Annotated in this window: 98 protein-coding genes and 1 pseudogene; 67 read left to right on the plus strand and 32 right to left on the minus strand. The window is 58.4% G+C overall.

Annotated elements, in window-relative coordinates:
* Positions 1–109: 109 nt before the first annotated feature.
* From ald to BLV07_RS06990, 15 genes are all read left to right on the plus strand, one after another.
* Positions 110–1,222 (plus strand): alanine dehydrogenase, encoded by a 1,113-nt coding sequence (gene ald, locus BLV07_RS06920; RefSeq protein WP_091881644.1) that lies wholly within the window; start codon positions 110–112, stop codon positions 1,220–1,222.
* Between the two features lie 759 nt (positions 1,223–1,981).
* Complete coding sequence (locus BLV07_RS06925) at positions 1,982–2,176, plus strand: 4Fe-4S dicluster domain-containing protein (protein ID WP_091881649.1); 195 nt, start codon at positions 1,982–1,984, stop codon at positions 2,174–2,176.
* A 194-nt stretch (positions 2,177–2,370) separates the two neighbouring features.
* On the plus strand, positions 2,371–3,867 hold the full coding sequence (sufB, locus tag BLV07_RS06930; RefSeq protein ID WP_091881653.1) for a Fe-S cluster assembly protein SufB: 1,497 nt from the start codon (positions 2,371–2,373) through the stop codon (positions 3,865–3,867).
* Positions 3,868–3,933: 66 nt separating this feature from the next.
* Entirely contained in the window at positions 3,934–4,686 is a 753-nt protein-coding gene (gene sufC / locus BLV07_RS06935) for a Fe-S cluster assembly ATPase SufC (RefSeq protein WP_091881657.1), read from the plus strand.
* 19 nt (positions 4,687–4,705) lie between these two features.
* Positions 4,706–6,028, plus strand: coding sequence for a Fe-S cluster assembly protein SufD (gene sufD, locus BLV07_RS06940; protein WP_091881660.1), 1,323 nt, complete (start codon positions 4,706–4,708; stop codon positions 6,026–6,028).
* Positions 6,025–7,272 carry a cysteine desulfurase gene (locus BLV07_RS06945; protein ID WP_091881665.1) on the plus strand — a complete coding sequence of 416 codons (1,248 nt, stop codon included), beginning with the start codon at positions 6,025–6,027 and terminating at the stop codon, positions 7,270–7,272. The genes sufD and BLV07_RS06945 overlap by 4 nt, the downstream gene beginning before the upstream one ends.
* A gap of 466 nt (positions 7,273–7,738) precedes the next feature.
* Positions 7,739–9,241 (plus strand): nitrogenase molybdenum-iron protein alpha chain, encoded by a 1,503-nt coding sequence (gene nifD, locus BLV07_RS06950; RefSeq protein ID WP_091882086.1) that lies wholly within the window; start codon positions 7,739–7,741, stop codon positions 9,239–9,241.
* A 66-nt stretch (positions 9,242–9,307) separates the two neighbouring features.
* Positions 9,308–10,864, plus strand: coding sequence for a nitrogenase molybdenum-iron protein subunit beta (nifK, locus tag BLV07_RS06955; protein ID WP_018319624.1), 1,557 nt, complete (start codon positions 9,308–9,310; stop codon positions 10,862–10,864).
* Positions 10,865–10,961: 97 nt separating this feature from the next.
* Entirely contained in the window at positions 10,962–12,608 is a 1,647-nt protein-coding gene (nifE, locus tag BLV07_RS06960) for a nitrogenase iron-molybdenum cofactor biosynthesis protein NifE (protein ID WP_091881669.1), read from the plus strand.
* 10 nt (positions 12,609–12,618) lie between these two features.
* Positions 12,619–14,028 (plus strand): nitrogenase iron-molybdenum cofactor biosynthesis protein NifN, encoded by a 1,410-nt coding sequence (gene nifN / locus BLV07_RS06965; protein ID WP_091881673.1) that lies wholly within the window; start codon positions 12,619–12,621, stop codon positions 14,026–14,028.
* Entirely contained in the window at positions 14,025–14,420 is a 396-nt protein-coding gene (nifX, locus tag BLV07_RS06970; protein WP_091881677.1) for a nitrogen fixation protein NifX, read from the plus strand. The genes nifN and nifX overlap by 4 nt, the downstream gene beginning before the upstream one ends.
* 6 nt (positions 14,421–14,426) lie before the next feature.
* On the plus strand, positions 14,427–14,903 hold the full coding sequence (locus BLV07_RS06975; protein ID WP_091881680.1) for a NifX-associated nitrogen fixation protein: 477 nt from the start codon (positions 14,427–14,429) through the stop codon (positions 14,901–14,903).
* Positions 14,900–15,100, plus strand: coding sequence for a CCE_0567 family metalloprotein (locus BLV07_RS06980; protein ID WP_018319619.1), 201 nt, complete (start codon positions 14,900–14,902; stop codon positions 15,098–15,100). The genes BLV07_RS06975 and BLV07_RS06980 overlap by 4 nt, the downstream gene beginning before the upstream one ends.
* Positions 15,101–15,114: 14 nt before the next feature.
* Positions 15,115–15,414: a ferredoxin III, nif-specific gene (gene fdxB, locus BLV07_RS06985; RefSeq protein WP_018319618.1), complete on the plus strand. Its 300-nt coding sequence runs from the start codon at positions 15,115–15,117 to the stop codon at positions 15,412–15,414.
* Positions 15,415–15,695: 281 nt separating this feature from the next.
* A complete protein-coding gene (locus BLV07_RS06990; RefSeq protein WP_018319617.1) occupies positions 15,696–16,091 on the plus strand; it encodes a Rieske (2Fe-2S) protein in 396 nt (131 codons plus the stop codon).
* A 9-nt stretch (positions 16,092–16,100) separates the two neighbouring features.
* Here BLV07_RS06990 and BLV07_RS06995 read toward each other — a convergent pair whose 3' ends face one another.
* Complete coding sequence (locus BLV07_RS06995) at positions 16,101–16,691, minus strand: hypothetical protein (RefSeq protein ID WP_018319616.1); 591 nt, start codon at positions 16,689–16,691, stop codon at positions 16,101–16,103.
* A 273-nt stretch (positions 16,692–16,964) separates the two neighbouring features.
* Here BLV07_RS06995 and BLV07_RS07000 point away from each other — a divergent pair, with 273 nt between their 5' ends.
* The 14 genes from BLV07_RS07000 to BLV07_RS07080 all read left to right on the plus strand — a co-directional run bounded on the left by BLV07_RS07000 (position 16,965) and on the right by BLV07_RS07080 (position 27,593).
* Positions 16,965–17,285, plus strand: a complete 321-nt coding sequence (locus BLV07_RS07000) for a HesB/IscA family protein (RefSeq protein ID WP_091881683.1) — start codon at positions 16,965–16,967, stop codon at positions 17,283–17,285.
* Positions 17,286–17,327: 42 nt separating this feature from the next.
* The gene (locus BLV07_RS07005) at positions 17,328–17,618 is read left to right on the plus strand and encodes a NifU family protein (RefSeq protein WP_091881687.1); all 291 of its coding nucleotides are present in this window, start codon (positions 17,328–17,330) and stop codon (positions 17,616–17,618) included.
* Positions 17,615–18,796: a cysteine desulfurase NifS gene (gene nifS / locus BLV07_RS07010; protein WP_091881691.1), complete on the plus strand. Its 1,182-nt coding sequence runs from the start codon at positions 17,615–17,617 to the stop codon at positions 18,794–18,796. The genes BLV07_RS07005 and nifS overlap by 4 nt, the downstream gene beginning before the upstream one ends.
* A complete protein-coding gene (gene nifT, locus BLV07_RS07015; protein WP_018319613.1) occupies positions 18,793–19,017 on the plus strand; it encodes a putative nitrogen fixation protein NifT in 225 nt (74 codons plus the stop codon). The genes nifS and nifT overlap by 4 nt, the downstream gene beginning before the upstream one ends.
* Positions 19,014–19,877 carry an SIR2 family NAD-dependent protein deacylase gene (locus tag BLV07_RS07020; protein ID WP_091881694.1) on the plus strand — a complete coding sequence of 288 codons (864 nt, stop codon included), beginning with the start codon at positions 19,014–19,016 and terminating at the stop codon, positions 19,875–19,877. Before nifT ends, BLV07_RS07020 begins: the two co-directional genes overlap by 4 nt.
* Before the next feature lie 343 nt (positions 19,878–20,220).
* On the plus strand, positions 20,221–21,780 hold the full coding sequence (nifB, locus tag BLV07_RS07025) for a nitrogenase cofactor biosynthesis protein NifB (protein WP_176945383.1): 1,560 nt from the start codon (positions 20,221–20,223) through the stop codon (positions 21,778–21,780).
* A 10-nt stretch (positions 21,781–21,790) separates the two neighbouring features.
* Positions 21,791–22,015 (plus strand): 4Fe-4S binding protein, encoded by a 225-nt coding sequence (locus BLV07_RS07030; protein ID WP_091881697.1) that lies wholly within the window; start codon positions 21,791–21,793, stop codon positions 22,013–22,015.
* Between the two features lie 360 nt (positions 22,016–22,375).
* Entirely contained in the window at positions 22,376–22,690 is a 315-nt protein-coding gene (locus tag BLV07_RS07040) for a nitrogen fixation protein NifZ (RefSeq protein ID WP_091882092.1), read from the plus strand.
* Positions 22,687–22,926, plus strand: a complete 240-nt coding sequence (locus tag BLV07_RS07045; RefSeq protein WP_091881703.1) for a nitrogen fixation protein NifZ — start codon at positions 22,687–22,689, stop codon at positions 22,924–22,926. Before BLV07_RS07040 ends, BLV07_RS07045 begins: the two co-directional genes overlap by 4 nt.
* Before the next feature lie 15 nt (positions 22,927–22,941).
* A complete protein-coding gene (locus BLV07_RS07050; protein ID WP_091882095.1) occupies positions 22,942–23,301 on the plus strand; it encodes a DUF3024 domain-containing protein in 360 nt (119 codons plus the stop codon).
* Between the two features lie 34 nt (positions 23,302–23,335).
* Positions 23,336–23,605: a DUF6129 family protein gene (locus BLV07_RS07055; RefSeq protein WP_091881705.1), complete on the plus strand. Its 270-nt coding sequence runs from the start codon at positions 23,336–23,338 to the stop codon at positions 23,603–23,605.
* Positions 23,606–23,646: 41 nt separating this feature from the next.
* Complete coding sequence (locus BLV07_RS07060) at positions 23,647–24,801, plus strand: DegT/DnrJ/EryC1/StrS family aminotransferase (protein ID WP_091881708.1); 1,155 nt, start codon at positions 23,647–23,649, stop codon at positions 24,799–24,801.
* A gap of 587 nt (positions 24,802–25,388) precedes the next feature.
* Entirely contained in the window at positions 25,389–25,838 is a 450-nt protein-coding gene (locus tag BLV07_RS07070) for a Rieske (2Fe-2S) protein (protein WP_091882098.1), read from the plus strand.
* A gap of 1,407 nt (positions 25,839–27,245) precedes the next feature.
* Positions 27,246–27,593, plus strand: coding sequence for a (2Fe-2S) ferredoxin domain-containing protein (locus tag BLV07_RS07080; protein ID WP_018319601.1), 348 nt, complete (start codon positions 27,246–27,248; stop codon positions 27,591–27,593).
* A gap of 450 nt (positions 27,594–28,043) precedes the next feature.
* On the opposite strand, the gene BLV07_RS07085 is transcribed toward BLV07_RS07080, so the two are convergent.
* Complete coding sequence (locus BLV07_RS07085) at positions 28,044–28,787, minus strand: OmpW/AlkL family protein (RefSeq protein ID WP_176945384.1); 744 nt, start codon at positions 28,785–28,787, stop codon at positions 28,044–28,046.
* A 458-nt stretch (positions 28,788–29,245) separates the two neighbouring features.
* Positions 29,246–29,659, minus strand: a complete 414-nt coding sequence (locus BLV07_RS07090) for an ArsC/Spx/MgsR family protein (protein ID WP_091881717.1) — start codon at positions 29,657–29,659, stop codon at positions 29,246–29,248.
* A 571-nt stretch (positions 29,660–30,230) separates the two neighbouring features.
* On the opposite strand from BLV07_RS07090, the gene nifH reads away from it, so the two are divergent.
* The 7 genes from nifH (at position 30,231) to BLV07_RS07130 (ending at position 38,116) form a co-directional block, all read left to right on the plus strand.
* Complete coding sequence (nifH, locus tag BLV07_RS07095; protein WP_091882104.1) at positions 30,231–31,115, plus strand: nitrogenase iron protein; 885 nt, start codon at positions 30,231–30,233, stop codon at positions 31,113–31,115.
* Between the two features lie 144 nt (positions 31,116–31,259).
* A complete protein-coding gene (locus tag BLV07_RS07100) occupies positions 31,260–32,051 on the plus strand; it encodes a nitrogen fixation protein NifQ (protein ID WP_091881720.1) in 792 nt (263 codons plus the stop codon).
* A gap of 283 nt (positions 32,052–32,334) precedes the next feature.
* The gene (gene nifV / locus BLV07_RS07105) at positions 32,335–33,540 is read left to right on the plus strand and encodes a homocitrate synthase (RefSeq protein WP_244550993.1); all 1,206 of its coding nucleotides are present in this window, start codon (positions 32,335–32,337) and stop codon (positions 33,538–33,540) included.
* 476 nt (positions 33,541–34,016) lie between these two features.
* Positions 34,017–34,358, plus strand: coding sequence for a nitrogenase stabilizing/protective protein NifW (nifW, locus tag BLV07_RS07110; RefSeq protein ID WP_091881723.1), 342 nt, complete (start codon positions 34,017–34,019; stop codon positions 34,356–34,358).
* A gap of 994 nt (positions 34,359–35,352) precedes the next feature.
* Positions 35,353–36,462: an electron transfer flavoprotein subunit alpha/FixB family protein gene (locus BLV07_RS07120; RefSeq protein ID WP_091881727.1), complete on the plus strand. Its 1,110-nt coding sequence runs from the start codon at positions 35,353–35,355 to the stop codon at positions 36,460–36,462.
* Positions 36,463–36,473: 11 nt separating this feature from the next.
* Positions 36,474–37,781, plus strand: coding sequence for an FAD-dependent oxidoreductase (locus tag BLV07_RS07125; protein WP_091882111.1), 1,308 nt, complete (start codon positions 36,474–36,476; stop codon positions 37,779–37,781).
* A 38-nt stretch (positions 37,782–37,819) separates the two neighbouring features.
* Positions 37,820–38,116, plus strand: a complete 297-nt coding sequence (locus BLV07_RS07130; RefSeq protein ID WP_091881730.1) for a ferredoxin family protein — start codon at positions 37,820–37,822, stop codon at positions 38,114–38,116.
* A gap of 236 nt (positions 38,117–38,352) precedes the next feature.
* Here BLV07_RS07130 and ahpD read toward each other — a convergent pair whose 3' ends face one another.
* Both ahpD and BLV07_RS07140 read right to left on the minus strand, forming a co-directional pair.
* Entirely contained in the window at positions 38,353–38,901 is a 549-nt protein-coding gene (ahpD, locus tag BLV07_RS07135; protein WP_091881733.1) for an alkylhydroperoxidase, AhpD family, read from the minus strand.
* 8 nt (positions 38,902–38,909) lie between these two features.
* Positions 38,910–39,464 carry a peroxiredoxin gene (locus BLV07_RS07140; RefSeq protein ID WP_091881736.1) on the minus strand — a complete coding sequence of 185 codons (555 nt, stop codon included), beginning with the start codon at positions 39,462–39,464 and terminating at the stop codon, positions 38,910–38,912.
* A 350-nt stretch (positions 39,465–39,814) separates the two neighbouring features.
* On the opposite strand from BLV07_RS07140, the gene BLV07_RS07145 reads away from it, so the two are divergent.
* Positions 39,815–40,210: a Ulp1 family isopeptidase gene (locus BLV07_RS07145; protein ID WP_502689891.1), complete on the plus strand. Its 396-nt coding sequence runs from the start codon at positions 39,815–39,817 to the stop codon at positions 40,208–40,210.
* Positions 40,211–40,381: 171 nt separating this feature from the next.
* Here the strand turns inward: BLV07_RS07145 and BLV07_RS07150 are convergent, their stop codons facing one another.
* The 4 genes from BLV07_RS07150 to BLV07_RS07165 all read right to left on the minus strand — a co-directional run bounded on the left by BLV07_RS07150 (position 40,382) and on the right by BLV07_RS07165 (position 44,510).
* Entirely contained in the window at positions 40,382–41,059 is a 678-nt protein-coding gene (locus BLV07_RS07150) for a DUF2478 domain-containing protein (protein WP_244550994.1), read from the minus strand.
* Complete coding sequence (gene modC, locus BLV07_RS07155; RefSeq protein ID WP_091881742.1) at positions 41,056–42,237, minus strand: molybdenum ABC transporter ATP-binding protein; 1,182 nt, start codon at positions 42,235–42,237, stop codon at positions 41,056–41,058. The genes BLV07_RS07150 and modC overlap by 4 nt, the downstream gene beginning before the upstream one ends.
* A gap of 272 nt (positions 42,238–42,509) precedes the next feature.
* Entirely contained in the window at positions 42,510–42,755 is a 246-nt protein-coding gene (locus tag BLV07_RS07160; RefSeq protein ID WP_091881745.1) for a hypothetical protein, read from the minus strand.
* Between the two features lie 684 nt (positions 42,756–43,439).
* Positions 43,440–44,510 (minus strand): cytochrome-c peroxidase, encoded by a 1,071-nt coding sequence (locus BLV07_RS07165; protein ID WP_176945385.1) that lies wholly within the window; start codon positions 44,508–44,510, stop codon positions 43,440–43,442.
* A 1,850-nt stretch (positions 44,511–46,360) separates the two neighbouring features.
* Here BLV07_RS07165 and BLV07_RS47380 point away from each other — a divergent pair.
* From BLV07_RS47380 to BLV07_RS07185, 3 genes are all read left to right on the plus strand, one after another.
* A complete protein-coding gene (locus BLV07_RS47380) occupies positions 46,361–47,008 on the plus strand; it encodes a hypothetical protein (protein ID WP_165405201.1) in 648 nt (215 codons plus the stop codon).
* Between the two features lie 1,475 nt (positions 47,009–48,483).
* Complete coding sequence (locus BLV07_RS07180; RefSeq protein WP_244550995.1) at positions 48,484–48,729, plus strand: hypothetical protein; 246 nt, start codon at positions 48,484–48,486, stop codon at positions 48,727–48,729.
* Between the two features lie 803 nt (positions 48,730–49,532).
* Positions 49,533–51,365, plus strand: coding sequence for an NEL-type E3 ubiquitin ligase domain-containing protein (locus BLV07_RS07185; protein WP_091881754.1), 1,833 nt, complete (start codon positions 49,533–49,535; stop codon positions 51,363–51,365).
* Positions 51,366–51,636: 271 nt separating this feature from the next.
* On the opposite strand, the gene BLV07_RS07190 is transcribed toward BLV07_RS07185, so the two are convergent.
* Together BLV07_RS07190 and BLV07_RS07195 are read right to left on the minus strand one after the other, a co-directional pair.
* Positions 51,637–52,356 (minus strand): hypothetical protein, encoded by a 720-nt coding sequence (locus BLV07_RS07190; protein ID WP_091881756.1) that lies wholly within the window; start codon positions 52,354–52,356, stop codon positions 51,637–51,639.
* A 59-nt stretch (positions 52,357–52,415) separates the two neighbouring features.
* On the minus strand, positions 52,416–53,165 hold the full coding sequence (locus BLV07_RS07195; protein ID WP_091881759.1) for a P-loop NTPase family protein: 750 nt from the start codon (positions 53,163–53,165) through the stop codon (positions 52,416–52,418).
* Between the two features lie 406 nt (positions 53,166–53,571).
* Here BLV07_RS07195 and BLV07_RS07200 point away from each other — a divergent pair, with 406 nt between their 5' ends.
* On the plus strand, positions 53,572–53,796 hold the full coding sequence (locus BLV07_RS07200) for a hypothetical protein (RefSeq protein WP_091881762.1): 225 nt from the start codon (positions 53,572–53,574) through the stop codon (positions 53,794–53,796).
* A gap of 996 nt (positions 53,797–54,792) precedes the next feature.
* Here BLV07_RS07200 and BLV07_RS47385 read toward each other — a convergent pair.
* The 3 genes from BLV07_RS47385 to BLV07_RS07220 all read right to left on the minus strand — a co-directional run bounded on the left by BLV07_RS47385 (position 54,793) and on the right by BLV07_RS07220 (position 58,627).
* Positions 54,793–56,166: a M16 family metallopeptidase gene (locus BLV07_RS47385; RefSeq protein WP_176945399.1), complete on the minus strand. Its 1,374-nt coding sequence runs from the start codon at positions 56,164–56,166 to the stop codon at positions 54,793–54,795.
* 59 nt (positions 56,167–56,225) lie between these two features.
* A complete protein-coding gene (locus BLV07_RS07215) occupies positions 56,226–57,674 on the minus strand; it encodes a M16 family metallopeptidase (RefSeq protein WP_349524420.1) in 1,449 nt (482 codons plus the stop codon).
* A gap of 242 nt (positions 57,675–57,916) precedes the next feature.
* A complete protein-coding gene (locus tag BLV07_RS07220; protein ID WP_244550996.1) occupies positions 57,917–58,627 on the minus strand; it encodes a hypothetical protein in 711 nt (236 codons plus the stop codon).
* Positions 58,628–59,785: 1,158 nt separating this feature from the next.
* Between BLV07_RS07220 and BLV07_RS48645 the strand changes: the two genes are divergently transcribed.
* Positions 59,786–59,971 carry a hypothetical protein gene (locus BLV07_RS48645; protein WP_091881765.1) on the plus strand — a complete coding sequence of 62 codons (186 nt, stop codon included), beginning with the start codon at positions 59,786–59,788 and terminating at the stop codon, positions 59,969–59,971.
* Between the two features lie 234 nt (positions 59,972–60,205).
* Here the strand turns inward: BLV07_RS48645 and BLV07_RS50280 are convergent, their stop codons facing one another.
* The 10 genes from BLV07_RS50280 to BLV07_RS07275 form a co-directional block, all read right to left on the minus strand.
* Entirely contained in the window at positions 60,206–60,562 is a 357-nt protein-coding gene (locus BLV07_RS50280; RefSeq protein ID WP_502689892.1) for a hypothetical protein, read from the minus strand.
* Between the two features lie 202 nt (positions 60,563–60,764).
* Positions 60,765–61,274: a tetratricopeptide repeat protein gene (locus BLV07_RS07235; RefSeq protein ID WP_091881767.1), complete on the minus strand. Its 510-nt coding sequence runs from the start codon at positions 61,272–61,274 to the stop codon at positions 60,765–60,767.
* A gap of 106 nt (positions 61,275–61,380) precedes the next feature.
* Positions 61,381–63,498 carry a type III secretion system export apparatus subunit SctV gene (gene sctV, locus BLV07_RS07240; protein WP_091881770.1) on the minus strand — a complete coding sequence of 706 codons (2,118 nt, stop codon included), beginning with the start codon at positions 63,496–63,498 and terminating at the stop codon, positions 61,381–61,383.
* An 8-nt stretch (positions 63,499–63,506) separates the two neighbouring features.
* Positions 63,507–63,935 carry a type III secretion apparatus assembly chaperone SctY gene (sctY, locus tag BLV07_RS07245; protein WP_091881773.1) on the minus strand — a complete coding sequence of 143 codons (429 nt, stop codon included), beginning with the start codon at positions 63,933–63,935 and terminating at the stop codon, positions 63,507–63,509.
* Between the two features lie 2 nt (positions 63,936–63,937).
* Positions 63,938–64,474, minus strand: a complete 537-nt coding sequence (locus tag BLV07_RS07250; RefSeq protein ID WP_091881776.1) for a hypothetical protein — start codon at positions 64,472–64,474, stop codon at positions 63,938–63,940.
* A 33-nt stretch (positions 64,475–64,507) separates the two neighbouring features.
* Complete coding sequence (locus BLV07_RS07255; protein WP_091881780.1) at positions 64,508–65,398, minus strand: SctD/MshK family protein; 891 nt, start codon at positions 65,396–65,398, stop codon at positions 64,508–64,510.
* Between the two features lie 115 nt (positions 65,399–65,513).
* Positions 65,514–65,747, minus strand: coding sequence for a nodulation protein NopA (locus tag BLV07_RS07260; protein WP_084674877.1), 234 nt, complete (start codon positions 65,745–65,747; stop codon positions 65,514–65,516).
* A gap of 71 nt (positions 65,748–65,818) precedes the next feature.
* Positions 65,819–66,115, minus strand: a complete 297-nt coding sequence (locus tag BLV07_RS45975; protein WP_130212201.1) for a hypothetical protein — start codon at positions 66,113–66,115, stop codon at positions 65,819–65,821.
* An 866-nt stretch (positions 66,116–66,981) separates the two neighbouring features.
* Entirely contained in the window at positions 66,982–68,781 is a 1,800-nt protein-coding gene (locus tag BLV07_RS07265; RefSeq protein WP_502689893.1) for an HrpF/NolX family T3SS translocon protein, read from the minus strand.
* Positions 68,782–70,279: 1,498 nt separating this feature from the next.
* The gene (locus tag BLV07_RS07275) at positions 70,280–70,981 is read right to left on the minus strand and encodes a secretin N-terminal domain-containing protein (protein ID WP_091881788.1); all 702 of its coding nucleotides are present in this window, start codon (positions 70,979–70,981) and stop codon (positions 70,280–70,282) included.
* 190 nt (positions 70,982–71,171) lie between these two features.
* Here BLV07_RS07275 and BLV07_RS07280 point away from each other — a divergent pair, with 190 nt between their 5' ends.
* From BLV07_RS07280 to BLV07_RS07330, 11 genes are all read left to right on the plus strand, one after another.
* Complete coding sequence (locus tag BLV07_RS07280) at positions 71,172–71,693, plus strand: nodulation protein NolB (protein ID WP_091881791.1); 522 nt, start codon at positions 71,172–71,174, stop codon at positions 71,691–71,693.
* 17 nt (positions 71,694–71,710) lie between these two features.
* The gene (gene sctJ / locus BLV07_RS07285) at positions 71,711–72,565 is read left to right on the plus strand and encodes a type III secretion system inner membrane ring lipoprotein SctJ (RefSeq protein WP_244551018.1); all 855 of its coding nucleotides are present in this window, start codon (positions 71,711–71,713) and stop codon (positions 72,563–72,565) included.
* Positions 72,566–72,586: 21 nt separating this feature from the next.
* Positions 72,587–73,207, plus strand: coding sequence for a nodulation protein NolU (locus BLV07_RS07290; protein WP_091881794.1), 621 nt, complete (start codon positions 72,587–72,589; stop codon positions 73,205–73,207).
* A complete protein-coding gene (gene sctL / locus BLV07_RS07295) occupies positions 73,204–73,827 on the plus strand; it encodes a type III secretion system stator protein SctL (RefSeq protein ID WP_091881797.1) in 624 nt (207 codons plus the stop codon). Before BLV07_RS07290 ends, sctL begins: the two co-directional genes overlap by 4 nt.
* Positions 73,824–75,179: a type III secretion system ATPase SctN gene (gene sctN, locus BLV07_RS07300; RefSeq protein ID WP_091881800.1), complete on the plus strand. Its 1,356-nt coding sequence runs from the start codon at positions 73,824–73,826 to the stop codon at positions 75,177–75,179. The genes sctL and sctN overlap by 4 nt, the downstream gene beginning before the upstream one ends.
* Positions 75,155–75,691 (plus strand): hypothetical protein, encoded by a 537-nt coding sequence (locus tag BLV07_RS07305; protein WP_091881803.1) that lies wholly within the window; start codon positions 75,155–75,157, stop codon positions 75,689–75,691. Before sctN ends, BLV07_RS07305 begins: the two co-directional genes overlap by 25 nt.
* 57 nt (positions 75,692–75,748) lie before the next feature.
* On the plus strand, positions 75,749–76,804 hold the full coding sequence (gene sctQ, locus BLV07_RS07310; protein ID WP_091881806.1) for a type III secretion system cytoplasmic ring protein SctQ: 1,056 nt from the start codon (positions 75,749–75,751) through the stop codon (positions 76,802–76,804).
* Positions 76,797–77,462 (plus strand): type III secretion system export apparatus subunit SctR, encoded by a 666-nt coding sequence (gene sctR, locus BLV07_RS07315; protein ID WP_091881809.1) that lies wholly within the window; start codon positions 76,797–76,799, stop codon positions 77,460–77,462. The genes sctQ and sctR overlap by 8 nt, the downstream gene beginning before the upstream one ends.
* Before the next feature lies 1 nt (position 77,463).
* The gene (locus tag BLV07_RS07320; protein WP_025038819.1) at positions 77,464–77,739 is read left to right on the plus strand and encodes an EscS/YscS/HrcS family type III secretion system export apparatus protein; all 276 of its coding nucleotides are present in this window, start codon (positions 77,464–77,466) and stop codon (positions 77,737–77,739) included.
* Between the two features lie 696 nt (positions 77,740–78,435).
* On the plus strand, positions 78,436–79,251 hold the full coding sequence (gene sctT / locus BLV07_RS07325; RefSeq protein ID WP_091881812.1) for a type III secretion system export apparatus subunit SctT: 816 nt from the start codon (positions 78,436–78,438) through the stop codon (positions 79,249–79,251).
* A complete protein-coding gene (locus BLV07_RS07330; RefSeq protein WP_091881815.1) occupies positions 79,248–80,285 on the plus strand; it encodes an EscU/YscU/HrcU family type III secretion system export apparatus switch protein in 1,038 nt (345 codons plus the stop codon). Before sctT ends, BLV07_RS07330 begins: the two co-directional genes overlap by 4 nt.
* A gap of 189 nt (positions 80,286–80,474) precedes the next feature.
* Here BLV07_RS07330 and BLV07_RS07335 read toward each other — a convergent pair whose 3' ends face one another.
* The 5 genes from BLV07_RS07335 to BLV07_RS48655 all read right to left on the minus strand — a co-directional run bounded on the left by BLV07_RS07335 (position 80,475) and on the right by BLV07_RS48655 (position 86,093).
* Positions 80,475–81,101, minus strand: coding sequence for a CpaD family pilus assembly lipoprotein (locus tag BLV07_RS07335; RefSeq protein WP_091881818.1), 627 nt, complete (start codon positions 81,099–81,101; stop codon positions 80,475–80,477).
* A 10-nt stretch (positions 81,102–81,111) separates the two neighbouring features.
* A complete protein-coding gene (locus BLV07_RS07340; RefSeq protein ID WP_091881821.1) occupies positions 81,112–82,566 on the minus strand; it encodes a type II and III secretion system protein family protein in 1,455 nt (484 codons plus the stop codon).
* A 27-nt stretch (positions 82,567–82,593) separates the two neighbouring features.
* Positions 82,594–83,283: a response regulator gene (locus BLV07_RS07345; RefSeq protein WP_091881823.1), complete on the minus strand. Its 690-nt coding sequence runs from the start codon at positions 83,281–83,283 to the stop codon at positions 82,594–82,596.
* Positions 83,284–85,098: 1,815 nt separating this feature from the next.
* Positions 85,099–85,521, minus strand: coding sequence for a hypothetical protein (locus BLV07_RS48650; protein WP_244550997.1), 423 nt, complete (start codon positions 85,519–85,521; stop codon positions 85,099–85,101).
* Positions 85,522–85,796: 275 nt separating this feature from the next.
* Positions 85,797–86,093: a hypothetical protein gene (locus BLV07_RS48655; RefSeq protein WP_244550998.1), complete on the minus strand. Its 297-nt coding sequence runs from the start codon at positions 86,091–86,093 to the stop codon at positions 85,797–85,799.
* A 548-nt stretch (positions 86,094–86,641) separates the two neighbouring features.
* Between BLV07_RS48655 and BLV07_RS07360 the strand changes: the two genes are divergently transcribed.
* Positions 86,642–87,082, plus strand: coding sequence for a VirK family protein (locus BLV07_RS07360; protein ID WP_091882132.1), 441 nt, complete (start codon positions 86,642–86,644; stop codon positions 87,080–87,082).
* A 467-nt stretch (positions 87,083–87,549) separates the two neighbouring features.
* Here BLV07_RS07360 and BLV07_RS07365 read toward each other — a convergent pair whose 3' ends face one another.
* Positions 87,550–89,883, minus strand: coding sequence for a hypothetical protein (locus BLV07_RS07365; RefSeq protein ID WP_091882134.1), 2,334 nt, complete (start codon positions 89,881–89,883; stop codon positions 87,550–87,552).
* A 1,752-nt stretch (positions 89,884–91,635) separates the two neighbouring features.
* Here BLV07_RS07365 and BLV07_RS07375 point away from each other — a divergent pair.
* From BLV07_RS07375 to BLV07_RS07420, 11 genes are all read left to right on the plus strand, one after another.
* Positions 91,636–92,976, plus strand: a complete 1,341-nt coding sequence (locus tag BLV07_RS07375; RefSeq protein WP_091881833.1) for an NtaA/DmoA family FMN-dependent monooxygenase — start codon at positions 91,636–91,638, stop codon at positions 92,974–92,976.
* A gap of 37 nt (positions 92,977–93,013) precedes the next feature.
* Positions 93,014–94,702 carry an ABC transporter substrate-binding protein gene (locus BLV07_RS07380; RefSeq protein ID WP_244550999.1) on the plus strand — a complete coding sequence of 563 codons (1,689 nt, stop codon included), beginning with the start codon at positions 93,014–93,016 and terminating at the stop codon, positions 94,700–94,702.
* Positions 94,703–94,706: 4 nt separating this feature from the next.
* Positions 94,707–95,663 carry an ABC transporter permease gene (locus tag BLV07_RS07385; RefSeq protein WP_244551000.1) on the plus strand — a complete coding sequence of 319 codons (957 nt, stop codon included), beginning with the start codon at positions 94,707–94,709 and terminating at the stop codon, positions 95,661–95,663.
* The gene (locus tag BLV07_RS07390; RefSeq protein ID WP_091881843.1) at positions 95,660–96,523 is read left to right on the plus strand and encodes an ABC transporter permease; all 864 of its coding nucleotides are present in this window, start codon (positions 95,660–95,662) and stop codon (positions 96,521–96,523) included. The genes BLV07_RS07385 and BLV07_RS07390 overlap by 4 nt, the downstream gene beginning before the upstream one ends.
* Entirely contained in the window at positions 96,524–98,248 is a 1,725-nt protein-coding gene (locus BLV07_RS07395; RefSeq protein ID WP_091881846.1) for a dipeptide ABC transporter ATP-binding protein, read from the plus strand.
* 903 nt (positions 98,249–99,151) lie between these two features.
* Positions 99,152–100,633, plus strand: a complete 1,482-nt coding sequence (locus BLV07_RS07400) for a pentapeptide repeat-containing protein (RefSeq protein WP_091881849.1) — start codon at positions 99,152–99,154, stop codon at positions 100,631–100,633.
* Between the two features lie 202 nt (positions 100,634–100,835).
* Positions 100,836–101,717, plus strand: coding sequence for a pantoate--beta-alanine ligase (locus BLV07_RS07405; RefSeq protein ID WP_091881852.1), 882 nt, complete (start codon positions 100,836–100,838; stop codon positions 101,715–101,717).
* A 337-nt stretch (positions 101,718–102,054) separates the two neighbouring features.
* Positions 102,055–103,296, plus strand: a complete 1,242-nt coding sequence (locus BLV07_RS07410) for a cytochrome P450 (RefSeq protein WP_091881855.1) — start codon at positions 102,055–102,057, stop codon at positions 103,294–103,296.
* A 394-nt stretch (positions 103,297–103,690) separates the two neighbouring features.
* Positions 103,691–103,927 carry a hypothetical protein gene (locus BLV07_RS07415; RefSeq protein ID WP_244551001.1) on the plus strand — a complete coding sequence of 79 codons (237 nt, stop codon included), beginning with the start codon at positions 103,691–103,693 and terminating at the stop codon, positions 103,925–103,927.
* A gap of 497 nt (positions 103,928–104,424) precedes the next feature.
* Positions 104,425–104,556, plus strand: a complete 132-nt coding sequence (locus tag BLV07_RS49705) for a hypothetical protein (protein WP_283806512.1) — start codon at positions 104,425–104,427, stop codon at positions 104,554–104,556.
* Positions 104,553–106,811 carry a T3SS effector XopP-like protein gene (locus BLV07_RS07420; protein ID WP_091881858.1) on the plus strand — a complete coding sequence of 753 codons (2,259 nt, stop codon included), beginning with the start codon at positions 104,553–104,555 and terminating at the stop codon, positions 106,809–106,811. The genes BLV07_RS49705 and BLV07_RS07420 overlap by 4 nt, the downstream gene beginning before the upstream one ends.
* A gap of 800 nt (positions 106,812–107,611) precedes the next feature.
* On the opposite strand, the pseudogene BLV07_RS48660 reads toward BLV07_RS07420, so the two are convergent.
* Positions 107,612–108,694 (minus strand): annotated as a pseudogene (locus tag BLV07_RS48660) (NEL-type E3 ubiquitin ligase domain-containing protein).
* Positions 108,695–109,618: 924 nt separating this feature from the next.
* Here BLV07_RS48660 and BLV07_RS48665 point away from each other — a divergent pair.
* Together BLV07_RS48665 and BLV07_RS07435 are read left to right on the plus strand one after the other, a co-directional pair.
* Entirely contained in the window at positions 109,619–109,951 is a 333-nt protein-coding gene (locus tag BLV07_RS48665; RefSeq protein WP_244551002.1) for a hypothetical protein, read from the plus strand.
* Between the two features lie 1,002 nt (positions 109,952–110,953).
* Entirely contained in the window at positions 110,954–112,732 is a 1,779-nt protein-coding gene (locus tag BLV07_RS07435; protein WP_244551003.1) for an ABC transporter ATP-binding protein, read from the plus strand.
* A 440-nt stretch (positions 112,733–113,172) separates the two neighbouring features.
* Here BLV07_RS07435 and BLV07_RS07440 read toward each other — a convergent pair whose 3' ends face one another.
* On the minus strand, positions 113,173–114,504 hold the full coding sequence (locus BLV07_RS07440) for an MFS transporter (RefSeq protein WP_176945387.1): 1,332 nt from the start codon (positions 114,502–114,504) through the stop codon (positions 113,173–113,175).
* Positions 114,505–115,343 lie beyond the last annotated feature (839 nt).

Genomic DNA, 115,343 nt, shown 5'->3' on the forward strand with positions numbered 1-115,343 from the left:
CTGCGAAGCTTGTCAAATATCGCTGAATTCCTGCGCCATTTTGACGGCTGGGTCGCAATATCGCTGCGCGCTTCCGATTAGAAAGGCGCTTCAGGCAGGGAGTTTTCAAATGAAGGTCGGAGTCCCCAAGGAAATCAAGGCGCACGAATATCGCGTGGGCCTTACCCCTGGAGCTGTCCGCGAATACGTGGCAGCGGGCCACCGCGTGATGATCGAGGCCAATGCCGGCGCTGGCATTGGTGCAACCGATGACGATTATCGCAATGCTGGCGCAACGATTCTAACTTCCGCAGTTGAGGTATTCGCATCGAGCGAGATGATCGTAAAGGTTAAGGAGCCTCAGCCGTCCGAATGGTGTCAGCTGCGGGAAAATCAGATCCTGTTCACTTATCTGCATCTGGCCCCCGACCCGGATCAGGCCAAGGGCCTCCTGAAATCTGGATGCACCGCGATCGCCTATGAGACCGTAACTGATGCGCATGGTGGTCTTCCACTGCTGGCGCCGATGAGCGAGGTCGCGGGTAGGCTTGCGATCGAAGCGGCGGGTAGCGCCCTGAAGCGGAGTGCAGGCGGACGAGGGCTGTTGATCGGCGGGGTACCCGGTGTTCGGCCGGCCCGAATCGTGGTGATCGGAGGTGGCGTCGTTGGCACGCACGCGGCACGCATGGCGGTCGGTCTGGGCGCAGAGGTGACCATCATCGACCGTTCGATACTCCGGCTCCGCGAGTTGGACGAGCTATTCGAAGGACGCGTTCGCACCAGGTTTTCGACCATCGACTCCGTGGAGGAAGAGGTATTTGCGGCGGATGTGGTGATTGGTGCGGTGCTCGTTCCAGGTGCGAGCGCGCCGAAGCTGGTCCGCCGGAGCATGCTGAGCTCGATGCGCAAGGGGGCGGTGCTCGTGGATGTCGCTATCGATCAGGGCGGCTGCTTTGAGACATCGCACCCAACCACTCACGCTGAGCCAACTTACGAAGTGGATGGCGTCATTCATTATTGCGTGGCCAATATGCCCGGCGCCGTGCCGCTGACCTCGAGCCAGGCACTGAATAACGCGACGCTGCCGTTTGGTTTGGCTCTGGCCAACAAGGGTTTTTCCGCCGTGCTCGAAAATCCGCATTTGCGCGCAGGCCTCAACGTCCATCGGGGCCGGCTAACTTACAAAGCGGTGGCCGAAAGCCTCGGGCTACCCTTCTCACCGATCGAACAGGCTGCGGCCTGATCCCAGAGGCCCGTGATGGGCGTTTCCTCCCTGACTTAGGCCACCCTTCGGGGTGGCTTTTTTTCGGCTCCATCGATCTGGACCGCCGCCGGCATTTATTTGCCACGCGGAGCAAAGCGGAGGATCACCAGACGAAGGCCTGGCTTCAGTCCCCCGCACGATGCGAGACATTGTACTTTCGCCTCTTAAAGCGCATATGAATGCCGGTTTTGCCAAGTCATCCAAGGCAATTGAGAATGCGTCCCGCGGGTCCCCAGGACGCCCGCGATCACCTCAGCGACTTTATCTGGCGCGATCGCCGCGACCTTTTCTGACTGGCTGTGGGGACGCGGACCGGACCGGTGATCACTGCGCCGGTTGTTCATCGTGGTGATGTCGCCGAAGCCGCCGCTGTCCCGGTGAGTGGAACCAACAAGATGCGGCTCGGGGTCGACCTGACACACCGGCGGAGAACTTTGTGAAGTCGCGCGGCGCTTCGATCGTAGCCGCGGCACGGCGGCTATGGGAAGGATCGCAGATCGTTCCCTGAGGTTGGCTAACGCGGTTCACCTGATCGGCTGACTGCCGTGAGATCGACCATGCGTAAACCACCGCATCGAGATCAAGTTGCTGTCATGCCCGTTGTAGGATTTGCGACACCGTGTCGAGGCGGCGAGTCGCCTTATCGAAAATAGCCCAGACGAATCAAGGTTAAACCGTCTGGCACAAGACTTGAAAGCAAGAAACTGTCCCGCAACTTTTGCTCATGGAATCGCAGTCATGGCCTACAAGATAATCGCATCCCAGTGCACCGTCTGCGGTGCGTGTGAGTACGAATGTCCCAATGCCGCGATCAGCCTGAAGAACGACATATATGTGATCAATCCGACCCAGTGTACCCAATGTGAGGGGCATTTTGACACGCCGCAATGCGCCGTCGTTTGCCCGGTGCCCGATACCTGCGTGCCAGCATAGGTGGAGTAGCCGATGAGAGGAGCTCCGGCGCGAAACATGATGAAGATGCTATCGACAGCCGCCGCCTTTTGGATCCGTCTCCTGTTTCTCTCACTCGCTGGCCCCGAGTTGGCCGTGACTTGCGCGGTCCGCTCGGAGAGATTGCGGCGCAATCCTCGGCGGCGGGAGTTGTCCTTGCGCGAGCGGAGCGGGCGATGGTAGCTGTACAAGAGACGGTCGAGCGCGTCCGGCGGATCGACGTCGACCAATATCGATATGGGTTTGAGACGCTGATCGAGTCCGACAAGGCCCCGAAGGGGCTGTCGGAAGACACCGTTCGCTTCATATCCGCAAGGAAGAGTGAACCGGCCTGGATGCTGGAATGGCGCCTGGAGGCGCATCGCCGCTGGCTGACCATGACCGAGCCGACTTGGGCGCGCGTCGACTATCCCAAGATCGACTTCCAGGACATCTACTATTACGCGGCGCCGAAGCCGAAGAAGACGCTGTCCTCGATCGACGAGATCGATCCGGAGATCCTGAAAACCTACGAGAAGCTCGGCATCCCGCTGCGCGAGGTCGCGACCCTCGAGGGCGTCGAGCCGCCACCCGGCGGCGAGCAGACGCCGAACCGCAAGATCGCGGTCGATGCGGTGTTCGATTCGGTCTCGGTTGCGACCACCTTCAAGGCGGAGCTGAAGAAGGCCGGCGTGATTTTCATGCCGATCTCGGAGGCGATCCGCGAGCATCCTGAGCTGGTGCAGAAATATCTGGGATCGGTGGTTCCGACCTCGGACAATTTCTACGCGACGCTGAACTCGGCGGTGTTCTCCGACGGCTCATTCGTCTACGTGCCGCCGGGCGTGCGCTGCCCGATGGAGCTGTCGACCTATTTCCGCATCAACGAGCGCAACACCGGCCAGTTCGAGCGCACGCTGATCATCGCGGACAAGGGCTCGTACGTCTCCTATCTCGAAGGCTGCACCGCGCCGCAGCGCGACGAGAACCAGCTGCATGCCGCCGTGGTCGAGCTCGTCGCGCTCGATGACGCCGAGATCAAATATTCGACGGTGCAGAACTGGTATCCCGGCAATTCGGAAGGCAAGGGCGGCATCTACAATTTCGTCACCAAGCGTGGCGACTGCCGCGGCGCCCATTCCAAGATCTCGTGGACCCAGGTCGAAACGGGTTCGGCGATCACCTGGAAATATCCGAGCTGCATCCTGCGCGGCGATAATTCCCGCGGCGAGTTCTACTCGATCGCGATCTCGAACGGCTTCCAGCAGGTCGATTCGGGAACCAAGATGATTCATCTCGGCAAGAACACGTCGAGCCGGATCATCTCCAAGGGCATTGCTGCCGGCAAATCGCAGAACACCTATCGCGGCCTCGTCACCGCGCACCGCAAAGCGACCGGCGCGCGCAACTTCACCGCCTGCGATTCCTTGTTGATCGGCGACAAATGCGGCGCGCACACCGTGCCGTACATCGAAGCCAAAAATTCGTCGGCGACGTTCGAGCACGAGGCGACGACCTCGAAGATCTCCGAGGACGTGCTGTTCTACTGCATCCAGCGCGGCGTCAGCCAAGAAGAGGCCGTCGGCCTCGTCGTCAACGGCTTCGTCAAGGACGTTCTGCAAAAACTGCCGATGGAGTTCGCAGTGGAGGCGCAGAAGCTGATCTCGATCTCGCTCGACGGATCTGTCGGATAACCAAACCTCCCGCGAGCCCTCTCGAATGCGGCTCGCCAGATGACGCATTTCAGGGATCGGATCAGAATGGCGCTACTCGAAATCCGAGATTTGCAGGTTGGTGTCGAAGACCGCGAAATTATTCGCGGCCTCGATCTTGACGTCAATGCGGGTGAGGTACACGCGATCATGGGGCCGAACGGCTCCGGTAAATCGACGCTCTCTCATGTCATCGCCGGCAAGCCAGGCTATGAGATCAACGGCGGACAAATCCTGTTCAGGGGCGAGAACCTGTTGCGGATGCAGCCAAATGAACGTGCCGCCAAGGGCGTGTTCTTGGCATTCCAGTATCCGGTCGAGATCCCCGGCGTGACCAACATGAACTTCCTTCGGGCGGCACTGAACGCCCAGCGCAAGGCGCGCGACCAACGGGAATTCTCCACCCCCGAATTTCTGAAAAGAGTCCGCGAGGTGGCCGGTTCGCTCAACATTCCCCAGGACATGATCAAGCGCAGCGTCAATGTCGGCTTCTCCGGCGGCGAGAAGAAGCGCAATGAAATTTTGCAGATGGCGCTGTTCGAGCCGAGACTGTGCATCCTGGACGAGATCGATTCCGGCCTCGATATCGACGCGCTGCGTATCGTCGCCAGCGGCATCAACGCCTTGCGTTCGCCGGAACGAGCGATGCTCGTGATCACCCACTATCGGCGGCTTCTCGACCATATCGTGCCGGACATTGTGCACGTGATGTCGAAAGGGCGGGTCATGAAGAGCGGCGGAAAAGAACTCGCGCTGGAGCTCGAGGCTTGTGGCTACGCCCAATTCGAAGACGCGGCCTGACGGCTCTAGGGATTCCCCGATGAAGCAGGTTTTGGCCAATGCCGACGCCGAACGCGCAATGGGCAATGTTTTCGCTGCGGCGCGTGGACGGCTGCCTGGTGCAGGCCCTGTCCCCCAAATCCGGGCGAGGGCATTGGAGCTCTACGAGCGTACCGGCCTCCCGCATCGGCGCATGGAGGATTGGAAATACACTGATCTGCGCGCCCTGATCGGCGAGGTGCTGCCACTCGCTCCGCGACCGGATGCGGAGGCGCTGGTGCGCGCAAAGGTGTCGGCCAAGCAAGTGGCTGCCGATCAGGCGGTCAAGCTCGTTTTGGTGGATGGCATATTCGCGCCGGAGCTGTCCGATTTCGGCGGGCTCGAAAATGAAGTCGTTGTGCGGTCGCTGCGAGAGGTTCTGGAGAATTCGGCCACTGCGGCCATGGCCGGTCTGGTGCTGTCGACGACGAGCGATCCGGCAATCTCGCTCAATGCCGCAATGGCGACAGATGGCCTGGTGATTACGGTCGCCGATGGCAATGCGGTGAAGCGTCCAATTCAAATCATTCACGTCGCAACCGGACTGTCGGTGTCCACCTTTACACGCTCCTATCTGCAGCTCGGTAAAGGAGCGCATGCGGCCATCGTCGAAAGTTTCGTCCCGGCTGAAGGCGCGAGCGGCTATCAAGCCAACGATGCGATAATCGCCCTGGTTGGTGACGAGGCGAGCCTTTCGCATATCCGCGTGGCAGCCGATGCCTCCGACGCCGTGAACATCTCCTCGGCGATCATCGCAGTCGGCGCCAAGGCTAAGCTCGACCTCTTCAGCATGACCTGCAGCGGCTCCATCAGTCGCTATCAGGGATTCATCACGCTGGCCGGCGAGGGAACCAAGCTTTCGGCGAATGGGGTTAATCTCATCAGGGACAAGCTGCACGCCGACACAACGATCGTGGTCGACCACGCCGTACCACATTGCACCAGTCGGGAGAAGTTCCGCGCGGTCGTCGACGATTGCGGCCGCTCGGTGTTTCAGGGCAGAATCGTCGTTCGTCCCGCCGCCCGCAAGACGGACGCCACCCTGACGACGCGAGCGTTGCTCCTATCGGACCAGGCCGAGGCCGACAATAAGCCCGAACTTGAAATCTTGGCTGACGACGTGACCTGCGGCCACGGAGCGACTTCCGGTGCGCTCGACGACACTCTCGTATTCTATCTGCGCGCTCGGGGGCTACCCGAGAAGGATGCGCAGATGTTGCTGATTAAAGCGTTCGTTGGCGAGTCGATTGAGGAGATCACTTCCGAGAATCTACGCGATTTTGTGGCAGCGCAAGCTGAACACTGGCTGCAGGCGGGGCGATGAGCGCACATCCCGCCGTGAGCAATGGTAGTTACGAGGTCAACCGTCTGCGTTCTGACTTTCCTGCGCTGGCCATGACGGTGTACGGCAAGCCGCTTGTTTACCTCGATAACGCTGCATCCGCGCAAAAGCCCAACGCGGTGCTTGACCGTATGATGCAGGTGTACTCCAGCGAATACGCCAACGTTCATCGCGGCTTGCACTACCTCGCTAACGCGGCGACCGAGGCGTATGAAGGCGCCCGTACCAAGGTGGCGCAGTTTGTGAACGCGCATTTAAACGAAGAGATCATCTTCACCCGGAGCGCCACGGAGGCGATCAATCTGGTCGCCCAGACTTTTGGCCGTGAACGCATTACCCCCGGTGATGAGATCGTTCTCTCGATTATGGAACACCACTCCAACATTGTGCCATGGCACCTTCTCAGGGAACGACTCGGTGCAGTGATCAAATGGGCGCCAGTGGATGATGACGGAAACTTTTTGCTCGATGATTTTGAGCGACTGCTGACCCCGCGCACCAAGATGGTTGCAATCACACAAATGTCGAACGTGCTCGGCACGGTGTTGCCGGTGAAAGAGGTGGTGAGGATCGCGCATGCTCGTGGTATCCCGGTGCTCGTCGACGGCTCGCAAGGATGCGTCCATCTGAGCGCCGACGTCCGCGACATTGATTGCGATTTCTACGTCATGACGGGCCACAAACTCTATGGTCCGACTGGGATCGGTGTGCTTTACGGCAAGTCTGAGCATCTGGCATCGATGCCGCCCTTCAATGGCGGCGGGGAGATGATTCGCGAGGTCTCGCGTTCCGGAGTCATTTATGGTGATCCGCCACACCGGTTCGAAGCGGGTACGCCGCCGATCGTCGAAGCCATCGGTTTAGGCGCGGCTATCGATTACATCAATTCAATAGGCAAGGTGCAGATCCGCAGGCACGAGAGCGTACTGCTCGCTTACGCGCAGGAGAGGCTGGCGGATATCAACTTCGTGCGCATGATCGCGACCCCGGCCGAGAAGGGACCGATCATTTGTTTTGATATGAAGGGTGCGCATGCGCATGATATTGCCACCGTCGTCGACCGCGCCGGTGTAGCGATGCGGGCGGGGGCCCACTGTGCGATGCCGCTGCTCAAGCGCTTCGGCGTGCTGGCGACGTGCCGTGCGTCGCTCGGACTTTACAATACACGTGAAGAGATTGATGTGCTCGTGCGTGCGCTTATCAAGGCGCGGCAGCTGTTCTCGTGATTCGGCGAGCCTACGACGTCCAGGTGGCGAGGCAGCTCGCATTGAAGTCTGGAGGATGAGGTCATGCACCTCATCGTCATCGCAGCAGGTAAGCACCTGTAGGTCTCAGCAAGCATAGATAGCATTGGCAAGCCTGTGTCGGGCAGCCGGCCTTGCAGCCGGTCTTCCTGCACGGCCGCCTTCGGCGAGCGCGATCGCAGAGTACTGCGATCGCGGACACGCTCGAGAATTGGGCGGGCAATTCACGCATAGCCAGCCCTTGTTCCTTTTCGAACAGGGCCAAACCAAGAGTTCTCTGCCCAAAGCGTGATGTCGGGTTCGCAACAACACCCCCTTTCACCGCACGAGGCGCGCTAAGCGATTTTGATTGCTGTGTTTTTTGTGCTCACGCGACGCTGGCATGCTGGTTGCAAAAGTCTTGGTCAAGAAGCCGCCCTCGCAACAGCTAACCATTCAAGGACATCAGATGAGTCTCGCCACGACCCAGAGCATCGCAGAAATCAGGGCTCGCAACAAAGAGCTGATCGAGGAGGTGCTGAAGGTCTATCCGGAGAAAACCGCGAAACGGCGTGCCAAGCACCTCAACGTTCACCAAGCCGGCAAGTCTGACTGCGGGGTGAAGTCCAACATCAAATCCATACCTGGCGTGATGACGATCAGAGGCTGCGCCTATGCAGGGTCAAAGGGGGTGGTCTGGGGACCGATCAAGGACATGGTCCATATCAGCCATGGCCCGGTCGGCTGCGGTCAGTATTCGTGGGGCTCGCGACGCAACTATTACGTTGGCACGACGGGCATCGATAGCTTCGTGACCCTGCAGTTCACCTCCGACTTCCAGGAAAAGGATATCGTATTCGGTGGCGACAAAAAGCTGGTGAAGATCCTTGACGAAATCCAGGAGCTGTTTCCACTCAACAACGGCATCACGATCCAATCGGAATGCCCGATCGGCTTGATCGGTGACGACATCGAGGCCGTATCAAGAGCGAAATCCAAGGAATATGGCGGCAAGACCATCGTGCCGGTCCGTTGTGAGGGCTTTCGGGGCGTGTCGCAGTCACTAGGCCACCACATTGCCAACGACGCGGTGCGGGATTGGATTTTCGACCAGCTCGAGCCCGACGGCAAGCCAAAGTTCGAGCCGACGCCGTACGATGTTGCGATCATCGGAGACTACAATATTGGCGGCGACGCCTGGTCATCACGAATTCTTCTGGAGGAGATGGGCCTGCGGGTGATCGCGCAGTGGTCCGGCGACGGTTCACTGGCTGAGCTCGAGGCAACGCCGAAGGCAAAGCTCAACATTCTGCATTGCTACCGTTCCATGAACTACATCTCACGCCACATGGAAGAGAAGTTCGGTATTCCGTGGTGCGAGTACAACTTCTTCGGACCGTCAAAGATCGCAGAGTCGCTGCGCAAGATTGCGGGTTATTTCGACGACAAGATTAAGGAAGGCGCCGAGCGGGTGATTGAAAAGTACCAACCGCTGGTGAACGCCGTGATCGCGAAATATCGCCCGCGCCTGGAGGGCAGGACGGTGATGCTGTACGTCGGCGGGCTCCGTCCGCGTCATGTGATTGGCGCATACGAGGACCTCGGGATGGAAGTCATTGGCACCGGATACGAGTTCGGTCACAACGACGACTATCAGCGCACAGCTCAGCACTACATAAAGGACAGCACGCTCATCTACGATGACGTCAATGGCTATGAGTTCGAGCGCTTCGTCGAAAAGCTCCAGCCTGACCTTGTCGGCTCGGGCATCAAGGAAAAATACGTTTTCCAAAAGATGGGTGTGCCGTTCCGGCAGATGCACTCCTGGGACTATTCGGGTCCATATCACGGCTATGACGGCTTTGCGATCTTTGCGCGCGACATGGACATGGCCGTCAACTCGCCGGTCTGGAAGAAAACGAAGGCCCCTTGGAAGGAAGCTTCGAGGGCCAAGCTCCTGGCTGCAGAATAAAGCAACTCATCTCGCTCTCTGGGAAAGCCGGGGCGATACCAATCTCGATAGTGAAGGACTTCAACAATGGCGCAGAGTGCCGAACACGTGCTCGATCATCTCGAACTGTTCCGCGGTCCAGAATACCAGCAGATGCTGGCCAAGAAAAAGATATTCGAGAATCCTCGCGATCCCGCCGAGGTCGAACGTATCAAGGAATGGACGAAAACGGCCGAATATCGCGAAAAGAACTTTGCGCGGGAGGCGCTAGCGGTAAATCCGGCCAAGGCCTGCCAGCCGCTTGGCGCCGTATTCGCCTCTGTTGGCTTTGAGGGCACGCTGCCCTTCGTCCACGGCTCGCAAGGCTGCGTGGCTTATTACCGCAGCCATCTGTCGCGGCACTTCAAGGAGCCTAGCTCCTGCGTTTCTTCGTCGATGACGGAAGACGCTGCAGTATTCGGCGGCCTGAACAACATGATCGACGGGCTCGCGAACAGCTACAACATGTACAAACCCAAGATGATTGCGGTCTCCACGACCTGCATGGCCGAGGTGATCGGCGATGACCTCAACGCTTTCATCAAGACGTCAAAAGAGAAAGGCTCGGTTCCGGCGGACTTCGACGTGCCGTTCGCCCACACGCCGGCGTTCGTCGGCAGCCACGTCACCGGTTATGACAATGCGCTCAAGGGCATTCTGGAGCATTTTTGGGACGGCAAGGCCGGAACAGCGCCGAAGCTGGAGCGCAAGCCGAACGGGGCGATCAACATCATTGGTGGGTTCGATGGCTATACCGTCGGAAACCTTCGCGAGATCAAGCGCATCTTGGCGTTGATGGGCATCCAGCACACGATTCTCGCCGATAATTCTGAAGTCTTCGATACTCCGACAGACGGCGAATTCCGGATGTATGACGGCGGCACGACGCTGGAAGATGCGGCCAACGCGGTTCACGCCAAGGCGACAATCTCCATGCAGCAGTGGTGCACCGAAAAAACGCTGCCATTCGTGGCTGAGCATGGGCAGGACGTCGTATCCTTCAACTACCCGGTGGGCTTATCCGCAACGGATGACTTTCTCGTGGCGCTGTCACGCATCAGCGGCAAGGAGATTCCCGAGCAACTCGCGCGAGAACGTGGCCGCCTGGTCGATGCCATCGCTGACTCCAGCTCGCATATCCATGGCAAGAAGTTCGCGATCTATGGCGATCCGGATCTTTGCTATGGGTTGGCTGCGTTTCTGCTCGAACTCGGCGCCGAACCGACCCATGTGCTGTCCACCAACGGCAACAAGGCGTGGCACGAAAAAATGCAGGCGCTGCTTGCTAGCTCGCCATTTGGGCAGGGGTGCCAAGCCTATCCGGGCCGAGACCTCTGGCACATGCGTTCACTCCTGTTCACCGAGCCGGTCGATTTTCTGATTGGCAACACCTATGGCAAGTATCTGGAGCGTGATACCGGAACGCCACTGATCCGCATCGGCTTTCCGGTTTTTGATCGGCATCACCATCACCGCTCCCCCCTATGGGGCTATCAGGGCGGCCTGAATGTGCTGGTGAAGATCCTGGACAAGATCTTCGACGAGATCGACAAGAAGACAAACGTTCTTGGCAAAACTGACTACAGCTTCGACATCATTCGTTGATGAGCGACCGTGCGCGTGCCATCGCCCAAGCACTCGACGATGGTACAAGCACACGACGGTTGACCATGCAATTAGTTTGCGCTGAGAGGAAAAAGGGATGAGTTCACTAGCGGCCACGGTCCAAAATATTTTCGACGAGCCGGGCTGCGCCAAGAATGGCAGTAAGTCGGAGGCTGAACGGAAGAAGGGCTGCACCAAACAGCTGCAGCCGGGTAGCGCCGCCGGCGGCTGTGCTTTCGATGGCGCCAAGGTTGCGCTGCAGCCGTTCACTGACGTCGCTCACTTGGTGCATGGTCCGATCGCGTGCGAAGGTAATTCCTGGGACAATCGCGGCGCGGCGTCGTCCGGCTCGAATCTGTGGCGCACCGCATTCACAACCGATTTGAGCGAAACCGATATTGTATTCGGAGGCGAGAAGCGGCTCTGCAAAGCGATCAAGGAGATCATCGACAAGTGCGACCCGCCCGCCATCTTCGTCTATCAAACCTGCATCCCGGCGATGATCGGCGACGACATCAACGCAGTCTGTAAGGCAGCATCTCAAAGGTTCGCAAAGCCGGTGATCCCGATCAATTCCCCGGGCTTCGTCGGCTCGAAGAACCTCGGTAATAAACTCGCCGGCGAGGCTTTGCTCGACTATGTAATCGGGACGCAAGAACCGGACTACACCACGCCGTACGATATCAACCTGATCGGGGAATACAACCTTTCGGGAGAGCTCTGGCAAGTGAAGCCATTGCTAGACGAGCTTGGGATACGGATTCTCTCCTGCATCTCCGGCGATGGCAAATATCGCGAAGTCGCTTCATCTCATCGCGCGCGGGCGGCGATGTTGGTGTGCTCAAAGTCCATGATCAACGTCGCACGCAAGATGGAGGAACGCTACGGGATCCCGTTCTTCGAGGGGTCGTTCTACGGTATTCAAGATTCGAGCGAATCGCTGCGTCAGCTTGCCCGCTTATTGGTTGAACGCGGCGCGCCGACAGATCTGCTCCGCCGCACCGAAGCGGTGATCGCGCGCGAGGAGGCGTGGGCCTGGGCTGCGATCGAGCCGTACAAGCAACGATTCGAAGGCAAGAAGGCCTTGTTGATTACCGGCGGCGTCAAGTCATGGTCGGTCGTTGCGGCACTCCAGGAAGCCGGGCTTGAGTTAGTCGGAACCAGCGTGAAGAAATCAACCAGGGAAGACAAGGAGCGCATCAAGGAGCTCATGGGGCAGGATGCCCACATGATCGAGGACATGACGCCGCGCGAAATGTACAAGATGTTGAAGGACGCAAAAGCGGACATCATGCTATCGGGCGGCAAGTCGCAGTTCGTCGCGCTGAAAGCGGCGATGCCCTGGCTCGATATCAACCAGGAGCGCTGCCACGCCTATATGGGCTATGTCGGAATGGTCAAGCTGGTGGAGGAGATCGATAAGTCGCTCTCCAGTCCGATGTGGGAGCAGCTACGTCGACCGGCACCATGGGACGCATTGGCCAAGGCGATGGAGCAGATGCAATCGCCGGTGGCCGCGATCGACTGTGATCCGACGCTCGCCGAAACCGCGCGCCGCGCCAAGAAGATCTGCGTGTGTAACACGGTCGATCTGGGCACGATCGAGGATGCAATCTACGCGCACGGCCTGAGGAGCGTCGCAGCGGTCAGAGAGCATACCAATGCGGTCGGTGGCTGCTGCCAAAGACGCATCGAAGGTATCTTGGTGTCCGAGCCATCTGCCATGCGACAGGCCGCAGAATAGGGGAGGCGTCATGGCCATCGTCACGGCGCCGACAAAGGCCTGCGCTGTCAACCCGCTGAAGATGAGCCAGCCGATCGGCGGCGCATTCGCCTTCATGGGGCTGCGCGGGGCGATGCCGCTTCTGCACGGATCCCAGGGGTGCACATCCTTCGGGCTCACGCTCTTTGTCCGGCATTTCAAAGAGGCAGTACCGCTGCAGACCACCGCGATGAGCGAAGTCGCGACCGTACTCGGCGGCTATGAGAATCTCGAGCAGGCGATACTGAACATCTACAACCGTACCAAGCCAAAGATCATCGGAATCTGCTCGACCGGTGTCACTGAGACCAACGGCGACGATGTGGATGCCTACCTCAAGCTCATCCGGAGCAAGCATCCGCAACTTGCAAAGTTGCCACTGGTGTATGTCTCGACGCCTGATTTCAAGGGCGCGTTCCAGGACGGCTGGGAGAAGGCTGTGGCGCGCATTGTGGAGGTGCTGGTGGAAGGGCCCAGCGCCAATGGCCTGCGGGATCCATCGAAGGTGAATGTTCTGCCGGGATGTCACCTCACGCCCGGCGACCTGGATGAACTCCGTGTCATATTGGAGGATTTCGGGTTGTGCCCGTCCTTCCTCCCTGACCTCGCGGGATCGCTCGATGGGCATATCCCCGATGAGTTTACGCCAACGACCATCGGCGGCATCGGCGTCGACGAAATTGCGAGCATGGGCCGCGCCGGGTGGACGATTGCAATCGGCGCGCAGATGCGGCGAGCGGCAGAGGTCATGCAGGTCAAGACCGACGTGCCTTTTCGTGTCTTCGAGCGGCTGTGTGGTCTCTGTCCGAACGACGAATTCATGACGTTCTTGAGCGAGATCAGCGGCCGCCCCATACCATTGAAATATCGGCGCCAGCGCGGTCAGCTCGCCGATGCAATGCTGGACGCGCACTTCCATATTGGCGGTCGCAAAGTTGCGATCGGCGCTGAGCCAGATCTTCTGTTCGATCTGTCCGGCATGCTGCACGACATGGGCGCGCACGTGACCGCGGCCGTGACGACCACTCAGTCGGAGGTGATCGAGCGGATCAAGACCAAGGAGGTACTCATTGGCGATCTCGAGGATCTGGAAGGGCTTGCCAAAACAAAGCATTGCGACCTGCTGATCACGCATTCGCATGGCAGGCAAGCGGCGGCCCGGCTGAAAGTGCCGTTCTATCGTATGGGGTTTCCGATGTTCGATCGACTTGGCGCGGGACACCAACTATCCGTGGGCTATCGTGGTACCCGCAATCTGATCTTCGAAATCGCCAATCTCGTGATCGCGCACCGCGAGGAGAACGATCAGCCTACGCCCGATAGATGGCGGACTGCGGCCGGACTACCACGATGCTCGGGGTATCGCAGCTCCACCGGCGCAGCTGAGAGGTCGATTGCATGAAGGTCGCATTTGCCACTCAGGACCTGAGACGCGTCGATGCCCATTTTGGTTGGGCAAAGAATATCGCAATCTACGATGTCACGCCTGGCGGGCACGTGTTTCTCAAAGCGATTGAGTTTGAGGGCGATCTTAAGGAAGACGGCAACGACGACAAGTTGGCGCCGAAGATCGAGGCGATCAAGGATTGCGCAATCCTTTACGTCGCCGCCATTGGCGGTGCCGGGGCTGCGCGAGTGGTGGCCAACAAGATCCATCCTATCAAGGTGAATAAGCCAGAAAGCATTCTGGTGTTGCTCGAAAAACTCGAGCGCGTACTGAAGGGCACGCCACCTCCCTGGCTACGCAAGGCCATGGCAAAGGACCGACGGTGTACGTTCGAGTTCGATGAATGAGGTGATATGACCGCAAAAATAGAGCAGCAGGGCAGCGCCGTCGACGCGCCGTTCCTCAAGGAGTTGATCAAGATTTGGCGTGCTCAGGATACCAACGGAGCCTGGGAGGCGAAGAGCGATCTTGACCTGCTCGAACCCTATATCCTGGACAAGGAGAAACGGCGCGCATTGCCGATTATCGGTGATCCTGATCCCGATACGCTGTGGCGGCTTAAGCTGTTCTTCGATGCGGTCGCGCTCTCGATCGAGAGGGAAACCGGTGTGATGATCCAGCCGATCCTGGATCTGCATCATGAAGGCTTCGGCCGCATGGTGCTCATCTCAGGCCGGCTGATCGCCGTGAACAAGCAGCTGCGCGATGTGCATCGCTTCGGATTTCCTAATTTCGTAAAGCTCGCGCAGGAGGGCGACAAATATGTCAGCGACGGAATCGACCTGATTCGGAAATTTCCGGACGTGGCGAACTATTGGGGATACTCATGAGCGATCGTGAAACACTGAAGGCAGAACTAAAGAAGCTGTCTGTCAAGGCGACACAAGCCAAGATGGATCTGCACGATCTTTCGGAAGAATTGCCCGTCAACTGGACCTCAATCATGGTGGTGGCGCAGAAGGCGCACAATGCCTATGCCGAACTCGAGCGCAAGAGCCATGATTTGAAGGCGCTGGAAAATACTTAAAGGGGGCCCGACCCATGTCATTTGCAACGCGCGATGGACGCAACTGGACACCAGAATATCTGATCTCGATCAATAGCAAGAAGTGCATCGGCTGTGGCCGCTGTTTCAAGGTGTGCGGTCGAGATGTCATGACCTTGAAAGGTATCAACGAGGAGGGCGAACTTGTCGACCTCGACAATGACGAGGACGATGAAATCGAAAAGAAGGTCATGATTCTGAACGATCAGGGCGCTTGCATCGGCTGTGGTGCATGCGCCAGGGTTTGCCCGGCCAACTGCCAGACCCACGTTTCAGGCGCAGTCGAAGCTGCGTGAGCGAAGGCGGCTACCAGCCACCGCGTTAGCTCTCCGGCAAATGGTCCAGAAAGGTTGAAGCGCGAAAGCTGCAGCTGCGCAGCCAGCATGGAAAGGGCAGCAAGGCTCAATGCTCGTGCGAATTGGTCTGAATTATGCGCCCGGGCCAATGAAGTGTGCCGCAATGGCGAAGCTTGCGCGTTGGATTGCCAGAAACACGATCCGTTCCGGCACTTGTAGGGTTCTTGCAGGGGTGATTGCACAGCGACAATGAAGAACGTCTTGCAATAAACGAGCGATGAATGCAGCCAAATCCCATCTATGCGATTTGCGGCTTTAACGAGATTCCGAGCCGCCAGGCCATGGGATTCCATCTTATGGTCGTCGAAGATGACGGCAATCACCGGCCGTGGTCCATCATTGTGGTGCGCTGGGGCAAAAAGGTGCTTGGCTATGTCAATAAATGCCCGCACAACAGCGTCAATTTGGACTGGGAGCGGAACGAATTCCTCGATCCATACGGTATCCGGCTGATGTGCGGCAAGCACGGTTCGACCTTCGAACTCGGCACCGGGCGGTGCGTCGAAGGTCCATGTCAGGGTAGAGCGCTCACACCGATCGCGTTGGCGGTTCTGGATGGTGATATCTGTGTCCTCGGTGTGCGTCTTGTCGAAGACGATGCATCTCCCAACAACTGAAGACCGCGCTCAGACCGGCCGGTTTTCGTTGCGGTTTTTCACGGGCTCCATCCTCTTTAGCCCGTCGTGGTACGAGATCTCCTCATAGGACAAATCGAGATCCTTTGCGGCATCGAGGAGGTAATCAAGCTTGCCGCCCGGATCGAGCTTCTTGATGTCGTCCTTGTTGAGCCCGACCAGGTCCATCATCTCCTTCCAAACGGTGGATTCATCGCACGGTAGGACGTGGAAATTAATATCACCGAGCTTGATTCGATATTTCGCGAGCAAATCTATGTTGTTGCAGAAGATGAAGTAGCTGCCGTTTGGGCTTAAGGCACCGTCAAGGACGGTCGCGACGTCAGCAAGATAGGCGAAGGAATGCAGGTAGCCGGCCAGCACCGGAATAGTGCGTTCTCCGTCCTGCGCGATCGTCAACACCTGTTCGATCGAATAGTCCGGCGGCCGTTTCTCGTCCGCGACTTGAGTCTGGAATTTTAGTGCGACGTCGCCGCGAAAGCCGAACCGGCCCGGCTTGGTAGTCCCGCCTTTGAGTACGGCATTGAGCAGGCGGCCCTCCTTCTCAAGTCTGCCGAGTGCGGTGTTCTCGATTGCAGTCATTAAATTCTTCCTCGATCTAAGCTCTTAACCGACGCCTTGGCCGGTGCCAGATGCGATGCAAATTGCTTGCCGTTGCATGCGTCGCGGCCTTCGTCGTAGCTTAGAAAGAAAACGCGTCAATGGGCTGCGATCGCCTCAAGTAGCCTTGTCAGGAACCCGACACCGGTCCCAAAGCCAACAGCCGCGATCCGAAAAAGTGAGCATCATCAAGCGTCTGCGCGCTGGCACGTGACTTGCCCTTGGTAGCTAAATCCAAGCTGATGAGGGAAAGCCGTGATCAACCTGACGGATAGCGCAGTGAATGCAATCAAGAGCGCGATTTCATCGTCGACGCACCCGACCGGCGGGGTGCGCGTCATGATCGAAGCAGGCGGCTGCAATGGATTCAAATACAACATGGGTCTGGCCGAGGAAGCGAAGCCTGACGACACCGTGATCGAATGCGACGGGCTGAAGGTGTTCGTCGATAACAAGAGCCGTGAGCATCTGGTCGGTACGACCATCGATTTCGTGATGGCACTGGAGAGCTCTGGCTTTACCTTTCATAACCCGAACGCCACCGCGAACTGCTCCTGCGGAAAATCGTTCAGCTGATGAAAAAAATCGTTCGAGCTGATGAGGAGGAGACATCGAAGCATGCAGGCCGAACCAGTACAACTAAGGCGATCGTCGTCCACTGCGACAGACCGAGAGCGTCGCAGTCGCGGCGCAATCGAAGAGATCCGACCCAATCTGCAACGCGACGGTGGCGACTGTCACCTGATCGGGATCGATGGCAGCAGGGTCATGGTCAGGCTGACCGGTGCCTGCACGTTGTGTAAGCTTTCGAGGGTGACGCTGGAAGGCATTCAGGCGCGGCTGGTCGATAAACTCGGCGAATTGGTTCGCCTGATCCCCGTAGCTGCTGCAGGCGAGGCAGTGGATTGAGCGAAAATCGAGTGCCGATTTACCTCGATAACAATGCAACGACACGGACCGATCCATCCGTCGTGCAAGCCATGTTGCCGTTCTTCACCGAGCAATTCGGCAATGCCTCGTCCACGCATGCCTTTGGCAGCGAGGTCGCAGTCGCTCTGAGGCAGGCCCGGCGTTGCTTGCGGGGCCTGCTAGGGAACGCATACGATCATGAAATCGTTTTCACATCGGGAGGGACCGAGGCCAATAATGCCGCGGTCCTCTCTGCGCTTGCGACGCAGGAAGACCGCGACGAGATCGTCACCACCTCGGTAGAGCACTCCGCCGTTCTTGCGCTAACCGAGCAATTGGCGGCAAGAGGAGTCAAGACGCACATCGTACCCGTAGATTCCCGCGGACGGCTCGACATCGAGGCGTTTGGCTGCGCGCTCGGGCCACGCACGGCGATTGCCTCGGTTATGTGGGCCAACAACGAGACCGGAACGATGTTTCCTGTGGAGTTTCTGGCCGGGTTGACCCGTGAGGCGGGCGCGCTGTTTCACACCGATGCGGTCCAGGCCATCGGTAAGGAGCGCGTGAACCTAAAGGACAGTGCGATCGACATGCTGTCGCTATCCGCGCACAAACTGCACGGCCCCAAGGGGATCGGCGCGCTATATTTGCGCAAAGGGACAAAATTCCGGCCGTTGATCTGCGGCGGATCACAGGAACGAGGGCGCCGCGGCGGGACTGAGAATATTCCCGGCATTGTCGGCCTCGGAAAGGCTGCCGAGCTTGCGGCGGAGCGGCTCGAACCGGAGCGCGTTCGCATTAGCGCGTTGCGCGACCGCCTTGAGCAGGGAATTTTGCACAATGGCGAGTGCGTTGCGCTCGGCGATATCAGCAATCGATTAGCGAACACGGCCAATATTGCCTTCGATCATCTCGAAGGCGAAGCCATCGCTCACCATCTCAATCGGGCGGGCATCGCCGTGTCGATCGGATCAGCCTGCAACTCCGGCTCAATGCAGCCATCGCATGTTCTGCGTGCCATGCAGGTGCCGGCGTGGCGGATACGCGGCGCGGTGCGCTTTTCTCTGTCGCGTGAAACCTCCTTCGCGGAGGTCGATGAGGTCGCGTGCGCAGTGTCCGACATCGTGGCTCGCCTGCGCGCCACCTCCCGCGTCACAGTCAGGGAGTTGACCTCGTGAAAATCATGATCCGCCGGTCTCCGGACGCGGGCCTGTCGATCTACGTGCCAAAAAAGGATCTCGAAGAGCCAATCGTGGAATCCGAGTACGAGACGCTATGGGGCGGCTGGATCAAAGTAGCTAATGGCTGGGTGCTCGATTTGCCCGAGATGGCGAGCGACACACGGTTACCGATCACAATCAACGCTAAAAAACGGGGCGAGAACGGGGACGATCCGTGAAGGCGCCCCCGCAGATCGACTTTGTCGATGCGGCCGATGCAAAGGCCACGCTCGTGGACATCGCTGCCGGCCTGAGGGCCGCGAGCATTGTTCCCTATCTCGGTCCTGGCCTCGCCGAATTGTGCAGATCCGATGTTCCGACCACGCCAGAGGCGTTGGCCGGCTTCTTCGCCAGCAAGGTTGCGCTGCCGCGGCGGGCTAGGGGCAATGCGTGGGCGTCGGCGCAGCATATCGAGATCAGCAAACATCGGTCCGCTGTGACGGCATTGATGACGCAGGCCTTCGCTCGGCCAGTCGAGCCGACGCGGTTGCACCATCATCTTGCGTCCTTGTCGCTGCCCGTCATAGTAGACGCCTGGTATGATGCCGCCATGCGCGCGGCGCTGGGTAAGCGCGATGGATGGGGCGAAGTGCAGGGTATCACCCGCGTCGGCATTGTGGAGAACCGCTGGTATCGCTTTTACGATTCTGTTGGCCAAGAGGTCGACAATGCCGTGGCCGGCAGCTGGACGACGGTGCTGTACAAGCCGCATGGCAGCGTGCAGCCGGCCAACAACTTCCTTATCTCCGACGCTGACTATGTCGAGGCATTGACCGAAATCGACATTCAGACGCCAATTCCGGACATCGTCAAGGAAAGGCGAACCGGACAGACCTTTCTCTTCATCGGCTGTCGCTTCAACGACCAGCTGTTGCGTAGCTATGCGCGGCAGATCATCAAGCGCTCGGCCGACACCCACTATGCGATCGTTGATCCGGACGCGCTCTCTCGCAACGAGCTCCGCTTCCTACTCGAGCAAGGCCTGACACCGCTTGCGATTGGGCTCCCTTGGGCGATTGAGATACTGCTGACCCATTAGTGGCCTTGTGAAGCCCGGATCCCCCAGCTCGTATCGGCATATTACGAGAGCCGCAACGCGAGAAAACCCGTTCAGATGGAGCCGGGTTCCGGCGAGCTTAGTGCGAGAATGAATGCGCAAGCCATGGAGCTCTGCGTGAGAATGACGACGTATCTGTCGCATCGTCAACAAGAGCATCATTGCTGTTCTTAGATGCGCCAGAGACGATCGTTTCCGCTAACGCGTTGGCGTATGGCCGCAATTTCATCGTCTCCGCCATGGCATGCAAGTTGCTACCCGGCTTCTTGAGGTTCGCTCACGGATGGTCCTGGGTGGCCGATGATGCCTGCAGGGAAAGATGAAAATGAACGCGGTCGTCGAACGCGGAAAATATGCCAAAGCTGCAGTGGATAGCGGCAAGATGATGCAGCCCGCCGCCGAGCATAAGGGCTGCCGCGCTTTGGCCAAGACCGGGCAGGCGAGCTGCGGCTCGCAGGCAGGCCAAGGCGATCTGCCGACCGAAATCTGGGAAAAGGTCAAGAACCATCCATGCTACAGCGAAGAAGCGCATCATCATTACGCCCGCATGCATGTCGCGGTCGCGCCTGCCTGCAACATCCAGTGCAATTACTGCAACCGAAAATACGACTGCGCCAATGAATCGCGTCCGGGCGTGGTGAGCGAGAAGCTCACGCCTGAGCAGGCGGTAAGAAAAGTTCTCGCGGTAGCGACCACCATTCCCCAGATGACGGTGCTTGGCATCGCTGGTCCCGGCGATCCCCTGGCCAATCCAGCAAAGACGTTCAAGACGTTCGAGCTGGTCGCCAAGGCGGCTCCCGACATCAAGCTGTGTCTGTCAACCAACGGACTGGCTCTGCCGGACTATATTGATACCATCGCCAGGTCCAAAATTGACCACGTCACCATCACCATCAACATGGTCGATCCCGAAATCGGCGCCAAGATCTATCCGTGGATCTTCTTCAACCACAAGCGCTACACCGGCATCGACGCGGCAAGGATACTCACCGATCGCCAGCTGCAAGGCCTCGAGATGCTTAGCGAACGGGGTATCCTGTGCAAGGTCAACTCGGTGATGATCCCAAACATCAACGACGACCACCTGGTCGAGGTCAACAGGGCGGTAAAGTCGCGTGGTGCCTTCCTTCACAATATCATGCCGCTGATCTCCGCGCCCGAGCACGGCACAGTATTTGGCCTCAACGGTCAGCGCGGACCGACGGCGCAGGAATTGAAGTCGCTGCAAGATGCTTGTGAAGGGGAGATAAAAATGATGCGGCATTGCCGCCAGTGCCGCGCCGATGCGGTCGGTCTACTCGGGGAGGATCGCAGCGCAGAGTTCACCACCGATCAGGTCATGAAAATGGACGTCCAATATGACTTAGAGATGCGCAAGGCGTATCAGGACAGGGTAGAGGATGAGCGTGCCGCCAAAATCGCGGCCGGCCAAAAGGAGCTTGCGGAATTTGCCGGAGAGATGAGCGCGATCACTCTTCTGGTGGCCGTCGCAACCAAGGGCTCGGGATTGATCAACGAGCACTTTGGGCATGCAAAGGAGTTCCAGGTGTACGAACTTTCTACATCCGGCGCCAAATTCGTCGGCCACCGCCGCGTGGACGTTTACTGCCAGAGCGGTTATGGCGAGGAGGATAGGCTTTCCGCCATCATGCATGGCATCCGTGACTGCCATGCGGTCTTCGTGTCCAAGATCGGGGGCTGCCCGAAAAGCAATCTGATCAAGGCGGGGATCGAGCCGGTCGATCAATACGCCCATGAGTTCATTGAGAAGTCGGCGATTGCCTGGTTCAGATCCTATCTGGACAAGGTGAAACGCGGGGAGATCCAGCACGCGCAGCGCGGCGACGCCGCGATCCGGCAAGGATCTCTGATCTCTGCAGCGTAAGGGGGAATATGTGCCATTCAAGATCATCGCCTCGCAGTGTACGAGCTGCTCAGCCTGCGAACCCTTATGCCCGAACGTTGCCATCTCGGAGAAGGGGGGCAGCTTTGTCATTGAAGCGGCAAAATGCACTGAATGTGTTGGCTATTTCGACGAGCCGCAATGTGTCGCCGCCTGTCCGGTCGACAATACCTGCGTGGTTGACACGTCCTTGCCTCGCTACCAGGCGCCAGCCTAAAGCGTGAACCCCCATGAACGGCATGCCGAGAGCTGGTGCTAAAAACGTCGCAAGCTTCGTGCTGCGCGTTGGCGGAGGCGCAGGCGCCGACGTTCGGTCCTCCATCACGGACGACGACTGCGCTGGATTGCCCTGCGATCGTGCTGTTGCTGGTCGGCAGCACGGCCCTGGCGAGCATTTCATTCCGCGTGGCGGTCCAAAGGCTCTTCGCGACGTCGAGAGTGGCCTTTCAGGCGGCGCTGCCATCGTCGATGTGACCGACGATGCCGCGCGAGCACGAAATGATAGAGGATCTCGCCTGCGGTGGGCCAGGCGGCGTCCCTGCACCTCTACGAGAGAGCGATGCATGAGGAGCGGTACATGACCAGCATTGTTCGCGACAGCGACGTCGTCGAGCTCAGCGGTCCGCCTGTCTTCGGCTTTGGCCAAAAGCTGCGTGCCAATCGCACCATCCGCAATGATGGCACCTATCGCGGCAAGGAGATTGGCGACGTTTTGGTCAAGAAGGGAGAGGTGGGTTACGTCGTCTCGATCGGCACGTTCCTGCAGCAATTCTACATCTACGGCGTCGAGTTTCTGGAAAGCGGCTACCGTGTTGGCATGAAGCGCAAGGAACTAGAGCCGGTGGACGCCTGCGCGGAGATCGATGATCTGCCATTGCCGGAGGAGTCATGACCCAGCCCGGCTTTCCGAAATATCGGCGGGGCCAGCGGGTCAAAACCGCAGTCGACCTCATCAACGATCGCTCATTTCCCAACACGGAGCCCGAGGGAGTCTTGCTCGCCGCCGGAGCGACCGGCGAGATCATCAACGTCGCTATCCATACCGAAGCGAACGTGCCGATCTATATTGTCGATTTTGGTGAGCAGCTGCTCATCGGCTGTCTTGAAGAAGAAATCACAGTGCTTTGAATGGAGGCTTTCGCCATGAATGCCGCGCTGATGAGAAAGGTAAAGGCCGGGCTGGTGCCTCACCCCAACGAGCTCGATCGCAAACGGATCGAGCGCGGCCTGAGCTCGCGCAAGCGCTATCTTTACGTCTCGCCGAACGTGACGCAGGTGAGGGGCGGCTACCTCATCGAGAGCCCCTGTTGCTCGCGCAACATCGACAAGGATGGTGCTCTCATCGACGTCGCGCTGATTCTTTATGATGCCGTGAGCGGGATCTGGAAGCTGTTTCGCAAGAACCACGCGCGAGGAATTTGGGAATTTTACAGCCTTTACCATCGCTTGACTTCTGCAATCGACGAATTGAACGCGGATCCGGAGCGTCTGTTCTGGCAATGACGAACCGCCTTTGACGAGTCATAGAGGAGCCACGATGGCGCTCACCGCGGAGGAATTGATCGAAATCGAGCGGCTGCTTGCAGCCGATGGCGCCGAGATGGGTTCGTTTGTCGAGCTGCGGCGCCGCTTTCCGCAGCTTGCTTGGGTGAGCTGTGATGCGTCGGATGTGGCGGATCAGCCGTTCCGGCAGTTTCTGCGTTTCGACCTTCATCTGATCGATGCATCGGATCACTGCGTGCAGATTACGGCCGATCCGACGCGGGCGACCGGCATCGTATTGGCCAAAAGGAATGTTGGGCGGTGAGCACTGAACTAGCAGAGTGTCGGCTTGATGGCGCGCACACTGTGGAGGAGAATACATCATTCATTCCACTGTCCGATCCCGATATCACCTTCGCCGAGCTCTCTGCCGTCGAAACGCTGCTGTGTTCGCCGCAAATCTCCAACGGGCGGATCACTGAGGCGTTTGAGCAGGCTTTCGCCGCCTATCTTGGCCGCAAATATGCTGTTGCGGTCTCCAGTGGTACCATCGGGCTCCTGCTTGCGCTGAAGACGCTCGGCATCGGCCCCGGGCAGGAGGTTATCGCCTCGCCCTACTCCTTTCGTGAGACCGCGCATGCCATCAGCCTCGCAGGCGCACGAGCGGTATTTGCCGATATCGACTATTGGTCGGGAGCATTGATCCCAGCGAAGGCCGAAGAGCGCATCACGGCCAACACGCGGGCGATTGTCGCCGGCAATCCCAACGGTCATCCCGCGCCATGGTCGGAACTGCGCGCGGTCGCGCAGCGCCATCAGCTGCTGCTTTTGGAGGATTCCACCGAGGCGATCGGATCGAGCTACAAGGGTGAGCTCGTCGGCCGGTTTGGCGACCTCGCGGTGTTCGACTTTGCCCAGCCGGTGGCCCTAACCTGTGGCGAAGGTGCAATGGTGGTGACCGACGATATCGATATCGCGGTCGGCTTGCGTCGCCATCGCGCCCACCGCCTGGACGAGCGCTCCTCCGTTGTTGTCGGTAGCACGGCACCTTACCAGGCCGGCATGAGCGATCTCACGGCTGCCTTGGGCCTGGCGCAGCTCAAGCGTCTCGATGAAATCCTGGAGCGGCGTCGCTTGGTCGAGCAGCTTTACAACGCGCATATGCAGTCATTTGAGGGCATCAAGCCGCCTTATGTTGGCCCCCATGTGACCGAGGTGAACTGGTTGCTTTATCTCGTTCATCTGGGGACACGCTTCACGCGATCGGGGCGCGACGCCATTATCGATGATCTGCGAGGCGCACGGGTTGAATCCGCTGCCTATAGCCAGCCGCTGCACTTGCAACACCACTACTTTGACTTCGGCTATCGGCGTGGCGATTTCCTGGTTACGGAAAAAATAGCCGATCGCGCTCTGGCGCTTCCGTTTCACACCCATCTCACGAGCAAGCAGATCGAGTTTATCGTCGAGACCATGAAAGATGCATCGATCAACGTGGGAGCGGGTGCAGCGATTTACTGAGATGCTCGTCATCCACGACACGGAAGAACGAGGAGTGAATTGCGATGATCGTAGTTTTTGTCGTCGCGAGAGATGAGCAAGGGGACGGAGGATAATCGTTTGTGGCAGCGTTGCCGGGCGCACATCGTGATCCACATGGCGGGAGCGCGCGGGATGCGCGGGAGGCATGTACTTGTCTGGGAAGGCCGCAAGAGAAATGTTCCAAGCGAGCGCGAAGAAGACCTGCTCGATAGTAGAAAAAGGCACATCCAAGGCGCGGCTTGAGGCGCCCAAACCAAGCACATCACAGTCGAGATCCTCGGTGCCCGCTCGGGATCTTTAGAGTTACCAAAACAGGGGATCGGTATGAACTCGCAACAAGTCATCATCCACGTCCGCTTCGGTCCGAACGGGAGGGTGATCCAAATCAGCGAGCGTCCGGCGAAGCTCACGCCGGACCAATGGTTTGATGTCCTCAACGCCCGTGCCAGCTCGGCTTATCGGCAGCTCGCTCGTGGCCGTGGGATTTTTCGGCTGAGCCGGACTGCGATCGACGCCTTCAAGCAGGAAACTGCGAGGCCGGGATGAGCGAACCGATAATCGGCAACCTGATGAGCGATCAGATCGAGGTTTTTGCCGTCTGTCCGGCCGATGCCATCGAGCGGAGTGGGGCCATGGGCTTTAGCCTGTCGCGGATCGATGATAGGGGCGAGAGCCGGCCGTTTCCAATTATTGTGGTGCGCACCTTCGGCAACGACTATTTGGGTTACGTCAATCGTTGTCCGCATGAGAGCATCTGGCTCAACATCGGCTCCGGTGCGTTTTTCTCGGTGGACCGCTCCTTTCTCAGATGCGGCCGGCACGGTGCAAGATTTGAGATCGACACTGGGATTTGCATCGACGGCCCCTGCGATGGACAATCGCTTGAGCCGGTAGCGCTCGCCGTGATCGAAGGTGACGTCTGCCTGTGCGGCGTCAAGCTGCTGGAAGACGATCGGTTTGTCGACCCGTTCGGGGACAGCGACGAGACAATGGATATCACGATCCATCCGGACTAGCGGGCCTATCGCTTTGCTCAAACTGCCTGAGGCGCTTTGCCGCCGGATGAGACCGTCGTACTCGTGAGCGTTGGCAGATGCGTGTCACGGCTGTTGACTTGTGAGACAAAACGGGCACCTCGCGCGGATTGCGGCCTTGCACTCTGCGACCTCCGCCGCACCAAGCTGCTTTTGCGGTAGCTCGCCAAATCAAGCCGGCAGTCAGGACATGCTTCTTACTGCCGGCGATATGTTCGAGCGGGAAATGCCCCCGGCGGCTGGAAGTTCGCCGAGGGCATCGTCTGGGCTGGGAGAATGGCGGGACCCAGACTGACAGGACCGTTTGGGGAGGAGGAATGACGATCCTGTGTCAGAAGTTCTTCGGCCGGCCGGCGCAGCTGGCGTTATTGCCTGCGTTGCAACTGCCATGCCAAACCTCCGTTCGTGCGACGCCCTTAGCGAATGGCGCCACCATCGTCAGCTAGAGTCGGTTAGGAGCAAATGCATTAATGAGCACGTGCTCCTTGCTCCGCATTCGCCGCTGCAAGCGCGTCTTGACGTGTATCGTGCGAAGCGTGCGCCCAATCTGGGACCGCTGTGTTGCCGGTTTGCCGTTGCTGCCGATGGGGATTGCGGCCGGCTTGGTCTGCAGCCTCAAAGGTGGCTCGGCGATCATCCCTGCCTCGTTTGGCTCTCCCGACAGGCGCTATCTGTTGAGGCAAACGATAGATCGGCAGCGGCGGAACGCAGCGTCCAGCTTCAGGGCGAAAAAGATGCTGTAGGCTCGCGCCGGACGATGCGGCCAGCCGATCACGCGACGGCAGAACAGAGCACTCGATTCACCGGGCGATCGTCGAGAATAAAGGCTCCTCGATAGGCGGCACGAGGGTCATGAAGATCGCTGCTCATTCCAAGATATGATAGCGCAAGAGCTGGGCAAAATAACCGAGAGTCTCGGTTATTCTGCGTACGAACTGCAGAAGGTTGAAGCGGGAGGTCAAACGCTATGCGAGGTTTGTCGTATCCGAAACAGAAGCGAACGACATTGTCGCAACCTCGGCAATAATTGTGAGTCGCGCCGGGCAAAGCAAGCGATCGTTGCAGAAACGAACGTTACGCATCTGGTGTGCAACTTGCTTTGGAGAAGTTGGATGGTGAGCAAGTGATGCGGGAGTAGAAAGATCGCGATGACGGCCGAAGACGTTGGAATTGATCAAGGAGGCTGCTCCGGACGCGAAGATATCTATCGCTGATCTTCAGCGACGACAATCACGATGGCGCCCGCTCATTTCGCCTGCTTTCGCAAGCGCGAGTGGGAATCAGTTGAATCAATTGGTCGATGCGGCGTTAAACCTTAAGAGATTATGGGGGCGATGTGCTCGCACCTTGTCTCTTTCAGATGAAACCCATTGATCACAGGATAGGCGAATGAACTCAGAAACCGAATTCGAGCTTCCTCAACTCTATAGGCATCATGTCTTTGCCTGCAACACGCAGCGTCCGCCAACTCATCCGCACGGCAGCTGTGGCGCCTCCGGCGCGCAAGCCCTGTGGGATCGAATGGGCAAGGCGATCGAAGCGCAAGGCCTCAACGATATTGGTTTCACGATGGCAGGCTGCCTTGGCTTTTGTAACTCTGGTCCCTTGATGGTCGTCTATCCCGACGGAGTGTGGTATCGCGCGACCACGCCCGAGGACGTTGACGAAATCGTAAACTCCCACCTCAAGCAGGGCAAACGTGTCGACCGTCTTGTGATGGTGCTAAAGCGAAGCTAGAGGCTTCGCTGAGCGGCCACTTGCCCGGGCTAGCAAGCATGGACGGCTTGTCCGTCCATGAGCTGGCCGCTCAGAGCTCGGATCGTCTAAGGTTGAGCGGAGGCCTCCCGCTCCGGGTCTGCGAACAGCAGGTCATTGATCTTGGCGCGGCGTGCCGCCTTTTTTCTCGGGCCCAATAGGCAAATGGCGCCTTTGCAACGCGCGACGAAACAAGAATATGATCATATCTGGGTCGATCTGTTGGTGTACCGTCACTCCATGCACGCGATCCGCAGCTCACAGCGAGAGCAATGCTGCGAATGGCTCCCCGTGTCTCGCGAGATGACGCGTCCCTGACGCGTCATCTCGCTCCGTGCTTGCACTGCGGTGCAGGTTAGGGGACGCGCTCGATCAGCTTGCCGCGCGTCCGGGTTGATCAAACGGATTCCCCTTTCTGGTCCTGTTCTAGCGTCAGAATTTGTAAGTGACGCCGCCGCTGACAAGCCATGGGTCGATATTGGCGCGCCCGGTGACGGCAATCGCATTGTTTACGGTCGCGGAGTACTCCGGCCGCAGCCACAGCTTCTTAACGTCAAAGTTGAGGCCCCAGTGACGATCAAGCATGTAATCGAAGCCGAATTGGACCGCCGCGCCGAATTGGTTGCTGATGCGAAAATCCGTCACGGCAAGACCGGGGAGCAAAGTATTGGCTGCCGATTGGTTGAAGAATGCGGTGTAGTTGATGCCCGCGCCGATATAGGGCTTGAGCTGGCCGAAATCGGTGAAGTGATATTGCAGGGTCAGTGTTGGCGGTAACAGCCAGGCTTTACCGATATCGAGGCCAGTGAGCGCGCCATTGCCGCTGATGTGATGGCTGGTCACGCCGAGAATGAGTTCGGCGGCAACGTTCTTTGTGAAAAAATAGGTGATGTCGAGCTCGGGTATGGCTCGATCGCTGATCGAAAGCCCAGAGCTTGGTGAGGACAGCGAGGGCGCCCCGGCGACACTGACCGAGCTGCCTGCGGTATCCGGCAAAACGCCAAGCACGCGCAGGCGGATCATCCATGGATTGAACGGTTCGATCGGAGGCGCTTTATAGTAGACCGGCGCCGGACCCAGATCCGCAGCCCGTACCGAGATGCTGGCCAACGAGGTCGCTAGCGCGAGGAGCGATGCCGTCGTCAGAACTGTCCTTGTTCTCATCGAATTCTCCATTCCAAAAATTCGCGCGAAGAGCCGCGCGAGATCTCTGTCACATATGGGGAATGGCGGAGGATTTGATGCCGATCAAAATGGGAGCGGCCGTAGCGCAATTATGCCGCTAAGTTGCATAAGGATCACGGCCGCGAAGCGTGGTGGTCTGTTCTGATCGTTATTCAATTCAAGAGAGCCGAATCTCTTCAAGGAACTTCCTCTCGGCTTGGTGCTCTGATCCAATCCAGGCCGCGGAGGTCATGCGTGATAAAGGCGGCAACTGCGGCGACTTCTCTCACACACTGCAAAGGCGAGAAGCGCGGCATTCGCAGTATGGGCGACGCCGCCTTACGGAGCAGCCACTCGCGCGGGCGTCTCAGCGAAGGTCCCGTCGCCTACTACCCGTGAAGGAAGCCGGAAGTGGGAAACGTCATTCCTTGCCTCGTTTGATGACGTTGGGGGTACGCTCCGCCGTTTCCTCACATCTGTGGACAACGCGTGCGGTTTGCTTCGTGCAAGCATCCCTCGAGATCATCTTGCGTCTTGCGGCCAAGCAGCGAAAGCACGGGCTCATGATCGAGTCCGGCACATCGTGCCCCGTCTACGTCGATCAGCGGTCGTCGTATCAAGAGCGGATCGCCCACCATCAATGCGAGTGCGCTTGCCGCGTCGATGGTATCGGGATTGACCTCGCCTGACTTGATACGCGGCGCAGCTCGGTTGAACCAGGAGCCGACGGGCATATTGCCGAAGAAGCCGCGCAATTCCTCCGCATCCCATGGCTTCTTCAAGATGTCTTGGGCGATCACGTTGTGGCCGGCGGACTTCAGCGCTTGAATCTGACGCGCGTTAGTGGCGCAGCCGGGCTTCTGATAGAAGATGATTGTCGCCACGATATACCTATTTAGGCGCGCCGAGCTGAACGATTGGCACGGCGCTGCTGCTTCCGGGAGCCCATTCGAATTTCTTGCCGATCATCTCCAATGTCAGCGCACCAAGCGCCGTACCGTATATGCAACACTGCCGCTAGTCCGCCAGGTTTCGAGCCCGACCGGCATATTCACTCTCCTCAAATCGCCCGCCTTGCGAGAAGCGCAGCAAGTTCCGTTCCACACAAGGGATCGGAACAGGTCCCGCCAAATCGGCTTTTCGCGTTGATGGTTGTGGTCGTTGTTCGTTTTCTGACAGCCGCGCAGATCCTGTCAGATCCAAAACAGCCAGGATCACTCACCGGCTGGTTGGTTTTTAGAAACGTAATCAGAAGCTTAAGGAGCGCGGTCAAGCGTTGGCACGGCGGTTGCTAATAAGCGGCAGCAACACTGAGTGAGGGCTGAGTGCACGCCGACGCGTAAGACGAGCGATGCGCTCCTTCCCTTGAACCCGTGTGCCCCCGTTTCTGAGAGAGAAACAAGCTCGCGCGCAAGAAGCGCGCAACTTTTGGCAAATCGGTTGATGGAGAGCAACATGTCTTCACTGAGACAAATCGCGTTCTACGGGAAGGGCGGCATCGGCAAGTCGACCACTTCGCAGAACACGCTGGCGGCGCTGGCCGAGATGGGTCAGAAAATCCTGATTGTAGGGTGCGATCCGAAAGCGGACTCGACCCGGTTGATTCTGCACGCCAAGGCGCAAGACACGATTTTGAGCCTTGCAGCGAGCGCCGGCAGCGTGGAAGACCTCGAGCTCGAGGACGTAATGAAGGTCGGCTATAAGGACATTCGCTGCGTGGAGTCTGGTGGTCCTGAGCCGGGTGTCGGCTGCGCCGGCCGCGGCGTCATCACCTCGATCAATTTCCTGGAGGAGAACGGCGCCTACGAGAACATTGACTATGTCTCATACGACGTGCTCGGCGACGTCGTTTGCGGTGGCTTTGCGATGCCAATCCGCGAGAACAAGGCGCAGGAAATCTATATCGTGATGTCCGGTGAAATGATGGCGATGTATGCCGCAAACAACATTTCCAAGGGCATCCTGAAATACGCGAACTCTGGTGGCGTGCGGCTGGGCGGTCTGATCTGCAACGAGCGGCAGACCGACAAGGAGCTGGAACTGGCGGAAGCGTTGGCCAAGAAGCTAGGCACTCAGCTGATCTACTTCGTGCCGCGCGACAACGTGGTGCAGCATGCCGAGTTACGCCGCATGACGGTGCTCGAGTATGCACCCGAGTCCAAGCAGGCCGATCACTATCGCAATCTTGCGACCAAGGTTCACAACAATGGCGGCAAAGGCATCATCCCGACCCCGATCTCCATGGACGAGCTCGAGGACATGCTGATGGAGCATGGCATTATGAAGCCCGTGGACGAATCCATCATCGGCAAGACCGCCGCTGAGCTCGCGGCCTCGTAAAGGTCGCGAGTCGCGGCCTTGTAAAGGCGCGCGACGGATGCCGGTCTCCCAAACCGCCCATCCCGGGAGGCCGGCATTCTGACGATCGACCCTGACCAAAACCAGGATGCGGCGGACCTGACCACTGTGGAAACCCGCAAAATTATGTCCGAAGCGCACTTCCTTCCGTTGATGGCTGCTTGTGCCGTTGGTGCCAACAGCCAGATGCACAGGGGAATTGCAACCTATAGCCTGCTCACCGGTGTGCCTCCTGCAGATGCCGATATTGCCATTGACAGCAATCTCGATCGCCATGTCCTGGCGTCCATCCTGGCGGCTGCCACAATGGATGGTGGTTCCCTTCCCGAGAAGGCCGGCCTGTCTGGCCTTGAACTGGCGGCCTTGCTGGAGCAGTACTTTCCCTCCCTTGAGATCAAGCTCGCGGAGCAGCTCTCGGCTTTCAAGTGCGAAGACGACGACGAGATCGCAATGCTGCGCGATTTCTTGCTCAAGCAACGCTCGACGGAAGGGGATATCGGCCGCTGGCTGGCTGCGATGATCGCGCGCCGCGCCATTGAGCCAGACCATCTGTGGGAAGCTCTCGGCTTGCGCAATCGTGGCGAACTCTCTCGGCTGCTGAGCCGCCATTTCGCGCCGCTCGCCGTGCGCAATGTCAACAATATGCGCTGGAAGCGCTTCTTCTACCGCATGCTTTGCGAGGATGAAGGCCTCGTGATGTGCACAACACCCGTGTGCACGCAATGTGTCGACTTCAACCTCTGCTTCGGCGAAGAAAGCGGTGAGAGCCGGATGGCCGAGCGCCGGCGCGATTTTCTGTTGCAGGCGGCTCGGCCGGTAGTTGCCGGCGACTGGCCATCTGAACTGCCACAAGGGTCCGCGATCGCCCCGTCATCCGCGAAGGCCTCGCCGGATTTGGTAAGCCGCGCGGGAGGTTGAGGGCGCGGCTGACGCCGTTTCGAGGCGAGCGAGTGACCATGTGTCCAAAGCGGCGGCGGGCCCAAAGTGCTCCGCGAAAATTCTCGATATCCCGGCGCGCCGCAATTGCATTAGCGTTCGAACTCGGCGTGGCAACAGGCAAGGCGTCCGCTTCATGAGCCTGTCGCATTTGCGACAATCCATTTGCTGAAGAAGGTCCAGGACCGAAGCGTTAGCTTCGTCAGTGGGTTGCCTGGGACGGCGGGCTGGCATGCTGTTTGCTGAAGCTTAGGTAGATCAAACAATGAGGAGCTCTCGCGTGATTTCCGCCAGCACCGCCGCCAAATCGTCTTGGTCCGACCAGGTGCGCGCCAAGCCCACCGTGCTCAACGACACGACATTACGCGACGGCGAGCAGGCTCCTGGCGTTGCGTTCACCACAGAGGAAAAGCTGGCGATCGCGCAGGCGCTGGCGCGGGCCGGAGTCACGGAGATCGAGGCGGGAACGCCGGCGATGGGCAACGAGGAGATCGCCGCCATTCGCGCCATTGTCGAAGCAGATCTTCCGCTGACCACCATAGCTTGGTGCCGGATGCGGAAATCGGATGTCGACGCGGCGATCGAAGCAAAGGTGTCCATGATCAATATGTCGATCCCGACCTCCGATGTCCAGATCGCGGCCAAGCTAGGTGGTCATCGCGACCTGGCGCTGGAACGGGTGAAGCGAGTGGTAGGCTATGCCTGTGCGCGCGGACTTGAGGTCGCCGTCGGTGGTGAGGACTCCTCCCGCGCCGACATCGATTTTCTCATCAGACTGATGGCAACTGCAAAAGCCGCGGGCGCGCGTCGCTTTCGTATTGCAGATACGCTCAGTGTGCTCGATCCGGACGCAACCTACGCGCTGGTCAGGAATTTGCGTGCGACCACCGATCTCGAACTCGAATTTCACGGTCACGATGATCTCGGACTCGCAACCGCCAACACGCTCTCCGCTATCAAGGCTGGCGTGAGCCACGCCTCAGTGACCGTCATCGGGCTGGGCGAGCGGGCCGGAAATGCCCCGCTCGAGGAAGTCGCGGTCGCACTCAAGCAGCTCTACGGGCGCGAGACCGGCATCATACTCCCGGAGCTCGAGAACGTCGCCGCGGTGGTTGCAGCCGCGGCCGCACGTGCGATTCCTATGAACAAGGCCATCGTCGGAGAGCATGTATTTACGCACGAATCCGGCATTCATGTCGATGGCCTTTTGAAGGATCAACGCACCTATCAATCGCTTGATCCCGTTTTGCTTGGCCGCTGCAACCGCTTTGTGATCGGCAAGCATTCCGGACTTGGGGCGATCACCGCGTTGCTCGATGAACTGCAGCTCGTCGCCAGCGCCGATCAAGCCAGACAAATCCTGTCGCAAGTCCGCAAATATGCCATCGAGCACAAGCGGCCGGTCGAGCGCGAAACCGTGGCGGCGATCTGGCGCGACGTGTGCGGATGCCTGGCAACCCACCCCGCGTGAAAAGCCGTGTCCAACAGCATTTGCGTCGACCATTCGCAAACCGACGCGCCGCAAGGACGGTGTCCGATAGCGCTGATGGGCACAAGCGGCGTCCAGCTTTCGCACGTCAGATCCGTGGCGCGATCTCACCTCCAGATCTTACTTGCCGTTCCGCCATACATGCTGTGATCTCCTACCCAATGGCGAGCCGTCCCCGGACTGCCAATCGGCGTCTTCTCGCGCGGCTGATTTCCGGTCCGGCGACCGTCCTGACGAGCGTCAACCTCGATCGTGGTTTGGCGATTGATCCCGGATCTTCATCGGAACTGACGTCGTCACCGGCGGACCTGCCGATCTGGAGCAGCGAAGTTGAGGGCACCGCTTTCCGGAGTCAGGCTTTGGCGATGCGGACAGCTGTGCGAGGCAGGACGGCAGCAGTCAACAGGAGCCGCCCCATCTCCTTAAACGTCCAGAGCTAATCCGAAGGAGGATTTTCGATGATCAACTCATCCCCGGCAGCCGGTATCCTGGATCGGCTCAGCAAGGCCTCGTCGGCAGAGGATTTTTTTTCGCTGCTTGGCGTCGATTACGACCCTAAAATCGTGAATGTCGCGCGCCTTCACATCTTAAAGCGCATGGGACAATATTTTGCCAAAGAGCAATTTGCTGGTGCCGCAGAGCCGGAAATCAGAGCTCGGTGCAAGGCGATGCTGGAGCAGGCCTATGCCGATTTCGTGGCATCGTCACCGATCGACCAGCGAGTGTTCAAGGTTTTGAAGGATGCCGTCGCAGACCCTAAGAAGGCCGCGGCCTTTGTCCCGCTGAGCGAGCTGAAGTGATCTCGCGCTCCACTGCAAGCAAGGTTTGCCCGACGGGGCGCCGTGGCAACCCGATGTGCAGCCTTCGTCTTTATCCGGGTCAACTCTCTGCAGCGAAGACCCGAGCGACGCCTGTCGTATTCCCGACCCATGTCTGGACTGGTCGTGTCCACGGTATCAGCGGCTATTTCAAGTGTCTGCCAAACCATTACTTTCGACTGACTTTCAATGGTTTTTGCAACTGGTACGACACTTGCTGTTGTCCTGCCGATCCGATCATCGATGCCGACAGATGGTAGTCGTCCGAGATGAGATTGAAGGAAGACCCATGATGCTGCTTTTACTGCCTGCCGAGCGCTGCGGCATCATCTCGTGGCCTACGATCGCGCCAGGTCCGTTCGAAATGGTCTTTGACGCGATCGAAGTTCCGTATCGACGGTGAGATGGTGGTCAATGGATAAGTCGCCCGTTCGCGCTACACCTGGAGAGGGTATGTACAGCGCCCGCATCAAACCGGTCCCCGATTCCGCGCAGGTTTGTATCCATCTCATGGCGGATAGCAACATGCGTCAGGAAGAGGGGCAACGTCGGCCCATACGGGTTGTCGGCGCTGGAGGCTCGGCATGGATGGCGTGACAGGTGCGTTGCCAGGATCGCCCTCGTCGTCACAGTCAATGTGGCGCCGCTGTGCCGAAAGTGACGCGCAGGTATTGCGCAGCGAACGGACTCGCCAACTCAGGCATGAAAGCGACCGGTCAGAATCACCGCGGCGCCCTGGCCGCCGCGGTGGCGCTCGTCGAACCCGGCGCGCAGGGGTCCAGTGTGGAAGACCTCTCCAAATCCGGCCGGACCGGTACGTCTATCGCGACGACGCGTCTTGTTGTGCGGCCGGTCGGACCAAGCAGACGGGGCAAAGCAGCCGACCACTTGCTGACCAAAAGTGATCTTCAGTTAACGAAGCTAAAAAGCAAAACCTGTGGCGCGGGCGCGCCTATCTTTGAGGGGAATTTAGAGTATGAGCAATGTCACCAAAACGGCCATGCCGGCGGCGGCCGGCCGCGCAGCAGCCAAAAAAGAACTGCCGGAGCACTTCAAGGCGTATAAGCACGTCTGGGTCTTCGTCGAGCTGGAGCGCGGCCAGGTGCATCCGGTTTCCTGGGAGCTCATGGGTGCGGGGCGCAGGCTTGCCGACAGGCTAAAGGTGAATCTTGCCGCTGTCGTTATCGGTCCGGAGGGGCAGCACACACGTAACGCCGCGCTTGAAGCCTTTTGCTATGGCGCCGATCTGGCCTATCTTGTGAGCGACAATGTTTTGTCCGATTACCGCAACGAATCCTATACCAAAGCGCTAACCGAACTCGTCAACACCTACAAGCCCGAGATCCTTCTGTTGGGGGCGACGACGCTCGGTCGCGATCTCGCAGGTTCCGTGGCGACGACCCTGTCGACGGGGCTCACTGCCGACTGCACCGCGCTGGACGTCGACGCCGATGGTTCGCTTGCGGCGACGCGTCCGACTTTTGGCGGCTCGCTGCTCTGCACGATCTATACCTTGAATTATCGTCCGCAGATGGCAACCGTCCGCCCGCGGGTCATGCCGATGCCTGAGCGCGTCGTACGCGATGCCGCTCGTATCATCGTCCATCCGCTCGGCCTTGTCGAAGACGATATTGTCACAAAAGTATTGTCGTTCCTACCCGACCGCGATGCAGAAACGTCCAATCTGGCCTATGCCGATGTCGTGGTTGCGGGCGGCCTGGGGCTGGGATCGCCTGAGAACTTTCGGTTGGTGCGCGAGCTCGCAACTCTGCTTGGCGCCGAATATGGCTGCTCGCGTCCTCTGGTGCAAAAGGGGTGGGTTACGTCTGACCGGCAAATCGGCCAAACGGGCAAAACCATCCGGCCAAAGCTCTATATTGCCGCCGGCATTTCCGGCGCGATCCAGCACCGGGTTGGCGTGGAGGGCGCGGATCTGATCGTCGCCGTCAATACTGACAAGAACGCTCCGATCTTCGACTTCGCCCATCTCGCGATCGTCAGTGACGCCATGCAATTGCTACCGGCGCTGACGGCCGCATTTCGTGCCCGGCTTTTGCCGAATTCGCGCGCCCGGATCGCCGTCTAGAGGAGATGATGATGATTGAAGAGAGATTCGATGCGATCGTGGTCGGAGCCGGTATGGCCGGCAACGCGGCGGCATTGACCATGGCCAAACGCGGCATGAAGGTGCTGCAGCTCGAGCGCGGCGAATATCCCGGATCGAAGAATGTGCAGGGCGCCATCCTCTATGCCGACATGATGGAAAAGCTGGTCCCCGAGTTTCGAGATGAGGCGCCGCTCGAACGTCACGTGATCGAACAGCGGTTCTGGATGATGGACGATCGCTCCCATGTCGGCATGCATTACCGTTCAGACGACTTCAACGAGGAACGGCCGAACCGCTACACGATTATACGCGCCCAGTTTGACAAATGGTTCTCTTCCAAGGTGCGGGAGGCTGGTGCGACTGTGCTGTGCGAGACGACGGTCACCGAGCTCGCACGGGACGAGCGTGAAAGGATCGTCGGTGTTCGTACAGATCGCCGAGACGGCGAAATACATGCCGATGTCGTCGTGCTGGCCGAAGGGGTCAATGGCCTGCTCGGGACGCGCGCGGGCCTGCGCGCGCGCCCGACGCCCGATAACGTTGCGCTCGCGGTGAAGGAGATGCACTTCTTGCCTCGCGAGACTATCGAGGCGCGCTTCAATCTCAAGGGCGATGAAGGCGTCGTGATCGAGGCGGCCGGTACCATTTCCCGCGGCATGACCGGAATGGGTTTCATCTACGCCAACAAAGAGTGCATTTCGCTCGGCATCGGTTGTCTCGTCGCCGACTTCCAGCGCACGGGTCAGACGCCCTACGGCTTGCTCGATCAATTCAAGAGGCATCCCTCTGTGGCGCCCCTGATAGCAGGGTCCGAAGTCAAGGAATATTCGGCGCATCTCATTCCTGAAGGCGGGTACAAGTCGATCCCGCAGCTTTATGGGGAAGGCTGGGTCGTAGTCGGCGATGCGGCCCAACTCAACAATGCCATTCATCGTGAGGGCTCCAATCTCGCGATGACTTCCGGCCGCATCGCCGCCGAAGCGATAGGTTTGGTGAAATCGCGCGGCGAGCCGATGAGTGCAACAAATCTGTCGATCTACAAGAAGATGCTGGACGACTCCTTCGTGATCAAAGATCTAAAGAAGTACAAGGATTTGCCGCCCCTGATGCATACCCACTCACAAAACTTCTTTCTCACCTATCCGCAGCTCATCTCCAAGGCGATGCAAAACTTTGTGCGCGTCGATGGTACGCCCAAGGCCGAGAAGGAGAAGGCGACCCTGAAATCCTTTGTCAAGGCGCGGTCATGGGCAGGTTTGTTCGGCGATGCTTGTCGTTTTGCCCGGGCCTGGCGCTGACCGCAAAAGTGTGAAGTCCAACAATGGAAGGCCAAAGCATGAATGTCGAACCCTCAATGCGCGTCGAAGACAAGCTGTATTATAACCGCTATCTTGTCGACGTCGGTCACCCTCACGTCAAGGTCCGCGCGCACACGACGCCGTCGCCGCAGCTACTTGCACTTTTGAAAGCCTGTCCCGCGCGATGCTACGAGCTCAACGACGATGGCCAGGTTGAGATAACTGTCGACGGGTGCATCGAGTGCGGCACCTGCCGCGTGATCGCCGAGCCAACCGGCGATATCCAGTGGAGTTATCCGCGTGGCGGATATGGGGTGCTGTTCAAGTTTGGGTGAGGATGAGGTGAATGTGCAGCGGAAGGCGCTCGCTCGAACCGACCTTAGAATCTCACCGCATCGTTCGCGCACTTTCGCCTCTGGCGCGGTGCGTGAAAATTTGAGCTAGGCACGCTTCAAAGGTGATGTCACGCAAGAGGTGCCTTGCGGGTATGACGCCCGTCAGGGACCCGAAAAGCACTGGTGTGGTGCCGCTGCGTGGCGCCACAACGATCGGCCGGATGGCGGAGGAGGAACTAGGCCGTCGCCTGGGTGGGGCTCGGCCCGGTGGCCTCGATTGCGGTCGCCACTGATTGCACGATTGCAGCAGTGCGCACGGCGGTCTGTATCACTTCGGAGCTAACGCCCGCGGCTCGCAGGGTCTTCTCGTGGGCATCGATACAAGCACCGCAGCCGTTTATGGCGGAAACCGCAAGCGACCACAGCTCGAAATCTGACCTATCAACACCAGGGCTTCCGATCACGTTCATACGCAACCGTGGTGGCATCGTCTTGTAGTCCGGGTTAGAGGCGAGGTGAACGAATCGGTAGTAGACGTTGTTCATCGCCATCACCGAGGCAGCGGATTTCGCCGCAGCAATCGCCACAGGCGTCATCACGGCGACCGCAGCCGATTCGATTGCGGCAATTACGGCTGCATTGCGGGTGGCGATCGCGCTCGCCAGCAGCAGCCCATATTGTCGCTGCGGCGAGAGCGTCTCATCGGCCACCAAGGACGTCAGATTGAGCCTGACGTCCTTGGCGAAATCGGGAATCGTTTTGCTCAGCTGTTCAATCGACGACATGCTGCGCCTCAAGCAACCTTCAGGGTTTCGCCGCCGATTTCGCGGTTGCATGGACAGAGCTCGTCTGTTTGCAGCGCGTCCAGAACGCGGAGCGTGTCCTTAGGACTGCGCCCGACATTGAGATTGGTCGCATAGACGTGCTGGATCGTGTTTTGGGGGTCAACAATAAAGGTGTAACGATAGGCAACCCCTTCGGGTGAACGCACGCCAAGACCATCGACGAGCGTTCCCTTTGTGTCGGCAAACTGCCAGATTGGTAGATTGTGCAGGTCGACATGTGAGCGCCGCCAAGCGAGCTTGCAGAACTCGTTGTCAGTCGAACCACCCAGCACAACCGCATCGCGGTCGGCGAATTCCTTGGAAAGCCGAGCAAATTCAGCAATCTCGGTCGGGCAGACGAAGGTAAAATCCTTGGGATAGAAGAAGATGATCTTCCACTTTTCTGGAAAGCTCGTTTCGGTCAGCGTCTCGAATGCACTCTGTCCTTCTTCTTCCTGCGCTTGAAAGCCGGGCTTCACGCCTGTGATTTCGAACGGCGGCAACTGACTTCCAATTCCGAGCATGCTGTCCTCACAAATTTGCTTTTTGTAGATCGTGACCTCACTGGTGAAGCAAACTATATGCCATCCGTTCTCAGGATTGGAATTGTCGCAACGAAGCCAGCCCAGCGGCTTGGTACAGGCATGCTCGCGCGCTTGGAGCGTCGATCAGCACTAAGTTGACAGTCGTCTGGAGCACACACAAAAAGTCATGAGAACACTCGACCTTTGTGCGACCGCCAGCGGGCGGGTGCTCGGAGCCAGGGCCTGGCTGGGCGACGAGCAATATCCAGCGGGACTACGAGCTCCTGTCGCAGGAGTTGCAGGGAAGCAATCCCAACCTCGCCGCCCGGATACGGTTTGTAGATCCTCTCATGGCCTTTCGGGTGGGCCAGGGTACTGAGGCCGACGCGCTCCGCGCATTCCATCGCATTGTCGATGATCGGAATGGGAATGATACAGCCGACTTCCTGTTCTTGCCGATGAACGATGCCAGCGCTACGGACCTCAATCACCGCGGCTCCCATTGGTCGCTGCTGCTGGTGGACCGCCGCGATCGCAACAATCCCGTTGCTTACCACTACGACTCCTCCAGGGGGCACAATGATAGCCCTGCAGCAATGCTCGCACAACGCGTGGGGGCCAACCTGCAAAACGCCCCCCATACGCCAACAGAGGAACGGCTACGATTGCGGTGTCTTTGTGCTCGACGGTACGCGGGCGCTGGCCAGGCGGTTGGCGGGAAGACGGCAGCCAGACCTGAACCTTAGCAATCTCGTCGGCGACCGGCAGGCACTGCAGAACCGACTGAGGGGTTGATGTCGGCTTGAACTGGTTAGCGCGCGAGCTGGTTGAACTGCGACGTCTCGCCATTGAACGTCCGCAATCGGCACGTTCGCAAGGCATCACGGTGGCACAGAGCGTGGGAGCGGCCGCCAGAGCTAAGGCTGTTTTCGGAGGCGGGGAAGGAATCTGATGGGCGATTTCGGAGTCGACGTGCTCGACAGTCTCACTGTCGTCATCAAGCCGTCCGGTATCGTCGTCCCCAAATAACCGCAGCTGGGGCTGAAGGCCCCGCTGCGCGCCACGCGCGTTGAGATATCGCACCACCACTGCTCCAAGAATTGACGATCACAAGGCAGCAGCGTGCCAACGCCCGCGGTGAAGGTTCGCCAGTCGGCAAGGCGTTTCTTCGGAACGGCTGTCAGGACTGGTACGCCTCGGGTGATCGCGTCAACGAATTCGGCGCGCAGGCCCCGGCCAGCTGCTTCTTGTTTGGCGAATTTGCTGATCACGAGGAGATCGATCTTGTTGCGAAGTGCCTGGGAAAGGACAGCTGCGGCTTCGGCAAGCCCATTTGTATCGAGATTACAGGACATAGCTCCGCTGCCGAGTGGCTGAGAAATCGAGATCTCTTGTCCCGTCGCAACGTCGATTGCGAGCATGACGTGCGTGCCATTTGCGCGCCTCGAGTGTCGCTGCACGATGCCGCCGATGCGTACGCCTTGCTGCGCGATATCCTGAGCGAAATCGGCCAGTAGCCTATCGACATCGTCTTTTGGACGGTAGAGAATTGCCCCCACACTATACGGATCTATCTCATCCACATTATCGATCACGGCCGGGATCCTGTTGATGTGTTTCTCGTATCGGGGCATAGCTGTCGAACGTTCTCATGCGGATGTGGCGGGCGTTGCAAGCAACCGCTCGGCAGCCCGAGCGGAACGGCGCGCGCGACCTCCGCGAATACGTCCGCTCCATTGCTGAGCCGTAGCGCATCAAAGGAGCGGCGCGTGATGCGCGCCAAAAGCGGCACGCCAGAACGGCCAGTTTCAAGAGTCAGAATCAAGGTGACCTCAGCCTCGTCGAACGGCAAAGAGGCTTTGATGCGTGCCGGAAATACATTGAGGATAGAGCTTGCGCGCGGGGACTCGCACGCAATGCTGACGTCGCCGGCTGCGATGCGCAGCCGCAGCTGCGCGCCCGGTCTAAGCGGCGCTCCAGGTATCAGAAGGCGCGCCCCCTTGAGGCGGAGCATGATCAGCCCATAGCGTCCGTCATAGCCGCCGACCACGGTATCAAGACAGACTGCCGCTTCGCCGCGCCTGGCAAGCGCCGGGCCGCTCTGAACGACATTGAGGGGCCCGGCCGCAGTCACGACGCCATCTTTCATCATGACAAGATGATCGGCAAAACGCTCGATATCCGCGATGTCATGGCTGATGTAGACCATCGGCAATGGGAGCTTTTCCCGCATGCGCTCGAGAAATGGCAGGATCTCGCATTTTGCGGAGCGATCGAGCACAATGAGTGGATCGTCCAGCAAAAGCAGCCGAGGCTGGCCTAACAGCGCGTTGCCAATGGCAAGTCGCTGTCGCTCGGCCGCGGAAAGACGTGATGGCGAACGCTCGAGCAGTGGCGCCAAGGCGAGCAATTCGACCACACCATCAAAATCGATCAGTGTCGGTGTCGATTTTGACGCGTTGTATAGAAGGGTGCGTCGTACAGACCAATGAGAAAGAAGAATTGGTGGCTGGAATACATATGCGACGGGACGCAGATGATGCGGTCGAAACGTCGTCTCATCCTGCCAAATCTCTCCATCGACCGCACAAAATCCGTTCGGCAGACGCTGCACGCCAGCGATGCAGCGCGCGAGTGTGGTCTTGCCGCACCCGGGCGGACCAAAAATCGCTGTGACGCCTTTGGCTGGTAGGCTGAATTGCGCATGTAGCGGAATGTTTGCGAGAGAGCCCTTGAACGCAACCTCAATATAGTTCGTTTTTGCTTCTTTCATGAACCTGCGCCTGTGCTGTATCTTCCAGTCCAAGTCACGAGCACAATCGCTGCAATGGAGATGATGGCCATACTTGCGACAATCCAGTCTGTGCCGCTCCAGCACGGCGTCTCTGCTCACGTGAGGGCATAAGTTGCGGCGGCGGACTGCAGATCGGTGTTAAGACCAGAGGCTTGTTGAGCATCTCCGCGCCGCGAGCATCGTGACAATCGGACGCTGCGCGGTGCGCTTGCCAATGAGAGGCAAAGCGCCTTTCCAGCAGCGCGAGGGTCTCAGCCTGCCGGGCCGAGGGCTTCTGCTGAATGTTCAAATGGCGCGGCTTGAGAGGTTTGACGGTAAAGATGTCGGCTCACGCCAGAACTGAATACTGGCTCGGGGCCGGAAATCCGCATCAAGGATCCCACAGCTTTCATAGCCGATTTGAAGTTTGCGCCGGTCGCCATAGTCATGGCCTCTGCATTCTCGGGTGCGAGCAGCATCAAAGCCAGATCGATCAGGATGAATCGGATAAGCCTCATTGGAACTCCGGCTCCGCCGCGACCGCTTCCTTCGCGGCAACTGATTGATCCCTACCCAGCAATCCGCGTGCCGTTTCAAGGAATATCTGCGCGGCTAGCGGCAAGGGGAGGCTTTGTATCGGGCTCCACCCGGCGTCTTAAATCGCCGCATCTTATTGTAGGGCTTTGGACGCTCGCGTCACCAACCGCACATGCGGGAGCTACGAGATGGAAGCCGAGGATGACCCATCGCCTCTCGCATTGGAGATGGTCCTTTGGCGAACATGCGGCCGTAAAACTCGTCAATGATGCACAAGTCCATGCCATCCGATTTGGCGAACCTTCCGATGTGCGCGGAGGAGAAGGTCGGCTGCCGGGCGCTTGAAAAAAGGGCTGATGTGAGATGATATGCTGCGCCCTCGAGCTACGGGAGAGCGTCTTCCTCGCAGCACCGGTTGCGGGCGCATTTCAGGGCGCGCGGGCCTTTCGTTGCAACGCGAGGTGACCCAGGAATGAGCTGCCCAGGATAGATAATTTGACAGGCCCCTAAGGAATTCTTGCGTCAGCGACGAACGGGTTGGGACTCGAGGCTCGCAATTTGGGCCTGCTGAATGCTCCAGCTTGGACCGCGACATCGCCTGATTTCGCTGCGGCAGCGCTATCTTCCTCGCTAATCACAACGTAGCTTGTCGCTATCGTGAAGGCCTATTTGTCTAAGGAGGGCTTTGGGGTTGCAGTGGTGCGCGTGGGCAGTATCGGGTAATCGATCTTTGGCAGCTGCCCGGTGAGCGAATTCAGAAAGGCGACAATCTCGTCAGTTTCTTCATCGCTGAGCTTTGCGCCAAGCTGAACCTCACTCATCACGCCAACCGCTTGCTTAAGATTCCAAACCTGACCAGAATGAAAGTAGGGCGGGCGCAATGCGACGTTGCGCAATGGCGCCGAACGGAAAACATACTCATTGCCGAGATCCTTGGTGACGGCAAAACGACCCTTGTCCTCCCTCGGAAGCAGGCTTTCGGCTGGCCTTTCAATGACGCCGAACGGGAAGTAATCCTGTCCACCGACGTTGATTCCGTTGTGGCAAGAGGAGCATCCCTTTTCGATGAATAGCTTTAGCCCGGCTTTCTGCTGATCGCTGAGAGCATATTCATCGCCCTCGAGGTACTGATCGAAGGGGGCGGCGGGAGTAATCAAGGTCGCCTCGAAAGCCTCGATGGCCTTGGCGAAATTTTCAAACGTAACTGGCGCCGCATCGTTGGGAAAAGCCTTACTGAACATAAGGACATAATCGGTCATTGAATTCAATGTTTTGAGCACGTGATCGGGCGTCGCATTCATTTCGACGCTGGCCTGGACGGGGCCTGCGGCCTGCGCCTTAAGATCCGCCGCGCGCCCATCCCAGAACTGCGCCACGTTGAAGACCGCGTTATAGACTGTTGGCGCACGACGTGAACCGAGCTGCCAGCGATGACCAATCGACGTCGGGCCTGCATCTGCCCCGCCCGTCCCAAGGTTATGACACGTGTTGCAGCTAATAACCCCGCTCGCCGATAGCCTCGGATCGAAGAACAAGGATTTGCCAAGTGTAACCTTTTCATGGGTGATAGGATTGCCCTCTACCGCTGGAACGATTGAGGGAATCGGCTTGAAAATCCGCTTGGCGGCCCTCATCAAATCCTCATTGGCGCCTGCTGCTGGCGAAACCAGAATGGCTGCGGCCACAACACTTAACCTGCCGGCCAAGGAAAGCTCGCGTACCGCTAATTTGCTCATGTGAAGTCTCGCTTTTGTTCTAGATCGTGGAATCGCGAACATAACGCGCGGTCCGCGTCCGTCCGCAGAAAGACCTGCAGCAGTCAACGACGAATGGTGTCTTCCGTGTTTCCGGCTAGGCTGCAGCCAGGCTGACGCGCTGCCGGTGTTAGTAGCAACGGGCGTGCCAGCGGGGCTCAAGGTCGAAGCTGCTGAGCTGGTTTCAAGCAATTGCGCACCGTGAATAGCAGCAGGCGGCTTGAGGCTGTCGAATCGACGGTACGTGACAGCTGCGACAATCACCATCCAGCCACGGTATCCTGGCCTGTCGGTCCAAATCTCTGTGCTTCTCGGAAATCCATCGTACCGAACTCTTTGACTCTGCAGGTCAGCTGGTTAGGACCGCGAACAAAGCGAGCTGCGCCGACGCAGCTTGTCGCTGATCGTCTCGATGCCCTTTGAGCCTTCAACCCCACACTAGGCTGAGCGTCATCCACCAACATCGGTGACGTTCCTCCCCAGGGGCGGCCGGTCAGGCGTGCAGTTGTCGGGAGTTCGTCCTACTGCCCCCAATGTGGCTATGCCCGGCTCAGAACGTATTCACACATGCCGGACGCTCAAAGTGCTTGAATCGACCGTAGCGTCAGGTTGTAGGCATTGCGAAGCAGAACGCCATATTGGGAGCCAGCATCGCCACACAAGCGCTAAACGGCCGATCTCTCTTGTATCTCGGTCTTCGCAATGAGCGTGTTGCGGGACGATAATTCAGGAGGCCGTAATCATTGCGGCTGCCCTGCAACAGCGCGACCGCGGCTGCCGAGGCGCCCTATCCGGTACACAGATTACGCTCGCGGGGCAAAGAATAATAGTGATGGATATGCGGCTGAAGACAGGTTTGGTGAATCAAGAGCGACGAATGGGCTGGACTTGCAATGCGCATCGCTGTGCAGCCGCCCTCGTCGCGATCGCGATCGCAGCCACGTGGTGCACAGGACACGCTCGCGCGCGAGATCGGCGGGCCGAGCAAGTCTTGATGTCGTGCAGACCAGACGTGAACCGCTTCTGTGACCGCTTTACAGGGCGTAGCGATGTGGACGTGGCAATGTTTTGTCTTAGGGACAATTTCAAGAACTTGCGCGGCGAATGCCGCCGCATGATGCCAACCGCGGCGGAGAGAAACGACGGACCGAGACGGCGTCTCAACAGGCTTCCGGTCGTCCTCCATCGAGAGTGAGGCGTCCGAGTGGTAGTTGCAGAAATCGAGCAACGGTGAGGTTCAGACTGACGGGCGCCGGAGTTTGGCCAGCTTGGTGGCCGAAAGTCGATCGGGCTGAAGCATCAGCCTGCCGAGCCGCAGTTCATCTATCAGGGGGACTGAGCTCTGTGAATCGATTGGCCTTGATCAGCGATCGATAGTGCGCCCACGCGTGTTACGAGGTTGTAATGCGCTCTGAACTTCGATTTCGTACTGCAGCAGTTGCGCTTTATTCAGCGCTGCAGCCATTCGCCGACTTTGAGGCCATCGTGAGATTGCCATCGGCTCGCTGTAACTGGTCGGAAGGACAATCTGCGTAAACTGTGGCGGTTACGGCCGGACATCTGCAGGAATCCGTGCTGCCCATCAATCTATGGCGTTGTGGTCGACAACCAAGCAGTTTCCGGCAGGTGGCTAAATCGCCTATAACTGGCAAAGATCGCCGGAATGTTAGCGTTGGAGGTTTGTTCGATCGCGTCTTCCTCAGATTTCTCAGCTGGGGATTAGCTTGGTCTCGACTGCCGGGCTCAAGGTACAGATAGAGCTAGGAAACCTCTTTTGTTAGCCGCCCATCGACTTCCCGAAGGAACCGCTTGATGCCATTGCGGCGTTCTCGATGGGCGCTTCAGGCGAGTCGCTTCGCCCGATCGTGATGCTCTTGGCCGAATACACCTTAGGGCTCAAGGTCAAAGGAAACGCCGTCGACAAGAGCCGTTCAAAGGCAGAAAGCTGTTCAAGCAGACGCTTCTCAACGGCCTTGCGCTCCGCGCCAGGTAGGTCCCTTTTAAGGAATCGACGGCAGCGCCAGATTTCGTTCCGCAGCCATCTGATCTCACTTAATGTATCATCAATTGAAGTCATCACAGATGTAGATCACTTCGTCCCTGGAGTATCAAGCATGGCGATCGTCATCGAGCGGCCATTCCTTGGCTCCGCATTCCTGCCGAATAATTGCATCCGGGGACTTGCGACTTCCGCCCGTTCTTTCGGCGAGCAGTTCGATGTATGCAACTCTTATCAATCAATATCACCCTACACCGCGCGTGTGACGAGAAATCGCGGCAGATCCTCGCGTTTTCACGGCGCTGCGATCGTGTGCCTTGCACAATTCCTGCGCTCCACAGGATTGATTGGTGCGCGAACAAAAACCGAGAACCGGAGAGCAGTCAAATCCATGTCCGACACGCGGACGGCTCAAGCAGGAGCTATTAACGCACAACGCATGTCCCCATGGTCGATGGCAGCGGAATTTGCAAGCGTTTGATGGCTTTGTTGCCTGTTCAGGCTGGGCGCGACCTGACTTGGGACACAGCTCGCGACTCGGAACGTAGCGATGTCGAGCTCTAGCGGCCCAAGCCGCGTAAAGCGGTGGCGGCTTCATTGCGATCGCCTCCTCTCTGATGCTGGCCAGTCCCGCGGTGCTACCGGGCATTCGCAATCGCTTACCCGATAAATAATTTATGGGCGAGGTGGACCTCATCAACAACATGGGAAAGCCATGGGGGCGATTGTTGAGGAAGGCGAGCCAGCCTGACTGCGATCCCCGGCACGCGGCACCCAATCAAAGAAACGCACGCGCCGGGGTTGGGATCTTGGCAATCCGAGGCAAATGTCGGCTAGACGCACTGTCGAGCCAAATGAGCATTCCACGGACAATCATTGCTATCGACATCCGGCTGTGCACGGTCGGCCTCAGAAGACCGATTTAATAGCTTGAATCTCACGCTGCGACAGGTTGTAGGCTTGCTGATGCGTAAAAGATAAAGGCCCGCTTGGCAGGCGTTGATGGCGCATCGCAAAATGGAGATCGAGGGGGCGGCCTGCTGATTGCCAGCTTTTGGACGATGGCCAGGAAAGCCATTTGCACCGTCGGCACGGGGCGCCGGGCCAGCCATTGTCAAGTACACTGACTAGTTGGAGTCGCGAAATGGCATGGATGATGGAATGATACAGGCAGCAGAATATGGCTGACCCCAGCCGTAATCGCGTTCTTAGCGGTCCAGCGAAAGCGCGCTGGGTGAACCGCCCGCGCTCGCAAGCAAGTACTCCAACGGAATAGACGGTTCATATCCGGCCAGAGGCGATGACCGGCAGCACTGATGGCCGCACAGAGCCCTGCGGTGAAAGCTCGGAAGGTCTTATGTCCTTTTCAAACCAGCCTCACGAGGGCGCTAGGCGAAATCGATCGCGCCAGCGACATCGTTGAATTCTCAACAGTGGTGTTCACGCACGACAAGCAAATGCGTCGACCATTCGGTGTTCCAGCAAAAGGCGACGGTTGAGTTTCAATCTAGATTTCTGCCGAGTTTCGAGGAAAGCGTCCGCGCCGGAAGATCGAGGGGCGACGCCACGACTTGCAACGCGTTGAGCCGAAAGGCCGGAGGTCAGGCCGGCCGGGACGTTTGCGAGAGAATAGTTTCTAGTGTATCGCAACTTGACGACGTTCTGATTGGGAAGGTCGGAATTAGGGACGCTTTCCATATTTGCGGCATCATTCGGTCGGCACTCCAAAAGAGCGGAATGCCGCTGTGGAGCTATCAGAATCGTGCAACTCACGGCTAAGCCGTACGCCCTGAGGAGAAGCGGTCCGAGCAGTGAGGTAACCGACCAAATAAATCTCTCGATTGCAGCGTTCAACGGGCATGAAGCTGTCGAAGATCACTATCCTTCGCAGCGACACTCTCGCGATGTGGTGGCCAAAGATTACAGAACTGAACAAAAAATCAGAAGGACTAGGTCTTGAGCCAGGCGGAGAATGACGTCGTCGAGCACATGCTCTCGTCATTGACGACCAGCTTGTTGCAGAATCGTATCGCGCCCTCTGACGAGCAGGTGATGCATCATTTTGGGTTAGCCTGCGAGAGAGCGGGACTGATCGCGACGGAGGAGATAGCAATACGGATACTGAGACGTGTTTCACGCGAGATCAACGAGGCACAGTCGATGCTCGAGTTCATTGGTCGCGGCGCGGATCGACTACATTGAGCTCGACATACAGAAACTCTGTGTCGCACCAGTCCAGATGCAGCTGTTCGATCATTCAGTCGAACGCGTAAGGGTCAAGTGCCGCCTCATCAGCGCTTACCCGTCGAGATGTGCGACGGTGAGCCGAGGGGGAGGTCCGGTCTTCGTGGCCGATGTCAAAATGGCGGGGAACTCGTCATCGGAGAAATTTAGCGAGCCCGTGTTGTTAACATCGGGTGCGCGCCGCGTCTCGTAGCCAAGGCCGAGCGGCGTTAGGCGCGATGGGCTGCAAGCTATTTAGCTCAGCTATTTAGCGTAAGCGTTTGAACGCAGGGGGAAGTGGGGCCGCCTCGCCGCAAGCGACAGCAAAGTTGCCGGCCTAAGCGTCCCGCTGCCGGCGTGCCGGCACCCGGCACCAGTCGGCCCAGCTCGAAGTGATTCGTCTGCGGAGCGCTGAGCCTAAGCTTGAGAAATTGATGGGGGCCGTCAGTTTCCTCGCTCCGCGGTCCGTCAGCTTATCGACAGCTGGCTCTCGTATCATGAACGTCGCTGCGCGCTGGCAGGTCCGGCTCAACGGGCGGCGATCTGGCAGGTGACACCGGGATAGTCTCCAATATCAACCGATCCACGAGCGAGACTTCGCCTGGGTTCGCTACACCCTCTGAAGTTACTCGGTAGCACTCGCAGCAGCGTATTCGCGCCAGCAGTGCGTGAGACCTCATTGCAGTTAGCCGGTGGAGCGTCATCCATGGCGGGGGTTACCGGTTCTAAGATGCGCCGCCCCGGCGCGTTCGCTTCATTTTGCTACCGAAGAGACGACATCGATGAATGCAGAACAGCTTGGTGCTGGTACTCCTTCCGCAACTTCCGATTCGGAAAGCTCCGAACCGGGCTCTCCGGCCGTATCGCAGTGGGGAGAGGCCTTGACGGACGTGCAGGCGTCCGCCGCCGAGGCGGCTGCCTCGCCGGACGAGGTGTTGGCGGACTGGGCTGCCGAAGACGGGCAGGGGCAACATGAGGATCGGCAACAGGCGGTAAGTCGAACGAGGGCTTGGCGGGGCACGGGTGATCTCAATGAGCCGCTAGATCTGTCGTCTCTGTCCCTGACCGCCTTGTCGGCGTCCATTCTGGCCGGGTTGCGCCGCCTGAATGTCGACGACAATCAGCTCGACAGCCTGCCCGAGACCCTCCCGGCGAGCCTCCAACGGCTCTACGCCAGCAACAATCGGCTGACCAGCCTACCCGAGCTTCCACCTGGCCTGCGGCGGCTCTATGCCATCAGCAATGGGCTGACGCGCCTGCCCGCAGAGCTGCCGCCGGGATTGCGGCGGCTGAATGTCGACAACAATCAGCTGACCTGCCTGCCCGAACCCCTTCCAGCAACGCTTCAGGAGTTGGACGCTAGCGGTAACCGCCTGACCCACCTGCCCGAGCTTCCAGCCGGGCTCCAGCGTCTGAACGTCGACTACAATCAGCTGACGAACCTGCCCGAGCCTCTTCCGGCCGAGCTCGAATGGCTCAGCGCCAGCCACAACCGGCTGACCAGCCTACCTGAGACGGTCCCGCCCGAGCTGCTGTGGCTCGGCGCCAGCAACAACCAGCTGACCAGCGTGCCCGAGACCCTGCTGACGCAGCTAAGCCGTGACTCGAGCGTTGATCTGGAGAATAATCCGCTCGCCGATTGGGTGCAGGCCGGCCTGGCAACAGCGATGCATGCCGGAAACTATGCCGGCCCGCAGGTTTTCTTCTCGACCGCGGATGGAGCGGTGGAAGTTCAGCCGCGGTCCCTGCAAGCGGTTGCCGCGGACTGGCTCGAGGGCGAGCCCACGGCAATGGCGACTTGGCAGCACTTCGCCCATGAAGCGGGGGCCGCGGACTATGCACGCTTCCTCGACAGGCTCCGGGGCACCGTGAGCTATGGCAACGAGACGTTCCGCCAGGCCGTCGCCGAAGATTTGCGGCAGGCAGCCGTCAGGCCGCGTTTGCGCAAGCAATATTTCGAGTTGGCTTCGGGAGCGAACGAGAGCTGCGAAGATCGCATTACTTTGGCCTGGAACGGCATGCAGACCGCACGCCTGAACGCTGATGTCGAGGACGGCGTCTATGACGGGCGACTGGGCGAACTGCTCCAACACGGCCGCGTCATGTTTCGCTTGGAAGCGCTGGACGGAATCGCGCGCGAGAGGGTCAACTCGCTTCGTCGTGCCGATCCCGACGCGGACGTCGATGAAATCGAGGTCTACCTTGCCTACCAGACTCAGCTGCGCGACCCGCTCGAGCTGCGGCACATCGCTCCCGACATGCGCTTCATGAACGTCTCTCACGTGACCGAGGACGATGTGGCCAGCGCCGAGGTATCGGTGCGGAATCAAGAAGCGGCGGAATTTCCGGACTATCTGGCAACGCGCTGGCAACCGTGGGAAAGCGTGATGAGGCGCATCGCGCCCGAAGATTATGCTGCCATGCAGGAGCGGCTCGTCGACGCGATGGGCGAAGAGTTTCAAACCCGTCTGAATCGCCGACTGGCCGAGGAAGGTTTGACAGGCGATGCCGATGCCGAGCGGGTGCTCGGAGCCCAGATCCGAAACGAGATCGCCCGCGAGATCAAAAGCGCGGTCATGCACCAGGTGCTCGGGAAACGCGGCCTTGATCTATGAGCCTCCTGTGATGGAAGGGCCCGTCGATCCGCCTAGCCGCCAAGGTGAAGACAGTCATCGATCCTTTCGAGGACGGGCGTGTCTACATGAGCCATTCGGCGAATGAGCTGCCGTCAATTGCCGGTCGCGTGGTCCGTGCGGACGATCACGGTAAAGATGCGCAATCCACCTGAAGATTCGTATACCGCAATTCATGCGTTCGCGTCCCGTTGAGAGCGCCATTGAAGACTACTCATAAGCCGGACGAATAGATGGCGAGCAGATCGGAATCTCAAGTAGCCCTTGTGCAACGTAGGCTGTCGATATCCGTCCCCCGAGATCGATAGGACTTTCGCAGCATCGCACTCGAATCCAGATCGCGAAACATGCTGTAATTCCGTCGGATCCATTGATGCAGCTCGGTGGACCAGTCCTTCTCGTTGCGCAGATATCCGGTGAAGGAAAAGCTAATTCGGTCTATATATCTCTTGAGGAACAGCGGAAGCGCGGGAATCCGAAGCACCCGCTCGCCATCCATCGCTTCAGGTAATCCGCCGCGCAGCACGAATTCATTGTGGATGGTGACCAGCGACCCCGGCGGAATTCGCCGCCGCAGCATTTCGTAACCGCGAAAGGAGATGCGGTCAGCGCCCGCAACGAAGAGGATGATAGGGGCGACATAGCAGCGCGCCGTCTCCTTCATGAAGCCGATCTCCTCGCACATCTTGAAGAATTCGTCGAAGGCGTGAAAGCCGAGATCGATTACCTTGGGTACCCGATCGTGGATGACAAGAGGGTCCATCAGCTGCATCTTGCCGTAAGTATCGATCACATCCGCGGTCTCCGTGATGTTGGGGAGGTAGTCGAGCAATGATGGCTCTTTCAAGTTGACATCAAATGACAGAACTGTGCCGTTTTTCAGCAGCAAGAACTCGCTCATGGCCCGAGCGATGAGAGTTTTACCGACCTGCGGGCTAGGAGAGCAGATGATGTAGATGGGGGTCGCTAACATAGCCAGCAGATCAATTTCGTTTCGTACGTGGGCCCGACCTGAGCTCGCCGAATATGCGACTACTTCTCGCCGGCCCGGGTGGCGGACTTGGCGCCGGCCAGTTCCGTCAAGTTGATGCGATCAAATTCGCTCCAGACATTTGCCAGCCAGTGCCGGACATAGCCGCGCAGCACGAAGGAGTTGTTCGCGGGCTCATCGTTGCGAGCCTTGTTTGCGACGAAGTCTATGAATGGGACGGATGCGACTTCCACCTGCTCATAGGCCATCTCGTTAAGCTTCGGTATGACCAACTCAGTCGCATGTTTGATGCGGTGAAAATAGGAATTGTATGTCGCTTGATCCCACTGGAAGAATTGAGTGTCGTTGATGAAGTTCTTGACCAGGTAGTACTTTGCGCCGCTCATGAAGGTCGCGGTTTCCGCGATCTCGTCTAGCGAAGCGATGGATGATCCCAGGATATGGAACACGGCAAACGTAATCTGGCCAGACCGCGCCGAGTCCAGAAATCCGATGTCGCGCAAGGAAGCCAGCGCAGAGGACAGTAAGCCTGCGCGAGCATCGATGACAGTGACGGACAGCCCTGAGTTCAGGGTATCGAAGATCTTCATCTGATCCGCCGTCGTCGTCATGTCAACGATCTCAGTGATCTCGGGATAAAAGCGCTTCAGCGTTCCCCTCGGCGATTCCGTGTCGAATGCGCGTGTTTGCACATTGTTGACGCTGAAGTAGTCCAGTAGCGTTCGTGATACGGTCGTCTTGCCGACTCCTCCCTTGTCCGCACCGACCACAATTACAACTGGCTTCACCATGGAAATCTCCTGAGACACTCGCTATTGCCGCGCGCAAAGTGCGCAACCGGCGCGTCTCTGCTTTGGGTGCGAACATGGCAGAAAGAAGGGGCAATGAATCTTCGATGCGAGAGCTCTGCAACCGATGAATGTTTTCAACATCAAGCGAGTGACGTCCTTGGATCGCAACGACGATGCAGGCCGAGAATGGGGAGTAAATCACTTGTACTGGTGATCTACGTGAGGTTTGTGGGCGGCTGGAATGCGCGCCGCCAAGAACCAACGGTCTGCCTGTGGTGATCGGCGATTGCCATAGGTCATCTATTGCTGCCGCTATCTAGATTGGCATGAAGCGAGCGAATCTTACGTAGCGTCAGATTGCGAGCTCGGTGGAAGCGCAATCGAGGCGGTGCTACGCGGTCCGACTATGGTTTGGCAGATCATCAAAGGTCTGCCGGATCAGATCGTCGTCTTTTCGGCAGACAGCGAAGTGGCTGCTCAATTACTGAGAGATGACCCTGAACGACCGAACTCTCACTCTGCTGAAGAATATCGAGATATGCGAGCGCTGATGCTGACGCAAATAGCAAGCATGCATCTGTTCGCGCCGAGGCGAGACTATCGTGTCATGGAGAACAAGATCGAAGGGTGAGCGGGGCGCGCCGTCCGGCGGCGGTGGCGAAGCGATATCGAGGACGCTCCGTCAAAAGAAGTCGGCGTCGAGCGACCGGGACGATCTTTGTCTTGGGCACAGAGTTCGCCGATGAGGCGACGTGGTGCAGGTCGAGAAGAATCTGCAGGGAATGAACGATGGTCTGGCGCCTGTGCGCTCTCGCTGGGCCGCTTCCTTGGGTGCGGCAGACGGTGTACGTTACCGTTTTAAAGCGCCCACTCTGACCACTCTTTCGATTTGCTAGGCAAGCCCGACTGAAATGGGGTGCGAGGTGCGCGTCTAGTTCTCGTTTCTTCTGGTCGGTCGCGCTTTAGATAATTGGTCTGCATACTCGGCCTCGGCGTAAAGCTACATCATGCTCACCTTCATATCCTTTATGGGACAACCACCGAAGCTTGTTAGGCATCCCCTAGAGCTGCGCTCTAGGGGGCATCGATCCCGCTGGCGCCACGGTACGAACGCCAGCCGACCAGGGTAACGCAACTCGAACACAACTGAAAGCGACTAAGGCGGATACTTACTGCAACAATCGAGGCAGGCGTGGAAAACAGGAAGTGTCGACCTCATTGCTGCCGCCGAAGGCCGCCGAAAGTAGCGATCCCCTTCCGCCGCGAAGAGCTCCGATCCTGCGATTGCTGGTCAGGCCGGAAATGAAAAGAATTAAGAACAAGCCATTTGGTAAGCGGTTATTTCCACGTCTGTGCCATTCCCCCAATGGCACGACCACAGTGGAAGCTCTGCCTCAGCGTATCGCCCTCTGAGGCCGTTTTTCTTGGTGATAGCTCTATTTTTGCAATTCGCTACCTGAAGACTTCAAGCCGGACTACCGCCTTGTTTGGCAAAGCGATTGAGCAAAAGCGGCACTCGAGCGGCCGCGTGGTAACTGCCCGATGATCGAATATCTCCGCGAGCTGGCTAGACGCACTCTGCGCGCGACAGGGAGGCGCTTGCTAAGCGCCTGGGGCTGCTAGAAAGTCAATTCGGTGGCGCCGTCGGGGCGGCGCCTAGCTGCTCGGCGCCTGGCGGGGGTGTGGTCCCCGATGGCATGGTGGTCGGCTGCGCTGCATCCTTTGGGGAGCGGCCGACGATAATTGTGAGCAGACCCGCGCCCCACAGCCGCTGCGCTGCTCTCTTGGCGTCCTCCAACGTCACCCCATCGACCACGGCGTTGTGCTTTTCGAAATAGTCGATGGGCAGCTTGTCTAGCTGATGCTGCAACAGCGTTCGCGCAAGCTTTGATGATGTGTTGAGAGCCAGTACTTGCGAGCCCTTCAGGTAGGACTTTGCATCATCGAGTTCCTGCTGAGTCGGTCCTTCCTCGGCGATGTGGCGGACCTGCTTCTCGATTTCTTCGACCGTTTCGCCGGCACGATCGGCGTAGGTGCCGCTATTGCCGAGAAACATGGCTGAATGATCCAACCAGACCAGGTTCTCACGGACCGAATAGGCCAGTCCGCGCTTCTCGCGGATTTCGCGGAACAGGCGCGACGTCAGGCCGGCACCGCCGAGAATGTGGTTGACGACATAGGCGGCCATGAAATCGGGCTCGCTGCGACGGACGGCTGGACCGCCAAAAGTCACAGCTGTCTGCGGCACGTCGAGCGGAATAAAGACCCGCTGCGGCGGCTTTGCTACGACGACTTCGGGAACCGGCGTCACTTCCGCTTTGGTCGGCAGGCTGCCAAAGGACTTGTCGAGCAGTTTGCAGAGGACCCCTGGATCAACGTCGCCGACCACCGCGATCTTGAGCGTGTCTTTTGCGATCACGCGTCGGACATAGCCCTTGAGATCCGCGACCTCGATCTTCGGCACGCTTTCCAGCGAGCCTCCGGCTGGGCGAGCATAAGGATGATCGCTAAAGGCGACTTCGAGGAACTTGCGATGGGCCAGAGACGAAGGATCGGTCGAGTTGTGCCGAAGGCGCGCAAGCACAGTGGCACGGATCCGTTCGATATCGGCCGCGTCGAAACGCGGCGAGGTTAGCGCCATCCGTAAAAGTTCGAAGGCCTCGTCCGCGTTGTCCTCGAGCGTGCGCAAGGCACCGCGGAAGTGATCATGGGTCGAGCGAAAACCCAGCTCGATGGCACGACGGTCGAGCCGCTCATGAAAGGTCTTGAAGTCAAGGTCGCCGGAACCTTCCTTGAGCAGGCCAGCAACCATGTGGCCTACGCCAGGTTTTTGAGGTGGGTCCTGAGTCGCGCCGCCGGTGAAGGCAAATTCCATCGCGATCAACGGGACAGTGGAATCCTGCACGAACCAGGCTTCTATGCCGCAAGACGAAACCAGGCGCTTGATCCCGGTCCGCGCAAGCGTCCTCGTGGCCGCAAGCGAATTTGGCGAAGCGAGCATCGCGATTGGGAGCGAGGCCCCCCCGAGGAGGATCCCACGTCGTGTGCAAGGATAGATCACTAGAGCGTCTCCCCGTGGTTTGGCGTAGACTCTTTGATGAGATAGCCGGTCACCGATCGTTTTTTGTCGAGCCATTTCCGCACGGCCTCGTGCACCTGCTGTGCACTGACCGAGCGGATGCCATCCGGCCAGCCGCGAATATCGTCGATGCATAGTCCCGTTGTCAGGCCGCGGCCATACCAGCGCGCGAGCATTTCCTGATTGTCCTGGGCGTAGGTTATCTGCGCGATCAGCCGCGTCTTGACCCGATCGAGATCTTCGGTGCTCGCGGCATTACGCGTAATGTCGGCGATTACCTCGTCGATGGAGCGCTCGATCTGGCTGAGTTTGACGCCAGGTTTTGGTATGGCAGAGATCGCGAATTGCGAGGGATCGAGCGCGGCAGAGTGGTAGCTCGCTCTGGCAGCGACCGCGAGCTGCTTTTCGACCACCAGCGAGCGATAGAGATATGAGTTGACGCCGCCGCCCATCAACTGCCGTAGCACGCCAAGCACTGGACCCTCGCCGGCGGCTGCGGTGCGAGCCGACGGTACGAGATAATAGCGGTGCAGGGCTGGCTGCTCGACGCGGGAATCGGCCAACGTCACTGTGCGCGGCGCCGCCGGCGTCGGCTCCTGCGGCCGCAGGCGTTCCAGGGGAATCGTTGGTTGCGTGGGGATGGCGCCAAACGTCTTCTCCACCATCGAGCGGACTTCCTTGGGGGCGACGTCTCCAGCGACAATCAGGATCGCGTTGTTCGGTGCATAGAAGCGCTTGTAGAAGGTAAGCGCGTCCTCTCGGGTAAGCTTTTCGATTTCCTGGCGCCACCCGATAATGGGGCGACCGTAGGGGTGGTTGAGGTAAAGCGCCGCCATCATCTGCTCAGCGAGCCGTTCACCTGGACGGTTAGCGACGCTCTTATTGAATTCCTCCAGCACGACGTCGCGCTCGGACAGCACGCTCTCATCTTTGAGAATGAGACCGGTCATGCGGTCGGATTCAAATTCCATCATCTTGCCGAGGTGCTCGCGCGGCACGTTCTGGAAGTAGCTGGTGTAGTCGAATCCGGTGAAGGCGTTCTGATTGCCGCCGGCACGGAGCACGGCCTTGGAGAATTCATTCGCCGGATATTTGGAGGTGCCCTTGAACATCAGGTGTTCGAGGAAATGCGCAAGCCCCGATTTGCCAGGCGGCTCGTCGGCGGAACCGACCTTATACCAGATCATCTGAGTCACAACGGGTGTGCGATGATCCGGGATCACGACCACCTCCAAACCGTTCTGAAGCGTGAAGCTAGCTGGTCGATCTGATCTGATCGTGTCGGGAAAGACGCTACCCTCTTCAGGAAGGTATAAGTCAGTGCTATCATCCGTTCCGTGCTTGACCGCCGGCGCGGTGCGCCTCGTCGAGTCGGAGGCTTTAGCGGCGGTACCTCCCGCCTTGGCGGTGACCGAAATCCGGTTCTTCATGGCATCGCCTTTCGTTCCATACTGATCCACGTTTGTGGCGGACAAATCCGACAAAGCGGGGACCCGCACGTCGTTTGGCAAAACAGCAGAGCAAAGGCCGGACGACATGTCGTGAACACGACATTGCGCACAACGCGTCAGGACAACTTGGCGTTACTGATAGAATGGAAACTAAAAGGTGGATTGAGCGGCGATATGACGGCCGTGCAACTCTCGGCAGGCTCGCTGTTACAGATCTTGCTCTACACGATGAGTGGCTTGGCAATATTTCTCATGGTCGCGAGGCGGGAGTCGGCGAGCAGCTCCTTGGAGTACACTGCGCCGAAGTAGTCGAGGACGAAGGTGCCTGAATAACGTAGATTATCGGCCGCACGGATTAGGTTATCGAGAATTGTGGCGGCTTGGTCGATGCGGTCGCGATAGCGTGCGCGGATAACGTTGACGGCGTTCATCGAGTGGACCGCCTCGTCGGCAATAACCTCCCGCAGCCAATGATGGAACGTGTTGTTCCCAAGGGCGTCATAAAATGGCTTTTCTGCTGCATAGGCGCGGCAAGTGCACATCTCATCAAACGCGATTATAACCATTAGGGAGAATTCGTCCTTCAGGTGTTCAACGATCGGACCAAAATCATGCGTTCGGGCCTCCAATCTCGCCCGAAGATCCTTTTCCGATCCGTCAGCCACAAGTTCAATGATTCGGATGAATCCGTCGGTGTGGCGCTCTTCGTCAATCGCCCAAGCGTTGAAGAATGCCGCGGCTTCATCGGAAGCAATAAGATTTCGCGCCACTAATTCTTGTTTCAGATAACGGGCGTCATATTCCGTGTACAGATCAGGCCACAATTTGTCCCAACGTGCACGGACAGCCGACGGCTCTGCGGCGAACATCGCTGGCGTAAGAGCATCGAATAATTCTTTTGGACTCCAGTTCCGTCGAAACGGCGTGATCATCCGAGTGCCCCTAATCGCGTACGGTGCAAGCGCTGCGGCGCAACATTGTTGTCATCTGTTGTCAGCCGTACGCTCGCACAGCATATGCTACAAACAAACAAAGGATGCCGTCGTCTCCTTGTTTTGGTAGGCTGATGCCCAAAGGCCTTTCGGCTGGCTGACGCCTCCCCTTGAATGGCGCAGTAGCCTTTCATGATACACACGACCGCAAAACCAGGGACACTCGTCATTGCTAGTCGCCCGTCCAACACGGCCTCACCTGACTCCGGCGGGGCCGCCATGCTGAAAGGCACCATAGTTTCAGCAAATCCACGACGCCGCCTGTTGAGGGGTAGGACTGCGGCACTCACACGTGGCATCGGATGGGAGGCCCGGGCCCCAATCGGATGTGCACCAAGGGGTGGTTAGTCTGCGAGATCCCGGCCGTTAGCCTCGTTCCCATAGCCTTTTACTTTTCGGCACTTGCGGCGATACTATTTGAGATGAGCATCGATGAGTATCTCTGGCCTTCTTCGATTCCCCTTAATTCTCGGCGAATCCCTGTGCACTTCCGCCGCGCAAGCGCATCGCTAAATCAAGTAAACCGAGCCACGGAAGGTTATGCGATTACCTACACGACCTCGTAGATCGCCTAGGGTTGCGAGATTAAGAGGATTTGTCACTAAGCAGCACTTCGGTTGTCGACCGGCGAGGTAAAAACTGCTCAGTCTCGCTAGCTTCGATGAGACGGAGGAAGTCACAGTTGTGTGCCGTTTGCTGTTTATGGAGGCAAGGGGATGCCGACAAAGCACCGGCCCTCTTCGTCCTTCAAATCACGAATAAACGGATTGCCCATTACTCTTGAGGATTCGAAAGACAGGCCAGATCGCAGTCATCTGATTGAGATTGCAAGCCGAGACGTGCCTCGTTCCGTTAGCTATTTCTACATTCCGCTATCCAACCAATAAACTGAGACAACGGGGTGCAGAAGCGCCCGGATGGAGCACTGCCGAGCCGGCTTTTATGTGGATGTGCTCCTTGTGGAAGACGTTCATTATCGGGCCTCTCATGCCGGCAAGATTCTGCCAACCATTCACGCCTTCCACTCCGATCGCTAACGGATCGAAAACGGTTTTCGAGCAAGTTCTTGCCCGGGATAGCAGGGGAGGAGATCCACACATGACCGGACCGGCCGTTATGGAAAACGTGCGCCGCTATCGCGCGATAGCTTCGTTGTGCCGTCAGTCCGCCGCATTTCGGCCAATCCAACGGGACTCACTACTAGCGCAAGCTGCAGAGTGGGAGGAACGCGCGATCGCGGAGCTCGAGAGATACTTTAGTTCCTCGGCCGCATGTTTTCGTTGACGGCAGCGGGCGCTTCGCAGATCTACGATCGAACAATAAGTAAGGTTCACGAGGGAGAACGGTGGCCAGATGATCCGGTTGCGCAAGCCAGCCCTGGTGAAATCATGTCGGCGTTGGCGCTACTGTCTTCAGCTGCGGCAAAGATATAAGCTGCCTGCTCGCGCATTTGGCATCTTTGTTCTTGTTCCACTTGTCGCCCCGCTTGGCGGAATCCAGGCGCGATCATCGAGTTACTTACCTCAGCAAAACCCAACGCTGCTGCGCGAGCTTTCGCTGGGCGATTGAATGTGTAGAGAGGACGAGTGGTTCGTCGCCATCGAGCCGGAGCTGTCGTTCCAGGAGGATATCGCCTGGGTTGTTGGCCAGCGGATGAGTGACCCTGAGATCTATCGTCGAGATGCTGTCATCTCGTCCAGGAAACTTATCGCGCTCGACGGAACACTTTGAGATATCAACCGCTGGCGGCTCGGAAACGAGCGAGTACGGCGGGGTTGCCATCCAAGATCGACCGGAGGAAGAATTCGATGGCGCCGAATTCTTAGTAGAGACTATGTCCCGGAAACGTTTGACTACCAGTTCAGTGCGAGCCATTGTTCGTGGGTCGGTCGCGGATACATTTGGCGTGTGGTTGAGTTACTGATCTGGTTATACATGCCGGTTTCATTGTACGAACTGTCGCTTCGCCGGGAATTTAACTCTTGAGCCTCCACGGCGGCTGATAATCGGCTAGCTCTCGGTAAGCTGACAGAGAGGCACCGAGCAACTGCGATCCGCTCTTGTTCGTTGGCTACGTCTAACGGTACGGTGCGTGCCGGCCATCCGCTTGCAGTTGTGGGCCCGGATTGCCGTTCTGCGTCGTCCCTTCAAGGGCGAGCGACAGCTTGAGATTGTTGCTCAACATCGGATTTGCTGGGTCAATTGCCAGAGCTTGGCGGTATAGCGTTTGCGCCTCGTGATGGCGGCCCTCGTGATCGAGCACAACACCTTTGGCATTCAGTGCGCGTAGGTCGCCGGGTGCTGCAAGCAAGATGTTGTCGAGCACCTCAAGCGCCTCATCAGGGCTTTCACGCATCAGCAGGCCCCGCGCAAGAGGAATCGCTGCATCGACATTATCCGGTCGTTGCTTCAGCGCATCGCGCAAAGCCTTCTCGTCAGCATCCTGACCGAGGGCGTGAGAGATGCGCTCGCGCATAGCTGGATCGACCTCGTTGGCCCCAACCAGCTCTGCCGTAGACGCCGGCTGCTGTGAAAGACCCGACTTGTGCGAGTTAGCGCAACCCGCGAGCAGCACGATGACAAGCATGGGGAGAAAGGCCGAGCACGAATGGCGACGAAAGTTACGCCAGCGCCGCAGAACATTAATCTTACATGAATTCATAAGCGACCTCACGACCACACACCTGTGCTCGTCAGCCAGCCGCAGGGAGGAGGTCACGATGCCCGCCTGTAGGAGTCTTGTCCTTGCCAGGCGCAAGTTTGACGGAGCCAATCGGCTGGACGGTGAAATCCGAGGCGAGATCCTGATACGAGAGAACAGGTAGGTCTATTCCATTGCGGGTGAGAAAGCCGCGGACGAAGCGCCGGATATCCATCGAGCCCAGGATAACTGGCTGGTTCTGACTGCGCGCGATGCTCGAATGGATCTGGCGAAATTGTGAAAGTAGCATCTCGCTTTGCCGATCCTCCAAAACGAGGTAGGGACCGACAGCGGTCTCGCGCACCGCACCTCGCACGATATCCTCGGTCTCACGCTCGACGATAAAGGCCGCCACAACACGATGGGCGTTGGCATAGCGGTGACAGATCTGCCGCTTCAGACCGGAGCGCACATATTCGGTGAGCAGTACGGCATTTTGCTCCCGTTCGCTCCATTCTGCAAGCGCCTCCAGAACCAAACGGGTGTTCCGGATCGGGATGCCCTCGTCCAGCAAGCGACGTAGGACATCCGCGATGCGAGGGATCGGTGTCGTGCGCAGCACCTCCTTCACCAGATCGGCATATTCCTGCTCCATCCGGCTAAGCAACTGACGCGTTTCCTGAATGCCCACCAGGCGCTGTGCATAGCGTGTCAACGTCGACTGGACGCGCAAGGCGATGATTTCGCTCGTACGGTGGTGCCCTATTCCGGCAGCTTTGAGAGCAGGCGCATGGCCTTGTTCGATCCAGATCCGATTCGTGTCTGGGTCCTGCCAAAAGGGGATCCCGCTCAATTCAATGTTCGCTACGTCGTCGTTAAGTAAGAGTTGTGTCGGGTCAATGGCGCCCTCTTCCACCGGCACTCCTTCGACATCCACCCGGAATTGCGATTGGGCCAGGTGCTGTGCGCTTTGGGCGGGAATGCGTGGAATTGTGATGCCAAGATCAGCTGAAACCAGCGCCGAAACCCGTGCGACGCACTGCTCGAGTTCCCCTACGTCGATTGCCTGCATCAGGCTCGGCGCCAGCAACAGCGTAATCGGGAGTGCCTCCGCGGGCACGGTTTGCTTCTGACCTTGTGCGGAAGCGGGAGCCGAACCGGTGGGACCGGCGCTGGTCTTGGGAGCGGTCTTGCCCTCTTGCACGCCAACCTTGAGAAAGCTGGCGGCGGAGAACAGCGCGGCCAGTATGACAAAGGGGGGCAAAGGGAAGCCAGGAACGAATCCCATCACAAGCAAGACACAGGAGGCCAAGCGTAGCGCTTGTGTGCTGGCCGTAAGTTGGTTGACGATATCGGCGCCGAGATTGAGTCTGGAAGGACCGTTGACACGAGTGACAATGGTTGCGGCTGTAATTGACAGCAGCAGGGCCGGAATTTGCGAAATGAGCGCATCACCGATCGTCAGGATGGTGTATTGATGCATCGCCTCCTCGAGGGACATGCCCTTGGAGAGCGATCCGATCGTGATGCCACCCAGCATGTTGATGCAGATGACTATTAGTCCGGCTATGGCATCGCCCTTCACGAATTTCATGGCGCCGTCCATCGCGCCGTGCAGTTGGCTTTCTCGCTCCAGCGCGCCGCGCCGGCTGCGGGCTTCGTGCTGATCGATATGGCCGTTGCGCAGCTCCGCGTCGATAGCCATCTGCTTGCCCGGCAGCGCATCGAGCGTGAAGCGCGCCGATACCTCCGCCACCCGTTCGGCGCCCTTGGCGAGAACCATGAACTGCACCATGGTCACGATCAGGAATATGACAATGCCGACGGCGATGTTGCCGGATATGACGAAATCGCCGAACGTATGGATGATGCTGCCGGCATCGCCCTCGGCTAGGATCAGTCGCGTCGTTGCAACGGTAAGAGCGAGACGAAAGACGGTGGAGATCAGGATGACGCCCGGCAGGGACGAAAAGTCGAGCGGCGTGTTGAGATACAGGGCTACCATCAACAGCAATATGGCAAATCCCAGATTGAAGCCGATCAGCATGTCGATCACGACGATCGGGATCGGCATGATCATCATTCCGATCGCCAGAAGAAGCATCAACGCGACCATCAAATCCGGGTGAGCCGGCGCGCGCGTGATGAGATTTCGTAGAAGGTTGGCCATGAGAAGCCTTATTGTTGTTTGATTGCAGCTGTGCTGCCCCGCAACAAAACATAGCGTTTGAAGACGGCTTGCGCTTCGGTGATGCGGCCAGCGTGACGCAGGGCGTGGCTGCGCATCAGCATCAAGGGCGGAGCCGAAGACGGCTCGTCATCCAGTTTGTCCAGCCTGTCCAATACCGACAGTGCTTCGTCACCGCGACGCTCCGAGATGAGAGCGTAGGCCAGGATGCGGAGCAGGCCGATGTCTTGAGACTGTTCGTGAGCGACCAGCCGTAACAGAGCCAGGCTCTTGGCGCTCTGTCCGCACGCAAGGTAGACATAAGAAAGCACGCAGAGCAAATCTCGCTCCGGCCCGGAGATCAGGTCGACAGCGCCGGCTTCGGAAACGATTGGCGGCTGTGTAGATGTGAAGTGTTGCACTTTGTCTGGCCCGACCATCGCTAGCCTTTGATCAAGCCGTTGTGACTCTGCCGGAGCAGGATTAAACGTTGCAGTTCCAGTTGCAGAAGGGCGGCCCCTTCACGTGGCACCAAATCCTCTGGCGCGGCTGATAGCGTATCAGCCAAACGCTCCAGAAGAAGGCCGTGTTGCTCAGGACGCAGAACATGCGAATGACGTAAGCGCGGCGTCACGAAGGAGAGCAGACTGTGCGCGAGATTGGGCTCATTAAGCCAAGCGAGTTCCGAGCCTGGCTCGATCTGACCTGGCGGGGCGCGCGCCTCGTCGAAATTGATGCGCGAAACTGCATCGATCGAACTGAGTTCGAGCGCGCTCTCGATCGTGGCGTCCAAGCGATCCAGCACGTCACTATGACGAGAAATCGAGGTGTGGCTCTTGTCATCATTGCCACGCGTCCGGTCAATCCCGATGGACTTGGCTCGAGAATTGACCGGCGTGATGGCAGATGCATGATGATCAACGTTTGGCTCCTGAAAAGAGGTGCCGGGCTCGACGGGATTCGGGGGCAGCCTAGTCATGGCACTTTGCTTCCTTACCTACGGCCTAAAACGCTAATAGGATAGAGTGGCAAGCCGGCCATCCCGGCTCAGCAGAACACGCCCTTCCTCAATCCCGTAGACGGTCCATCCATTGCTCAAGAGCGCGCCGACGAAATACTTTTGACCAGCAATGACAATATAGGGGTCGCTCCCGCGCCAAACAGCTTGGACCCCAATTGCGGGAGGCGTCTTCTCATTCTTGATAGCCACCGCATTGACGAGCGTATAAGCGCCATTGCTATTGTGATCAAACCGCTGCTGGACGTCTCGCCATGTGGCGAGCGAGGCGGGCGTCACGGTGCCGTCGGCGGTGACAACTCCCGCCCCAGAGCCGACCTTGATGCCGACAAGGCCCGCTCTGTCAATTTCCTCTTGCAGCCGCTCGGCAGCTGCATCGGTGGCCAGAGCATCAGGAGCGCTGAGCGCCAGCTTGGGTGCAATGTCCGTAGCAGGGGACGACGGACTTGACGCCACAGTGGTGTCGGTCTGGACAAAATTGAATGAGACTGCGCCAGCCGCGGCAGAGCTGATCAGGACCAAAGCGAGAAACGCGAGCGATATACGCCGGCGATCGATGGAGCCAGCTTGTTTGTAGTCCTCGATCGTCCAGCGAATGGACATCGCCCCGGCATGCAAAACGACAGGAAGAGGGACAACAATGGACTCGTTCGGTAAAACAGTCTCGTGCCCCTCGATCCTAACGTCCCTCGCAAGGGCCTCGATCTCGATTGAATTGGAATGGGGGGTGACACGAAGATGGTGCGGTTCGAGGCCTTGTTCGACGAAGATTAAGTCAGCATCGAGGCTGCTGCCAATCAGACACGATCCGCCCCCAAGTTTACTTGTCAGCCCGGAGTAACAGCCCGACAACACTTCGAAATGCGGGCAATTTGGTTCATTCACGGTCGGTTTCCTGAACAGCGAACGGAACCGTACGGCAAAACCGTACGGCCCGTTGCGACTTCACAGACTAAGCAGCCGGGGAAAGTGGGGCGGCGACGTCGCCCCATCTCATCCCTTACTGCACCCGCTCATCGGCCGCTTTCTTGACGGTCGAGAGCTCGGTCGAGACGACGCGAAGTTCCACATCCCTCTCAGCAGCTTTTGTGCTGGTCAAAGTCAGAGCGGCGATTTGCCGTTGGAATGCCGCCTCTCCAGCAGCTTCAGCAGCCGTGGAAGCGGCTGCAGCAGTAGCGGTGCCGGCTGCCCCACCTGCAGTCGAGGTATGAGACGCACCAACATTTTTAGTCATACTATTCTCCTGTGTGCTCGAATTGCGCCGCGACCTGCGGCTCCTATTTCCTAACGTCGCAACATGCGGCGTCAGGAATCCTCCTCTGTCTCGGCCATGACGTCGTCGAAATGGCTCATTGCACTATTCGCAAATTGGAGAGCAACGGCTCCCAGGGCGACGCTGAACGCTTGCTGCATAGCGGCTTCTTGCGAGTTGCCGCCCGGAGTGGACGCGCCGCCGTTTACGGGAATGTTTGCATCAGGCGATCGGGCATGATCGTCGCGCTCGCCAGGCTTGTGAGATTCTTTTTTGCCGCCGTTTTTGCCGCCAGCCGCATGCAGGTCAGCATCAACGTGCCCAGCGGCGCTAGAACTCGTAACGCGCATCGGGTTCTCCTATGTCAATTCAATCGTGCCAATGGAGGCAGTTTCCGCCCTCCACTATGCAAGTATTAGCTTTCGACAAGCTGACGAGTCGTAGAAAATGCAATGAGCCGCTGGTCGATCATCATTAAACGTCTTTCACCAGCCGACCGTATTTGAACAAGTTACTCGCGAAAGCTGGAGATCAGATCGTTAAGACAAACAATCGTTTGTGGAGCTTGATCGGGTGAGCACGTTGCTCATCGTTTCGAAAGCTTCAATAGGCGAAATATCAAAGCCGCCACTAATAAAAACGTTTTGAGGCCGACGTGCTGCAATCTCGGGCTCACGTCCCTTGCGATGCCTCCGAGCTCTTTCGACAATTTGCTTGCGGTCAGGCGAAGCGGCATGGAGCTTGACCTGGCCGGGAGCGAGGCGGAAAACCAGAGTGACGGCCGATTCAGCGGCCAAGAGCGGTCCCTCGGTCCTGGCGGGCCCATAGCAGATCCGTCAATCGCGACCCAAAAGAGCCCTTCGACTTCTACCGCTCTGGACCAATGTGCTCTCGATCTCGCGCAACAGGCAGGCTCCGCGGCTGCCGGTCTGTCGCGTAGTGTTAATGCATCGCGCTCTTGACAGGCGGGGTATGCAGTCGATGGAACTTCACAGCGGCAGACTGGGCTTGAGGTCGGATTCGGGCAATCGAGTGCGGCCAACATAGTTTGTACGCAGTGAAGAGCCGAAATAAGTTCCTCGGAGTCGGGGCGGTCTCAAGTATGCTGGTAGAGCTTGCGCGACCTACTGCTCGGCAGAGAGGCCCAACCGCGCGGAGGCCGCGCTAGCTCGATTAGCGTTTCCAGCGTGATCCTGAGAAGATAGCGTCGCTCCGACTAGGCGTTAGCGCCTGCAGCTTGCAAGCGCTCGGACTCGATGCGAGCCTTCAGGTTATTCAGATAATCCTCCGCGTAGGACTGGGCCACCGAAACCGGCAGGTTGATGCCGGCCGTCGCGGCTTCTTGAATTGCCTGCTTCACCAAGCCTTCTCGCATTGCTAATTTGACCTCAGGTCCGGCGATGCAGCCCACCGCCTGTGCCGCAAGGCTCAGCCCGGCTTCTTCCAGCGCTTGCTTTATGTTGCCGCCACTGATGGCAGTGTGAAGAAGATTTGCAGCTTGCGCCTCGGCTTCGAGCACCATTGACGCCAGATCGGCCAATTCACCCAAGCCTGGAATGAAGCCAAGTACACCGACTGCTGTCGCGGCCCAGTCGATTACCTTAGAGCCAACTTTGAGCACGTCATCAAGTGCGTGCATGAAGGCACCACCGTTCTTTTTGGGAGACTTGATGTCGGGCTGGTCTGCCATGCCCATCGTCATGTCCGCGACCGCGTCCTGCTCGGCAGGCGTTCGGACGGCATGCGTCTTCACTTGGTGAACGGTGCGGTTCGCACCCGACATGTTGTTGAAGAACTGGTTGAAGTCGCTGTTGCTGATGTTGCCGGAATCGACCGTATGGCCGCCGCCGAAGTCGAAGAACTTGTGGTGGGTTTTGTAGCCCGTAACCGCGTTGTTCATCAACCCAAACAACACAGGATCGGAGAGCAGCTGGGAGGCCGCCTTTCGCACCTCGGGCGCGAGGCTCTTATCATCGACCATGCTCGCCAGCTTTTCCCGGGTCAGGTCACCCTTCCCGAAGAAAGCGTTTTGGTTCTTGCTGATCGTATTGAGCGTATCGAGCTCGGCTTGCGTGAGATTCATCGATGATGAAGCAACCTGCAGGAAGTCCTCTTTGTGGACCTTGTCTATCGAGCCACCGTACAACTGCTTCCATTCATCCGGGTGGTCGAGGAAGTATTGAGCGGCCGCGAGGACCTGTGGCGGGCATTTGCCGGTTTTAGCTTCGCCGTCGACGATCCGCTTGAAATCCGCAAGGCTCAGGTTCTTAGGCAGGTTGTCGGCATAGCGATAGAGCTCGCGCAATGCATCGGTCTGGGTCATAACCGATGGACCGCCATTCCGGGTGCCGTCGGAAGGGATATAGTTTTGCGTATAGCTCTTTGCCCGCTGCTCCTGGAAAGCAGCAACCTGAGGGTGGTGATCGGAGAAGCCGGAGAGATCACCTGCTTTGATCTTCCCGCCGCAGCGGCCGTCACCTTGCGAGCCTATCGCATAGAAGAGCTCTGGGTCCCGTTGCAAGGCCTCGATCGCCGCCTTTAGATCCGGCGGTGTGGAGGGATCGTTGGCCAAATCTCCAAGAGATTTCCAATCCAGCGGGCATTTATCTTTGTGTCGGTTCAGCACCGACACAATCTGCAGCTCGGCATCAGTCAGCGTGCCGCTGTTCCACGTGATCCTGGAGCTTTGTACGGGTGCCTCTGCAATCTTCGGGGTGCTCGCAGCGGAGGAGGACTCCGCGGAGGATGGCTCTGGGGCCTGCTGACATGCGTCCAGTGCGGCCTTGATCTCCGGCGGGAGGATGTTCCGCACCTCCTGCGTGAGTTCCTCCGTCAGCTGCTTGGCTGAGTCTGCAGCCGCCGGATCCTGTGGTGTGGAATGGTCATCGGCATTGTCTTTCAACGAGAAACTAGCCAGCATCGCCTCGAAGTTTGAAAGATCCCGCGCCGATGAGGGTCCGGGGGCCAGGCCGGACAAAGTCGAGCTGGCGGTTAGCGATAGGTTGTTGACTGACATTATACGTCCTCTGATTTGAGATCGCACCACAAGCCGGTCATGTGGCGCAGCCCGAGAATCGCGACGAACAACGAGCAAGAAATGTCGATAGGCTTCGATGGCTCCTACCACTTGCTTCCGATTGCTCAGTGCGCCCCCAGCGCTCAGTTCCGCTACAATCTATAGGCACATCGCCGTCTAGATATTCACGCCATATGGTAGGTTCGATTAGCTTTCCAAAAGCTGACGGCGCTCAGAGGTTTCACAACGAGACGCGCAATGATGGTATGAGATGCGGTGATGGGTTCTCGATATCGGAATCGGCTTGCTTGTTATGCTCGATCGCTCGCCTCCGGGCCAACTAGGTCGAATTAGCGAGGCCGAGTCTGCCGCTCTGCGGATGGTCACGTGCGCTGATTCGTGAAACAACGTCGCAGGTCTCCGCAGCATCTTATGGTGAAATCACCCACGCGTAGCGACCTCGCGCCTGCGCCCAACGAGAGTGTTGGCGCTTGCGTAGATGCTGCGGATCGTATTGCCCCGAGCGGATCGAAGCTCAGCTGCGTTTTGCATTCTTCATGTCATCATACTTAGCCGCTTGGCGATTGTTCGCTCGAATCTACAGGCCAAAGGGAGGGTCCAGCGACGGTTTGAGACGGATTAAACCTTCTTCTCGCCATTCCGCCGTGTGAGGCACACCCAGGATGGTGAACGTTGTTGTCCGGACACCCCTGGCAGGTATGAGATCGCGGCTTCTTAGCATTTCGATCTGAGCGGGCGTAGCTGTTTGGCCAGTGAAGACCCAGTCGTCCTTGGCGCGACGACCGTTCGCCATGGCGAAATCTCCAATTTCCGGCGGAGCAACCCCTGCGTGCAACGTGGGCCCGGCTTGAGACGGTCCAGCGTGAGGTGACCCGGCCCGCATGAGCCAAGGCTCAAGATCTTGCCAAACAAGGTCGTTGCCGAAATCGGAGGCGTCCGCGCGGTGTTGAGCGATCGGCTGTTGGGAATTGGACCGCTCGCCGCCGCTCAATGATGGCTCGACACGCGATGATCTGGCTCCGAGTTCCTGCCAAATTAGGTCCTGGCTGTATTCGGGTATTTCATGCAATGCCATTAGTTCACGCTCAAACTCCCTTAGACCGGCGGGCGACGAGCACGAGTGGGACGCTGGGCTGTTGTCCGCCGGGCTTAGCGCGTTGAAGTCCATCCTGCTCCTCCTTTTGGACAACGGAGTGGCTTTCATTCTTGTGCGACGAAGCTCAATTGCATGACGGACTTCGTGGTGTTGTTCAAAAGCTCGCATGGGGCGCTAAAGTGGCAAAGCGCTCACCGATGCTGCTGGCCAGAATTCTGGTTCGCATCCGTGGCTCCGGCCTGGACGTTTATTGCGCCACCCTGCGGCATCGGTCATCTACACATCCGCGCTCTGACAATGGCAGCAGTAGCTTTCGAAAAGCTGACAGAGGGCATAAGCAGACGCATTGCATCTCTTCCTAGGCCATCCGTTGTCATCAGGTCATTTCTTACCTGCATCGGGTGTGTGGACCACGCCGTCTTGATGTGGTGCCTCCGGCGAAGGAGCATCATTCGGTCGTCCTTCGCGAATGACCACGCTGGAGGATCCCCGAAATAGCATCAAAACCGACTCGTGCGGCGGCTTTTCGGCCCCGCTCGAGTTTCGCCGTGCCTGTGCCTCCGCCGCAAGTCCTTTTATTGTTTGCTCCACAAGCGCGACAAAGCGGGGTGGACCAGAGGCGAAGACGAGGCCATCTCCCGGTACGGGTCTCACGATGTAACGCTCGTCGGAGATGTTGAGCGCATCGAGTGCCGCCTTGAACGCATCAAAGCTGATTGGACTTAAGACCAAAAGGCGGCTTTGCGCCTCATGCGCATCGGATACGTAGAGCACCAGCCCATCGTAGTACCATTGAAGATTGTAGAGATTGATCAACCGTTCGAGGAACTCTCGCGGTGGGAGATCCGGCATTCGCCCGCGAATCCGCCCCTTCACCCCGGTGCTGACATTGACTCTGATATTTAGGTTGTTGCCGAATTCCTGCAGTGCGGCCGCGAGGTCCTGATCCAGAACTGTGTAACTATAAGGCGTCGATGGCAGCGCCAGGGGAGCGCCGAGCGCCTCGACGACGCCCAAGCAAATGAAAACACCAGCATAGAGAACTTTCTTCAAGATGTGCAGCCTTGTGGATGGGATGAGCATTCCTGCTATTTTTACACTTGAGAACAAGCACCGGAATTCGTCCCAAAATTTGGAAGCCGATGCTTCGTGCCAAATTGGAAGCTAACCGTGATCATTAGATGACAGATGCTCGTCAGTTTTTGGTCAGCTTGCTTCTCTAAGGTGCGGCCCATTCGTGTGAACGAACGGCTCATCTCACCACGTGACAGAAATGATTTCCTCCATGTTGTTTGGCGTTACGTCGATCTCTGCCAACTCCGTCGAGTGTGCCTCCAGCGGCTGTTCGCCGGCACACGCCCAGTTTGTCGAGAGTCTTGCGCAGGCGGCCTCGAACCAAGGTGGCGCCTCTTCTGTGACCGAGCGCGCGCCAGCTCCATCGCTGCCGGAGGTGCAGCGCGCAGTCACGCCGGCGAGCCCGTTCGGCGATCGCGTCCTTCAGAGCATTTCTGCTATTCACCAGGGCAAACCATTTCCGTCGGGCGCAGTTTCGCCGACGCTCGTCGGCGAGCCTGATCCTACCAAGAGTCTCCAGCTTGGGCCGGCCGCGCAACCGGTCTTGCGTGTGCAGCAAGCCGAGGTACATCCAGCGGGCAAACCGGAAGATGCGGATCATTTCGACTCGGCGCTGGCGAGTCTGCGGGATGTTTACAACGGCGTCATCCAGGTTTCGCTCCTCTCCAAGGGGACAGGTGCTGTCAGTTCATCTCTGAACAAGCTTCTATCGGCGGGCTGAGCGGGCCGTTGGCTGTCTTGACGAAAGACAAGATCGGTAATGGCCGGCCCGCAAGAAAGCGGCTTCATTCTCTCTTCCTGTTGCTGCTTTTGCTGACCCTCGCCGGTTGCAAAGCTGATCTGTATACCAAAGTTCAGGAGCGTGAAGCCAACGAGATGCTTGGGCTGCTCCTGAGCAAGGGCGTCGATGCCATCCGTGTCGTCGGCAAGGATGGGACCAGCACAATTCAGGTGGAAGAAAAGCAGCTCGCCTACTCAATCGAGCTGCTGAATGACCAGGGCTTGCCGCGCCAATCCTTCAAGAGCCTTGGTGAGGTGTTCAAGGGGGCGGGCCTCGTTGCCTCTCCGGTTGAGGAGCGAGCCCGCTACGTCTATGCTCTCAGTGAAGAATTGTCGCGCACGATCAACGATATCGATGGGGTTCTCTCCGCCCGTGTTCATGTCGTTCTGCCGAAGAATGATCTTTTGCGACAGGATGCAACCCCGTCCTCGGCGTCGGTTTTCATTCGACACGCCTCCAACGCGAAGCTCTCAGCCTTGCTGCCGCAGATCAAGATGCTCGTCGCCAACAGCATCGAAGGTCTATCGTACGACAAGGTGGCCGTCGTGTTCGTGCCGGTTGAGCGGGCTCAGCATGAGGTCTCCGTTGTGCCAGCGGCAGCTTCCGCCGAACCAACCAAGTTCATCGCAACCCACATTGCGATTGGTGCAGGAGGTGCGCTCGCCGCGTTGGGCATTCTATCTTACGTGCTGCTGAGCACACGTGGGCGACAGCTTCGTCAATCCTGGCGCAAAGTGACAAATCTCGGCAGAGGTGCCAGCAAGCCAGCGGTCCAGTCCGCCGGCAAAAAACTGTCCTCCGATCCGAAATAGGCGGCAAGCAGGTCCGTATCGATGGCATCCACTGACCCAAATCATTCACTCAACCCGCATTCCGATCGCCTGCGCGAGCTTGCCGCTTTGATTCATCCCGACCGGTTTGCCAGCCATCTTGATGGGCTCCTGTCGGCCGCCACAGTGCTGCAGTTGCAGAAGACTCCGAGACTGCAGCAAAGACTGGTCGAATTGCTGCTGGGCAGTGAGCTGGTCTCGAACGGAACCGACTGGGGTAGGGACGTTCTGCTCGGGCATGATCCGCGTCGGGCGGCCCTGCTCGCCGGCAGTATCTGGCATGCCCGTTCGGTGCTCAAGCTTGTGTCAAAGCATGATGTAGCGATTCTGATCAAAAATATTGGTGCGGAAGCTCATGCTTTCGCAATCCGACACGTATCCAGCGCCGTCGCAACCACATCGATTGGCGATCCGCAGAAGTTGGCGAGCCAGATTGAACATGACGGATGTGCCTGCCTGGGTGCTTGGCTCAAGGACGCATCAGAGCTTGACCGTGTGCGCGTTCTTTTCCGTTTACCTGTGGGAACCACCGCCGAATCCCCAGCAGCCGAACACCACAATTCAGCAGGTCAGTTACTGTCTTTGGTGGTGGCCCATTTGGCCACGGAGGAGCCAGCGGCATGACGACCGATGAAACAGTCTTGCCAGATAGCCCGCGGATACGGCCGCTTGGTCCGCTCATACCAGCCGCGGAACTTGGTATCTGGTACGATGCGGTGCAGACGCACGCGCTAGCCGAGCGATATCTGCGGCAGGTTCGCAGTTGGGCAAGGAAAGCCTATCAGCAGGAGCGGGAGCGCGGCCATCGCGAAGGTCTTAGGTCAGGCTCGGACGAAATGGCACAGCTGATCGCCCGAGCTGCTTACGATGTGGCCCGGCGAAAAGCCGTTCTGCAACAGGAGTTGCCACAGCTCGTGATTGAGATATTGACCGATTTGTTGGGCTCCTTTGATCCGGGTGAGATGTTGGTAAGGACCGTTCGTCACGCCGTCGAGCAAAGATATGGCAGCGCAGAAGTATGCCTTCACGTCTCTCCTGTGAATGCTGATGCACTAAGGCATGAATTCGTGGCGTTCGATGGAACGGATGGTCGGCCGAAAGTCAGAATTGATCCGGACCCGGCCGTGGGGCCCGACCAGTGCGTTCTGTGGAGTGAGTTCGGCAGTGTCGATTTAGGGCTTGCCGCGCAGCTCCGCACATTGCGTCTCAGCCTTAATCCATCTTCTCAGGAAAGCGATTCGTGACGACGCAACGATCAGGCCATGATCAAGCGGCCGGAGAAGGAGATGTGCATGCGGCGATAGCATCTCTAAGATTCGCAGCAAAGGATGTCGATACGCGTGCCGTGCGGGGACGGATCACGCGTGCGATCGGCACCTTGCTCCATGCCGTGTTGCCAGGGGCCCGTATTGGAGAACTTTGCCTGTTGCAGGATCACGCTTCCGGATGGTCACTTGAAGCGGAAGTCATCGGTTTGCTGCCGGACGGGGTGTTGCTGACGCCCATTGGCGATCTGGTGGGCTTGTCCCACCGCGCGGAAGTGCTCCCGACCGGGCGCATGCAGGAGGTGTCAGTCGGACCCGACCTGCTCGGCCGCGTGATCGATAGCTTCGGCCGTCCACTCGATGGCAAGGGGCCGATAAAGACGGTCCACAAGTGTCCGCTCCGCGGCAAGGCGCCCAACCCGATGAGGCGGCGTGGCATCGAGCAGCCGTTTCCGCTCGGCGTTCGCGTGCTGGATGGACTTCTGACGTGTGGCGAAGGTCAGCGGATCGGAATCTATGGAGATGCCGGTTGCGGTAAGTCGACGCTGATGTCGCAAATTGTAAAAGGCGCGGCCGCCGATGTCACCGTGGTTGCGCTCATAGGAGAGCGTGGACGCGAGGTGCGTGAATTCATCGAACGTCATATTGGAGATGCCCTCGCTCGCACGATCGTTGTCGTTGAGACGTCCGATCGATCGGCAATGGAGCGGGCGCAATGCGCTCATATGGCGACCGCACTCGCCGAGTATTTTCGTGATCAAGGGCTGCAGGTCGTTCTGATGATGGATTCGCTGACGCGCTTTAGCCGTGCGATGCGCGAAATCGGCCTTGCCGCAGGAGAACCTCCTACCCGGCGCGGCTTTCCTCCTTCCGTCTTTGCGCTGCTGCCTGGTCTGTTGGAGCGTGCCGGTATGGGCGAGCAGGGCTCGATCACGGCATTCTATACCGTGCTTGTCGAAGGTGACGGCACGGGCGATCCGATCGCCGAAGAGTCGCGCGGCATTCTCGATGGTCATATCATTCTTTCGCGCGCGCTGGCCTCGCGAGAGCATTTTCCTGCCATCGACGTGCTGTCGAGCCGAAGTCGTGTCATGGATGCGGTCGCCTCTGGTCCACATCGCAAGGCGGCATCCGTCTTCCGCGATCTGCTCTCGCGCTACAATGAGGCTGAGTTCCTGATCAAGGTCGGTGAATACAAGCCGGGCAGCGATCCACTGACTGATCGGGCAATCGATTCAATCGAGGAACTGCGCGCATTCTTGCGCCAGGGACAGGACGAGCCATCTAGCTTTGAGGAGACCGTTTCATGGATGTCGCGTCTGACGGCCTGAATCTCGTGCAAGCGTCGAAATTGCGGCTGGTGAAAGACATGAGAGAGCGAAGCGCGCTTCGTGAATTGTCGAACATGGAAGCCAGGCGCCGAATTGCGGTCGAAGCGCTGCAGCGAGCGTCTGAGAATCTTGAAGGCGCGGAGAATCGTCGCGCCAAGGTCGAAGCTGAACTTTATCAGGAGCTGGCGTCGCTCGAGACGATGTCCGTGACCGAGCTCGATCGTCGCTGTCAACTCGTCCTTGGGCGACTGGCAGCAGAGATCGAATCGGCACGCCAGGCGCGTGAGCAGGCGCGCATCGCGCATGAGCAGGCTCAACGGGCAGTGAATGGGGCGCGGACCATATTGGCCAAGCGTTCGGCGGCGAGCCAGAAATGGGAGGAGATTGAGGGCAATGTCCAGCGCACTACCGCTGTCCGTTCGGAATGTGCAGCCGAAATCGATGCCGGCGACGAGGTTTTGCTCCGATATCAGGGTGGTTCGCGCAGCCAGGCGGTCGGTGGCTCGAACTAATGGCTGGTTCTCTTATGACGTCGCGAGCTGCGCCCGTGGAACCTGTCGGTAAATACCGTGGGTGAACCCGCACTATTTCAGCCAGCGGTAAAGTTGTCGCATCGCGTGGTCTCGTGGATCAACGAGGTCGCCGCCCCGCGCACGGTTCTGCAGAGCCGCCTTGGCGATAAGCCGGTATCGATCCGTATAAACCGGCTTGTTTGGCAGGCCGAGCCATATGCCATGTCGATGCTCGACTGCGTATTTTGCGCCGGAGGCGAGACCGCCGTCTTGTCCTTGCCCCGCGTTCTCGTTGAGGCGCTGATTTCAACGGTCCAGTATGGCCTTACTTTACCTTCCGACCCAACCCGCTCGCTGCTTCTCGAACTTGCTCTGGAAGCTTGGCTCGCTCGATTAGAGATCATGCTCGCGCGGAATTTGCAGCTGATCCGCATCGAAGACGCAACGGCCAAAGACCCCTATTTGGAGCTCGACGTTACTTTCGGACCAGTGGCGGCCAAGGCCCGCCTGTTCTTGTTCGCGCCACTTGACGGTCTGGTTCCGTCTGCGTTTCGTGTGTTAGGCGAGTTGATCGGCCAGTTACCGCGAGATTTAGGCAAGATTTCTTCGGAATTGCCGGTCCTGATTGCGAGAGAGATCGGCTCGCTGCGGGCGCCCGTCAGCCTTCTTCGTCAGGCACAGCCCGGCGACGCACTGCTGCCCGACGTCATTCCATTTGCCCATGGCCAGCTCATCCTCGCTGCGGACAAGTTGTGGGCGCCGGCGCAGGTCGCGGGCGACAGACTTATCCTTCGGGGACCATTCCGCCTCCAGTCCCATCCTTTAAGGTATGCAAATATGACGATTCGCCCCCAAGCGGAGCAAGCAATCCCGCCCTCAGAAGCCGACATCGACAGTGTTGAGATCACGCTTGTGTTCGAATGCGGCCGCTGGCCCATCCCGCTGGGTACGTTGCGAAGCATCAACGAGGGGCACGTGTTCGAGCTTGGCCGGCAGCTGGACGGTCCGGTCGACATTGTCGCCAACGGTCAATTGATCGGCCGCGGCGACATCGTACGTGTCGGTGAAGCGTTGGGCATCCGGTTACGTAGCAGGTTGGCGGTCAATGGTTGAAATTCAACCGAGCATCCTTGCGCTTGTTGCGGCGACCGTCGGCCTTGGCCTGTTGACGTTCGCAGTCGTCACAACGACGGCGTTCATCAAGGTTTCCGTCGTTCTCTTCCTGATCCGCAACGCGCTCGGCACTCAGTCCATACCACCGAACATCGTTCTGTATGGCGCTGCATTGATCCTTACCGTGTTCATAGACGCCCCGGTATTTGAGCAAACATACAACCGCGTGAACGATATGCAACTTCGTTACCAAACCGCCGACGACTGGTTGACCGCCGCCAAGGAGGGCAGCGAGCCGCTGCGCGCCCATCTCAAAAAGTTCACCACTGAGGAGCAGCGCACGTTCTTCCTGTCGTCGACGGAACATATCTGGTCGGAGGAGATGCGCGGCAACGCAACAGCCGATGATTTTGCGATCCTTGTGCCGTCCTTTTTGATCTCGGAGCTTAAGCGTGCGTTTGAAATCGGTTTCCTTCTCTATCTTCCGTTCATCACAATTGACCTGATTGTGACGACAATTCTGATGGCCATGGGCATGTCAATGGTGTCACCAACAATGATATCCGTTCCTTTCAAGCTTTTTCTGTTCGTCACAATCGACGGCTGGTCACGGCTCATGCACGGATTGGTCTTAAGCTACGCATCTCCCGGGAGTTGAGATGGACGAGGCCAGCATCCTCACCCACCTGAGCCGATCACTGGTCCTGTTCATGATCTGGGTTCTACCGCCGCTCCTGGCAGCCCTCGTGGCCGGATTGGGTATCGGCATCGTGCAGGCAGCAACCCAGCTCCAGGATCAAACCTTGCCGCTTACCGTGAAGCTCCTCGTCGTCGTCGCCGTGCTCGTTCTGTTTGCTCCGGTGCTGAGCGCGCCGCTGATCGAGCAAGCGCAGCATATCTTCACTGAGTTCCCCGCGCTCACAGCGAGATATTAGTGCGCGGAACGCAAGGCTGTCTAAGTTTTAGCTATAGCGCGCGTTTGTCGGCCTTCATTGTGAGCCACAAAAGGCGAGTTCGTCAGCTTATCGAAAGCTCGCCTCACTAGCATGAGACGGATAGATATCCGAACTGTCCTGTTCGGCTCCGTGAGCCTGCCGTATTCGGAGAAAGAATGACCCCATTTGGAAGTTCTATCCATTCGATTTAGGTTTTGCTCACGACGTGATGGAATCACCTGCTGAGACCTGGTCCTCGATGCATTGCCTGGCGAGTTGTCGACGCAGTGAACGGGCGAGCCGCTTTGATTGCAAGCGGCCCCACGATTCTGGCGTTCTGGTGAATGAGCCTGCGAATGAAGGCGCGCTCGAGACCGATCTCCATAGACTGCGAAATTGATACAAGCTTCGAGGCCCTCAGATCTCCAAACCGCGCTGCGGCCGGTGAGAGCGGAAGAAGCTTGGCTTGTAGGCCGCGCAGCGGCACGATTCGCCGGTGCTCTCATCGAATGGTCATACCTCTGCGCTTGATGGCTGTGGTCATATGGATGGTTGAAGCCGAAGTCATCTGCCCTGTGGGAGGCCTGTCGCTCTGCAACCGCTGGAACACGAGATCTGCAGAGTTCTTGACGTCTCACATCATGGCGACGCGAGTGCGACGGTTGCATCGCTGAAGGAACGACGAGCTGAGCTCAAATGGATGCCTTGTCACCCGCCGAGACGCAAACTCTGATTCAGACTGCTGTCGAGTTCGTCGTTGCGGCCGGGCTTGGCGCGGCCCGGGCCCTCGGCATTATGCTGGTTCTTCCGGTATTCACACGACCGCACATTAGCGGGATTATCCGCGCAAGCGCGACGGTTGTGATTGGATTGCCTTGCTTGATGCAGATCAGGAACGGCTTGCAGACACTAGATCCGGGCACCCGTTTGATTGCGGTCTCGCTCCTCGGTTTGAAGGAGATATTTATCGGCCTGCTGTTCGGTTTTCTGCTTAGTATACCACTTTGGAGCATCCAGGCCGTTGGTGACATCATTGATACCCAGCGCGGGATCTCGAGCCAGGTGGACGATCCTGCGACACGTAGTCAAGCCGCCCCGATGGGGCTCTTTCTCGGGACTGCCGCGGTTACGATCTTCGTTGTATCAGGAGGTCTGCAGACCATGGTCAGATGCCTCTATGGAAGTTATCTGATCTGGCCCGTGTATCGGCTGCTACCGCCCCTGACCCACCAAGGGGCAATGGAGTTTATCGGGCTTCTCGACCATATCATGCATACGGCCCTCGTGGTCGCCGGGCCCGTGCTGGCTCTGCTGCTTCTGATCGACGTATCCCTCATGCTGCTCGGGCGCTTTGCGCCGCAAATCAAGCTGAACGATCTCTCTCCGACCATCAAGAATGCCGCCTTTGGCATCATTATGGTCAGCTACGCCGTCTTCCTGATCGAATATATGGGAGCAGAGATCATTCAGTTCAACGGCGTGCTGGAGTGGCTCGGGAAGTTCTTGAAATGAACGACACGAGCGAAGAGAAAAACCTTCCACCAAGTCACAAGAAGCTGAGAGACGCGCGTAAGAAAGGGCAGAGCCCGCGCAGCGCCGACTTTGTGACCGCGGCAAGCCTTTGCGCTGGTTTCGGTTGCCTGTGCTTCAGGGCGGGCTCGATCGAAGACGGATGGCGCGAAGCCGTGCGGCTCATCGACAAGCTGCAGGAACAGCCCTTCAACAGTGCGGCTCGGCAGGCGTTGGTCGAATTGATGGACCTTTCTATAACGGCCGCGGCTCCCATCCTAGGTGCGGCGGTGGTTGCGGCGATTCTGGCCGGTGTGTTGGCCGGCGGCGGGCTGACGATTTCAGGTGAGCCGCTTAAACCCAGCTTTGAGAAATTGGACCCCGTCAAAGGGCTGAAGCGGATTTTTTCCCAGCGGTCGGTTGTCGAGCTTGGAAAGTCTATCGTCAAAGTTTTGGTTCTTGGCGCTACGTTCGTTTTCACTGTGCTCGCAAGTTGGAGGGCGCTGGTATACTTGCCCGTTTGCGATTTGAGCTGCTTTGGTCTTGTCTTTAAAGAGCTCAAAGTGCTGATCGCGATTGCTGCTGGCGCTCTTCTGATTGGCGGCTTGGCCGATCTGCTCATTCAGCGTTGGTTGTTCTTGCGCGACATGCGCATGACGCAGAGCGAAGCCAAGCGCGAGTCCAAGGAACAGGATGGTAATCCGCAGATCAAGGGTGAACACCGCAGGCTCCGCCGGGAGTCGGCGAACGAGTCTCCGCTGGGCATCCATCGGGCGACAGTGATACTGACGGGGCGAGCGACATTGATTGGGCTGCGCTACGTTCGGGGCGAGACCGGCGTCCCGGTACTGGTGTGCCGCGGTGAGGGCGAAACGGCTTCACAGTTACTGGCGCAGGCGCGCGCCCAACGTCTGAGCATTGTCGAGGATCATGTCTTGGCCCGCCAGCTGATCCGAAAAGGTGCGATGGGCAAGGCCGTTCCGATGGAGTGTTTCGAGAGGGTTGCAAAGGCAGTCTTTGCCGCCGGCCTAGTCTAGCGTCGCGTAAAACAGCGATGCGCTCAAATCTCTGGTCAACGACCCAACTGTCCCAGAACCTGATCTGCAAGCTGCACGATCCCAAGAAAAGGACCGAGCAAAGATTGGATGCCAGGAGGCTCGTCGGCCGATTCCAAGACTGATATGGACAAGAATGCCACGTCATGCTGCTCGGGTCTTACGAGCCGCTTATTTGGTTTCTGGCGCAACCCTGTTATGCGTTTCATCCTCCAAATTGCTGCCCGCCGATGTGGCCCCTCGTGCGGTGATGGGAAGCACTGCACGATCACCACTGGTCGGCATGACAGCGCCATTTCCTAACAAGTCGCCAGGTTCATTGACCATGACCGCAAGGTTATTCCGGACTGAGCAGCCAAGGGTTGGATTGAACGAATTGTCGTTCACTGTAGGAGCAACGATGGAGAGCGAGGGGCAGACCGGAGGATGGGCTTCGAAAGTGATCGCTTCGATCCTCACCCCGGAACGAGCCGGCAAATCCACACGAGAAGCAGACAGACGGATGTTGTAGGTGGCAACGCCCATGGCGCGAACCTCGTGGGCCACCTGTGCAATGAGTCTGGGTGGGCCGATGACACCCACATGGAGGGCATCCCGCCGGCCGCGACTGGTCGCTGCAATAAAGCTTCGCAGCCGATGCCGTTCGGGGCCACGAAGGCTCTGCAGGAACAGCACGCTACTCTTCTGCTCGACCTGGATCTCTTGGTCAGCCGGCGCGGGCTGGATCGAAGCAGTATTTGCGCAGCCGCCCAATGTTGCTCCAATAACGATCGGATAGCACAGATGTCGCAAAGTCATTTGGCGATCCTCATTCGATAATAAAGCCGGCGCTGCCGGTCAATCCTGGTGCGCTGGCGCGAGGCGCATCGCGCTCTCGCGGCGGCCGGGCCACCGTGTTCGTCAAAATCCGCCCCGCGTCTGAGGGCGGTGAGATGCGGTCGCTCGGCGCACTCATCCGGTTGGGATTCGGTCCCGGCCGCACGATGTAGGGCGTGACAATAATGACCAGCTCGGTTTCACGTTTTTGAAACGATGAGGAGCGAAAAAGCGCGCCCAGGATCGGCACATCGCCAAGCCAGGGAAACTCGCCGATATCAGTGTTGAAGTTGCGTCTGATGAGGCCGCCGATTGCAAAGCTCTGACCGCTGGCGAGCTCGACCACGGTGCTCGCCCGCCGAGTCGAGAGGGCAGGGACCGCCATGCCATTGATTTTGACCTCGCCTTCGCTCGACAGTTCGCTGACTTCGGGCTTCACACGGACATTGATCTGATTATTGTTGAGAACCGTCGGAACGAACTCGAGGCTCACGCCGAACTGACGAAATTGGACCGAAACCTGCCGGTTATCCTGCATCACCGGAATGGGGAATTCGCCGCCGGCGAGGAAGCTTGCGGCTTCGCCGGACATCGCCGTCAGATTCGGCTCAGCCAGGATTGAGGCGAGGTGCTCGCTCGCGAGAGCGTCGAGAACAGCGCTCAGGTTGGTATTGCCGGCGCTAAACCCAATCCCGATCGTGCCGCCGCCGCCCGCCGCGCCGAACCCGCCCCCTTTGCCGGTGACAAGGAAAGCGCCGTTTGGGCTCGAGGCGGTGAAGTTGATATTGAGATCCTTGACCGCGCTGCGGGAGACTTCTGCCACCCGCACGCTGAGATTCACCTGCAACGAGCCGGCGACCTGGATCTTGTTGACAACCAGCGCGCCCGCCCCAAGAAACTGCTCAGTGACCTTCCTGGCGGTCTCGACGACATCGGCATTGGGCGCCGTACCGCTAAGGATCGCGCCGCGCGGGGTATAGCTAACCTGAATCGGATAGTCGCCGACCTCGGCCTTCAGCGCGGCCCGTAGATCCTCGATCGGTTGGGTAACGACAACACGCAGCTCGGCGAGGGCCTCTCCGTTGTCATTCAGGGCGAACAGGCTCGTCCGTCCGGACTTTTTGCCAAACACGAAAATCGTGGTGTTCGACGGCGCCTGATAATCCGCAATCGCCGGGTCGGCAATAAAAATGCTCGCAGCCGGCCCGGTCAGATGAACTGTCTTGCCCTGTGAGGAGGTAAGGTTGAGCGTGCCGGTGGTGCTGCCAGGCGCCGCACGTGGCGGTTCTCCTTTGCCATCCCGCTTTGTCTGAGCTGTGACAGCAAGCGGAAATAGCAGAGCGAGTGCGCACAGGACGTAGCAGAGGCGGGAAAAAGCGGCATAGTGCGAGCCGCTGGCGACCATCGACGGCTCATCAGCGCCGGCGGCATTGTTAATGACGTTCAAGGGAGAGTTGCTTTCAAGTTCGATCGGCTAGGCAGCCGATGCTGCGCCAATGAGTTCAAGGGTGTAACCGACACCGCGCGCGGTCTTGATCCTGAGCGTTGCACCCGCCTGGCTCAAATGCGTGCGTAAGCGATAAATCCCGACTTCCAGCGCATTGGTCGAGACCTCGTCGTCAAATGCATACAAGCTATCTTCGAGCGATGCGCGCGGCACGGTACGGCCGGCGCGGTTGAGCAGATGTTCAAGAATGCACACTTCGCGGCGCGCAATTCTCAGTATTCGACCACCGACCGAGACTTGTCTCGCGATAGGATCGAAATGCAGATTCCCGAATGTCACCACCGGCGCCGTCATTTGCGTTGACCGTCGCAGAATAGCTCGCATGCGAGCAATGAGTTCGTCGATAGACACGGGCTTGGGCAGAAAATCATCCGCGCCTGCATTGAAAATCGCAATCCGCCGACTGAGATCATTGAGACTGCTCATCATCATGGCCGGCATTGACCGTCCCTCGCGCCGCAACTGCTTCAGCCAGTCCAATCCGTCTCCATCGGGCAAAGCCGATTCGAGCAGGACCATGTGGTAGTTCGCGCAATCGAGCGCGGCCGCCGCCTCATCCAGCGTGCGTGTCACGTCGACGGCGAAGCCGCAACTTAAGAGCGCTTCCTTCACGTCGCGGGCAAAGTCCGCATGATCATCAACCAGGAGAATTCGCATTTCATCGCCTCTCGTCCATCCACGCCAAGACCTGAGCGCGTCACGATTGACCATGGGGCTCGATGAAACTGAGAGGCGGTTGCATTGGTGTGAATTGGAACAGCCCCAAACGAGAGGGCGGAACATGTTGACAGGCGATCAATATCTGCGGGTCCATTGTCATCGGATGGACTACAGATCGCTGCGGCCTGCTTACGGCGTCGGCGCCGCTCAACATGTCCCTCATGCCAGCAAGGGATCTGATTTTGTTTAAAAGGCTGAAGGCCGCGGCAGCCCGCTGACGCGTCTGTAGGCCGATCACAGCCGTTCTTGAATGCACTGAGCCGACGCCTGCGGTGCGAAAAGCGCCAAGCCGCGCAATCGAAGCCAAAGCACGGGAGACGATCGGCTTTGTGACCGAACAGATGAGCGAAACCGACATTTGGAAACTTCCCCAATTCGTCTTCGTCCGCGGTCAGTCTTGCTGGGCTGTTGAGCCCGTCGTGTCGTGAAGTCACGACAATGCAAGTCTTTCCGCATTCGAAGACACTTCACGCGAGGCATCTGGCCAGTGGCTTCACAGGCCGAGATGCACGACAGAAACGATCAATGCCGCTCCCGGCTTGAAGAACACCCTCCCTCTCGCCAATTGTTCGCAGGCAAGGGTCTCACCGTCCTGGAGTTCAGTCGCGCCCGGGGTCCCCTCATACGCCGCAGCCCAGCGAAAGCTGCGAACGATGGCCGAATCGAGCCGCACGGTGCTGCCATCGCGCATAGATCCAGGTGGCTACACCAGCACCATTTCGTCTCACGGGGTGCACGGCGCCAGAATGATCGGTTGTCGAATTTGGAGTTGGCGTGTGCCCGGCAAGGGCGAGATAGCGACCGCCGGCGTTCTGCTCGCGCGCCGTATCTTGATTCACTTGCGAGGGCATCGGCGCTGTGTCCTCCGATCTGCACATAGGTGATGTCGGACGCTGGCCCTGGACAGGAGCAGTCCAGCAGCGTGACGGGGCAGAGCGGCGGAGCATTGTGCTTTTGAGACGTTCGCAATTCTTGCTACCTGTCAGGAAGAGTTCACGCGAGCGGGTTCTGTGTCGCGGGGCTGTCGGAAATCCTACAATCTGACGTTAGGTGAGATTCAAGTGCCTTTGACTGCTGGTTGTAGCAGTGCTCTCGAACTCGCAAGCATTCTGAAGCGATGACGACACAGTCCGGACCAGACTATCGACCTGCGCGTAATGCTCGTCCCTCTCGCCAATGTCATGACCATTTCGTCGGTCCAATTAAGGCGCAGCTTGAGCCAAAGCCGATGACAGTGTGTGAAGGCAGTCGTCTTTGCTAGGCCCTAAGGCGTGACGTCACGGTCGTCCGATCGACCCCATACGTGCCAATTTAGCAAGGAGACGGTGGCGAGCCGCGTGATGCTTCTATGTGACGCGCGGGAGCTAACTTCTGGGATGCAGACGCCCAAGCTCCCAAGCCGATTTGACCGGCAAGGGACTGAAAAAAGAATCGATTGCCACACGACATTCTTGAATGCTGCCTCCATAGATCACGATCGACTATGGGGCCTTTAGGCAAGATCGGCAAAATCGATTGTTTTGATGGAACACATCCAAGTAGCGAATAGGCCATTGTGCGACGAGCGGTGGAAGAGCGAATGATGGTGCGAGTGTGTCCTCCAGAGCGTCGGGTACCTCTTGGGGATGTGCGCGCGCCTTCGTCCCTTGCGCAGGTCAAGGGATGGGTTGATCGGAACATTAATCACGAAGCCATTATCGTGAGGCGGCGCCGCTGGGACGAGTTTTCCTTAGGTGGTTGTCTTGGTGAACATCAAGGAACCTTCGAGAATGGCGCGGTCGCCAGTTGTCTAATCATTACTCTCCAGTCCCCCCGCTTGTAGGGATTTGCTTCGCTGGCGGTTCGGTAGGTCTCCAAATTGCCGCCCAGGAACAAGCGCTCGGTCTCACGGGTGGGCGTTCTGCCCAGCGAGCACATCAAATCCACATCCGCATCGATGTTGTCCTGATCCTCCACATTCATTCCAAGGCCAATACTGCTCAGTACGTCGTCGGGCGTCCAGACCGCGGAATTCGGTACGGCGTAGGCGTGCAGCGTGTTCGCATTGTTAGCAATCGCTCTCGCCCAGTGGTCACGCGAAACGGTGAGTTTTGAGGGGTCTTCGACCAACGACACGAATGGAGATGCTGTTGTCTTACCGCGCATATGCCATCCAGCCTGGCGCGCCCGATCCATGGGATATCGTTCCAGAGGATCTCCAATGGAAGAATGATCCCGCGCCGTGTTGCGGACATGTGATATTGCACATGTGCTGGCTTCCGTGCTCGGTTTGCAGTCGCTGTCCTGGTTCTGGAAACGATGCAGCTTGAGATATGACGATGCCGCTACATTGTCGAAAATGCGGTCCCGGTCGAGACGGTCATTCAGCGGTGCGGTTGCTGGCGCCCATCGTGCTGATTGCTGTTCGGCCAGGGCTATCTCGTTCTTGAGCGCTTCAAGCGTGGCGCCCGTTAGCGTTGCGGCAAACTGGGCGCGCGCGCTACAAATGATGCGGCTGGATAGTGATTGGTTTGCGGCACCGCCTCATTCGGCGCACTCGATGATTCGATAGCAGGATCCGATGTTTGGTGAACCGAATGCAGACCATGTAGCTGGTCTTCAAAGTCTGCTTGATCGGCCGCCACCCGCACCGGTGAGCTGGCTTGTACGCTCAGTTCGTCTGCTTGCCGATCTGCCTGGTGCGGCTGCGGCAGCGCATCGTGACCGTCAACCGAGGCATCTGCGGCATTCCGTCGATCGATGTTCATCCGTTTCCCCTCGCAAAGTAGTTGTTGGTGACCATTTCTTTGCAAAGGCAGCTTTCGAGAAGCTGACGGGAGCGAAAATGATGCTGTTTGTTTTAGATGAGGATTGGCGGATATACTGAGGCGCGCGCAGCCGGACTCAAAGCCGCAAGTTGGCGCTGCATTGCGCCATTTAACAGTGTTTCGAGGAGTTAAGCTCAGCTGCCTTGACTGCACGGACTTGTTACCGCGGCGCGAGGTTCGTGCCAGCCTAAGTCCGGACCTGGTCGTTCAGGCGGCAGATACCGGCGCCGTTTGTGGTTTCTAATGGCTCCGATCGATGAATCATTTCGCACGATGACGCTCGCGAGGAGGCGACTTCAGCAAACCTGACCTACGATGTTGTGACGTCCGAATAGCCGTCACAACCACTTGCGTCTGATTGCAACCGATTGTCTTGTTCGAAGTGCGACGACGCTTGATGTCTGTGATCCGGCAAGCGGCTTGCGACAACCGCATCTTGTGACGTTTCGCTTACGCGACCTGTAGTTCCTATGGAGGGAGAAGAGCATATGAACTTAACTGGCAGAGCTCTGTTGATCGTGTTGTCCGTGCTTTCTGGGATAACCGTGAGCACGGTGGCCAGAGCCGATGAGACCTCGCCGAAATACGCCGAGGTGCTCAATGCCCTGCAGACGGGCAAGAGCGTGAAACTCATATTGGATATGAACCGCTGTACTACCGCCGAGGGCGGCAAGTCCGGGCCTGCGACGCAAGCCGGTCTGGTCATCAATGCCTTCAGGGTGACCGCCCAGAACGGCATCAGCTTTGCCAATGCGCACCAAACGGTGGATAGCTCTGGACATGCCGTGACCGAATACATTCGCCACAGCCTCAGCCGCGAAGGCAAGCTTACCGTGCGGGCCTCCAAGCTTGTCGTCGGGACCACCGAACTCGTGAACCAGGGCGAATTCATCTGCGAACTACCTGATGGCGCAAAGTTCATCTGGTAAGCGAACAAGTACGGCACAGGGCTGGGGATGGGCTGGGTAGCTTATTGCTGGTGGACGGCTTCACCAGCCGTGGCACGATAGCTTTGATCGTGACACGACGGCCAGATAGTCTCTGGCCGTCTTCCATCGAGGGACGAGCTGTAAGACCTTGCGTCAGTTCGCCTCAAGGTGCTGACGAGGAGCCGTCGATACTCAACAAGATCGCTCGGCGCAGCTATGCTCATATGATGCGGCGCGATGCTCGCCCAAGCTGCATGTGAGCACGCGCACCGGCTTCGTCGCCTGAAGCGGGGGCTGGCGAGCTGCTGCAAAGGAGATGATCAGCGCGCATTGCTGTTGAGATCACGCTCGAGAGGCCGTCCTGGCGTTGTATTCGGAGCCCGGCCGTCGCTCCGCTGGTTCAGGAGAACGAAACATCCGGCATGCCTCGTGTTCGCTTGCGGAGCTTTATCACGGCGTGCCCGAGGTTAGCCAAATTGTGGCCGATGGAACAGAAGAACGCGGCCTCCGGGTAGGCTTTCGGCCGTGTACAACTGGCCGTAGATCAGGAAACCGGTCATCGGGACATGCTCGTTCGGCAGGAGATTAAGATTTTGAAGCATGTCGATCACGATAGGCGATGCCTCTTGTGGGCCGTGTCTCCAGTCGTCGCCGAACAGCTCTCCGAGTTCAGGCAGCTGCGGGGGTTGCTGATGACCCGCAGCTATTGGCGCAGACGGCAACGAAGGGTTCTGCGCCAGCCCCATATGAGCGCTCTCGCGCAATCCGAATGACGCGGGCGGATCAAATCCTGGTGCAAGAGTGCCGGGGATAGCTGAAGCAGCCGCTGGCCTCATAGGTGGAGCGTCACCTGGCAAAGTGAGGCGAGGGTGATAAATGAGCTGGACGTCATTAGGTCCTTCCGGTCCCAACACGGCCGTGTAGCGTTCACCGCCAATCTCGTAGTTCATGATCCGCTGTTCCGCATCAGGCAAGAAGTCCCACTTACCCAGGGTCGAAAGCAGCATGTCAGGAGCCGCCTGGGTACGATGGGAAAACTCCGTGGGAACTGCGAACGACACGTCAAATGTATCGCCCACAGCGGGAGAGCGAAGGTGGATAAGCTGAATGTCATTCGGTCCTTCCGGGCCTAACACGGCCGTATAGCGTTCGCCGCGAATGTCGTAGCTCTTCACCCGCTGTGCTGCATCCGGCAACAGACCCCAGCGGCCCAGTTTGGAACGCATCATGTCCGGCGCGGGCTGGGTGCCGTGGGAGAAGTCCTCGGGAACTGTCAAAGAAGCATCGAAGCTATCGGTGGCAGTGGGAGGGGCCTGCTCAAGCACGGCCGGGGCCGCACCGGCTTCGCTCGTCATCCGTCGAGAATTTTCAAGTGGCGCGGGATTCTGCGGCTGAGGGCTGGGATGCCAAATTGCGGCATCGAAAAGCTCTTCCCGACCGACACTTGGAATGGGCGGGGGGGAGGCTGACCACATGGACCACCAAAACTCCTGGGCATCAAAACGGTCAGCAGGCACGCAATCGTCCGGTCCCGCAGCATTCAAAGAGTCTTCCTGCACTACACTTTGTACAGGTAAGCGAACTGCTGAACTCATTGGCTGCCCCAGCACCGGTGCATCGAAGGTCATGGCCGGCCGCGGACCTTCCCGGTCAGCGGCATCGAAGAGCTCTTCCTGGGTGAGACGTGGCATCGGCGAGTGCGCGCTTGAACTCGCCGCCGTCCAAAGCGCCGGTGCACCGAAGGTTGTGACTGGCGGCAGGCCCTCGCCATCCGCGGCATCGAAAAGCTCTTCTTGAGCGAAACTTTGGACGGGCGAGAGAGCGGATGAACGCATTCCCTGCCAAAGAACTGGAGCTTCGAAGTTGTGAGCTGGAAGGTTGCCCTCCGCCGCGTCGAAAAGCACATCCTGGGCCACACTTTGTGTCGGAGAATGAGCGGCTAACACCCCCCCTTGCCACTGCGGAGCATCGAAACCGCCAGCCGGCAATGCCCAATCCCGGTCCGCAGCGGCGTACAATGGCTGCTCATCGAAAACCCGTGCCAGCGAACCGGCGGCCGGCTGAATTATTGGATCGCGTGAGTTGTCTCCTTCTTCAAGAGAAGTGATGTGTCCGATGATCTTACGATATTCACGTAGCCTATTCAGGGCGAAGATGACTTTCTTGTCATTCGGAAACAAAGTGTTGGCATGGCCGAGCAGTGCATCATCACTGAGCTTGGCAATGGACAACGGTCGGAGCGCTGCCGCGAGCTTCCGAAGAGAGCTCGAATAATTTCCGATGGTTTTCGCGTCCATTTCTCGACCAAACCCTGCGCCCGCCGCCTCCCTGATCAGGCGGTCATCTTCCTTGGAAGGGCGGTAGTGTGTGGGGGCGGGCCGAGGGGCCGCATTGGGCTCGCGGTATGTTTCGACCATTAGCAATGCTGGGGCGATGATTTTGTCGTTTGGCAGCAGCTTCTTGGCATAACCCAGCAACGTGTCGTTATCGAGGTCAGCCATTGATTTGCCCGACTGCTTCAGCGCTTCGGCCAATTTGCGAAGTCGACGATCATATATACTGACGCTGGTAGGACCCGGCGGTGGCCCGCGCTCGAGGGCGGCGCCGGACGCTGCTTGGATGAGGCGATCGTCTTCCTCAGTGACATCATAGAGGTCCCTATGGGGATATATCGGGCCGACCTGTCGCGCCTCTCCCAGATGCTGCTCAAATTCCGCTTGCGGCTGTTGCGGCTGTTGCACGGTGGCATCGGATGCAGCGAAATTTTTATCGGCTGGGTTGATATTGGTGAGTCGGTCCATGATCCCGTCCGTTGACATCGCTCTCTAGTTCCATCGCTACGAACATTAGCTTTCCAAAACCTGACGTGACAACGAACTAGGTCGGGGCTAGTGCCTTCTTCGAGCGTGCTGCATCCTTCGATCGGCGAATTTGTCCTAGAGGGCATAAGAGCATCGGACAATGCATCCTGCAGTCGTGGTTATCTCCAATATCCGGCCGCCCAGGATTGTCTGCGCGTAAGTCTTGTAACACCATTGAGTATGCCGTCATTCTGTCTGCTCCTTTCAGATGCCGGAGCAGGTAATTGCTAGAGAGGGAGCGCAGCATTCGGTGCGCCGCGGATTGCCTTGCTACTCAGAGGATTGCAAATCCAGCATCGGCCATTTGCCAAAATGCTCTAGACGAAGCTCGTATCTCATCGCCAACAATGCGCCGAGTTCGACAATCCGCTACCGAACGGGGCAGTCTGTCCTGTCGGCTCGCCTTTCTACACGTTGATCGCCGGTTGGCGCCATGGCCGCCACAAGCATTCTCGTTACGTCTCGACACGCGCCAGATGCCGGGCTCGATGGCTCTTGCCAAGTTGCTCTGTTGAAGAGGCGGGGTTCGGCTTGCGCCAAGCATTCGATCCTGGGACCGCATCAGCAATCCGTTTCAGGCGGGTGGGGGGCACAATCGCGGACATTGGGGTGCCCACGGCTAAATGCGTCGTGCCCAGCGGTGCTCGTTTGCAGGCGCAGACCAATCCACTGACCGTATTGCGAGGCAGGTCACGCTTTCGCGTTTCATCGGTGTATCACTGGCGCCGCGGTCCCCGGCTAATATCACTACCGCTTCCGTTCGTGACTATGAAGTCTCGTCACCACCTCCTCGAAGCTGGCACTTCTTGACGTGCACGCAGAGATCCGGACAACTGCTCCGTTCTGCGACCTACATAGTCGCCCGGCAAATGCTGGCCGAGCCCTTTCCAATCAGCCAGGCTTTGTCTTACAACGAGCATCGCGAATTTCGAGTGTTTCATCGCATTATAGATAGTTTCCGAGCGCAAGCTTGCCGGCTGCGTTTATTCGCCAAAGTCGGCAGCTAAGTTGCTGACCAACGTTGTCGCGCCGAATGTCTGATGTGTTCTCCAACGCATCAATGTCGCTCGGTTTTCTAGCCCGTCCTGCAAATTGAAGCCGGTGCGATCGTAGGCATCGGTTGTCATCCGTGAGCCTGATCTCCAGCCTCTTGAACGAAGAGGATAGAGACATCGCGAGAGAAGAGGATGCCAATTGAGGAGAGTAGATTGGAATACTCAACTATTGCGTTTGGCTGCTTTCAACCTCTACACATCCTTTCGTGACGCGCGCTCGCGTCGGCGGCGGAGTGAAGACGTTTCTGATCGCGAAGAGGCGTCCAAAACGCCTTCCAGAGAAAGTGGCGGGGCATCTTGATGAGCTGTGCAGAGCCAATATGAACGCACCCGTTTTGAAACAGCTCAGCGTTGGATTCGAGTTAGACGCACCTGGGCGCCATTGGGCATGCGTCGTGGTCGAAGGTCTTCTGCGTCTCGACCTCTGCGAGAAAGTGCCAAGAGATAGCCAGGGCGTCTTTGGTGATATCCCTCTCACACCAATGAGTGGCTTGTTGTTAGCCCCCTCGACATGGCTGTTCGCGGGCATTCAGGGCGGACCTTCGAGAAAGGGCAGGGTGGTCGCCGAGACCGCTGGCGAAGGTCGGATTGTCACGACGTATCGAGCGGCTAAGAGGCCGCTGCATTCGGGGGTGTGATGTCTTCGGTCAACCCTATGCTCCATATCGGCTTAAATCTTCATGGCGCTGGCGGTCACTCCGCCGCGTGGCGCTGGCCGGGTACGAATCCAAGCGCGTTTTTTGATATCGAGCACTACGTCCGGGCTGCGAAGCTTGCGGAGCACGGCCTGCTGGATGCCGTATTCCTCGCCGATACCCCTGCGATAAATTCCGACATCACGCGCCAGCCGCCGCTTAATGGGCTCGAGCCTACACTGGCTCTCACTGTGATCGCCCGCGAGACGGAGCGGATCGGACTGATCGCCACCGCGTCGACAACCTACAATGAGCCATACAATCTGGCCCGGCGTTTCCAATCGCTCGATGTCATAAGCGGTGGCCGCGTCGCCTGGAACGCAGTCACGACGTCGAGCCCGGCGACGGTAGCGAACTTTGGCGGTCATCAGCTCGGACGCGCAGAGCGCTACAAACGCGCCGAGGACTTCGTTGAAACCGTCCGTGCTCTCTGGCTGAGCTGGAGTGGGGAGATGATCATCGCCGACCAGGCTGCGGGAGTTTACGCAGATCAGAGTCAATTCCGGCTGCTCGACCCTGATACGAATAGTTTTGGTATCCGAGGCCCACTTACACATCCCGCTTCGCCTCAAGGTCATCCAGTCATCGTTCAAGCGGGCGGTTCGGATCCCGGATTACGGCTTGGTGCCCGCAGTGCAGATGTCGTGTTTGCGGCAGCCGGGGACTTGACAACGGCGCTGCAGGAGGCCGAGCGCCTACGTGCTCTCTCTCGTCAATTCGGCCGCCCTGCGGCTCCGCTCATCCTCCCAGGTCTCGTCACCTGCATCGGCGGAACCGAAGCAGAGGCGGCTCGTCGCAAAGAGCAACTTGACGAGTTGCTCGATCTGGAGCGCGCCATCGCCGCTCTTGCACGAAGCATGGGCGTGGCGGTCGAGAAGCTCAGCCTAGAAAGGCCCATCCCCGAAGAAATTTTGCCCGATGCAGATAACGTTCCGTTTTCTGTCGGTCACCATCGCACGATCGAAACTCTGGCGCGTCAAGGCCGGACGGTTCGCGAGATCATCAGCAGCGTTCAAGCTTTTGGCCACCGCTTGCTCGTCGGCGCGCCCGAGCAGATCGCTGATTCGATTGAGGCCTGGTTCCGCGCTGGCGCGGTCGATGGTTTCAACATCATTCCGGACGTGCTGGCCGACGGCACTGCGGCCTTTGTCGATCATGTCGTGCCCCTCCTCCAGAAGCGCGGTCTGTTTCGCACAGAATATCGGGGAGAGACATTGCGCGAGCATTTGGGGATTCCCCTCCACATCGAACCGGCAAGCACGGCGAGTACGTCAGCGGTCTGACGCTGCATTCTCTCGTGCATTGCCCTGGAGCTTGGACATGTCTGTATCGAATTCGCAATCATCGAGGCGTTTCACCCGCCAGTCGAACCATCGCGGAAGAAAAGTGGTGGCTAGCCTGTTCGTGCTCCAAAGCCTGTCACAGTTCGCGCCCAGCGGCCATGCCCAAGAGGCGTCGGCCGGCAACGTCAAGCGAGGAGGCGTTATTCGTTACGGGCATTTTCAAGAGCCGGCGTGCCTGTTCGGAGGATGGGTGCAGCAATGGTATGTGCAACGCCAGTACAGCGATAATCTGGTTGCCCGCAGCGAGAATGGCAAGATTGTGCCATGGCTGGCCGAGTCATGGACAATCTCGGACGACAAAAAGGTATACACATTCGAGATAAAGCCGAATGTGAAGTTCACGGATGGGACTGCTCTCGATGCGCAGGCCATCGCTGACAATATCAACGGATGGCTCAGCAACGACCCCGATCTTCGTAATCCGACTGCCGCTCCTTATCTTAGCGATAGCTTCGAATCGGCAAGGGCAATCGCTCCTCTGAGGCTGCAGGTAACCTTGAAGGTGCCGTTCCAACCCTTGCTGAACGTGTTCGCCCAATCCTCACAAGGCATTCTCTCGCCATCCGCGCTCAAACGTGGACTTGCGGTGAATTGCGAGAACCCTGTCGGCTCAGGTCCGTTCATTGTCGACAAGTGGCGCCATGGGCGGGAAGTCACCTTCCGCCGCAATCCCGACTATAATTCGGCGCCGGCCACCGCGAAACATCAAGGACCGGCTTACGTTGACGGGATCAGCTGGAAGTTTTTGCCGGATCAGACTGTCCGATACGGCTCGCTGATCACGGGAGAGACCGATGCCATATACGATATCCCGGCTATCGCATGGAAGGACGCCAATTCCCGCTTCCCAGTATTGCGGCACCTTACCGGCGGCACCCCTCTGCGCCTGGCGTTGTATACGGCCCGGCCCCCATTTGACGACGTGCTCGTCCGCAAGGCCTTTGCCTATTCTACTGACCGAAAGGCCGCGGTCGACACATCCTTCCTTGGCTCTTTGCCATTTGAAGGCAACGGTGCTCTAAGTCAGAGCTCGCCGGAATACCTGCGTGAGCTCGGGCACTCCTATGCGTACGATATTCGGAAAGCCAATCAGCTGCTTGATCAGGCGGGTTGGACTGAGCGTAATCCCAACGGCGTTCGTGTCAAGAACGGCAATCCGCTCATCGTGCGCATCTCCTATTCGAACGCTTTTCTGAAGCCAGATGGCGAGCAAGCCTTGCAAGCTATCCAGCAGCAGGCAAGGGCGGCCGGTTTTGACGTACGTCTTCAACCCACCAATCCGGCTGATTTCTTCGCCGGAAAAAACCTCGGACCCGACGATTATGAGGTCGTTCTCCTCTATTGGGTTGCCCCCGGCGCTGAGATATTCCGGATCTCGTGGAAGCCCGATCAGAATGGTGAGTCCAATCGCTTCAATCCCTCACGCTACCAGGATCTGACGCTTTGGGACGTCATTCAAAAAGCGGAGCAGGATTTCAATAGCGTTGAACGTACCGCCCTCTATCAGCAGGCGGAACGGAAGATCGTGGATGACGCTGCTGTGATTGGCCTCACGGTGCTGGACGTAACGTTGGCGACCAAGCCGAACCTGAAAGACGTTTGGTTGGACCGCGGGTCAGTTGGCGAACCTGTCTTCTATGACGCTCATTTTGACGACAAGAAATGACGCCGTGAAGACAGTAGCCAATCATCCCATTGTTTGGTTCGCGCGCCGGATATTGTCCGGCGTGGTCGTGGTGTGGGCTGCCGCAACGCTTGCGTTCGTAATTCAGTGTGTGCTGCCTGGCGATCGCGCCCAGATCATCATCAATGTGACGAGTGGCAACGTCGGGCCGGCGTCGTCGGCAGAGCTTGCAGCGATCAATGCGAAATACGGCTTTGATCAACCGCTCGCGCTTCAATACGGCAAGTACATATTGCGAATCCTGCATGGAGACCTCGGCGAATCGTACCAGCAGCATCGGCCCGTCGCAGGGATCATCGCGGAACAGATTGGTCCCACGATTATTCTGGCGATCGCCGCGCTGCTGATCGCATGGATCATCGCAATCCTGACAACCTTGTTCATCGCCGGCAGAGACAACATATGGTCGAAGCTGCTCAATGACACGCAAGTCTTTTTGGCAACCGTGCCGCCTTACTGGCTAGCCACAATTCTGCTGGTTGTCTTTGCGGTAAAGCTGCGCATTTTTTCGGTCATCGGTGGAAATTCGCCGATCGGGCTCGTTCTGCCGACACTTGCGTTGGCTCTTGAACTGTCGGGCTTTTTCGGACAAGTCGTTCAGAACGAGTTCACGCGCGTGCTTGAGCAGCCGTTCGTTACGTCCGCGCGCGCCCGCGGTATGAGCGATTTCGGCGTCAGGCTTCGCCATGTCCTCCGCCACGCCGCATTGCCCGGCATTACTTTATCAGGTTGGGCGCTCGGCAAACTTCTTTCGGGCGCGATTTTGATCGAGGTGGTTTTCGCCCGTCAAGGCCTAGGTGGAGTCCTTGTCGCTGCAACGTCCTCGCGAGACGTTCCGATTGTCTCGGGAGCTGTTTTGATCTCTGCGGGCCTATTCGTTGTTGCCAGTGTGATTGTCGATCTGACTTACCGGGTGGTCGATCCGAGGATCAAGTTGACATGAGCATGTTCGCCGAAGTCACCGTGTCTCGGCCGCTCAAAGAAGTCCTGGCAATCCTCCGCCATGTTCCCTTCCGAGTTGCCGTCTGTCTCATCATCATTGGCCTCTTTGCCCTCGCGGCTATGGCGCCAAAGGTGCTGCAGACGCACGATCCGCTCGCTATTGATTTGAGATCGTCATTGCAGTCTCCGTCGATCGAGCATTGGTTGGGAACTGATCAATTGGGTCGAGATCTTTACTCTCGAGTAGTCGAGGGAGCAGGCCAATCCCTGGCCATCGGACTTGGCGCGACGGCGCTGAGCATGTCCATTGCGATCGTTTTCGGCGCCGCCGCCGCACTTTCTGGTGGCGTATTCGACAGCATCCTCAGCCGGATTGTCGACGTGCTCTTCGCAATTCCCACGCTCTTGCTCGCCCTTGTATTCGTGACCGTTTTTGGGCCGTCGGTATTGACTGAAGTCATAGCTGTCGGAATCGGCACAGCGCCAGGCTATGCGCGCATGATCAGGGGCCAGATGCTTTCCATCAAAGGGACAGGATATGTGGAGGCCGCCAAGGTGCTGGGCCATCCATTTCCCCGTATCGTCTGGAGGCATATTCTTCCCAACGCCATGAACCCGCTGACAGCAATGATGACGATCGGCGTGGGTCAGGCGATTATCTGGGCCTCCGGTCTTGCCTTTCTAGGTCTTGGCGTCGCTCCCCCGGCCCCTGAATGGGGCGCGCTGCTCAATGCCGGGCGCAATTATGTGATCTACGCCTGGTGGCTGGAGATCATACCCGGTCTGGCAGTGTCGGCGTTTGCCCTCAGCGTCACCATCGTCGGGCGCCATCTACAGGACCGTCTGGAAGGAAAAAGGTGAATGTTGCAGGTTCGTCCCAAGCCTGTCTCGCAGCAGGCAGACCTCCTCACGGTCGATTCGCTGCGTGTTTCGTTCGGGCGCGACATCGCCGAGAAAGCGGTTGTGCGCAGCATGTCCTTCTCCCTCCGACCGGGACGGTGCCTTGCGATCGTCGGTGAATCCGGCTCAGGCAAGAGCGTGACTGCGCGGGCTCTCATAGGCCTCGCTGGTCGCCACGCCGATGTCCATGCACGCCAGCTGAGCTTCGACGGGACGGACCTGATCGGCCTTAACGATCGTGCCTGGCGGCGCATCCGCGGCAACGAGATTGGCTTTGTATTACAGGATGCACTCGTCTCGCTTGACCCGCTTCGCCGGATCGGCAAAGAGATTGGTGAAGGCTTGCTCCTCCATGGTGCGGTGTCATCACGCGAGGAGCTCGCACAGCGCGTCATTGCTCTCCTTAAGCTCGTCGGCGTCCCTGAGCCCGAGATCAAGGCCGAGCAGCTGCCGCATCAATTATCCGGCGGCCAGCGTCAACGGGCTCTCATCGCTGCAGCACTTGCGCTCGATCCACGCATCCTTATTGCCGACGAGCCGACGACCGCTCTCGACGTGACGGCGCAAGCTCATGTGCTGGCACTGCTCGAGGAGACCAAAACGAGGGGCAAGGCTCTGATCCTGATCAGTCACGATCTGGCAGTGGTCTCCCGCGTGGCGGATGAAATCCTCGTCATGCGAGGAGGCGAGGTCGTCGAACGCGGCACCGCCGCCCAGATATTCAAAGATCCGCGACACCCCTATACTCGTCAGCTGCTGGACGCCGTGCCATCAGGCCGGCCGCGCGGCTCGTGCCTCTCACCATCGACTATTGTGCGTTCGCCTCACCGGCAAACGCAGCCACCCGTGCAATCGCTGCCGAAATCTCGTCCCATCCTGCTCGAAGCGACAAGTCTGGTGAAGCGCTTCAAGGGCCCGGATGGCACTTTACGGGCGGCTGTGGACGGCGTCTCCTTCGAACTGCGATCCGGCGAGACTTTGGGCATCGTGGGTGAGTCCGGATCAGGAAAGTCAACGATGGCGCGCATGGTCCTGGCGCTCGACGAGCCTGACGAGGGAGCGGTTCAGTTTGCAGGCCGGCCTTGGACCACGCTCGCCGAACGCGAACGCCGAGCTCGGCGGCGGTCGATATCGATCATTTACCAGGATCCTCTTGGCTCGTTTGATCCACGTTGGACGGTCGGACGCATCATATCCGACAGCCTTTCGAGCGAGGTTGAGACACGGCGCAAGCGGCAGGAGCGCGTTATCGAGCTGCTCGATATGGTCGGACTATCCCAGGCCTTGCTGGACCGACGACCGCTCGAGCTCTCGGGCGGTCAGCGCCAGCGCGTTGCTATCGCCCGCGCGATCGCACCAGATCCTGCCGTAATCGTCTGCGATGAACCGGTTTCGGCGCTCGACGTCTCGATCCAGGCCCAAGTCTTGGACCTGCTCAGCTATCTGAAGGACCACCTCGGCGTAAGTTATCTCTTCATCTCGCATGATCTCAGTGTTGTTCGTCATATCAGCGATCGCGTCATAGTTATGCGCCGGGGGAGAATCGTCGATAGTGGCGCCACTGAAGAGATATTTCGTAATCCACAGTCTGAATATACCAAGAGCCTTATCGCCGCCATGCCGCGTCTTGTGCGCGACGAACAGATAGGTCATTCAGCTACGATCCTCGAAGAAGGCATCGCATGAATGCCTTCGAATTCGACTTCCTTCATCATAAAATTGTCTATCTCCGATCGCCGGGGTATTCGCCTTTGCGCGCCGATTTGGTCACGATTGCGCGCTCGTTCATGGCTCGACCAGGACAGTCTGTGGCACCGGTTCCCACTAGGTGCACCGGTCGGCGCGCGGAGCAGGGCTAGCGGAGTTTGAACACTCGCCAACCGTGAGGTCGGCGATCCGCACGTGTCCAATTGCAAGTCATCGATTGCGTGCCCGCAAGGACTGGCTCTTGCTCTCCTGCAAACGAGCTCGGAATTTTCGCTTTCACGATAGCCTTGCGATCATGGTGCAGTCCCCGACAACGAGACCCTGTTTGTCAGGTTCAAAACATTCGGCGTCAATTTCGATTTCGTGAAGCATATTCAGCTCCTTACTTGCGACTGATGCGCGGCTGGCACGGTCGTTGCTATCGAAAATGAGGCAACGCCGCGTAAGGGCTGAGTGCAGCCCTGGATGAACGATCACTTTTCCGCCCGCAAGCCGTGGGTCCATTCTGAGAAAGAAGCAAGACCTTGAATATTTCGCATTCGGTTTGATGGAGAGTGATGTGGATTTGCCTATAAGAGCTGGCGAGACAAACCGCAATTTTTGGACATATCGGCACTGTCAAACGACCGTTGCGTTGTCAGCGTTGCCGGGCGCGGTGAACAATCGTAGCGAGCGGCAGTGGGGGGCACATGACGAGAATTCGGCTGACGTGCTGAAGCGTGCCGGCTGCGGAGGTCACCGACACATTAGGCGCCTCATCGACGCATCGTGTCGCCATTTCGCCGACGAGTTCGCCACAAGTCGCATAGCGTACCTCCAAGGCCGAGCAAAAAGAGGTCAATAAGAAGCCCCCCGTAATCCGCGCAATACGGAATCGTCGTCATGTCGCAAACGATCGGCGCTGATAGCCAGTGCACCGCGAATGAAGGGGCAGAGTACTGGTCAGATCCGAAAAACAACCTTTCATCAGATGGCGACTTTGTTCGGTACTGGAGCCGAGCTGCCGATCGGCTGCGCGCGGTGGCCGCTGTCGGGAGGCGAACCGAGGAGGCGATCAGAAGGACTGGGATTGGCTTGCAGCTATCCTCCGAAAACTTTAACGGTCATGACCTGTCAGATTTCCCGTTGCGACGCTGTACCCTCAATCGTGCGCAGCTCTACGGAGCAAAGTTGGATCGGGCAGACCTTTCTGGGGCGAATCTTATCTGTCCGGGCCTAGAGAGGGCAAGTTTCCTCGGGGCCAAACTCGATTTTGCGTATATGCATGCGATTGCAGCGCAGGTCTGCAACTTCGATGATGCCAGTCTGCGCAACGTAATTGATGCAACCGGCAGTCTGTTTCACGGTTGCAGCATGAAAAGGACACGCTTTGACAACGCGATGCTCAGCGGACTTCTCGTTTACCAGTGCGACGCGAGTGATGCTGTATTTGATGGTGCGGAATTACAGGGTTCGACCATCAATGAATGCTTCCTTCCTTCTGCTTCCTTCCGCTTTGCCAAGCTGAGCCAAGTCACGATCACGAAGACGCATCTGGCGGATTGCTCGTTCTTCCAGTCAAAGGGCGACTGTTTATCGATCGTGCGTCCCACCTCGGTCGACGGTCTTGTCCTGGAGGGCGCTCATCTTCCCTATCTGAGACTATCAAAGGTGAGCGGCCGCATTGCGGCGAGAGCCCTGAGCGCTCCATTCGCTGATCTTCACCTGTCAAATCTTTCAAGTGCGGAGCTTGAGCAGGCAGACTTGACCGAGGCGCGGCTTCTGTCCGTAAGCTTGTCCGACGCGAACCTCGTCGGTGCTGTGTTGAACGGTGCCTCTATTCATTCCTGTCAGCTCGATGGAGCGGACCTGTCTCGGGCATCAGGCGAAAGCATTGCGATAATAGAGAGCACAATGCGAGCCGCCAAATTGACGGGCTTTCGCGGCCGCTGTGCCTTTGTGCGCGACTGCGATCTTGAACATGCAGACTTGTCCCAGGCTTACCTCTACAGGTCGATGATCACCGGTGATCCCCCGCAATCAATGGCATTGGATCACGCAAATCTCGAAGGATCCAATCTCGTTCAGGCATATCTCGCCGCGGGAATGACCAACAGCAACCTGGAGGCAACGCGCGTCGCATACGTTCGCATGAACCAATCGTCCTTGCGCGACGCGAACCTGAGTGGGATATCGCCGTTCCAGGCCAGCTTCGTAAAGGTCGACTTTTCGGACGCTAAGATAACCACATTCGAGCCACCGTTTTTTGCCGACCGATGTCCGGGACTGCAGGCCGCTTTGAAGGGTGATCAGCCGCCCGAGCCATCAAGCTATCTGGCTGAATTCTCATCGTTGATCAGACGTGGTCGAGAAGGGTCAACCTGACTGCTTTGGAAACCACAAAATAGAAGGGACTACAGTGTCCGTGAGCTTAGAACAGGTTGATGCGGCGGTCCGAGCTGTGAGCGGGTGTTAAAGTTCTTTGGGCTCGTTGGCGTGCGCGGCCAATACGACACGCAGGGCGGACCTTCTGCGATCCGACCGATCAGAGCACTCTTTTGGCGGTCAAAGAAACTGGAGTAAGAAAATGCATCTGGCGTGTCTTTCTGCAGGCAAAGCGTTCATCCGGGAGGTGGCGAGAACAGGTCAGACTATTGGGACGGTACACACTCTGGGCGCCCTGCATCTTGGGCATGCAGAACTGATCAGAAGAGCAGCAATCGAGAATGACGTCGCGATTGTCACAGTCTATCCGAACAAGACCCAGCTTAGACCAGGTGGGAGCTACGATTTCAATTTGGACGATGATATTGGACTTGCCCTACGTGCGGGAGCAACTGCCGTGATTTCCTCGAACGACACCGAAATGTTCCCGCCCGGCTATCGAACGTTTGTATCGCAAGGCGACTATCATTTGCGTTTAGATGGGCCTGAGGCGTACTTGAAGGAAGCCGTTACCGGGGCAGTCCGCTGGATCTGTTATGCGCGACCAACTCGCAGCTACTTCGGCCTGAAAGATATCGGTCAGGCGATCCTGGTGAAGCGCGCCGTCGCAGACCTCCTTCTCGATTGCGAGATAAGGTTTGTGCCGACCGTGAGATACAAGAACGGAGTGCCCATTTCGTCGCGCTTGAGGCGATTTAGCCGCTCCGAGCTTGATGAGCTGTCGTGTCTCTTCACGGCACTCAACCATTCGAGGAAAGAGATCGCCCACGGCGCGTCGAGCGTCAAGGATCTGGTAGCGTCGGCTACATCTCAAATAGCGTTCCGACAGTTTAAACTCGATTTTGTTCGGATAGTTGGCGCTGATAGCTTCGAAGACCTGGAGCAGGTCAAGCTGCCTTTCATAATTGTTGGAGCGGCAATGGCTCATGGTCTCAGAGTCTTCGATAGTATCTACGTTCCAGATCAGGATACACTCCTGAATGGTCCTCCGGATGTCTGGATCGATCTGCCTGAACAGTCCTAGCCAGACGATTATGCAAAGTCGTGATTTCGACAAAAGTAGCCGCCCCCGGCCGTGCCTGGACGCAGGGGCTATCCTATGACTGTGCATTCGGCTTGACGTTGCTTCCAGCGAACAGCCATCGTCCAACCAGCGGCGATAGCTCGCACCGATCCACTGAGTAGATCGACTTGGAAAGTCAATGCGATCCTTACTGCTCGATGTGGTAGGGGCGGGCTAGCTGGACCTTGAGATAGTCTGTTCGAGCGGCTCGTCGCAGCCAGACGCCACGGGAGCTCGAAACGGTGAATCGCGGCCTTGGATCCGTAAGCTCTCGAGAACAAAGTCTGCGGAGACGATCATGAAAAGGCGATTGGAAGATCATAGAGCGGACGACGGGTGTATTATCCCGCTGAGCAATCTGGATGTAAGCGACGCCAAGCGCTTTCAAGACGACAGCATCTGGGGTTGCTTCGAGCGGTTGCGAAGGGAAGATCCCGTTCATTACTGTCAAGACAGCCCTCATGGTCCATATTGGTCCCTGACGAAATACCGGGATATCGTATCGGTAGATACGAATCACAACGTATTCTCGTCGGAGCAGGGTATCGCGATCGTCGACGTGCCTGACGAGCACTGGACCCCGAGTTTCATCAAGATGGGGCCTCCGAAACACGCCGAGCAGCGCAATACCGTAAGTCCGATCGTTGCACCGGAAAGCCTGACGAAGCTCGAAAGCCTCATCCGCTCTCGGGTTAGGACAATTCTGGACGGCTTGCCGCGCAATGATCCGTTCAATTGGGTGGATATGGTCTCCATCGAGTTGACAACGCAGATGCTCGCCACGCTGTTCGACTTTCCATTCGAGGATCGGCGACTCCTGACCTATTGGTCAGACGTAGCTGTTACAACTCCAAAAGCAGGCCACGCGATCGACAGCTGGGACAAGCGAAGCACAATTTTGTCCGAGTGCCTGGACTATTTCACCCGACTTTGGAACGAGCGCATCAATGCCGAGCCGCGCCTCGACCTGATTTCCTTGATGGCGCACTCGCCCGCCACACGCCATATGAAGCCGAGTGAGTTTCTCGGAAATCTGATTCTGCTGATCGTTGGGGGGAATGACACCACGCGCAACTCGATTACCGGCGGCGTCTTGTTCATGAGTCAGTACCCCTCCGAACTGCGAAAACTAACCGACAATCCCAAGCTGGTCTCGAGCGCCGTGTCCGAGATTATTCGATACCAGACACCGATCGCTCATATGCGCCGCACCGCCGCGACCGATAGCATCGTAGGCGGGAAACAGATCAGGAAGGGCGACAAGGTCGTCATGTGGTACATCTCCGGCAATCGGGACGAAGAGATCTTTGAGAACGCCAACAGTTTCGTCATCGACCGCAAGAATGTGCGGCAGCATCTCTCGTTCGGATTCGGCATCCATCGTTGTCTTGGTCGACATCTTGCGGAGCTGCAGTTGAGAATCCTCTGGGAAGAGATTTTGGATGCGGGACTGAAGGTCAAGGTTGTCGGCGAACCTGAGCGAATTGCGTCCAACTTCGTGCACGGCTATTCCGCTCTCCCCGTGCAGATTGCAGCCTAGGGCCTGATCGCTCCGGTCTGGCAGCCGGCACGCGGTCGGGATGGGCTCGTCCTGAACCATCTTCGCTTCTGCAAGCAGCGAAGATGGTTTGATCGACGCGAAACAATTGCTGAATGTCGGGATCTCGTCATCAACCGGAAGACGTTTGAAGTGCCCCATGAGGAGCGATAGCGTGCGGACCGCTTGCAAGCGCCTGACAGGCCGAAAAGGCAACCGCCACGGTAACTCCGATGCCCCGTCTCCGTGCTGCCTTGGATAGCCGGAGCCGTAGAGGCCGATGAACTTGATATTGAAGAGTGTAGCGGTGGCAGCGATTTTCCTTGGAGAAGCGCTTTCGATATTCGCCGAGTTGATTGCCTCAAGGCAATTCGGGTAGGCCGGCGATGGTCTGGCAATGCTGTTGCCGATGTTTCTCCTGGTATCCTTCGGTGGCATCCTCCTCGTTTGCGGATACGCACTGGGCTACATGCATCTGAAGAATATCTGGATCGTTGTCGCGATATCGGTGGGAGCTATTCTGGTAGTGGAGCCGATTCTGACGCTTCTGCTATTTCGAGACGTGCCGACGGCGGGTTCGCTGATTGGGCTGATGCTCGGTGCGCTTGGTACGCTCGCTGCCATATTTCTATGAGGGTGATCTGACCGGGGCTTGATGGCGCCGGCTCGGCGAGAGTTGTTTGAAAAGGACTTGCGCAACGTCGAGTCTGCTCGAGTCGGACGGGGAAATGTTGTTACGGATCGGCCTTCAGCGTCTCGTCACACTCGGTCTATGGCCGTTGGCTTGGTAAGCTCTTCGCTCGAAGTCGTCTTACCGATAGCGGGACGCGTGCGGCGGCCGTAGGTCTGCCGATCGATGTACGCTGGCCATTTCTGCCTGACCACAATTCGCGGTTCAGGGCGCGAGCGTTCTCCTGGCTGCTTTCCAGCGTTTGGGATGGCTTGGCCCAGTTCGCGTGGACAGAGCCACAGGCATAGGGGCAGGACTCTTCCGGATCGCCTCGCGGCCGTACTGTCGCATCCACAACAGATCTGGACCAGGGCACGTCAGGCCGCGGACACGTCTCAGCTGATTATCCCGCAACTGACGCAGTTATCCCGCATCGCTATCTCAGCAACACAGGAGCTGCGATGGAAGTGGAACCCAAGGCAACATCGGCTTTCTTGTGCATCCGGAAAAACGCTCTTGGTCAGCTACTGGTCAGCCAAGCGGTCTATCCAGACAGGCTGCGCATTCTCGACTTTATCGGAGATAAAATATGACGGGCATTGGCCGAGCTGGCACATCGCAGGTTGGGGCTGCAGGAGCCGACAGTACCGGGCAATTGAGCAGTTCGAGCCTGGAGCCCGGCCCCGCCCCCGGGGAACGCAGTCGATCTTTCGACGCCGTCGTGGAGAGGATGCGCGCCGGGCCTCAGGATAGAACCGCGGCGCTCGCGAACCCGCCACCAACTTCGAATGTGGCGGCGCCGCCAACGCGGAATGAGATCAAGGCGGCAGAGCGAAAAATGGGCAGCCTGCTTGAGGAGCTTAATACTTGTCGTCGCGCGGCCAGGTACTACCGGGACTTGCCCGAGGCGCAAGAGCTGATCGATCAAGTCGTCAAGGCGGGATCAGCAGTTCTGGACTACTACGCGAGCCTGCCCCCAGATTTGGCGCGTCGCATTCTGCCCGATGATCGGGCTCGCCGAGTCCGCGACGACACGCTGGGCGCAGCGGACGAATGTAACGCCGTGGCCACTCGGATTATCTACGACTTGGAGGAGAGCAGGAAGAGAGCGGCAACGGTGCTCGACGGGATGCGCCAATCCAACGCTCCGCCCGAGCAGCTGAGCCGTGCGCTTTCCAGCGTGGCGAAGCGCTATTCGGACTGCATGGAGTGGTGGGGAAAGAAGGCATTGCGATCGGAGCGGATGCAGTCGGTCTGCGCGGCTACAGCCAATCTACCGAGCGCCACGCCCGAGATGCGGAAGGCCGAAGAGGCCGCACTACGACTGCACACCGGCTGGGCACTGTACACGAAGTGCATGTATCTGCAATCGCGGATCGCTCTCGCGCAGCTCTTGATTGAGTCGCAAGCGAGCACGTTCGAACCAGCCGTCAGCGACGCCCTCATGGGTGAGAACGGGCGGGTGCGTCTGCTGGGGACCTTCATCGAGGATGTTTTTCCGGCATTCCTATCGGCTAGGGCCGCTGTTCTAGACAACGAAGGACGGCCACTCGACGCGGAGCACCGCGCCGTTCTGGAAGGAGTTATGGAACGGCTTTCGGAATTCGCGTCAGGGGTGAGCTCCATGGTTGCCACGCTGAGGGAGGTCGGAACGGGAGCTGACCTTCCGTTGCAGTTGCTGGACGAGAGCGTGGAAGGTGCGTGGCTTACGGCGAACGAAGTCATGCGGCTGCTGGCAGTGCAGCCAAAGACGCCAGCCACGATTGAACCGCCGGCTTGGGCTGCGCTGCCGGAAAATACCGCCGTCGTGGGCGAAGTCAGTCGAGCGCGCAGAAAGGGCAAAGGAAGGCGCGCAGCGGCCGCAGGCGAGGGGAGTTCGACGGCCCGCCCGCCCGACCCGCAACTCGCCAGGCCCGATGCCGCCACGGCCCCGACAGGCAAGGTTATCGTGCTCTCGGATCTCGGTACCAAGAAACTCGCGACCGCGGAGGAGGCACGCGCGAGCGCGTCAACCTCTGCCACCGAGCAACTCCAGATGTGGCAGGCTCCGCCCTCCAGGAAAGCACTGGCGGGATTACTCGAGCGACTGGACGAGCTGCTGCAGTTCGATCTGCCGGCTCAGCAAAGCGCCGTCTCGCAAGCGCGCCAGATGAAGCCCGAGGACGCCGAACACGTCTTGGATCGCGTCATTGAACGCTTGCAGACGCAGGCCTCCGAGATTGAGGCCTGTGTAGCCGCGCTGGAGGAGCCTCGCCGACGTGGCCTGCTCACGGCTGCGCAAGTGCCCGAAGTGCACGAAAAAATAGTCCGGCTCAAGGCGATGTGGTCCGAGGTGCAGGGACAGGCAAACTCATTGAACGCGCGAAAGGCAGCAATCACGAGCGATTGCATGAAGACCTATGCGTTTCCATCGCAAAAGTACCTTGAACAGTTGCGGGCGGCGGGGGAACTGGCCTCAGTGGATCCACCGCGCGCCTTGAAGGGAGAGCCAGGGACGCTGTTCGAGATCAAGCTGCAGCCCAAGGCGCTGCGCAGTGGTGCAACGCCAAGGCCGATGTGGGTGCACATCCATACCAAGCGGCCGGTACATGCCTGGCAATTGGCAACGCTGGGCGATCGCGAATTCGCCGCTTGCCACGTGAAGTCCGACGAACAGCGCGGCTACAATCAGCACTGGCAGAGCGCTCGAGCCGCCGAGGGGCACGAGAACGTCGTGATCCACCGCGGCAAGCTCACCCCTGGGTTCTGTAGGTCCTTGTTGAGCACCGCCGCTGACGGCCATCCGTGGCACCCCCTTCCCGATCCGGAGCACGTGTCGGCGCAGATGGCTCGACTGGGGATCTCGTGAGCTGGTTGTCTTGCGGCAGTGTGCCGTTTGGTGGCAGCTTTCATGCCTCCGGATCGGCTCGGCGGATTGCCTGAGCAGCACCGAGCCCCATCGGGCTCCATCTCGCAAAAGGATGGAGCCTGGGGAAGAGAACACGCGCCACGGGATGCTTGTCAGCCGGCGATCCGGACAATTGTCGATCGCCGGACAAGCAAGCTGCCATTACGAGGCGTGGCGAAGATCGGCGCTCGGGCGAGAAGCTAGGCCACCCAGTGTGGCAGGCGGAGAAACATGTGCCTGATGCTGGCGGCGATGCGCTCCGATGTAACAGTGCTTTCGCCTGTCTGCCCGCCGCGAACTGGCGCGCAAACCCTCGGCGGAGCTTGAACGGCCTGCGGATGGTCCGGATGCACGGGAGCTGAGTATCCCGGGCCGCTTTGACGAATCGAATCGGGCGGTGCACAACAACGCTGCCTGTTTGCTACTCTTGCATAAGGCTACGACGGCCCCAGCATCCCGCCTCCATGACCCCCGGAGGATGCTGGGGCTTGTCGTTCTTCGTTGAGCGCCTCAAGCCGAGTGACGTCGGAGCTGCTTCTCTTCAAATGACAACGGCGCCGAGCGCCGCCGAGAAAATTCCGTACATGGGCCTATGGTCAGTCATGTCCCTGCTTTTTTCAGTCGCCATTACGACCGACCAACGGAGCCATCGCGGGAAGAGTAGGCGATGCCTCCGCAGCCCGATCAGCTTGGCGGGCGCTGTCTATTGAGTCATGGCGCGAGCTCACGACAGCAATCCATATCATGGGTCTGAGCGATCTTTACAGCTCGATGCCGTGCGCCCCAAGCACCCGGTGCATTACCTCGCTTTTGATCTCCCGGGCGATCTCGTTGACGATTTGAGGTCCGAGCGTCCGCTCGGCATCGGCATCGCCCGTTAGGCCCGCTTCGGCGAGCTCTTGGTTCAGCCGAGTTTGAAACTCGTCGCCCATTGCATCGACGAGACGCTCCTCCATTGCTGCATGCTCTGCGGGGGCAATGCGCCTCAGCACCGTTTCCCAAGGTTGCCAACGCGTTGCTAGATAGTCCGCAAAGCCTGTACCTTCCTGCTCCCGCACCGTTGCGATCGCCCTCGCAACCTCGTCGCCGGTGACGTGAGAGACAGTCAAAAAGCGCATGTCGGGGGCGACGTGTCGCAGCTCCAGTGGGTCGCGTAACTGGGTCTGGTAGTCGAGATAGACCACGATCTCGTCGACCGGTACGGAGAGACGAAGGGCATCGACCGTCTGGCGTGCTATTCCGTCGAGCGCCAAACGGAATATGACGCGTCCGTGCTGGAGCAACTCGGCGAGCCGATCGTCGTAGAGGCCGTCCTCGATGTCAGCGTTCAGGCGTGCGGTCTGTATCCCCGTTCCATGTCAAAGTGATACCATCCTCACAGCTTGCGCACGCATGGAAGCCAGCTGGAAAAACAGCTCGCGCAGCCAAGGCCTCGCCGCGGCCTGCCGCAGATCCTCGACCACGGCCTGCCGGAACTCGTCATTGCGGTAGTTCACCGTGCCGGCAAGCCGGTTGAGCAAACGAGCGTAGTCCTGCACACCAGGCTCGTTGGCGAAGCGTTGCCATGTTGCCTCCGCGGCTGGGTCCTGCTCTGCGACAACTTCGTGCAGTGGCCGGGGCCTAGGTTCCATGGGCTCTTCGCTCAACGCGAAAAGGATTTGCGGGCCGGCATAGTCCTCGGCAATCCTCGCTGTCACTAAATTAGTCTGCACCCGTTCTTGCAGCGGATTGTCCGTCAAATCGACGGCCGCGTTGCTGCCCAGCTGCAGCAGGCTCTCCGGTACGTCCGTCAGCCGATTGTTGCTGACATCAAGTGCTTCGAGGTCAGCCGGGAGTTCGGGCATCCGGACCAGTCGATTGTCGCTGGCCGATAGCAATTCGATCCCGGACGGGAGTGGCTCAGGCAGTTCGGTCAGCTGATTGTGCTCGACATCCGGGCTTTGGATACTGGCTGGAAGATCGGGTAGGCTGGTCAGCTGGTTGCTTGGGGCGGCGAGATCCCGAAGCGTTGCCGAAAATGGCGGGCAGACTGGCCAGTTGGTTGCCACCGACGTCCAGGTTCTGGGGCCCGGCTGGAAGGTCAGGCAAGCTGGTCAGCTGGTTGCTTGCAGCGTCGAGCTCCTCAAGCGTTGCTGGAAGGCCGGCAGACTGGTCAGTGAGTTGTCGCCGATGATCAGGGACCGGAGCCTGGATGGCAGGTCTGCGGGCAGGCTGGTCAGTCGATTTCGAGCTGCGTTGAGTACCCGGAGCCGGGCAGGAAAGTCGGGCAAGCTTGTCAACTGATTGTCCCGCACGCCAAAGGCCTGAAGCTCGGGCGGGAGTGCGGCGGGCAATGCGCTCAGGGACAGGGAGGACAGATCCAGCGCGTCGTTACCATTCTCCAGCCAAGCTCTCGTTTGATTGACGGCGGTTTGGCGCCAGGAATGCAGTCCCGCTCGACTGCCAGCATCCCGCCGCGATCGGGCCCGTCGAAGCCTTGCCGTGTGGCCTGCAGCGCAGCCGAATAAAAGAATGGGTACGCGATCTTCGCAGTCGTCTTATCGGTCATGAACAATCGCGCGTCCAAATGTGACGCAGGTGCCTTCGGGCAGCACATGTTCGGTCTCCAACGATGCGACCGACTGTGTCCTGGCCGGGACGATGCAAGTCAGGCTCAACAACACGCTGTGCTCGGGGTGCTCCGAGAAATGCATCGACCACTTCGAGGCCCGTCGAGAGCTCGACCATAACGGCCTTTGCAGGTTCCGAGCGGCTTAAGATAAAGCCTTATGGTGATGTCCGAACTTATCCATTCCGTAGATAGACCCAATCAAGAAAATCAATTTTACCACTTGCAGCTTCGTCATATAGACGTCGAGGACGGCTGGGGCCAACCTAGGGAAGCGATTTCTCGAATGAAAAAATTCGTGTTTGTGACTGCGAGCGCCCTCGCGCTTGCAACGGCGGCGGTGCCGACTTTTGTTGCAAAGGTTGCCGCGCAACCGGTCACCGCCAAGGTGCAGGTAGCGGATACGTCATATCCCCAGTGCGCGGATGACCCGTTGGATGGTATCTGCGACCTGTTTTTTTGTTTGACTGATCCGTCGTGCGTACACCACTGAAAGCGGAAAACAATCAAGCAGAGAATGAGGATAGAGCCTCGTGCGGCCGCTTGACTCCGACAGCGGCCGCATCCTCTTCTCGTACGGGTACGCTGCCAGATGGAGCAATCCGCGCCATCGCCTTCTGAAGATGATCTGAGCGATTGCTTACTCACATCTAGTCGGGTGACGATCGCCAATCGCGCAAATGCTCAATCGGCGTAGGTTGAGTGAACGGAAAAGTTGTTTTTGAGCGCGACTGCCCCGCCGGGCGACCTCGATCAGCACAAAATCGAGCGGCCAGTGCAGCATCCTTGATAGTGCTGACCGAACTCATCTGTAGGTACATTAATTGTGGCGACCGAAGGGGCACCGCACTCATCTGCAACTCGTTGACGCTCGCGTACGACGAAGAATCATTGCTCAGAGTTCTTCACCAACGAGCTCTCGAGGCTTTTATGATGAAATGGGCAGATGTAGCTTTCACCAATTGCTATTGAGTGATCTTGGACAACAGGATCGAACTTTTTCCAGATCATCTATTCTCAAAAGTCGCCTTAAGCATAGCTATTGAATTCAAGCTGCACCGCCACCGCGCGAGCGGCGGTAACCGAGAGAAGAATGGTAAAATAGAGGAAGCCAAACGTAGCGCTGTCGTTAGGGAACGGCCCTTTTGGCGCATCAATGGGGGGGCGGCAGCACCGGTAGAGGAAGGTCAGTTGTATCGGACCGGGGCGACCGTTTACACGAGTCTGCAGTTGCGCTCTTCATGTCGTGTTCCTAGCGACAGGGTGATAGGCTTCTCGTTCTGTCGACATCCTAGGCTCCAGAAAATGACGGACAGGGTGGCGCGGCAGCGGTGTCGAAGCCAAAAAATATGATCTCTCATGTGAGAAGGCGCACGACAACCTACTAGGGTTGGTGAGGTGATGACGGTGCTGGACCGATTGATTTGAAGCCAAGCAATGGTACACAAAAGTAAATTCCGGTGAGCTTGCATGGAGCGTCTTTATGTGAGCTCGCATGGAATTGAAATCGTGCGAACAAGGCTATGTCGGCTCGTTCAGCCTAAGCAAAGCCCATTTACTCGATCCGCCGCAGGTCATGTCGAACGACAGCACGTTGTCACCGATTTCCGAAATTTGGCATGCGTACTGGCGGTCTGATCGATGGTTGCTTCTCGTCGTTGTCGCAGTGGCGCTGATCTCCAGCGCGAGCAGCGTCGCAGCGCCGTATGTATTTTCGTGTCTCATCGACCGTCTGCCGCGCGAGGGAGACATGTCGGTGCTTGTGTGGGGGTTCGCTGGCTATGCGGTCCTGCTCGGCGTGGCCTCCGCATTGCAGCGCATGCTCCAGTATCTCTCCTTTATGACAGCCGAGAACCTGGGCTTCATCGCTGCAACAGGCTTCTTCGATCGCATCCTGAGGAAAACCGCGGCTTTTTTTCTTGAGCACAATCCCGTGGAGATACAGAGTGCGGCCGCGCGCGGGCGTAGCGCGCTGACGGCGTTGCTCCAGCTTGGGACCATCGTCTTCATCCCTGCTGCAACACAACTTCTACTTACGCTCGCTACTCTCGGTGCGCGCCTCAATATCCAGATCGCTGCAATCGTTGTCGTCTATGGGGCAGTCGCGATTACATTGACGTGGAGTTCCACGCGTCGGGCGTCCGTGTTCCTGAATCGGGCCAGCGAGGCCCGACAGGAGAATGAGCGTTTCGTTGGCAACGTCATGAACGCCATGGACACTTTGCGCTATTTCGGCAGTCATACATGGATGAGCCAGCGCTTTACGATGAAGGCGCGGGAGGTGCGTGACAACTGGCGAGCCTATGTGTTGCAACGCCTTGCCTACATCGCCGTGCTCGGCCCAGCCGTCGCGCTACAATTTGCGGTCACGCTTTTCCTTCTTATACCTGAATACCAGGTTGGCGCGGTCACCATCGGGGATATGGTGCTATTCAACACGCTTTTACTCCAGCTCAATATGCCATTCGAGATGGTTGCGCGAGCGATCTCTGACGTGGCGCGGTCGCGAGCCGACCTCATCCCTCTAACTAGGCTGTGGGCCGCACCAGAAGAGCGGCGAGCATTTCACGCTCAAGATTTTACCCCCTCCGCTGGCCAGCTATCTTTCGAGGGCATTGGTTATGCCTACGACAACGGTCGTGGCGTCACGAACGTCTCGTTTATGGCTGGGCGCGGCGGGATCACCTTCCTTGTCGGTGAATCCGGATCGGGAAAGTCGACAATTTTTAAGCTCGTCTTAAAATCGATCGAACCAGACTGCGGTCGTATTCTGCTAGATGGAACCGATATAGCGGGCATCGATCGCGCGGATTGGTATGCCACAGTTGCTGTCGTGCCGCAGGACGTGATGTTGCTCAATGAGTCGCTAGCCGACAACATCCTACTAGGACGGCCCCGCAACGAGGTGCGCCTTCGCGCTGCCTCGGAAAAAGCCGCTATTCTCCCCTTTATCGAGGCTTTGCCGGCAGGATTTGACACAGCCGTTGGAGAACGCGGTTTGAAAATTTCCGGCGGGGAGCGCCAGCGTATTGCTATTGCCCGCGCGCTTTATGGCGAGCCGGCGATCCTTCTTCTCGACGAGGCCAGCTCCGCGCTCGACGAACAAACCGAGCGGGACATTATGGACCATATCCGCACTCTAGCCAAAGATGTGACGGTGTTGGCGATCACTCATCGCAGAGGCGTCGTTTCTACAACCGACGTCGTGGTCGACCTGACCGACTGCGGCTTGTCAGTGACATCGGCGAAGGAAGTGATCAGCCCGGCGCGTTAACTGTCTGCACTGGAGGTTGCATTGCTGGACGAGATGCCTTGGCCGGCTCAAGGAGCTACCCACGTCGTAGAGACGATCCTCGGCATCTATGACGGAGTTGGCGACCCCTGCTCCGGTGGACGCGAAATGTTCTAGGGCGCCGATTGCCAATATTCGCCCCGACCCCGGGGCTTGGCATTTCGGACAAGCGGCCATCCGCGCCTCGTGGGCGGCAGGCGCTTCGTCGATCGGGTCGTGTTAAGCGCCGCGAGCGCCCGACAGTCTGATGGCGCTGGCAACAGTCGACAAGACTCCTGAGTGCTGTCGGAGCCGTCCGTGCTGTCGGTGCTCTCGATGGCCGCGACCGACCGCATCAAAGGCGGCGACGTACATTCTTGTTGGCCAGCGCGAGGCAGCGCGCGATATCATCCGGAAGTGACCCGTGATCACATTGTCCGGCGCTATGACGGGCTTTTACTTGTGCGCAGAGCTCTAAATTTAAGTGGTGCCGTCTCCGGCATCATGAGCATGGCAAAGAGTCCGGCCGCGCTAGCGACAAGCATGTACCAGGCGGGCGCGAGCGCGCTCCCGGTAAGGTGGATCAGCCAGGCGACGACTGGTTGAGCTGTGCCTCCGAAAATCGCTATCGCAAAAGCGTAGATCGTCGCGAAGGCGCCACCACGAATGTTCTTGGGCAAACCTTCGGCCATGCTCACATAGAAGGCGCTATACGGAATCGTTCCGATCAGGGTGAGCGCGCCGAGACCTCCGAGAAGTGCGAGGGCACTGCGGCTCTCTGCAATCCACAAGAATACCGGATAGGTCATCAGCAATGCAGTGACCTGCGGCCATATCATGATGTGCCGACGGCCTGCGCGGTCTGCGAGCCAGCCGCCCAGCAGTGCGGCAGCAATTCCTACCGTATTGCTAATGAGCGTGGTACCAAAGGCGAGAGGCGCGGAAACGTGCAGGGTGTTCAGTGCATAGGTGGTCATATATCCTGTGACATAAGTAATGATGGTGCAGCTGGCCAAGATGACAAATCCCAAGCTCATGATGCGGCGAGCGGCAGGCGATCTCCCTACAGGCTGGATGACCAGGGCCGGCGCCTCGGGGCGGTGCAACGTTTCGGGCAGGCCGCTCCGGAACCAAAGTCCGAAGGGTAACGTAGCGGCGCCGAGCAACAGCGCGATCCGCCACCCGTACGCATTGAGTGCCTCGCTCGTCATGGTGAGGGAGAGTATTTCTCCAACGAGCGCTCCGGCCGTCGCAGCGATCTGTTGGCTGGCGGGTTGAAACGAGACAGCAAGACCGCGCCTTTCGGTCGGGGCCGCTTCCATCAAATACGCGGTCGTCGGGCCAACCTCACCGCCCAGCGCGAAGCCCTGCACTAAACGTGCGAAAATGACCAGCAGCGGAGCGGCAATTCCTATTGTCTCGTACGAGGGCGTAATAGCCAACAACAGGATCGCGGCGCTCATCATGGCAAAGCTGGCGGTCATCGCGGGCCGGCGGCCGGCCCGATCCGAATACGAGCCGAGCACGATGGCCCCGATCGGTCTGGTCACAAAACCCGCGCCGAAGGTTGCGAGCGACAGCATGAGGCTGGCGAACGGGTCGCTTGCCGGGAAGAACGCTTGGCCGATCTGGATTGCGAAAAAGCCATAGGTCCCGAAGTCGTAGAATTCGAGAATATTGCCGATCGTTGCACCCAAAACCGCGCGGCGGGTCAAGCGTTGGTCTGCGGCATCGAGGACCGAGTCCGGCTTCTCCTGAGTAAATTGCTTGGCCATCCTCGATCCTTGTGAAGCGCGATCGCTGGCCTGAGCATTTCGACCAGTCATGGCGCGCACGTTGCACTCCACTTGCCGCACACGTCTCTACCTTGATGATCTGGCACGGCCAGTGCGCCAGTCCACATGTAGACTGAAGCGTGTCAGGACGAAGCTCATGATAACGTGTGCAATAAAGATGCCTGCCTCTTGCGGCCCCATTCAACCCTTGAACTGATCGCGGCACTTGCCAGCAAAGACAAATAAGAGAACCCGCTCAGTTGTCGCGCGGCCGCAGACATTGCGCTGCTGTGCAGTGGCGAGGTCGCAACAAAATTGGCGGGCGCCGAACAGGTGGCGCCTGCTCTGGTCTAGCGATCGCCGCCGTGAGGAAGCAATCGGCGACGACTCGAGCCAGGACATCGTGCGCTCGTCGGCTGGGGTCATGGATCAATCAGGTTGAGCGCCGCTGCAGTGCGGCTGCGAGCCGAACGCCGCCCACATTCGGAAGATCGTGGCGTGGGAAAAAGCTAGTTTCTAGCCAAAAATGTCCAGTTTGCCGGCCTCAGATCACTTGAATCGCACGCAGCGTCAAGTTGTATCTGAGATAGGTGGGGACGGTCCCCGATCACGCGAAGGCTCTCCAACGACCGACAAGGATTGCGAATGTCTCAACTCTTAGGCTCACGCCGCAGGAATCCCGTCATCAGCGAAAAGCGGGGCGGTTTGGACGGTCTCAACGCTCTTCATTAGCAATGGTGGCGGTGTTGTTCACCCGATGCAAGCCCCTTCCGCCTTCGAATGCACCTGGGAGCACCCACACGACGCCATTACGCAAGTGGGGGCTTGCGAATTGCCGA

The organism is Bradyrhizobium sp. Rc2d (assembly GCF_900099855.1).
Lineage (GTDB): Bacteria > Pseudomonadota > Alphaproteobacteria > Rhizobiales > Xanthobacteraceae > Bradyrhizobium.

What these genes read in the sequence shown, in the direction of transcription:
- BLV07_RS07380 (WP_244550999.1), top strand. Translation starts at nt 93,014, where the DNA reads ATGTCTGTATCGAATTCGCAATCATCGAGGCGTTTCACCCGCCAGTCG.
- BLV07_RS48645 (WP_091881765.1), top strand. Translation starts at nt 59,786, where the DNA reads ATGACCGGACCGGCCGTTATGGAAAACGTGCGCCGCTATCGCGCGATA.
- BLV07_RS07085 (WP_176945384.1), bottom strand. Translation starts at nt 28,787, where the DNA reads ATGGAGAATTCGATGAGAACAAGGACAGTTCTGACGACGGCATCGCTC.
- ald (WP_091881644.1), top strand. Translation starts at nt 110, where the DNA reads ATGAAGGTCGGAGTCCCCAAGGAAATCAAGGCGCACGAATATCGCGTG.
- BLV07_RS07395 (WP_091881846.1), top strand. Translation starts at nt 96,524, where the DNA reads ATGTTGCAGGTTCGTCCCAAGCCTGTCTCGCAGCAGGCAGACCTCCTC.
- BLV07_RS07365 (WP_091882134.1), bottom strand. Translation starts at nt 89,883, where the DNA reads ATGGACCGACTCACCAATATCAACCCAGCCGATAAAAATTTCGCTGCA.
- BLV07_RS50280 (WP_502689892.1), bottom strand. Translation starts at nt 60,562, where the DNA reads ATGGCTCGCACTGAACTGGTAGTCAAACGTTTCCGGGACATAGTCTCT.
- BLV07_RS07420 (WP_091881858.1), top strand. Translation starts at nt 104,553, where the DNA reads ATGACGGGCATTGGCCGAGCTGGCACATCGCAGGTTGGGGCTGCAGGA.
- BLV07_RS07200 (WP_091881762.1), top strand. Translation starts at nt 53,572, where the DNA reads ATGGTTTGGCAGATCATCAAAGGTCTGCCGGATCAGATCGTCGTCTTT.
- BLV07_RS07185 (WP_091881754.1), top strand. Translation starts at nt 49,533, where the DNA reads ATGAATGCAGAACAGCTTGGTGCTGGTACTCCTTCCGCAACTTCCGAT.
- fdxB (WP_018319618.1), top strand. Translation starts at nt 15,115, where the DNA reads ATGTCATTTGCAACGCGCGATGGACGCAACTGGACACCAGAATATCTG.
- nifW (WP_091881723.1), top strand. Translation starts at nt 34,017, where the DNA reads ATGATCAACTCATCCCCGGCAGCCGGTATCCTGGATCGGCTCAGCAAG.
- BLV07_RS06975 (WP_091881680.1), top strand. Translation starts at nt 14,427, where the DNA reads ATGACCGCAAAAATAGAGCAGCAGGGCAGCGCCGTCGACGCGCCGTTC.
- nifH (WP_091882104.1), top strand. Translation starts at nt 30,231, where the DNA reads ATGTCTTCACTGAGACAAATCGCGTTCTACGGGAAGGGCGGCATCGGC.
- BLV07_RS07320 (WP_025038819.1), top strand. Translation starts at nt 77,464, where the DNA reads ATGGACGAGGCCAGCATCCTCACCCACCTGAGCCGATCACTGGTCCTG.
- BLV07_RS07290 (WP_091881794.1), top strand. Translation starts at nt 72,587, where the DNA reads ATGGCATCCACTGACCCAAATCATTCACTCAACCCGCATTCCGATCGC.
- BLV07_RS07140 (WP_091881736.1), bottom strand. Translation starts at nt 39,464, where the DNA reads ATGCTCGGAATTGGAAGTCAGTTGCCGCCGTTCGAAATCACAGGCGTG.
- BLV07_RS07165 (WP_176945385.1), bottom strand. Translation starts at nt 44,510, where the DNA reads ATGAGCAAATTAGCGGTACGCGAGCTTTCCTTGGCCGGCAGGTTAAGT.
- nifK (WP_018319624.1), top strand. Translation starts at nt 9,308, where the DNA reads ATGGCGCAGAGTGCCGAACACGTGCTCGATCATCTCGAACTGTTCCGC.
- nifX (WP_091881677.1), top strand. Translation starts at nt 14,025, where the DNA reads ATGAAGGTCGCATTTGCCACTCAGGACCTGAGACGCGTCGATGCCCAT.
- BLV07_RS47380 (WP_165405201.1), top strand. Translation starts at nt 46,361, where the DNA reads ATGGGCGCTTCAGGCGAGTCGCTTCGCCCGATCGTGATGCTCTTGGCC.
- BLV07_RS48655 (WP_244550998.1), bottom strand. Translation starts at nt 86,093, where the DNA reads ATGAACATCGATCGACGGAATGCCGCAGATGCCTCGGTTGACGGTCAC.
- nifD (WP_091882086.1), top strand. Translation starts at nt 7,739, where the DNA reads ATGAGTCTCGCCACGACCCAGAGCATCGCAGAAATCAGGGCTCGCAAC.
- BLV07_RS07265 (WP_502689893.1), bottom strand. Translation starts at nt 68,781, where the DNA reads ATGTCAGTCAACAACCTATCGCTAACCGCCAGCTCGACTTTGTCCGGC.
- BLV07_RS07125 (WP_091882111.1), top strand. Translation starts at nt 36,474, where the DNA reads ATGATTGAAGAGAGATTCGATGCGATCGTGGTCGGAGCCGGTATGGCC.
- BLV07_RS48665 (WP_244551002.1), top strand. Translation starts at nt 109,619, where the DNA reads ATGGTGATGTCCGAACTTATCCATTCCGTAGATAGACCCAATCAAGAA.
- BLV07_RS06995 (WP_018319616.1), bottom strand. Translation starts at nt 16,691, where the DNA reads ATGACTGCAATCGAGAACACCGCACTCGGCAGACTTGAGAAGGAGGGC.
- sctR (WP_091881809.1), top strand. Translation starts at nt 76,797, where the DNA reads ATGGTTGAAATTCAACCGAGCATCCTTGCGCTTGTTGCGGCGACCGTC.
- sctY (WP_091881773.1), bottom strand. Translation starts at nt 63,935, where the DNA reads ATGGTCGGGCCAGACAAAGTGCAACACTTCACATCTACACAGCCGCCA.
- BLV07_RS07235 (WP_091881767.1), bottom strand. Translation starts at nt 61,274, where the DNA reads ATGCTTGTCATCGTGCTGCTCGCGGGTTGCGCTAACTCGCACAAGTCG.
- sctL (WP_091881797.1), top strand. Translation starts at nt 73,204, where the DNA reads ATGACGACCGATGAAACAGTCTTGCCAGATAGCCCGCGGATACGGCCG.
- BLV07_RS45975 (WP_130212201.1), bottom strand. Translation starts at nt 66,115, where the DNA reads ATGCGCGTTACGAGTTCTAGCGCCGCTGGGCACGTTGATGCTGACCTG.
- BLV07_RS07045 (WP_091881703.1), top strand. Translation starts at nt 22,687, where the DNA reads ATGACCCAGCCCGGCTTTCCGAAATATCGGCGGGGCCAGCGGGTCAAA.
- sufD (WP_091881660.1), top strand. Translation starts at nt 4,706, where the DNA reads ATGAAGCAGGTTTTGGCCAATGCCGACGCCGAACGCGCAATGGGCAAT.
- BLV07_RS07275 (WP_091881788.1), bottom strand. Translation starts at nt 70,981, where the DNA reads ATGCTCATCCCATCCACAAGGCTGCACATCTTGAAGAAAGTTCTCTAT.
- BLV07_RS07130 (WP_091881730.1), top strand. Translation starts at nt 37,820, where the DNA reads ATGAATGTCGAACCCTCAATGCGCGTCGAAGACAAGCTGTATTATAAC.
- nifV (WP_244550993.1), top strand. Translation starts at nt 32,335, where the DNA reads ATGAGGAGCTCTCGCGTGATTTCCGCCAGCACCGCCGCCAAATCGTCT.
- BLV07_RS07220 (WP_244550996.1), bottom strand. Translation starts at nt 58,627, where the DNA reads ATGATCACGCCGTTTCGACGGAACTGGAGTCCAAAAGAATTATTCGAT.
- BLV07_RS07195 (WP_091881759.1), bottom strand. Translation starts at nt 53,165, where the DNA reads ATGGTGAAGCCAGTTGTAATTGTGGTCGGTGCGGACAAGGGAGGAGTC.
- BLV07_RS06990 (WP_018319617.1), top strand. Translation starts at nt 15,696, where the DNA reads ATGCAGCCAAATCCCATCTATGCGATTTGCGGCTTTAACGAGATTCCG.
- nifB (WP_176945383.1), top strand. Translation starts at nt 20,221, where the DNA reads ATGAACGCGGTCGTCGAACGCGGAAAATATGCCAAAGCTGCAGTGGAT.
- BLV07_RS07390 (WP_091881843.1), top strand. Translation starts at nt 95,660, where the DNA reads ATGAGCATGTTCGCCGAAGTCACCGTGTCTCGGCCGCTCAAAGAAGTC.
- BLV07_RS07250 (WP_091881776.1), bottom strand. Translation starts at nt 64,474, where the DNA reads ATGACTAGGCTGCCCCCGAATCCCGTCGAGCCCGGCACCTCTTTTCAG.
- sufC (WP_091881657.1), top strand. Translation starts at nt 3,934, where the DNA reads ATGGCGCTACTCGAAATCCGAGATTTGCAGGTTGGTGTCGAAGACCGC.
- nifE (WP_091881669.1), top strand. Translation starts at nt 10,962, where the DNA reads ATGAGTTCACTAGCGGCCACGGTCCAAAATATTTTCGACGAGCCGGGC.
- BLV07_RS07335 (WP_091881818.1), bottom strand. Translation starts at nt 81,101, where the DNA reads ATGACTTTGCGACATCTGTGCTATCCGATCGTTATTGGAGCAACATTG.
- ahpD (WP_091881733.1), bottom strand. Translation starts at nt 38,901, where the DNA reads ATGTCGTCGATTGAACAGCTGAGCAAAACGATTCCCGATTTCGCCAAG.
- sctV (WP_091881770.1), bottom strand. Translation starts at nt 63,498, where the DNA reads ATGGCCAACCTTCTACGAAATCTCATCACGCGCGCGCCGGCTCACCCG.
- BLV07_RS07080 (WP_018319601.1), top strand. Translation starts at nt 27,246, where the DNA reads ATGAACTCAGAAACCGAATTCGAGCTTCCTCAACTCTATAGGCATCAT.
- BLV07_RS07160 (WP_091881745.1), bottom strand. Translation starts at nt 42,755, where the DNA reads ATGAGGCTTATCCGATTCATCCTGATCGATCTGGCTTTGATGCTGCTC.
- BLV07_RS07050 (WP_091882095.1), top strand. Translation starts at nt 22,942, where the DNA reads ATGAATGCCGCGCTGATGAGAAAGGTAAAGGCCGGGCTGGTGCCTCAC.
- BLV07_RS07280 (WP_091881791.1), top strand. Translation starts at nt 71,172, where the DNA reads ATGATTTCCTCCATGTTGTTTGGCGTTACGTCGATCTCTGCCAACTCC.
- BLV07_RS06925 (WP_091881649.1), top strand. Translation starts at nt 1,982, where the DNA reads ATGGCCTACAAGATAATCGCATCCCAGTGCACCGTCTGCGGTGCGTGT.
- BLV07_RS47385 (WP_176945399.1), bottom strand. Translation starts at nt 56,166, where the DNA reads ATGCTCGCTTCGCCAAATTCGCTTGCGGCCACGAGGACGCTTGCGCGG.
- BLV07_RS07055 (WP_091881705.1), top strand. Translation starts at nt 23,336, where the DNA reads ATGGCGCTCACCGCGGAGGAATTGATCGAAATCGAGCGGCTGCTTGCA.
- BLV07_RS07400 (WP_091881849.1), top strand. Translation starts at nt 99,152, where the DNA reads ATGTCGCAAACGATCGGCGCTGATAGCCAGTGCACCGCGAATGAAGGG.
- BLV07_RS07435 (WP_244551003.1), top strand. Translation starts at nt 110,954, where the DNA reads ATGGAATTGAAATCGTGCGAACAAGGCTATGTCGGCTCGTTCAGCCTA.
- BLV07_RS07415 (WP_244551001.1), top strand. Translation starts at nt 103,691, where the DNA reads ATGCTGTTGCCGATGTTTCTCCTGGTATCCTTCGGTGGCATCCTCCTC.
- BLV07_RS07405 (WP_091881852.1), top strand. Translation starts at nt 100,836, where the DNA reads ATGCATCTGGCGTGTCTTTCTGCAGGCAAAGCGTTCATCCGGGAGGTG.
- BLV07_RS07215 (WP_349524420.1), bottom strand. Translation starts at nt 57,674, where the DNA reads ATGAAGAACCGGATTTCGGTCACCGCCAAGGCGGGAGGTACCGCCGCT.
- sctT (WP_091881812.1), top strand. Translation starts at nt 78,436, where the DNA reads ATGGATGCCTTGTCACCCGCCGAGACGCAAACTCTGATTCAGACTGCT.
- BLV07_RS07375 (WP_091881833.1), top strand. Translation starts at nt 91,636, where the DNA reads ATGTCTTCGGTCAACCCTATGCTCCATATCGGCTTAAATCTTCATGGC.
- modC (WP_091881742.1), bottom strand. Translation starts at nt 42,237, where the DNA reads ATGAAAGAAGCAAAAACGAACTATATTGAGGTTGCGTTCAAGGGCTCT.
- BLV07_RS07190 (WP_091881756.1), bottom strand. Translation starts at nt 52,356, where the DNA reads ATGTTAGCGACCCCCATCTACATCATCTGCTCTCCTAGCCCGCAGGTC.
- BLV07_RS07260 (WP_084674877.1), bottom strand. Translation starts at nt 65,747, where the DNA reads ATGACTAAAAATGTTGGTGCGTCTCATACCTCGACTGCAGGTGGGGCA.
- BLV07_RS07145 (WP_502689891.1), top strand. Translation starts at nt 39,815, where the DNA reads ATGGCCTTTCGGGTGGGCCAGGGTACTGAGGCCGACGCGCTCCGCGCA.
- BLV07_RS06980 (WP_018319619.1), top strand. Translation starts at nt 14,900, where the DNA reads ATGAGCGATCGTGAAACACTGAAGGCAGAACTAAAGAAGCTGTCTGTC.
- BLV07_RS07360 (WP_091882132.1), top strand. Translation starts at nt 86,642, where the DNA reads ATGAACTTAACTGGCAGAGCTCTGTTGATCGTGTTGTCCGTGCTTTCT.
- BLV07_RS07305 (WP_091881803.1), top strand. Translation starts at nt 75,155, where the DNA reads ATGGATGTCGCGTCTGACGGCCTGAATCTCGTGCAAGCGTCGAAATTG.
- BLV07_RS07100 (WP_091881720.1), top strand. Translation starts at nt 31,260, where the DNA reads ATGTCCGAAGCGCACTTCCTTCCGTTGATGGCTGCTTGTGCCGTTGGT.
- BLV07_RS49705 (WP_283806512.1), top strand. Translation starts at nt 104,425, where the DNA reads ATGGAAGTGGAACCCAAGGCAACATCGGCTTTCTTGTGCATCCGGAAA.
- BLV07_RS07345 (WP_091881823.1), bottom strand. Translation starts at nt 83,283, where the DNA reads ATGCGAATTCTCCTGGTTGATGATCATGCGGACTTTGCCCGCGACGTG.
- BLV07_RS07440 (WP_176945387.1), bottom strand. Translation starts at nt 114,504, where the DNA reads ATGGCCAAGCAATTTACTCAGGAGAAGCCGGACTCGGTCCTCGATGCC.
- BLV07_RS07005 (WP_091881687.1), top strand. Translation starts at nt 17,328, where the DNA reads ATGCAGGCCGAACCAGTACAACTAAGGCGATCGTCGTCCACTGCGACA.
- sufB (WP_091881653.1), top strand. Translation starts at nt 2,371, where the DNA reads ATGGTAGCTGTACAAGAGACGGTCGAGCGCGTCCGGCGGATCGACGTC.
- BLV07_RS07040 (WP_091882092.1), top strand. Translation starts at nt 22,376, where the DNA reads ATGACCAGCATTGTTCGCGACAGCGACGTCGTCGAGCTCAGCGGTCCG.
- BLV07_RS48650 (WP_244550997.1), bottom strand. Translation starts at nt 85,521, where the DNA reads ATGGATCGGGCGCGCCAGGCTGGATGGCATATGCGCGGTAAGACAACA.
- nifN (WP_091881673.1), top strand. Translation starts at nt 12,619, where the DNA reads ATGGCCATCGTCACGGCGCCGACAAAGGCCTGCGCTGTCAACCCGCTG.
- BLV07_RS07410 (WP_091881855.1), top strand. Translation starts at nt 102,055, where the DNA reads ATGAAAAGGCGATTGGAAGATCATAGAGCGGACGACGGGTGTATTATC.
- BLV07_RS07120 (WP_091881727.1), top strand. Translation starts at nt 35,353, where the DNA reads ATGAGCAATGTCACCAAAACGGCCATGCCGGCGGCGGCCGGCCGCGCA.
- BLV07_RS07330 (WP_091881815.1), top strand. Translation starts at nt 79,248, where the DNA reads ATGAACGACACGAGCGAAGAGAAAAACCTTCCACCAAGTCACAAGAAG.
- BLV07_RS06945 (WP_091881665.1), top strand. Translation starts at nt 6,025, where the DNA reads ATGAGCGCACATCCCGCCGTGAGCAATGGTAGTTACGAGGTCAACCGT.